At 68.7% G+C, this 114087-nt stretch carries 103 protein-coding genes, 9 pseudogenes and 1 riboswitch (1 of these 113 running past the window's edge); of the genes and pseudogenes, 50 read left to right on the top strand and 62 right to left on the bottom strand.

Annotated features, from left to right (window positions below; all coding sequences use genetic code 11):
* Positions 1 to 209, top strand: partial view of an ABC transporter ATP-binding protein gene (locus tag OG395_RS42820; RefSeq protein ID WP_327247724.1) — the 3' portion only. 1573 nt of this gene lie to the left of the window's left edge; 209 of the gene's 1782 nt are visible here — the last part of the coding sequence; its start codon lies off the left edge, out of view; it ends in the stop codon at positions 207 to 209.
* Between the two features lie 52 nt (positions 210 to 261).
* Here the strand turns inward: OG395_RS42820 and OG395_RS42815 are convergent, their stop codons facing one another.
* The 7 genes and pseudogenes from OG395_RS42815 to OG395_RS42785 all read right to left on the bottom strand — a co-directional run bounded on the left by OG395_RS42815 (position 262) and on the right by OG395_RS42785 (position 5249).
* On the bottom strand, positions 262 to 795 hold the full coding sequence (locus tag OG395_RS42815) for an HAD domain-containing protein (RefSeq protein ID WP_327247723.1): 534 nt from the start codon (positions 793 to 795) through the stop codon (positions 262 to 264).
* Between the two features lie 81 nt (positions 796 to 876).
* On the bottom strand, positions 877 to 1023 hold the full coding sequence (locus OG395_RS42810) for a hypothetical protein (protein ID WP_442818655.1): 147 nt from the start codon (positions 1021 to 1023) through the stop codon (positions 877 to 879).
* Positions 1024 to 1025: 2 nt separating this feature from the next.
* Positions 1026 to 1249: pseudogene (locus OG395_RS42805) on the bottom strand (PfkB family carbohydrate kinase); the annotation flags it as partial.
* Positions 1250 to 1260: 11 nt separating this feature from the next.
* Entirely contained in the window at positions 1261 to 2142 is an 882-nt protein-coding gene (locus tag OG395_RS42800; protein ID WP_327247722.1) for a nucleoside hydrolase, read from the bottom strand.
* Between the two features lie 35 nt (positions 2143 to 2177).
* Positions 2178 to 3044: a carbohydrate ABC transporter permease gene (locus OG395_RS42795; RefSeq protein WP_327247721.1), complete on the bottom strand. Its 867-nt coding sequence runs from the start codon at positions 3042 to 3044 to the stop codon at positions 2178 to 2180.
* Between the two features lie 4 nt (positions 3045 to 3048).
* Complete coding sequence (locus tag OG395_RS42790; RefSeq protein WP_327247720.1) at positions 3049 to 3957, bottom strand: carbohydrate ABC transporter permease; 909 nt, start codon at positions 3955 to 3957, stop codon at positions 3049 to 3051.
* Positions 3954 to 5249, bottom strand: coding sequence for an ABC transporter substrate-binding protein (locus tag OG395_RS42785; protein ID WP_327247719.1), 1296 nt, complete (start codon positions 5247 to 5249; stop codon positions 3954 to 3956). The genes OG395_RS42790 and OG395_RS42785 overlap by 4 nt, the downstream gene beginning before the upstream one ends.
* A 117-nt stretch (positions 5250 to 5366) precedes the next feature.
* Between OG395_RS42785 and OG395_RS42780 the strand changes: the two genes are divergently transcribed.
* Positions 5367 to 6425: a LacI family DNA-binding transcriptional regulator gene (locus OG395_RS42780; RefSeq protein ID WP_327247718.1), complete on the top strand. Its 1059-nt coding sequence runs from the start codon at positions 5367 to 5369 to the stop codon at positions 6423 to 6425.
* Positions 6426 to 6449: 24 nt separating this feature from the next.
* Here the strand turns inward: OG395_RS42780 and OG395_RS42775 are convergent, their stop codons facing one another.
* On the bottom strand, positions 6450 to 7241 hold the full coding sequence (locus OG395_RS42775; RefSeq protein ID WP_327247717.1) for a metal-dependent hydrolase: 792 nt from the start codon (positions 7239 to 7241) through the stop codon (positions 6450 to 6452).
* A gap of 138 nt (positions 7242 to 7379) precedes the next feature.
* On the opposite strand from OG395_RS42775, the gene OG395_RS42770 reads away from it, so the two are divergent.
* Both OG395_RS42770 and OG395_RS42765 read left to right on the top strand, forming a co-directional pair.
* Positions 7380 to 9893 carry a DEAD/DEAH box helicase gene (locus tag OG395_RS42770; RefSeq protein ID WP_327247716.1) on the top strand — a complete coding sequence of 838 codons (2514 nt, stop codon included), beginning with the start codon at positions 7380 to 7382 and terminating at the stop codon, positions 9891 to 9893.
* A gap of 46 nt (positions 9894 to 9939) precedes the next feature.
* Positions 9940 to 10812 (top strand): acyl-CoA thioesterase, encoded by an 873-nt coding sequence (locus OG395_RS42765; RefSeq protein WP_327247715.1) that lies wholly within the window; start codon positions 9940 to 9942, stop codon positions 10810 to 10812.
* A gap of 6 nt (positions 10813 to 10818) precedes the next feature.
* On the opposite strand, the gene OG395_RS42760 is transcribed toward OG395_RS42765, so the two are convergent.
* On the bottom strand, positions 10819 to 11049 hold the full coding sequence (locus tag OG395_RS42760; protein ID WP_376333548.1) for a DUF6011 domain-containing protein: 231 nt from the start codon (positions 11047 to 11049) through the stop codon (positions 10819 to 10821).
* 87 nt (positions 11050 to 11136) lie between these two features.
* On the opposite strand from OG395_RS42760, the gene OG395_RS42755 reads away from it, so the two are divergent.
* The 3 genes from OG395_RS42755 to OG395_RS42745 all read left to right on the top strand — a co-directional run bounded on the left by OG395_RS42755 (position 11137) and on the right by OG395_RS42745 (position 14592).
* Positions 11137 to 11700, top strand: a complete 564-nt coding sequence (locus OG395_RS42755; RefSeq protein ID WP_327247714.1) for a hypothetical protein — start codon at positions 11137 to 11139, stop codon at positions 11698 to 11700.
* A gap of 64 nt (positions 11701 to 11764) precedes the next feature.
* Positions 11765 to 13240 carry a DUF2252 domain-containing protein gene (locus OG395_RS42750; RefSeq protein WP_327247713.1) on the top strand — a complete coding sequence of 492 codons (1476 nt, stop codon included), beginning with the start codon at positions 11765 to 11767 and terminating at the stop codon, positions 13238 to 13240.
* A gap of 2 nt (positions 13241 to 13242) precedes the next feature.
* On the top strand, positions 13243 to 14592 hold the full coding sequence (locus OG395_RS42745; RefSeq protein WP_327247712.1) for a chloride channel protein: 1350 nt from the start codon (positions 13243 to 13245) through the stop codon (positions 14590 to 14592).
* Positions 14593 to 14681: 89 nt separating this feature from the next.
* Here the strand turns inward: OG395_RS42745 and OG395_RS42740 are convergent, their stop codons facing one another.
* The 3 genes from OG395_RS42740 to OG395_RS42730 form a co-directional block, all read right to left on the bottom strand.
* Positions 14682 to 15698, bottom strand: coding sequence for a glutathione S-transferase family protein (locus tag OG395_RS42740; RefSeq protein WP_327247711.1), 1017 nt, complete (start codon positions 15696 to 15698; stop codon positions 14682 to 14684).
* Complete coding sequence (locus tag OG395_RS42735; protein ID WP_327247710.1) at positions 15676 to 17193, bottom strand: MFS transporter; 1518 nt, start codon at positions 17191 to 17193, stop codon at positions 15676 to 15678. Before OG395_RS42735 ends, OG395_RS42740 begins: the two co-directional genes overlap by 23 nt.
* 102 nt (positions 17194 to 17295) lie before the next feature.
* Positions 17296 to 17742: a DUF7144 family membrane protein gene (locus OG395_RS42730; protein WP_442818654.1), complete on the bottom strand. Its 447-nt coding sequence runs from the start codon at positions 17740 to 17742 to the stop codon at positions 17296 to 17298.
* A 148-nt stretch (positions 17743 to 17890) separates the two neighbouring features.
* Between OG395_RS42730 and OG395_RS42725 the strand changes: the two genes are divergently transcribed.
* The 3 genes from OG395_RS42725 to OG395_RS42715 all read left to right on the top strand — a co-directional run bounded on the left by OG395_RS42725 (position 17891) and on the right by OG395_RS42715 (position 19761).
* Positions 17891 to 18472 (top strand): helix-turn-helix domain-containing protein, encoded by a 582-nt coding sequence (locus OG395_RS42725; RefSeq protein ID WP_327247709.1) that lies wholly within the window; start codon positions 17891 to 17893, stop codon positions 18470 to 18472.
* Positions 18473 to 18484: 12 nt separating this feature from the next.
* Entirely contained in the window at positions 18485 to 19054 is a 570-nt protein-coding gene (locus OG395_RS42720; RefSeq protein ID WP_327247708.1) for a GNAT family N-acetyltransferase, read from the top strand.
* A 218-nt stretch (positions 19055 to 19272) separates the two neighbouring features.
* On the top strand, positions 19273 to 19761 hold the full coding sequence (locus OG395_RS42715; protein WP_327247707.1) for a glutathione peroxidase: 489 nt from the start codon (positions 19273 to 19275) through the stop codon (positions 19759 to 19761).
* 162 nt (positions 19762 to 19923) lie between these two features.
* Here the strand turns inward: OG395_RS42715 and OG395_RS42710 are convergent, their stop codons facing one another.
* The gene (locus tag OG395_RS42710; protein WP_327247706.1) at positions 19924 to 21150 is read right to left on the bottom strand and encodes an acyl-CoA dehydrogenase family protein; all 1227 of its coding nucleotides are present in this window, start codon (positions 21148 to 21150) and stop codon (positions 19924 to 19926) included.
* A 183-nt stretch (positions 21151 to 21333) separates the two neighbouring features.
* Between OG395_RS42710 and OG395_RS42705 the strand changes: the two genes are divergently transcribed.
* Positions 21334 to 21984, top strand: a complete 651-nt coding sequence (locus OG395_RS42705) for a TetR family transcriptional regulator (protein ID WP_327247705.1) — start codon at positions 21334 to 21336, stop codon at positions 21982 to 21984.
* 16 nt (positions 21985 to 22000) lie between these two features.
* Here the strand turns inward: OG395_RS42705 and def are convergent, their stop codons facing one another.
* Positions 22001 to 22546: a peptide deformylase gene (def, locus tag OG395_RS42700; RefSeq protein WP_327247704.1), complete on the bottom strand. Its 546-nt coding sequence runs from the start codon at positions 22544 to 22546 to the stop codon at positions 22001 to 22003.
* 114 nt (positions 22547 to 22660) lie between these two features.
* Here def and OG395_RS42695 point away from each other — a divergent pair, with 114 nt between their 5' ends.
* The 5 genes from OG395_RS42695 (at position 22661) to OG395_RS42675 (ending at position 27133) form a co-directional block, all read left to right on the top strand.
* Positions 22661 to 23899, top strand: coding sequence for a Mur ligase family protein (locus OG395_RS42695; RefSeq protein ID WP_093893409.1), 1239 nt, complete (start codon positions 22661 to 22663; stop codon positions 23897 to 23899).
* Positions 23900 to 23933: 34 nt separating this feature from the next.
* Positions 23934 to 24662: a type 1 glutamine amidotransferase gene (locus tag OG395_RS42690; RefSeq protein WP_266988518.1), complete on the top strand. Its 729-nt coding sequence runs from the start codon at positions 23934 to 23936 to the stop codon at positions 24660 to 24662.
* Positions 24663 to 24820: 158 nt separating this feature from the next.
* Positions 24821 to 25846: a 6-phosphofructokinase gene (locus OG395_RS42685; protein WP_327247703.1), complete on the top strand. Its 1026-nt coding sequence runs from the start codon at positions 24821 to 24823 to the stop codon at positions 25844 to 25846.
* A gap of 111 nt (positions 25847 to 25957) precedes the next feature.
* Entirely contained in the window at positions 25958 to 26908 is a 951-nt protein-coding gene (locus OG395_RS42680; protein ID WP_327247702.1) for a cytochrome c oxidase assembly protein, read from the top strand.
* Between the two features lie 66 nt (positions 26909 to 26974).
* Complete coding sequence (locus tag OG395_RS42675; RefSeq protein WP_327247701.1) at positions 26975 to 27133, top strand: hypothetical protein; 159 nt, start codon at positions 26975 to 26977, stop codon at positions 27131 to 27133.
* A 62-nt stretch (positions 27134 to 27195) separates the two neighbouring features.
* Here the strand turns inward: OG395_RS42675 and OG395_RS42670 are convergent, their stop codons facing one another.
* Together OG395_RS42670 and OG395_RS42665 are read right to left on the bottom strand one after the other, a co-directional pair.
* A complete protein-coding gene (locus OG395_RS42670; RefSeq protein ID WP_327247700.1) occupies positions 27196 to 27579 on the bottom strand; it encodes a hypothetical protein in 384 nt (127 codons plus the stop codon).
* Positions 27580 to 27667: 88 nt separating this feature from the next.
* Positions 27668 to 30523: a glycosyl hydrolase family 95 catalytic domain-containing protein gene (locus OG395_RS42665; RefSeq protein WP_327247699.1), complete on the bottom strand. Its 2856-nt coding sequence runs from the start codon at positions 30521 to 30523 to the stop codon at positions 27668 to 27670.
* A gap of 570 nt (positions 30524 to 31093) precedes the next feature.
* Between OG395_RS42665 and OG395_RS42660 the strand changes: the two genes are divergently transcribed.
* Positions 31094 to 31810 carry a GntR family transcriptional regulator gene (locus OG395_RS42660; protein ID WP_327247698.1) on the top strand — a complete coding sequence of 239 codons (717 nt, stop codon included), beginning with the start codon at positions 31094 to 31096 and terminating at the stop codon, positions 31808 to 31810.
* A gap of 66 nt (positions 31811 to 31876) precedes the next feature.
* Here OG395_RS42660 and OG395_RS42655 read toward each other — a convergent pair whose 3' ends face one another.
* The 10 genes from OG395_RS42655 to OG395_RS42610 form a co-directional block, all read right to left on the bottom strand.
* Positions 31877 to 32740: an amidohydrolase family protein gene (locus OG395_RS42655; protein WP_327247697.1), complete on the bottom strand. Its 864-nt coding sequence runs from the start codon at positions 32738 to 32740 to the stop codon at positions 31877 to 31879.
* A 173-nt stretch (positions 32741 to 32913) separates the two neighbouring features.
* The gene (locus OG395_RS42650) at positions 32914 to 33945 is read right to left on the bottom strand and encodes an aldo/keto reductase (protein WP_327247696.1); all 1032 of its coding nucleotides are present in this window, start codon (positions 33943 to 33945) and stop codon (positions 32914 to 32916) included.
* 5 nt (positions 33946 to 33950) lie between these two features.
* Positions 33951 to 34754 (bottom strand): SDR family NAD(P)-dependent oxidoreductase, encoded by an 804-nt coding sequence (locus OG395_RS42645; protein WP_327249634.1) that lies wholly within the window; start codon positions 34752 to 34754, stop codon positions 33951 to 33953.
* Positions 34755 to 34822: 68 nt separating this feature from the next.
* Positions 34823 to 35674, bottom strand: a complete 852-nt coding sequence (locus OG395_RS42640) for a fumarylacetoacetate hydrolase family protein (protein WP_327247695.1) — start codon at positions 35672 to 35674, stop codon at positions 34823 to 34825.
* Positions 35675 to 35785: 111 nt separating this feature from the next.
* The gene (locus tag OG395_RS42635) at positions 35786 to 36109 is read right to left on the bottom strand and encodes an L-rhamnose mutarotase (RefSeq protein WP_327247694.1); all 324 of its coding nucleotides are present in this window, start codon (positions 36107 to 36109) and stop codon (positions 35786 to 35788) included.
* Positions 36106 to 37650: a sugar ABC transporter ATP-binding protein gene (locus tag OG395_RS42630; RefSeq protein WP_327247693.1), complete on the bottom strand. Its 1545-nt coding sequence runs from the start codon at positions 37648 to 37650 to the stop codon at positions 36106 to 36108. Before OG395_RS42630 ends, OG395_RS42635 begins: the two co-directional genes overlap by 4 nt.
* Positions 37647 to 38723, bottom strand: a complete 1077-nt coding sequence (locus OG395_RS42625; RefSeq protein ID WP_327247692.1) for an ABC transporter permease — start codon at positions 38721 to 38723, stop codon at positions 37647 to 37649. The genes OG395_RS42630 and OG395_RS42625 overlap by 4 nt, the downstream gene beginning before the upstream one ends.
* A complete protein-coding gene (locus tag OG395_RS42620; RefSeq protein ID WP_442818653.1) occupies positions 38720 to 39793 on the bottom strand; it encodes an ABC transporter permease in 1074 nt (357 codons plus the stop codon). The genes OG395_RS42625 and OG395_RS42620 overlap by 4 nt, the downstream gene beginning before the upstream one ends.
* Positions 39794 to 39795: 2 nt before the next feature.
* Positions 39796 to 40884, bottom strand: a complete 1089-nt coding sequence (locus tag OG395_RS42615; RefSeq protein ID WP_266988483.1) for a mandelate racemase/muconate lactonizing enzyme family protein — start codon at positions 40882 to 40884, stop codon at positions 39796 to 39798.
* A 40-nt stretch (positions 40885 to 40924) separates the two neighbouring features.
* Positions 40925 to 42019 carry a substrate-binding domain-containing protein gene (locus tag OG395_RS42610; protein ID WP_327247690.1) on the bottom strand — a complete coding sequence of 365 codons (1095 nt, stop codon included), beginning with the start codon at positions 42017 to 42019 and terminating at the stop codon, positions 40925 to 40927.
* A 341-nt stretch (positions 42020 to 42360) separates the two neighbouring features.
* On the opposite strand from OG395_RS42610, the gene OG395_RS42605 reads away from it, so the two are divergent.
* Positions 42361 to 43776: an alpha-L-fucosidase gene (locus OG395_RS42605; RefSeq protein WP_327247689.1), complete on the top strand. Its 1416-nt coding sequence runs from the start codon at positions 42361 to 42363 to the stop codon at positions 43774 to 43776.
* Between the two features lie 295 nt (positions 43777 to 44071).
* On the opposite strand, the gene OG395_RS42600 is transcribed toward OG395_RS42605, so the two are convergent.
* Positions 44072 to 45109 (bottom strand): Lrp/AsnC family transcriptional regulator, encoded by a 1038-nt coding sequence (locus OG395_RS42600; protein ID WP_327247688.1) that lies wholly within the window; start codon positions 45107 to 45109, stop codon positions 44072 to 44074.
* Positions 45110 to 45271: 162 nt separating this feature from the next.
* Here OG395_RS42600 and OG395_RS42595 point away from each other — a divergent pair, with 162 nt between their 5' ends.
* From OG395_RS42595 to OG395_RS42585, 3 genes are all read left to right on the top strand, one after another.
* On the top strand, positions 45272 to 45493 hold the full coding sequence (locus tag OG395_RS42595; protein ID WP_327247687.1) for a hypothetical protein: 222 nt from the start codon (positions 45272 to 45274) through the stop codon (positions 45491 to 45493).
* Positions 45490 to 46953 (top strand): sodium:solute symporter family protein, encoded by a 1464-nt coding sequence (locus OG395_RS42590; RefSeq protein WP_327247686.1) that lies wholly within the window; start codon positions 45490 to 45492, stop codon positions 46951 to 46953. Before OG395_RS42595 ends, OG395_RS42590 begins: the two co-directional genes overlap by 4 nt.
* A gap of 156 nt (positions 46954 to 47109) precedes the next feature.
* A complete protein-coding gene (locus tag OG395_RS42585) occupies positions 47110 to 48753 on the top strand; it encodes an amidohydrolase (protein WP_327247685.1) in 1644 nt (547 codons plus the stop codon).
* Positions 48754 to 49570: 817 nt separating this feature from the next.
* On the opposite strand, the gene OG395_RS42580 is transcribed toward OG395_RS42585, so the two are convergent.
* Complete coding sequence (locus tag OG395_RS42580; RefSeq protein ID WP_327247684.1) at positions 49571 to 49924, bottom strand: hypothetical protein; 354 nt, start codon at positions 49922 to 49924, stop codon at positions 49571 to 49573.
* 483 nt (positions 49925 to 50407) lie between these two features.
* Between OG395_RS42580 and OG395_RS42575 the strand changes: the two genes are divergently transcribed.
* Together OG395_RS42575 and OG395_RS42570 are read left to right on the top strand one after the other, a co-directional pair.
* Positions 50408 to 51118 carry a lysophospholipid acyltransferase family protein gene (locus OG395_RS42575; protein WP_327247683.1) on the top strand — a complete coding sequence of 237 codons (711 nt, stop codon included), beginning with the start codon at positions 50408 to 50410 and terminating at the stop codon, positions 51116 to 51118.
* A 65-nt stretch (positions 51119 to 51183) separates the two neighbouring features.
* Entirely contained in the window at positions 51184 to 52233 is a 1050-nt protein-coding gene (locus OG395_RS42570; RefSeq protein WP_327247682.1) for an NAD-dependent epimerase/dehydratase family protein, read from the top strand.
* Positions 52234 to 52301: 68 nt separating this feature from the next.
* On the opposite strand, the gene OG395_RS42565 is transcribed toward OG395_RS42570, so the two are convergent.
* The 8 genes and pseudogenes from OG395_RS42565 to OG395_RS42530 all read right to left on the bottom strand — a co-directional run.
* Positions 52302 to 53879: an alpha/beta hydrolase gene (locus OG395_RS42565; RefSeq protein WP_327247681.1), complete on the bottom strand. Its 1578-nt coding sequence runs from the start codon at positions 53877 to 53879 to the stop codon at positions 52302 to 52304.
* Positions 53880 to 54047: 168 nt separating this feature from the next.
* Positions 54048 to 54812: an urease accessory protein UreD gene (locus OG395_RS42560; RefSeq protein WP_327247680.1), complete on the bottom strand. Its 765-nt coding sequence runs from the start codon at positions 54810 to 54812 to the stop codon at positions 54048 to 54050.
* Positions 54809 to 55486 carry an urease accessory protein UreG gene (gene ureG / locus OG395_RS42555; protein WP_327247679.1) on the bottom strand — a complete coding sequence of 226 codons (678 nt, stop codon included), beginning with the start codon at positions 55484 to 55486 and terminating at the stop codon, positions 54809 to 54811. Before ureG ends, OG395_RS42560 begins: the two co-directional genes overlap by 4 nt.
* A gap of 37 nt (positions 55487 to 55523) precedes the next feature.
* Positions 55524 to 56186: an urease accessory protein UreF gene (locus tag OG395_RS42550; RefSeq protein WP_327247678.1), complete on the bottom strand. Its 663-nt coding sequence runs from the start codon at positions 56184 to 56186 to the stop codon at positions 55524 to 55526.
* Between the two features lie 13 nt (positions 56187 to 56199).
* Complete coding sequence (locus OG395_RS42545; protein ID WP_327247677.1) at positions 56200 to 57921, bottom strand: urease subunit alpha; 1722 nt, start codon at positions 57919 to 57921, stop codon at positions 56200 to 56202.
* Positions 57914 to 58225, bottom strand: a complete 312-nt coding sequence (locus OG395_RS42540) for an urease subunit beta (protein WP_327247676.1) — start codon at positions 58223 to 58225, stop codon at positions 57914 to 57916. The genes OG395_RS42545 and OG395_RS42540 overlap by 8 nt, the downstream gene beginning before the upstream one ends.
* Positions 58226 to 58237: 12 nt before the next feature.
* A complete protein-coding gene (locus tag OG395_RS42535; RefSeq protein WP_266990894.1) occupies positions 58238 to 58540 on the bottom strand; it encodes an urease subunit gamma in 303 nt (100 codons plus the stop codon).
* Between the two features lie 138 nt (positions 58541 to 58678).
* Positions 58679 to 58879: pseudogene (locus OG395_RS42530) on the bottom strand (TetR/AcrR family transcriptional regulator); the annotation flags it as partial.
* On the opposite strand from OG395_RS42530, the pseudogene OG395_RS42525 reads away from it, so the two are divergent.
* Positions 58878 to 59258, top strand: a pseudogene (locus tag OG395_RS42525) (ABC transporter permease); the annotation flags it as partial. The pseudogenes OG395_RS42530 and OG395_RS42525 sit on opposite strands and share 2 nt — an antisense overlap.
* Positions 59259 to 59331: 73 nt before the next feature.
* On the opposite strand, the gene OG395_RS42520 reads toward OG395_RS42525, so the two are convergent.
* From OG395_RS42520 to OG395_RS42510, 3 genes are all read right to left on the bottom strand, one after another.
* On the bottom strand, positions 59332 to 59616 hold the full coding sequence (locus tag OG395_RS42520) for a type II toxin-antitoxin system Phd/YefM family antitoxin (protein ID WP_327247675.1): 285 nt from the start codon (positions 59614 to 59616) through the stop codon (positions 59332 to 59334).
* Between the two features lie 460 nt (positions 59617 to 60076).
* Complete coding sequence (locus OG395_RS42515) at positions 60077 to 60298, bottom strand: hypothetical protein (protein ID WP_327247674.1); 222 nt, start codon at positions 60296 to 60298, stop codon at positions 60077 to 60079.
* A gap of 271 nt (positions 60299 to 60569) precedes the next feature.
* On the bottom strand, positions 60570 to 60731 hold the full coding sequence (locus tag OG395_RS42510) for a hypothetical protein (RefSeq protein WP_327249775.1): 162 nt from the start codon (positions 60729 to 60731) through the stop codon (positions 60570 to 60572).
* A gap of 381 nt (positions 60732 to 61112) precedes the next feature.
* On the opposite strand from OG395_RS42510, the pseudogene OG395_RS42505 reads away from it, so the two are divergent.
* Positions 61113 to 61442: pseudogene (locus OG395_RS42505) on the top strand (hypothetical protein); the annotation flags it as partial.
* A gap of 104 nt (positions 61443 to 61546) precedes the next feature.
* Here OG395_RS42505 and OG395_RS42500 read toward each other — a convergent pair.
* Both OG395_RS42500 and OG395_RS42495 read right to left on the bottom strand, forming a co-directional pair.
* Positions 61547 to 62143 (bottom strand): hypothetical protein, encoded by a 597-nt coding sequence (locus OG395_RS42500; RefSeq protein ID WP_327247673.1) that lies wholly within the window; start codon positions 62141 to 62143, stop codon positions 61547 to 61549.
* A gap of 13 nt (positions 62144 to 62156) precedes the next feature.
* Complete coding sequence (locus OG395_RS42495) at positions 62157 to 62483, bottom strand: polymorphic toxin type 28 domain-containing protein (protein ID WP_442818791.1); 327 nt, start codon at positions 62481 to 62483, stop codon at positions 62157 to 62159.
* 191 nt (positions 62484 to 62674) lie between these two features.
* Here OG395_RS42495 and OG395_RS42490 point away from each other — a divergent pair, with 191 nt between their 5' ends.
* Entirely contained in the window at positions 62675 to 63064 is a 390-nt protein-coding gene (locus OG395_RS42490) for a hypothetical protein (RefSeq protein ID WP_327247672.1), read from the top strand.
* A 45-nt stretch (positions 63065 to 63109) separates the two neighbouring features.
* Here the strand turns inward: OG395_RS42490 and OG395_RS42485 are convergent.
* The 4 genes and pseudogenes from OG395_RS42485 to OG395_RS42470 all read right to left on the bottom strand — a co-directional run.
* Positions 63110 to 63301, bottom strand: a pseudogene (locus OG395_RS42485) (hypothetical protein); the annotation flags it as partial.
* 108 nt (positions 63302 to 63409) lie between these two features.
* On the bottom strand, positions 63410 to 65191 hold the full coding sequence (locus OG395_RS42480) for a reverse transcriptase/maturase family protein (RefSeq protein WP_327247671.1): 1782 nt from the start codon (positions 65189 to 65191) through the stop codon (positions 63410 to 63412).
* 288 nt (positions 65192 to 65479) lie between these two features.
* On the bottom strand, positions 65480 to 66436 hold the full coding sequence (locus tag OG395_RS42475) for an IS5 family transposase (protein WP_442818652.1): 957 nt from the start codon (positions 66434 to 66436) through the stop codon (positions 65480 to 65482).
* 89 nt (positions 66437 to 66525) lie between these two features.
* Positions 66526 to 66911: pseudogene (locus tag OG395_RS42470) on the bottom strand (transposase); the annotation flags it as partial.
* 1452 nt (positions 66912 to 68363) lie between these two features.
* Between OG395_RS42470 and OG395_RS42465 the strand changes: the two are divergent.
* The 4 genes from OG395_RS42465 (at position 68364) to OG395_RS42450 (ending at position 73635) form a co-directional block, all read left to right on the top strand.
* The gene (locus OG395_RS42465) at positions 68364 to 70190 is read left to right on the top strand and encodes a reverse transcriptase domain-containing protein (protein WP_327247670.1); all 1827 of its coding nucleotides are present in this window, start codon (positions 68364 to 68366) and stop codon (positions 70188 to 70190) included.
* A gap of 123 nt (positions 70191 to 70313) precedes the next feature.
* Positions 70314 to 72140: a reverse transcriptase domain-containing protein gene (locus tag OG395_RS42460; protein ID WP_327247670.1), complete on the top strand. Its 1827-nt coding sequence runs from the start codon at positions 70314 to 70316 to the stop codon at positions 72138 to 72140.
* Between the two features lie 133 nt (positions 72141 to 72273).
* Positions 72274 to 72642: an L-rhamnose mutarotase gene (locus OG395_RS58550; RefSeq protein ID WP_442818651.1), complete on the top strand. Its 369-nt coding sequence runs from the start codon at positions 72274 to 72276 to the stop codon at positions 72640 to 72642.
* A gap of 273 nt (positions 72643 to 72915) precedes the next feature.
* Positions 72916 to 73635, top strand: a complete 720-nt coding sequence (locus tag OG395_RS42450) for a GntR family transcriptional regulator (protein ID WP_327247669.1) — start codon at positions 72916 to 72918, stop codon at positions 73633 to 73635.
* Between the two features lie 70 nt (positions 73636 to 73705).
* Here the strand turns inward: OG395_RS42450 and phnE are convergent, their stop codons facing one another.
* The 5 genes from phnE to OG395_RS42425 form a co-directional block, all read right to left on the bottom strand.
* Positions 73706 to 74524, bottom strand: a complete 819-nt coding sequence (gene phnE, locus OG395_RS42445; RefSeq protein ID WP_327247668.1) for a phosphonate ABC transporter, permease protein PhnE — start codon at positions 74522 to 74524, stop codon at positions 73706 to 73708.
* On the bottom strand, positions 74521 to 75234 hold the full coding sequence (locus OG395_RS42440) for a phosphonate ABC transporter ATP-binding protein (RefSeq protein WP_327247667.1): 714 nt from the start codon (positions 75232 to 75234) through the stop codon (positions 74521 to 74523). Before OG395_RS42440 ends, phnE begins: the two co-directional genes overlap by 4 nt.
* On the bottom strand, positions 75234 to 76169 hold the full coding sequence (locus tag OG395_RS42435; protein WP_327247666.1) for a phosphate/phosphite/phosphonate ABC transporter substrate-binding protein: 936 nt from the start codon (positions 76167 to 76169) through the stop codon (positions 75234 to 75236). The genes OG395_RS42440 and OG395_RS42435 overlap by 1 nt, the downstream gene beginning before the upstream one ends.
* A gap of 199 nt (positions 76170 to 76368) precedes the next feature.
* The gene (locus OG395_RS42430; RefSeq protein WP_327247665.1) at positions 76369 to 78528 is read right to left on the bottom strand and encodes an alkaline phosphatase D family protein; all 2160 of its coding nucleotides are present in this window, start codon (positions 78526 to 78528) and stop codon (positions 76369 to 76371) included.
* 232 nt (positions 78529 to 78760) lie between these two features.
* Complete coding sequence (locus OG395_RS42425; protein ID WP_327247664.1) at positions 78761 to 79840, bottom strand: zinc-binding dehydrogenase; 1080 nt, start codon at positions 79838 to 79840, stop codon at positions 78761 to 78763.
* A gap of 300 nt (positions 79841 to 80140) precedes the next feature.
* On the opposite strand from OG395_RS42425, the gene OG395_RS42420 reads away from it, so the two are divergent.
* On the top strand, positions 80141 to 80869 hold the full coding sequence (locus tag OG395_RS42420; RefSeq protein ID WP_327247663.1) for a GntR family transcriptional regulator: 729 nt from the start codon (positions 80141 to 80143) through the stop codon (positions 80867 to 80869).
* Between the two features lie 37 nt (positions 80870 to 80906).
* Here OG395_RS42420 and OG395_RS42415 read toward each other — a convergent pair whose 3' ends face one another.
* Positions 80907 to 81662 (bottom strand): SDR family NAD(P)-dependent oxidoreductase, encoded by a 756-nt coding sequence (locus OG395_RS42415; RefSeq protein WP_123467828.1) that lies wholly within the window; start codon positions 81660 to 81662, stop codon positions 80907 to 80909.
* Positions 81663 to 81876: 214 nt separating this feature from the next.
* On the opposite strand from OG395_RS42415, the gene OG395_RS42410 reads away from it, so the two are divergent.
* Positions 81877 to 82572 carry a FadR/GntR family transcriptional regulator gene (locus OG395_RS42410; RefSeq protein WP_266751601.1) on the top strand — a complete coding sequence of 232 codons (696 nt, stop codon included), beginning with the start codon at positions 81877 to 81879 and terminating at the stop codon, positions 82570 to 82572.
* A gap of 77 nt (positions 82573 to 82649) precedes the next feature.
* Here OG395_RS42410 and OG395_RS42405 read toward each other — a convergent pair whose 3' ends face one another.
* From OG395_RS42405 to OG395_RS42390, 4 genes are all read right to left on the bottom strand, one after another.
* Positions 82650 to 86375, bottom strand: a complete 3726-nt coding sequence (locus OG395_RS42405) for a glycoside hydrolase family 2 TIM barrel-domain containing protein (protein WP_327247662.1) — start codon at positions 86373 to 86375, stop codon at positions 82650 to 82652.
* Positions 86376 to 86515: 140 nt separating this feature from the next.
* Complete coding sequence (locus OG395_RS42400; protein WP_327247661.1) at positions 86516 to 87550, bottom strand: ABC transporter permease; 1035 nt, start codon at positions 87548 to 87550, stop codon at positions 86516 to 86518.
* Complete coding sequence (locus tag OG395_RS42395) at positions 87547 to 89142, bottom strand: sugar ABC transporter ATP-binding protein (protein WP_327247660.1); 1596 nt, start codon at positions 89140 to 89142, stop codon at positions 87547 to 87549. Before OG395_RS42395 ends, OG395_RS42400 begins: the two co-directional genes overlap by 4 nt.
* A gap of 116 nt (positions 89143 to 89258) precedes the next feature.
* Complete coding sequence (locus tag OG395_RS42390; RefSeq protein ID WP_327247659.1) at positions 89259 to 90299, bottom strand: substrate-binding domain-containing protein; 1041 nt, start codon at positions 90297 to 90299, stop codon at positions 89259 to 89261.
* Positions 90300 to 90625: 326 nt separating this feature from the next.
* Here OG395_RS42390 and OG395_RS42385 point away from each other — a divergent pair, with 326 nt between their 5' ends.
* The 5 genes from OG395_RS42385 (at position 90626) to OG395_RS42365 (ending at position 95776) form a co-directional block, all read left to right on the top strand.
* Complete coding sequence (locus OG395_RS42385; protein ID WP_327247658.1) at positions 90626 to 92386, top strand: IlvD/Edd family dehydratase; 1761 nt, start codon at positions 90626 to 90628, stop codon at positions 92384 to 92386.
* A 9-nt stretch (positions 92387 to 92395) separates the two neighbouring features.
* Positions 92396 to 93340 (top strand): dihydrodipicolinate synthase family protein, encoded by a 945-nt coding sequence (locus OG395_RS42380; protein ID WP_327247657.1) that lies wholly within the window; start codon positions 92396 to 92398, stop codon positions 93338 to 93340.
* Positions 93337 to 94290, top strand: a complete 954-nt coding sequence (locus tag OG395_RS42375) for a sugar kinase (protein WP_327247656.1) — start codon at positions 93337 to 93339, stop codon at positions 94288 to 94290. The genes OG395_RS42380 and OG395_RS42375 overlap by 4 nt, the downstream gene beginning before the upstream one ends.
* Positions 94291 to 94340: 50 nt before the next feature.
* Positions 94341 to 94961, top strand: coding sequence for a bifunctional 4-hydroxy-2-oxoglutarate aldolase/2-dehydro-3-deoxy-phosphogluconate aldolase (locus OG395_RS42370; RefSeq protein ID WP_327247655.1), 621 nt, complete (start codon positions 94341 to 94343; stop codon positions 94959 to 94961).
* Positions 94962 to 95023: 62 nt separating this feature from the next.
* Entirely contained in the window at positions 95024 to 95776 is a 753-nt protein-coding gene (locus tag OG395_RS42365) for a FadR/GntR family transcriptional regulator (RefSeq protein ID WP_327247654.1), read from the top strand.
* Between the two features lie 55 nt (positions 95777 to 95831).
* On the opposite strand, the pseudogene OG395_RS42360 reads toward OG395_RS42365, so the two are convergent.
* Positions 95832 to 96080 (bottom strand): annotated as a pseudogene (locus tag OG395_RS42360) (fumarylacetoacetate hydrolase family protein); the annotation flags it as partial.
* Between the two features lie 172 nt (positions 96081 to 96252).
* Here OG395_RS42360 and OG395_RS42355 point away from each other — a divergent pair.
* The 8 genes from OG395_RS42355 (at position 96253) to OG395_RS42320 (ending at position 104998) form a co-directional block, all read left to right on the top strand.
* Complete coding sequence (locus tag OG395_RS42355; protein WP_327247653.1) at positions 96253 to 96846, top strand: outer membrane protein assembly factor BamB family protein; 594 nt, start codon at positions 96253 to 96255, stop codon at positions 96844 to 96846.
* Between the two features lie 108 nt (positions 96847 to 96954).
* A complete protein-coding gene (locus OG395_RS42350; protein WP_327247652.1) occupies positions 96955 to 98043 on the top strand; it encodes a LacI family DNA-binding transcriptional regulator in 1089 nt (362 codons plus the stop codon).
* A gap of 114 nt (positions 98044 to 98157) precedes the next feature.
* Positions 98158 to 99462, top strand: a complete 1305-nt coding sequence (locus tag OG395_RS42345) for an ABC transporter substrate-binding protein (RefSeq protein ID WP_327247651.1) — start codon at positions 98158 to 98160, stop codon at positions 99460 to 99462.
* Positions 99463 to 99558: 96 nt separating this feature from the next.
* On the top strand, positions 99559 to 100455 hold the full coding sequence (locus OG395_RS42340; protein WP_327247650.1) for a carbohydrate ABC transporter permease: 897 nt from the start codon (positions 99559 to 99561) through the stop codon (positions 100453 to 100455).
* A gap of 8 nt (positions 100456 to 100463) precedes the next feature.
* Positions 100464 to 101396 carry a carbohydrate ABC transporter permease gene (locus OG395_RS42335; RefSeq protein ID WP_442818790.1) on the top strand — a complete coding sequence of 311 codons (933 nt, stop codon included), beginning with the start codon at positions 100464 to 100466 and terminating at the stop codon, positions 101394 to 101396.
* Positions 101397 to 101417: 21 nt separating this feature from the next.
* Positions 101418 to 102428: a hydroxyacid dehydrogenase gene (locus OG395_RS42330; RefSeq protein WP_442818650.1), complete on the top strand. Its 1011-nt coding sequence runs from the start codon at positions 101418 to 101420 to the stop codon at positions 102426 to 102428.
* An 86-nt stretch (positions 102429 to 102514) separates the two neighbouring features.
* The gene (locus OG395_RS42325; RefSeq protein ID WP_327247648.1) at positions 102515 to 103186 is read left to right on the top strand and encodes a ThuA domain-containing protein; all 672 of its coding nucleotides are present in this window, start codon (positions 102515 to 102517) and stop codon (positions 103184 to 103186) included.
* A gap of 72 nt (positions 103187 to 103258) precedes the next feature.
* On the top strand, positions 103259 to 104998 hold the full coding sequence (locus tag OG395_RS42320; RefSeq protein ID WP_327247647.1) for a hypothetical protein: 1740 nt from the start codon (positions 103259 to 103261) through the stop codon (positions 104996 to 104998).
* Between the two features lie 2 nt (positions 104999 to 105000).
* Here OG395_RS42320 and OG395_RS42315 read toward each other — a convergent pair whose 3' ends face one another.
* Positions 105001 to 106275, bottom strand: coding sequence for an ISL3 family transposase (locus OG395_RS42315; RefSeq protein WP_327241761.1), 1275 nt, complete (start codon positions 106273 to 106275; stop codon positions 105001 to 105003).
* A 122-nt stretch (positions 106276 to 106397) separates the two neighbouring features.
* Between OG395_RS42315 and OG395_RS42310 the strand changes: the two genes are divergently transcribed.
* Positions 106398 to 106670 carry a hypothetical protein gene (locus OG395_RS42310; protein ID WP_327247646.1) on the top strand — a complete coding sequence of 91 codons (273 nt, stop codon included), beginning with the start codon at positions 106398 to 106400 and terminating at the stop codon, positions 106668 to 106670.
* 237 nt (positions 106671 to 106907) lie between these two features.
* Here OG395_RS42310 and OG395_RS42305 read toward each other — a convergent pair whose 3' ends face one another.
* From OG395_RS42305 to OG395_RS42290, 4 genes and pseudogenes are all read right to left on the bottom strand, one after another.
* A complete protein-coding gene (locus OG395_RS42305) occupies positions 106908 to 107759 on the bottom strand; it encodes a transposase (protein ID WP_327247645.1) in 852 nt (283 codons plus the stop codon).
* A 123-nt stretch (positions 107760 to 107882) separates the two neighbouring features.
* Positions 107883 to 108224, bottom strand: a pseudogene (locus OG395_RS42300) (VOC family protein); the annotation flags it as partial.
* Positions 108211 to 108474 (bottom strand): annotated as a pseudogene (locus OG395_RS42295) (hypothetical protein); the annotation flags it as partial. The pseudogenes OG395_RS42300 and OG395_RS42295, both read right to left, overlap by 14 nt.
* A gap of 155 nt (positions 108475 to 108629) precedes the next feature.
* The gene (locus tag OG395_RS42290; RefSeq protein ID WP_327247644.1) at positions 108630 to 110135 is read right to left on the bottom strand and encodes an IS4 family transposase; all 1506 of its coding nucleotides are present in this window, start codon (positions 110133 to 110135) and stop codon (positions 108630 to 108632) included.
* 339 nt (positions 110136 to 110474) lie between these two features.
* Here OG395_RS42290 and OG395_RS42285 point away from each other — a divergent pair, with 339 nt between their 5' ends.
* The 3 genes from OG395_RS42285 (at position 110475) to OG395_RS42275 (ending at position 112404) form a co-directional block, all read left to right on the top strand.
* Positions 110475 to 111110: an ATP-dependent Clp protease proteolytic subunit gene (locus OG395_RS42285; protein WP_327247643.1), complete on the top strand. Its 636-nt coding sequence runs from the start codon at positions 110475 to 110477 to the stop codon at positions 111108 to 111110.
* Positions 111111 to 111117: 7 nt separating this feature from the next.
* Complete coding sequence (locus OG395_RS42280; RefSeq protein WP_327247642.1) at positions 111118 to 111426, top strand: hypothetical protein; 309 nt, start codon at positions 111118 to 111120, stop codon at positions 111424 to 111426.
* A 337-nt stretch (positions 111427 to 111763) separates the two neighbouring features.
* Positions 111764 to 111927: riboswitch (cyclic di-AMP (ydaO/yuaA leader) on the top strand.
* 3 nt (positions 111928 to 111930) lie between these two features.
* Complete coding sequence (locus tag OG395_RS42275; RefSeq protein ID WP_327247641.1) at positions 111931 to 112404, top strand: C40 family peptidase; 474 nt, start codon at positions 111931 to 111933, stop codon at positions 112402 to 112404.
* A gap of 41 nt (positions 112405 to 112445) precedes the next feature.
* Here OG395_RS42275 and OG395_RS42270 read toward each other — a convergent pair whose 3' ends face one another.
* Positions 112446 to 113087 (bottom strand): LysE family translocator, encoded by a 642-nt coding sequence (locus tag OG395_RS42270; RefSeq protein ID WP_327247640.1) that lies wholly within the window; start codon positions 113085 to 113087, stop codon positions 112446 to 112448.
* A 72-nt stretch (positions 113088 to 113159) separates the two neighbouring features.
* Here OG395_RS42270 and OG395_RS42265 point away from each other — a divergent pair, with 72 nt between their 5' ends.
* A complete protein-coding gene (locus OG395_RS42265; RefSeq protein WP_327247639.1) occupies positions 113160 to 114077 on the top strand; it encodes a LysR family transcriptional regulator in 918 nt (305 codons plus the stop codon).
* Positions 114078 to 114087 lie beyond the last annotated feature (10 nt).

The following is a 114087-nucleotide window of genomic DNA, read 5'->3' as shown; positions in this document are numbered from 1 at the left end:
CGCGGGCGGCCCGCCATCTGGAGCGCTCGCTGGCGCGGGTGCTCGACGGCCGTACGGTCGTGGCGATCGCGCACCGGCTGCACACCGCGCATGACGCGGATGTGATCGCGGTGGTCGAGAGCGGCAGGATCAGCGAACTGGGCAGCCATGACGAGCTGGTTGCGGCGGACGGCGCGTATGCGGCGCTGTGGCGGTCCTGGCACGGCTGAGAGCCTGTCGGGTGACCTCTGAGCGGAGAAGGCGGAGGTGGTGCGCGGGCCGTCACCGGTTCGCGCGCAGCCACGCGTCGAGAGCGGCGAAGTCCGCGTCGGTGAGCCCCTGGGCGGGATCGACGCGATGGAGGAGGGCCGGCCCCGGGTGATGTGCGGCCACCCAGGCCCGGTCGGTGCCGGTGATCTCGTCGTCGACCCAGACGAAGGGGCGCCCTGCCGCGCGGTCGACGAGGGGGCGCGTCTTCCAGTGCAGCCCGTCCCGCCGGTCGAACTCGTCCTCGTACGCCGGATCCGGCCAGGCCACCACGGGCAGCTCCGGCAGGCCGAGCCACGGTGCGATGCACTCGTTGGCCTCGTCCAACCAGGTCGTGGCCCAGACGAGGTCGCAGCCCAGTGCCGTCAGCCGGGGCCCGAGCGCGGGATCGATCCTGCTCAGAAGGGGATTCGACTCGGCCGGCCCGGGTGCGGCCCCCGTGCGGTACGTCGGATACCCGTGCGGGCGCTGTTGCGGCGTCGCTCCGAACGGAATGAGCGGCCCGTCGACGTCGAGGAAGAGAAGCGGGCGCTGCGCGGAACCGGTCACGGCTGCACGGTACCCGCTCTCCGGGCGGACGCGACGAGGGCGCCCGTGCTGGATCGCCTCCCACCACGGGCACCGTCGTGGTCACAGTCCCGCCAGGTCCCCTTCCGTGGGGTACGCGCTCTGCGCACCTGCGCCCCGCACAGGGGCAGCGCCGACCCTGACCGCGTACCGCACCGCGATGACCAGGTCGTCGCTCCGGGCCGGGCGGTGGGCGAGTGCGCCGGTCATGGCATCGCCCGCCCCCGGTCGTGTCCACCACGTCGACCGAGGGTGACATCGGCGCCGGGCCGGGCGGCGACGACGGCCCGGTTGGCACCCTTGCCGCCCGGATGGACCGTCAGGTCGCCGCCGAGCACGGTCTCCCCGGTGGCGGGGCGGCGTGCGACGCGGCCATGAGGTCCGCGTCGGCCCCGCCGCCCACACCCGCATCGGTGGAGGCCGGTCGGGTGGACATGGCGCCCCCTCTCAGAGCCCCTGGGCCCGTACGATCCGGGCGACGATCTGCTCGGCGATCGCCTGCACATCGGCGTCGACGACGAGGTCCACATTGCCCTCCGGGTCGGACGTGAACACGGTCAGCCCTTCGTCGGTGACCTCGACCGTGCCGCGTTCGGTGGTGTACAGGTCGGGGCGGAGCAGGGACAGCGCCGTGATCGGGTCGTGCGGCACGCTCCACGATTCGCCGGTGAAGCCGGTCCACCCGTCGATCTCGCGGGCGAGCGCCTCCCCGTACGGTCCGGCCGCCCGGATCGTCTCGACGCCGTCCCGCTCGATGCGCAGCCGGGTGGTGATGTCCAGCCCGGTGACGACGATGCGCACGGCCGAGCCGAAGACGATGCGGGCGGCGGTGATGTCGCTGACGATGTTGTGCTCGGCCTTGGCGCGCGGGCCGAAGTCTCCGCCCATCAGGTACAGGGTGCGTACCCCCGGGGCGAAGCGGTCGTCGAGGCGGATCGCGCGGGCGATGTTGGTGAGCGGGGCGATGGCGATGACATCGCTCGCGCCGGGTCCGGCAAGCACGGTGTCGACCAGGAAGCGGTCGGCGGCGATGTCGTCGCGTACCGGTTCGGTCTCCAGGTCGGGGAAGGCCCGGCCTTCGTGTCCGGCCCACCAGACGTCCTTGCCGGAGAGGGTCTCGGTGGCTCCGGGCACGACGGTGAGGTTGCGTCCGGCGAGGGCGCCGAGCCGGTGGGCGAGGCGGGCCCTGAGCAGGGTGTCGCCGTAGACGGTGGTGATGCCGGCGATGTGCGCCTCGGGCGAGCCGAGCAGCACACCGAGGGCGAGGGCGTCGTCGACGTCGCTGCCGATGTCGGTGTCGAGGAGGACGTCTGCCGTGGGCTGGTTCACTTTGCTCCTGGGGTCGTTGGCGGGTGGATGGATGGTCACTTCAGGCCGCTGCCCGCGATGGACTGCGTGAAGTACCGCTGCAGGCGCAGCAGTACGAGGAGCGGGATGACGGTCAGGACGACGGCGGCGGCGAACACCTGGCCGTAGTCGACGACCATCTGTCCCTGCAGGGTGCCGAGGGCGATCGGGCCGAGCTGCTTGTCCGGTTCGGTTCCGACGAGCAGCGGCCACATGTAGGACTGCCACTGGAAGGTGAACAGGGTCAGGCCGGCGCCGATCAGGGCGGGCCGCGACAGGGGTACGTAGATCTTCGTGAAGACGCCCCACCAGCTGAGCCCGTCCATCCGTGCGGCCTCGACGAGTTCGCGCGGGATGGCGAGGAAGAACTGGCGCAGCAGGAAGATCGCCAGGCCGTTGCCTATGCCGGGCAGGATCAGACCGGCGTACGTGTTCTGCAGTCCCCAGTCCCGAAAGATGTCGGACAGCGGGATCGCGATCGCGTCGAACGGGATCATGAAGCTGAGCAGGATCACGGCGAAGACGAGCCCGCGCCCGCGGAACCGGAAGACCGAGAGGGCGAAGGCCGCCATCGCGGAGAGCACCAGGCCGAGCAGGACGGTGGCGACGGCGACGCCGATGGAGTTGAGTACCGCGCGGCCGAAGTCGCCCCGGAACAGGGTCACATAGTTGTGCAGCGTGGCGTCGGTCGGGATCAGGCTGTGCCAGGACACCCGGTCGAGCCCGGCGAGCACCTTGTCACCGGGGCGCAGCGAGCCGGCGAGCACCCACAGCAGGGGCAGCGCGAACAGCACGCCCATGACGACGGCGGTGACGAGCGGCATGTGCCGCAGAGCGGAGAGGCGGCGCGGGGCCGAGGGCACCGGCGCGTTCGTGGTCTTCACTGGGTCACTCCTCGCCCTTGCCCTGCATCATCCGGAACTGGACGACGACGACGGCGAGCGTGATGGCGACGAGCACCACCACTTCGGCCTGGGCGAAGTTGATGTCGCCGACGCTGTAGGCGCGGCGGAACACGTCGTACATCATGAGATTGGTGGAGCCGTCGGGGCCGCCGCGGGTGAGCAGCTGCACGGGCGCGAACACCAGGAAGTTGGCGACGGTGTCGGCGACCAGCACGAAGGCGAGCGGGCGGCGCAGCAGCGGCAGCGTGACATGGAAGAAGCGCTGCCAGGCGGAGGCGCCGTCGACGGCGGCCGCGTCGTAGCACTCCTGCGGAATGTCCTGGAGTCCGGCGATCAGGAACATCATCCAGTAGCCGACGCCGACCCAGGACATCAGCACGATGAGCGCGAAGAGCGCCTGCTCGGAGCTGGTGAGGAAGGGCTGCGGCGGGATCCCCAGGGCGCCGAGGATCGCGTTGAGCGGTCCCTCGGGGCGGTAGAGGATGCCCCAGATGACGGCGGACACGGCTGGCGGCACGGCGATGGGTGCGAAGACCAGCGAGCGCCAGAAGCGGACGCCCGCGAACCTGCGGCCCAGAAGTACGGCGAGGCCGAGCGCGATCAGCACCTGGAGCGGGTTGATGACCAGGCTGAACAGCAGCGTGACCCGGACGCTCTGCCAGAACTGGGAGTCCGAGAAGAGGTCTGTGTAGTTGCCGAGGCCGACGAACGTGGTGGTGCCGTCGACGAGGCTGTGGTGGCGCGCGCTGCTGACCAGGGCCATCGCGGCGGGCAGCAGACGCAGCACCGCAAGCGCGAGCAGCGCGGGTGCCAGGAAATACAGGGCGGTCCGGCCCTGCGATGCGCGGCGGCGTGCGGGCCGCGGCGGGGTGCGGGGTGGTGAGGTGGTCATCGCAGGCGCTCCCAGGTACGCACCAGTTCACCGGAGGCCTTCGCCAGCCGGGGTTCCACGGCGGAACCGTTGCGGATGTCGGAGAAGGCGGAGCCCATGACGGTCTCGAACTGCGTGTAACCGATGCTGCGTGGCCGGCTGACGGCGGTGTGAGCGAGTTCGTACCGCATGATCGTGGCGACCCCGGCGGTGCTCTTCGTCGCCTTGTCCGCCAGGTCCCCCGCGTACCGGTCGAAGGCCTTGCGGTTCGACGGGATGAGCGGGGACGCCTCGACGGTGGAGAGGCTGCCCTCGGTGGTCAGTGCGGCGTACTCCATGAACCGCAGGCCCGCTTCGGGGTGTTCGGCGTACGGGTTGACGCCCCAGGACCAGGAGTCGGTGGGGGTGACGGCACGCCCGTGGGCGAACTTCGGCTGCGGGGCCGTGCCCCAGGTGAAGTCCTTGAGTCCGGCGAAGGCACCGAGGTTCCACGGGCCGCCGACGAAGAACGGCACGCGGCCCGAGGTGAAGAGGGAGGAGAGCTGGTACGACGGGATGCCGCGGGGCGACGAGCCGTCGGCGAAGAGCGTGCGGTACCAGTCCAGCGCGTCGATCCAGCCCTGGGTGGTGACGGCGGGCGTGAGCATGTCCTTTCCGGTGATGCCTGATCCGCCGTGGAGGGACTCGATGAGCGGCTGCAGCCCGTAGTAGAGGTCCGTCTGCTCCAGCAGCAGCGCGTAATCGGCTCCGGCCCGGTCCATCGCCCGGCGTCCCGCGGCCCTGGTCCGCTCCCAGCTCCAGCGGTCGGCCGGTGCCGCGCCGGGGAGTGCCACCCCGGCCTTGGCCAGCAGGTCCGCGTTGTAGAAGAGGTACTGCGTGGACGTCCAGATCGGCAGCGAGCGAAGCGTGCCGTCCCAGGAACTGACGGCGTACTGCTCGGGGGTGACGGCGGCCCTGGTGCGGTCCGCGATCCGGTTCAGGTCGGTGAGGAAGCCGCGGGCCGTCAGCGCCGGGACGCGCGGCTGGTCGACCGCGTACACGTCGATCGCGCTGTCCTTCGCGGAGAGCCGCAGTTGCAGGACGTCGCCGAGCTGGTCGGGCGGGACCGGCGTGTAGTCGATCCGTATACCGGGGTTGGCGCGTTCGAAGCCGCGGATGACCGCCCGGAACGTCTCGGGGGTCTCCGGGCCGAGGAACCGTACCGCTGTTCTGCCGTCCGCCGGCCGGCCGCCCGAGCAGCCGGCCAGGGCCGCCGCCGAGGCCACGCCGAGGGCGGCGCCGAGCACGGTTCTGCGGCTGGGAGAGCTCGTCATGCGGCTCTCCTGCCTGCGATGGACATCGCGTTCTCCAAATCGTTTTGCATAACCTGGCTCGGCCTTCGTGCGGCACGATCGGAAGCACCATACAAAACGTTTTGCACATTGGATAGAGTGACCTCGAACACCAGGACAACAGCCCTGGACAACGACGGGAGGCTGATGGTGCACGGCGCCGGCCGGATCAAGATCGTGGATGTGGCATCCGAAGCGGGCGTCAGCGTCACCACGGTCTCCCATGTGCTGAGCGGCCGCCGCCCGGTCTCCGCCACCACCCGCGCCCGGGTCGAGGACGTCATACAGCGGCTCGGCTACCAGGCCGATCCCTCGGCGCGCGGACTGCGTACGCAACGCACCCGCACCCTGGGCCTGGTCGTCCCGGACATCACCAACCCGTTCAACACCGCCATCGCGGCGGGCATGCAGGAGATCGCACTGGCCCACGAGTACCTCACCGTGGTCTGCGAGGCGCCGATGGACGGCCCGCACCTGCCCGCGGTGATCCGGCAGTTGGTGGCGCGCCGTATCGACGGCATCGTGGTCGGCCGGTACGGCGCCACGCGGCAGGATCTGGACCGGATCACGGCCTCGGGATCCAAGCTCGTACGGCTCGGCGGGCCGCTGGCACCCGGGCTCGGCGATGTGGTGCGGGCCGCCGAGACGGAGGGCATGTACGACCTGGTCAGCCATCTGGTGGGGCGCGGCTACCGGCGGATCGCCTACATCGGGGGCGCGCGGGGGGTGGAGCCGGGCGAGGAGCGGTTCGTCGGCTACCGGAAGGCTCTGGAGGCGGCCGGGCTGCCGGTGCACCGGGAGCTGGTCGCCTGGACCAGCTTCACCCGCGACGGCGGACGGGCCGGGGCGACGACGGTACTGAACGCCACGGAGCCGCCGGACGCCGTGGTGTGCGCCAACGATCTGATCGCGATCGGCGCGCTGGACACCGCACGGGCGGCGGGGCTGCGGGTGCCGGACCGGTTGGCGATCACCGGGTACGACGACATCGAGGCAGCGTCGCTGGTCTCGCCCGCTCTGACCACCGTGCTCAACCCGGCCCGGGAGATCGGCCGTTCGGCGGCGCAGCTGCTGCTGGACCGGCTGGAGGGCGAGGGCTCGGGCCCGGCCCGGGAGATCGTTCTCGCGCACCGTCTGGTACCGCGCGAATCGGCCTGATCCCCCGGCGGCCGGGTGAGGTGCTCAGATGAAGTTGAGGGCGGCCGCACCGCCCACTCCCCCGAGCACCATGAACGCGGGCATCAGCACCTTCAGCTCCACCCAGCTTCCGGCGCGGAATCGCATGCCCTTCGGCGGCCCGATCGGGTACCAGCGCTTGCGGCCCAGCGGGATCGGCCACAGGATCGGGCAGCCGGAGACGGTCAGCGCGTCGCCGATGTCATGGACGAGGGCGCCGAGGACGATCGGCAGCCCGAGCCAGAGGTACTCCTGGCCGGGGGCGCTGAAGAGCCAGTCCGAGCCGTTGCCCGGCTTGTCGAGGATGCCGGCCAGTATCCAGGCGCTGGTCGCGCCGAGCAGCCACACCAGGACGTCGCTGGACATCCGGGCGGCCCGCCACAGCAGTCCTTCGACGGCGAGCACGAGGTGGACGAAGAGAATGGCCAGGACCGCCCACCGGCCGCCGGTGATCGCCGCGGCGGAGGCCCCGGCGCCTATCAGCACCGCCCAGAGCCAGGTGTGCGTCAGAGTCCGGTGACCGCCGTTGCGGCGCGGGTCGCCGGAGCCCCGGGTCGCCTTGTAGACGGCGTGCGAGAGCTTGTCGACGATCTCACAGAGTCCGCGGGAGACCGGTCCGAAGGCGCGCGAGATGGTCGCGGACTTGTGGTCGAGGTCCGGGGCGAGCGCGGCGCCCGCGGTGATCAGTGCACCGACGACCAGGACGGGCCACGGCATCGTATGACCCGCGGCTGCCGCCGCCGCGCCCACCCCCAGCCAGGCCGCTGCCCCGGACAGCGAGTGTGCCGGTCCCATCATGGTTCTTCCGCCCCCAAAGTTTGTCCGGCCGCCATCGCCGTTGCGATGCGGCCGAGTTGAGTGGGCAGCGTACCGTCCGTGATCTTCGTAAGGTCGTCCGGTTCCCGCATCCGGGCGGAAGGCAGGCAAGATGGGGGCGTGACCCTTATCGATCAGCTGCCCCCGACCGACGACCCGGACGCCCTCTTCGAGGCCTTCTCGTCATGGACCGAGACCCAGGGCATCACCCTCTACCCTGCTCAGGAGGAGGCGCTGATCGAGGTGGTCTCCGGGGCGAACGTGATCCTTTCCACGCCCACGGGCTCCGGAAAGAGCCTGGTCGCGGCGGGTGCACACTTCACGGCTCTGGCCCAGGACAAGGTCACCTTCTACACCGCCCCGATCAAGGCACTGGTCTCGGAGAAGTTCTTCGATCTGTGCAAGCTGTTCGGTACGGAGAATGTCGGCATGCTCACGGGCGACGCCTCCGTCAACGCGGACGCCCCGGTGATCTGCTGCACCGCGGAGGTGCTCGCGTCCATCGCACTGCGCGACGGGAAGTACGCCGACATCGGCCAGGTCGTGATGGACGAGTTCCACTTCTATGCGGAAGCGGACCGCGGCTGGGCCTGGCAGATCCCGCTGCTGGAGCTGCCGCAGGCCCAGTTCATCCTGATGTCGGCCACGCTCGGTGACGTCAAGATGTTCGAGCAGGACCTGACCCGGCGCACCGGCCGCCCCACCTCCGTGATCCGCTCGGCGACCCGGCCGGTCCCGCTCAGTTACGAGTACCGGCTGACCCCGATCACCGAGACGCTCACCGAACTCCTGGACACCCGGCAGTCGCCGGTCTACATCGTGCACTTCACGCAGGCCGCGGCCGTCGAGCGGGCGCAGTCGCTGATGAGCATCAACATGTGCACCAAGGAGGAGAAGGAGAAGATCGCCGATCTGATCGGCAACTTCCGCTTCACCACGAAGTTCGGCCAGAACCTCTCCCGCTATGTGCGGCACGGCATCGGGGTGCATCACGCGGGCATGCTCCCGAAGTACCGCCGCCTGGTGGAGAAGCTCGCCCAGGCGGGTCTGCTGAAGGTGATCTGCGGTACGGACACACTCGGCGTCGGCGTCAACGTCCCGATCCGCACAGTGCTGTTCACGGCGCTCACCAAGTACGACGGCACCCGGGTCCGTACGCTGCGCGCCCGTGAGTTCCACCAGATCGCCGGCCGCGCGGGCCGGGCCGGCTTCGACACGGCGGGCTTCGTCGTCGCGCAGGCGCCCGAGCATGTCATCGAGAACGAGAAGGCCGTCAAGAAGGCGGGCGACGACCCGAAGAAGAAGCGCAAGGTGGTCCGCAAGAAGGCCCCCGAGGGCTTTGTCGCCTGGTCGGAGACCACGTTCGACAAGCTGATCCAGTCCGACCCGGAGCCGCTGACCTCCCGCTTCCGGGTCACGCACACGATGCTGCTGTCCGTGATCGCCCGCCCCGGCAACGCGTTCGAGGCGATGCGGCGGCTGCTGGAGGACAACCACGAGCCGCGCCGCGCTCAGCTGCGCCACATCCGCCGGGCCATCGCGATCTATCGCTCCCTGCTGGACGGCGGCGTCGTGGAGCAGCTCGCGACGCCGGACGCGGAGGGGCGCATCGTGCGGCTCACCGTCGATCTCCAGCAGGACTTCGCGCTCAGCCAGCCGCTGTCCACGTTCGCGCTGGCCGCTTTCGACCTGCTCGACACCGAATCGCCGTCGTACGCCCTGGACATGGTCTCCGTCGTCGAGTCGACGCTCGACGACCCGCGGCAGATCCTCGCCGCCCAGCAGAACAAGGCGCGCGGCGAAGCGGTCGGCCAGATGAAGGCGGACGGTGTCGAGTACGAGGAGCGGATGGAGCGGCTCCAGGACGTCACGTACCCGAAGCCGCTGAGCGAGCTGCTGTGGCATGCGTACGACGTGTACCGCAAGAGCCACCCGTGGGTGGGCGACCACCCGGTCTCGCCGAAGTCCGTGATCCGCGACATGTACGAACGCGCCATGACGTTCACGGAGTTCACCTCGAACTACGAGCTGGCCCGCACCGAGGGCATCGTGCTGCGGTATCTGGCGAGCGCGTACAAGGCGCTCGAGCACACCATCCCGGACGACCTGAAGTCCGAGGACCTGGAGGACCTGATCGCCTGGCTCGGCGAGATGGTCCGTCAGGTGGACTCCAGTCTCCTCGACGAGTGGGAGCAGCTCGCCAACCCGGAGGTGGAGACTGCCGAGCAGGCGCAGGAGCGGGCCGACGAGGTCAAGCCGGTCACTGCCAACGCCCGCGCCTTCCGGGTGCTGGTCCGCAACGCGATGTTCCGCCGGGTGGAGCTGGCCGCACTGGACAAGGTCGCCGAGCTCGGCGAGCTGGACGGCGAGGCGGGCTGGGACGAGGACGCGTGGGGCGAGGCCATGGACGCGTACTGGGACGAGTACGAGGATCTGGGCACCGGCCCGGACGCCCGCGGTCCGAAGCTGCTGAAGATCGACGAGGACGCCGCGCACGGCCTGTGGCGGGTGCGGCAGACGTTCGCCGACCCGAACGGCGACCACGACTGGGGCATCAGCGCGGAGGTCGATCTGGCGGCCTCCGACGAAGAGGGCCGGGCGGTCGTCCGGGTCACCTCGGTCGGCCAGCTGTGAGCGTGACCGCCGCGACGGCACCTTTGCGAGAGTGGAGACGAACGGCATGACGAACCCCGCCGAGCGCCTGGTCGACCTGCTCGACCTGGAGCGGATCGAGGTCAACATCTTCCGGGGGCGCAGCCCCGAGGAGTCGCTGCAGCGGGTCTTCGGCGGCCAGGTCGCCGGGCAGGCGCTGGTGGCGGCCGGCCGGACCACCGACGGGGACCGGCCGGTCCATTCGCTGCACGCCTACTTCCTGCGGCCGGGGCGCCCCGGCGTGCCGATCGTCTACGACGTAGAGCGGGTCCGGGACGGGCGGTCGTTCACCACGCGCCGGGTCACCGCCGTGCAGGAGGGCCGGACGATCTTCAATCTGACGGCTTCCTTCCACCGGCCGGAGGGGGCGGGCTTCGAGCACCAGTTGCCGCCCGCCCGGACCGTTCCGGACCCCGAGCAGCTGCCCACCGTCGCCGAAGAGGTGCGCGAGCATCTCGGGGCGCTGCCGGACGCACTGGAGCGGATGGCCAGACGCCAGCCGTTCGACATCCGGTATGTGGACCGGCTGCGCTGGACGCAGGAGGAGATCAAGGACGCGGACCCGCGCAGCGCGGTCTGGATGCGTGCGGTCGGCCCGCTGGGCGACGATCCGCTCGTGCACACCTGCGCGCTGACGTACGCCAGCGACATGACGCTCCTCGACGCGGTCCGTATCCCGGTGGAACCCCTGTGGGGGCCGCGCGGTTTCGACATGGCGTCGCTGGACCACGCGATGTGGTTCCACCGTCCGTTCCGGGCCGACGAATGGTTCCTGTACGACCAGGAGTCACCCATCGCGACGGGCGGGCGGGGACTGGCGCGCGGCCGGATCTACGACCGGGGCGGCAATCTGCTGGTGTCCGTGGTGCAGGAGGGGTTGTTCCGCCGGCTGGGCACATAGCCCGGCTCACGTGCCGGGCAGCGGGTCCTGTTCGACCTCGTGGCGGCGGGTGCGGATGTCCGGCGCGGCAGGGTGCAGTTTGGCGTCGCAGGCGGGGCCGAGCCCGGTGCGGCGTGATTCCCTGCCGGTGAGCGGGCGACCGCACAGGCGGCAGCGGACCGGACGGCGGCCGGTCGCCCGGTCGGGCTCGGCCGGGGCCTCGATGTCGGCCCCGGGGAACGGCTCAGGATTCTCCACGAATCCATCTTCTCAAGTGCGCGGTCCACTCTGCGACTTCCGAACGAAGCGCAACGGAGGAGTTCGCGGACGAGCAGCGTGCTGACCATGGAACCGGTCTCCTGGGACAAGAAGAGCGCGGCACCGGGCGGCGTCGATCCTGTCGGGCATGTCATCACGTGCGCGGACACGCTCGGCGACCCGGCCCGGAACGTCGCCTACGTGGAGCGCGACCTGCCCCCGGGCGGCATACCGGCGTACCTGGCGGCCCGTAAGGACGGGACGCGTTCCTTCGTCCTGTGGGCCGATCCGCAGCGCCGGACGCGGCTGGCCACGGTGATCACCACGTCCGCCGGCGACGGCGTGGCGACGTATCACCGGGCCGCGCCGGCGGTCGCGGGCGTCGCGTGGCTGGTCGAGGGTCCGCACGGATGGCACGGCCATGGTCGAACCCGGGCCGGCGTACCGGGGCGAACCGTACGGTCCCGCGCTCGGCGCGGGAGGCCCCTGCCCGGATGCGCCGGTCGGTCGCGGTTTCCGGAGCCATCGCGCGCCGCCCCGGGACGGGTCCGTACCCCCGCTGTTCGGCACACGCGGTCCTCCAACCGCGGTGGCACCGTCCCCCAGCCCGTTGGCCCACCAGATGATGCCGGAGGACGGGGCTACCCGTGATAATCGGAGAGGGACAGCACACGTCCGGGCGGTGGGGCGCCTGCGGCAGTCAGGAGAGTCTTCGATGCCCCAGGAGGCCACGTGGATCCACCGCGCCGCGCCGCACCTGACACCCGAGGAGCGGGCGGCCGCCGGAAAGGCCGCCCGCCGACGCACCCCCCGTTCGAGCCACGCCTCGTTCGCACCGCCGGTCGACCGGCCCGACCCGATGGGCATCCTCGAGGCCCAGTCCGCGACCAGGGTTCCGGAGCTCGTCCCGATCCGCCACAGCCGGATGGCCGAGTCGCCGTTCCACTTCTACCGGGGCGCCGCCGCGATCATGGCAGCCGATCTCGCCGCCACCCCCGATTCCGGGATCAGGGCCCAACTGTGCGGAGACGCACACCTGTTGAACTTCGGGCTGCTCGCCTCCCCGGAACGGCACCTGCTGTTCGACATCAACGACTTCGACGAGACGCTGCCGGGCCCCTGGGAGTGGGACGTCAAACGGCTGGCGGTCAGCCTTGTCGTCGCGGGGCGGGCGAACGGCTTCACGGAGCGGGAGAGCGCCGACATCGTGCCGGCAGCGGTGCGGTCGTACCGCGAGTCGATGATCCGGTTCGCGGGCATGCGCAACCTCGATGTGTGGTACACGAAGACCGATGTGGAACGCCTCCGGACCGTGGCGTCGCAGCAGTTGGCGAAACGTGGCCGCGAGAGCCTGAACCGTGCCATGGCCAAGGCCCGTACCCGGGACAGTCTGCAGGCCTTCGGCAAGCTGACCGAGGTGGTCGACGGCCGGCTCCGGATCGCCGCGGATCCGCCCCTGCTCGTACCGCTCGCCGATCTGCTGCCCGGTGAGGAGCGCGATGCGACGATGGACTGGTTCCGCGAGCTGATCGAGAGCTACGCGCTGAGTCTCCCGTCGGACCGGCGGTTTCTGCTCCAGGACTTCCGGCTCGTGGACGTGGCCCGCAAGGTGGTCGGGGTCGGTAGCGTCGGCACGCGGTGCTGGATCATCCTGCTGCTCGGCAGGGACGATCGCGATCCGCTCTTCCTTCAGGCCAAGGAGGCGGGGGCCTCGGTGCTCGCCCCGTACGTCGGCCCCAGCACGTACCGGAACCAGGGCGAGCGGGTGGTCGCCGGGCAGCGATTGATGCAGGCGACGAGCGACATCTTCCTCGGCTGGCAACGCACGGAAGGGATCGACGGGCGGCGCCGCGACTTCTATGTGCGGCAGCTGCGCGACTGGAAGGGCGCCATCGAGCCTGAGTCGATGGTGCCGGTCGGGATGCGGGCGTTCGGTGAGGTCTGCGGCAGCACCTTGGCCCGCGCCCACGCGAGGTCCGGCGACCGGATCGCCATCGCCGCGTATCTGGGACTCGGCGACTCCTTCGACCGTGCGATCGCACGGTTCGCGGAGACGTACGCCGACCTGAACGAGCGGGACCACCAGGTTCTGGTCGACGCGGTCCGCACGGGGCGCCTTCCCGCGTCCGAGCCGAACGGCCCGGTCGCAGCCCCGCACGCACCGGACGCTCCGACGGCGAGGAAACCATGACCATGTCGGCCGAGCCCGCCGGAGCATCCGCCACGGCGCCACCCGATCCCCTCGCTCTCATCCGTTCCCGTCGATACGTGGGACTGCTGCTGATGGCGGCTCTGCTCGGAGTCCCGATCTCGGGCGTGGCCTTCGGTTTCCTGGCGCTCACGCACGAACTCCAGGCGCTGACCTACTCCGATCTGCCGAAGGCTCTGGGCTTCCACGCCACGCCGTCGTGGTGGCCGGTGCCGCTGCTGGTCGTCGCCGGCCTGCTGGTCGGTCTGACGATCCGCTTCCTTCCGGGCGCGGGCGGTCACAGACCGGCGGAGGGCCTGGCGCTCGCCGGGCCCCCACCGGCGGTGGAGCTGCCCGGCATCGCGATCGCGGCCCTGGCCTCCCTCGGTGCCGGTGCCGTCCTCGGGCCCGAGGCGCCACTCATCGCCCTCGGCGGCGGGCTGGCCGTGTGGACCATGCGGCTGCTGAAGCGGGACATCACTCCGAGCGCACGTGCCCTCGTGGGGGCTGCCGGCAGTTTCGCCGCTGTCAGCGCGCTGCTGGGGTCGCCGCTTCTGGGTGCGTTTCTCCTGATGGAGGCGTCGGGCCTGGCCGGGGCGATGCTCGGGATGGTGCTCGTGCCGGGACTGCTCGCCGCCGGTATCGGTTCGCTCATCTTCATCGGTCTCGGCTCGTGGACCGGTCTGGGGACGTACTCCCTGGCACTGCACCATGTGCCGCAGGCCGAACAGCCCGACATCGCACAGTTCGGCTGGGCCCTTGTCATCGGGCCGGCGGCGGCCGTCGTCGGCGAAGGGATCCGGCGGCTCGCCCTCCACCTGCAGGGGCGGGTCGAGCGAAGGACGGTGGTGGGCACCGTGCTGATGGGCCTGGCGGTCGGTGTCCTGGCCCTGGTTTATGCGGAAGGTTCGGGAAAGGACGCGTCCGAGGTGCTGTACTCGGGGCAGAACGCACTGGACCCCCTTCTTGCCGCCGGCACCGGGTACTCGGTGGGCGCGCTGCTCCTGCTCATCGTCTGCAAGGCGCTGGCGTACTGCGCGTCGCTGAGCAGTTTCCGGGGTGGTCCCGTCTTTCCCGCGATGTTCGTGGGAGCGGCGGGCGGAATCGCGCTCTCCCATCTCCCGGGGCTGAATCCGACGGCCGGGTTCGCCATGGGCATCGGGGCGATGTGCGTGGCGATCCTGAAGCTCCCGATGACCTCGGTGCTGCTGGCCACCCTGCTGCTGGGGTCGCCGGGGCTCACCGTCATGCCGCTGGTGATCCTCTCGGTGGTGGTCGCGTACGTCGTCTCGCTCCGGCTCGCCGCGCAGCCGGCCACCGTCCCGCACGGGCCGCCCGCCGGTCCACTGCCGTGAACGTGTGCTTCAGAGTCTCCCGGCAGTAGGCTTCGCGGCGTCGCGGGGCTGCCTACTGTCGGCCACTCTCGGGGACCGCGACGCTTCCTTCACAGCCGGGTGCGGCCGGAGGGAATCGGCTCCGGCGGGGTGCCGTCTCCGAACGGGCGGCCCCCGAGCTGCTCGCGACGGTGCGGTGTCCCCCAACCGGAGAGATCGGGTCCCAGGGGCACGATGCCGGTGGGGTTGATCCCCGTGTGGACCCGGTAGTAGTGCTGCTTGATGTGGTCGAAGTCGACCGTGTCGCCGAATCCGGGGGTCTGGAACAGGTCCCTGGCGTAGGCCCACAGCACCGGGTCCTCGGTCAGTTTCGAGCGGTTGCACTTGAAGTGCCCGTGGTAGACGGCGTCGAAGCGGACGAGCGTGGTGAACAGCCGGATGTCCGCCTCCGTGAGAGTGTCCCCGACCAGATAGCGCCGGTCCGCGAGGCGTTCGGAGACCAGGTCGAGCCGGCGGAACACCGCGCGGCACGCGGCCTCGTACTCGTCCTGTTCAGTGGCGAATCCGGCCCGGTAGACACCGTTGTTCACATCGCGGTAGATACCGTCCATGACCTCGTCGATCTCGTCCCGCAGCCGTTCGGGGTAGAGATCGGGGGCCCCGGACCGGTGCAGCGCGGTCCACTCGGTCGCGAAGTCCAGGGTGATCTGCCGGAAGTCGTTGGTGACGAGCTTCCCGCTGGGTACGTCCACGATCGCGGGCACGCTGACGCCACTGGGGTAGCCGCGTTCGCGTGCGTCGTACGCCTCGCTCAGGTAGGCGATGCCGAGCACCGGGTCCCGTCCGCCCTCGTCCAGAGTGAAGCGCCAGCTGCGGTCGTCCTGGATCGGGTCGGCGACAGCGAGCGACAGGGCGTCTTCCAGGCCCAGGAGCCGCCGGGAGACGAGTGCCCGGCTCGCCCAGGGGCAGGCGCGGCTGACGACCAGCCGGTAGCGGCCCGCCTCGACCGGCCAGCCGTCCCTCCCGTCGGCCGTGATCCGGTCGGCGAAATGGCTCCTCGACCGTTTGAAGGTCGTGCGTCCGTACGCTGCGTTGCCGTCCGGCTCACTGCCGGTCGGGTTGCTCATCGCGGTCTCGCTCTCGGTCGGACGGGTCGGGCGTATGTCTCCTGGCCCGCCGGGATGCCGCCACATCGGCCAGAGCCACGACGAGTGCCCCCATGACGAAGGCGACGGAGACGACGAGCCCGAGGTCGAACGCGGTGGTCCAGCCCTCGGAGGCCAGCTGGGCGAAGAAGACCGAGCCGACCGCGGCGATCCCGATCGCGGAGCCGACGCGCTGCCCGGTCTGGAGCGTGCCCCCGGCGCTCCCGCCGCCGACCACCGGCACCTGGGACAGAGTCAGGGTCAGGTTCGGGGCGATGACAAGGCCGCTGCCCACGCCCGCCAGGAGCAATGGGGCCGCCATCGCCCAGGCGACGCCACGACCCGGGACGACGTGCACGGCGAACGCGGTGGCCCCGAGTCCGACGACCACCATGGACAGCCCCACAACGACCAGCGGTCGGCCGTAACGGCCGACCATCCGGCCGCCTGGTCCCGCGGCCGCCGCCGCCCCCAGAGCGAACGGTGTGATGGCCAGTCCGGCCTCGAGGGCGGTGCAGTGCAGGCCGGCCTGCAGATAGAGCGTGCTGATGAAGAAGATCGAGGTGAATCCGGCGAAGTACAGCAGGCTCAACAGGCAGCCCAGCCAGTAGGAGTGCAGCCGGAACAGCGACATGTCGAGGACCGGCGCGGTGCCGCGTCTGCCGCACCGGGACTCCCAGCCGACGAAGGCGGCGAGCAGAACCGCGGCCACGGCCAGCAGCAGCCACTTCTCGTTTCCGGGCCACTGCTGTTCCTGGACGAAGGGCAGCAGCAGGGCCAGCAGACCCGCGCCGAGAAGGAGGACGCCGACGGGGTCCAGGTCGCGCGGCCGCACGCGGCCGGCCGACGGGGTGTCCGGCAGGAGGCGCCGGGCGAGCAGGAAGCAGACGACGCCGAGCGGCAGGTTGACGTAGAACACCCAGCGCCAACCGTCGACCGGTCCGGCAGCCTGGATCAACAGCCCGCCCAGCAGGGGGCCGACGGCGGTCGAGATACCGACCACCGTGCTGAACATGCCGAAGGCGCGGCCCCGCTCCTGGCCTGAGAACATCTGCTGGATCAACGCGGAGATCTGCGGCGAGATCAAGGCTCCACCGATGCCCTGAATCACTCGGGCGACCACCAGCCAGAAACTGGTCGGGGCGGCTCCACAGGCCGCCGACGCCAGCGTGAACACCGCCAGTCCCGCCAGGAACACCACCCGGCGCCCCCGGGCGTCGCCGAGCCGTCCGGCGGGGATGAGAAGGAGTCCGAAGACGAGTGAGTAGCCGGAGAGAACCCATTGCAGATCGGATTCCGGGCTATGCAGACCGTTGCGGATGGACGGCAGGGCGACGTTGACGATGGAAATGTCCAACAGCGTCATGAAGCCCGCCACCAGGCACACACCAAGTGCCTGCCAGCGGCGGGGGTCGGGCGCCGCCGGGGCCGCCCCGCTCCCCGCCGCACCTCCGATGGACGTTGCGCTCTCCGGCATGATTCGCACCTTAGGCGGCGCGTCCGGGTTCCTCATGTCCGACAGGGCCGACTGCCGTAATCGTCGCCGTCCCGGAGAAGGTGCCGGCCGGGCACTCCCGGGTCAGGCCGTCAGACCCTCGTCCGCCTCTCGGTGCATGCCCGTGCACAGCGCCCAGACGATGAAGATGTTGACGGCGACCAGGACCAGGGCCCACAGAGGGTAGTAGGGCACCCACAGGAAGTTGGCGATCGCGCCGAGGCCGGCGACGAAGACACCGAAGTAGCGCGCCCAGAGGGCTCCGCTCAGCACGGCGCAGCCGGCGAGGACGATGACGATGCCGAGAATGAGATGGACCCAGCCCCAGCCCGACAGGCTGAACTCGAACACGTAGTGGCGTGTCGCGAGGAACAGGTCGTCCTTGGCGATGGCCGCGATCCCCTCGAGGAGCGCCATCGCTCCGCCGAAGATCATCAGGGCTGCTGCCAGGACGGTGGTGCCGGATGTCGGCGCGTGCGTGGGGCTCGGCTTGGCACGGCTCGCTTTGGGTCCGGTGGTGTCACTGGCCATTTCGGCCTCCTCGGGTGGCGGTGCCGTCGGGCCGGCCGAGCAGGCCGGACCGGGCGTGATTCCCTGTCCCAGCGTGACACGGCGGCTCTCCGTCGGCACTCCGGCCGACGACACCCAGCCCTCTCACATCAGGGATATCATCTCTGATGTGAGAGAGTCTGAAGAGGTGGGGCCGACGTCCGTCGATGCCCGGCTCGCCGCCCGGCTGGGTGAGCTCCGCACCGAGCGCGACTGGTCGCTGGACGAACTTTCCCGGCGCAGCGGCGTCAGCCGCTCGACACTGTCGCGCCTGGAGCGCGGCGAGCTGAGCCCGACCGCTGCCCAGCTGGGACGGCTGTGCACGGTGTACGGGCGGACGATGTCGAGGCTGCTGTCGGAGGTGGAGGCGGAACCGCCGCAGCTGGTGCCGACCGAGCGCCAGCCGGTGTGGCGGGACGAGGCGTCCGGATTCCTCCGCCGCTCGGTCTCACCGCCGCACGCCGGACTGCGCGCAGAGATCATCGAGGGAACGCTCGACGCGGGCGCCGCCATCGCCTACGACGACGCCCCCGTGCCCGGTCTGGAGCAGCACATCTGGGTGCTCCACGGGACGGTCGAGATCACCGTCGAGAACACCGTGCACACCCTGCGCCAGGGCGACTGTCTGCGGTTCCGGCTGCGCGGACCCTCACATTTCCACTGCCCGGGCCCGAACCCGGTCCGCTACGCCCTGATGATCGTTCTGCCGTGAGAGGACCCCGTCATGACCGAGATCGTCCCCGTGTCCGGCCCCGAGCTGGTCACATACGCCGATGAGCTCGCCGCCCTCCTGGTGGAGACGGTGGAGGGCGGGGCGTCGGTGGGGTTCCTTGCGCCCCTGGACCGCGATGCGGCCGCCGCCTGGTGGCGGGGGCGTGCCGCGGCCGTCGATGCCGGACATCAGCGCGTCTGGCTTGCCCGCGACGGCGAGCGGGTGGCCGGGACCATCGGCCTGAACCTGGCTCCGCTGCCGAACGCCCGGCATCGCGCCGAGGTGACGAAGGTGATGGTGCGCCCCTCGGTGCGCGGCCGGGGGCTGGGCCGGGCGCTGCTGGGCATTGCCGAGCGGGCGGCGGCCGAGGCCGGTCTGACGCTGCTCGTCCTGGACACCGAGACCGGCAGCCCCGCCGAGCGGCTCTACCGCTCGGCGGGCTGGATGGAGTGCGGGTCCATTCCGGACTACGCCGGGGACCCGGCCGGGGTCCTGAAGCCGACCACCTTCTACTACAAGGCGATCGGCGCGGCGGACACCGGTACGGACGGTCGGGCGACGAGTCCGTCGAGGTCCTTGTAGGCGACGCCGTCCGTCATGACGAGCAGGATGTTCGCCGGGTCGCCGAGTGCGTGGATGTCGGTGAGCGGGTTGCCGCGGCGATGACGACATCGGGGCGGCCGAGCATGCCGATCTCGATCGGCGAGAACGGCCGGATGTCGGGGCCGGGCCGTCGGCTTCGTGCCGACGAACCTGTGGGCGTAAGAATGGCGTCGGAAGCGACTTACAAGGAGACCCTCATGACGCTGTACGACATTCCGCTCCACACGCTCACCGGCGAGCCGACCACCCTCGGCGCCTACCGCGGCCAGGCGGTCCTGCTGGTGAACGTCGCCTCCAAGTGCGGGCTCACGCCGCAGTACGCGGGCCTGGAGCGGCTGCAGAAGGAGTACGGGGACCGGGGCTTCACCGTGCTCGGTGTTCCGTGCAACCAGTTCGCGGGCCAGGAGCCGGGCAGCGCGGAGGAGATCCAGACGTTCTGCTCGACGACGTACGGAGTGAGCTTCCCCCTCCTGGAGAAGGTCGACGTCAACGGTGACGGACGGCACCCGCTGTATGCGGAGCTGACGCAGCTCGCGGACGCGGACGGCGAGGCGGGTGACGTGCAGTGGAACTTCGAGAAGTTCCTGATCTCCCCGTCCGGCGAGCCGGTGGCCCGCATCCGCCCCCGCACGGAACCGGAGGCGCCGGAGCTCGTGGCGGCACTCGAGGCCCTGCTGCCCGCCTGACGGGCGGCGTTGTGCCGGGCGGCCTGATGGCCGGCCCGCCCGGCACGACCTCACCCCCGCCGGGCACACGATCAAGCCCGTCCGGCGATTGAGGACAAAGCGGCGCCGGAGGCACCGCAACCGCTCCGGCGCCCCCGCACACCCAACCCATGCGGCACAGCACTAGCGAATCGGCATGCCCGACAGCGTGCGCGCAATCACCAGCCGCTGGATCTCGCTCGTACCCTCGAAGATCGTGTAGATGGCCGCGTCCCGGTGCATCCGCTCCACCGGGTATTCACGGGTGAAGCCGTTGCCGCCGAGAATCTGGATCGCCTGCGCGGTGACCTTCTTCGCTGTTTCGCTCGCGTACAGCTTGGACATGGAGCCCTCGGCCGACTCGAACGGCTTCCCTGTGGTCGCCATCCAGGACGCCCGCCAGACGAGCAGCCTGGCCGCGTCGATCTGCGTCCGCATGTCCGCGAGCTGGAATGCGACGCCCTGGTTGTCGATGATCGGACGGCCGAACTGGGTCCGGGTCATCGCGTAGTCCAGCGCGACCTCGTACGCGGCGCGCGCGGTGCCGACAGCCATCGCGCCGACCGCCGGGCGGGACGCCTCGAACGTGGCCATCGCCGCGTTCTTCACGCGCTCGCCACCGGACTGGGCGCGCTCGCGGGCCCGCGCCAGACGCTGGTCCAGCTTCTCCTTGCCGCCGAGCAGGCAGTGGCCCGGGACACGGACGTCCTCCAGAACGACCTCCGCCGTGTGAGAGGCCCGGATGCCGTGCTTCTTGAACTTCTGGCCCTGCGAGAGCCCCGGGGTGCCCGGCGGCACGATGAAGGAGGCGTGCCCCTTGGAGCCGAGCTCCGAGTCGACCACGGCGACGACGACGTGGACATTGGCGATGCCGCCGTTGGTCGCCCAGGTCTTGGTGCCGTTCAGCACCCACTCGTCCTTGGCCTGGTCGTACACCGCACGGGTCCGCATCGAGGCGACGTCGGAGCCGGCGTCCGGCTCCGAGGAGCAGAAGGCGGCGACCTTCACATCGTTCGCATCGCCGTACATCTGCGGGATCCAGGTGCCGATCTGCTCCTCGGTGCCGTTGGCGAGGACGCCGACGGCCGCCAGGCCCGTACCCACGATCGACAGGGCGATGCCCGCGTCGCCCCAGAACAGTTCCTCCATCGCCATCGGGATGCCGAGCCCCGTCGGGTCGAAGAACTGCTGGGCGTAGAAGTCGAGGGAGTAGATGCCGACCTTGGCCGCCTCCTGAATGACGGGCCAGGGCGTTTCCTCACGCTCGTCCCACTCCGAAGCGGCCGGACGGATCACATCCGCGGCGAAGCCGTGAAGCCAGTCACGGACCTGCTTCTGGTCGTCGTTGAGATCGAGCGTGAACTCGGCCATGTTCCCCTCCATGCATTACCGTAAAAATCACCGTTACTTGCGGTAACCGCAGTCTGTTACCGACAAGTAGCCTCTGTCAACCGGTCAGACTCCGATCGGCACCACCGATGGTCAGGGTGTTACGTTGCGCAGGCGTAACGGACTTGCATGGCCAATTGCACGGCCAGGGTGGGGAGAGGCGACATGGAGACCACACGACAGGCCGACAGACAGCGGACCGCGGCCGAGCAGCGCCGCCGGGAGCTGCTGGAGGCCGCCGACCGCGTGGTGCTCAGGGACGGGCCCAAGGCCTCGATGAACGCCATCGCGGCGGAGGCCGGGATCACCAAGCCCATCCTGTACCGGCACTTCGGCGACAAGGGCGGCCTCTACCGCGCGCTCGCCAAGCGTCACACCGATGCGCTGCTGAGCGCGCTGCGGGCCGCACTCGACGCCCCCGCCGAGCGCCGCGAGAGGGTGGAGGCGACGCTCGACACCTATCTCGCGGCAATCGAGGCCCGCCCGCAGGTCTACCGCTTCCTGATGCACCCGTCCGACGACGCCGCCCCCTCCCCCGAGCAGGGCTTCGACGTCGGGCGCCACTCCGCCCCGCTGTTGCGCCGGCTCGGTGAAGAGCTCGCCCTGGTCATCGCCGAGCGGGTGGACCTGGGCCCGGACAGCGAGGAGATGGCCCGCATCTGGGGCCATGGCATCGTCGGCATGATGCATGCGGCGGGCGACTGGTGGCTGGGCGAACGCCCCTGCTCACGCGCCCAGTTGGTGCGCAGCCTGGCTGATCTGTTGTGGGGCAGGCTGGCCGCCGCGGGCGACCTGCCGGGCGGGCCCGGCTTCTGACGGCAAAAGAGCGTGGTCAGTCGGTACGTCCCCAGGGCGCCCGGCGGGCCGCGCGCAGTGCCCTCGCCCGGCGCAGCCCGGTCAGCCGATCCGTGTAGACGGTGCCTTCGAGGTGGTCGCACTCGTGCTGGAGACAGCGCGCGAACCAGCCCGTGCCGTCGACCCGCACCGGCTCCCCGTCGACGGTCACGCCCTCCACCACCGCATGATCGAAGCGTGGGGTACCGGCTTCCAGGCCGGGAAGCGAGAGGCAGCCCTCCGGTCCGCGTATCGTGATGCCGTCCGCCTCGACCAGCTTCGGATTGACGAGATGGCCGAGGTGACGGACGTCGTCGTCGTCGGGACAGTCGTAGACGAACACCCGCAGCGGTATGCCGATCTGATTGGCCGCGAGACCGACCCCCTGCGCCGCGTACATCGTGGCGAACATGTCCTCGACGAGCCGGGCGAGCGACGGACCGAAGTCGGTGACTTCCTCGCAGGCGCCGTGGAGCACCGGGTCACCGAGCAGAGTCATGGCGCGGACGAGTCCGGAACTGCCGGGGATCGGGCGGTTTCGCATGGCCGCCATCGTACGTTCCACGCGACGTCCACCTTCCTGGTGGTGCCGTGGTGCGGTCGCCGCGCCGGACATCGATAGGCTGGGCGCGGACCGATGCAAGGAGGATCTAGGACGATGGCAGGCAACACGGAGCCGTTGTCGCCGCGGGCCAAGCTGGCGGTGACGGCGGGCAAGGCCGCAGCGGCGGTGTCGCGCGCTGCGGGGCGCGGCAGCGGATCGGTGATCGGCGGCCGGGTGGCGCTCAAGCTCGACCCCGACCTGCTGGGGCGGCTGGCGCAGCACCTGGACGTGATCCTCGTGTCGGCGACGAACGGCAAGACCACGACGACCCGGCTGATCGCCGAGGCACTGCGGGCCGCCGGCCCGGTCGTGTCGAACGCGCTCGGCGCCAACATGCCCGCGGGTATCACCTCGGCCCTGGCCGGTGGCTCGGACGCGAAGTACGGCGTGATCGAGGTCGACGAGAAGTACCTCGCCGGCGTCGCGCGGGACACCACACCCAAGGTGATCGCGCTGCTCAACCTCTCGCGCGACCAGCTGGACCGCGCCGCGGAAACCCGGATGCTGGCCGAGAAGTGGCGTGAGGGGCTGTCCGGCTCGAAGGCCGTGATCGTCGCCAACGCCGACGACCCGCTGATTGTCTGGGCGGCGTCCTCCTCCCCCAACGTGGTGTGGGTCGCGGCCGGGCAGGCGTGGAAGGACGACGCCTGGTCCTGCCCGTCCTGCGGCGGTGTGATGCAGCGCCCCGGCGACGACTGGTTCTGCGGCGAGTGCGGTTTCCGCCGTCCCGCCCCGAGCTGGGTCCTGCACGGCGACTACGTCCTGGACCCGCACGGCTCGGCGTGGCCGATCCACCTGCAGCTCCCCGGCCGCGCGAACAAGGCGAACGCCACCAGCTCGGCCGCCGTCGCGGCCGTCTTCGGTGTGCCGCCGCAGGTCGCCCTGGAGCGCATGTATCAGGTGCAGGCCGTCGCCGGCCGCTACGACGTGGTCTCCTTCCTCGGCCGTGAGCTGCGGCTCCTGCTGGCGAAGAACCCGGCGGGCTGGCTCGAAACGTTTTCCCTGATCGACCCGCCGCCCACGCCGGTGATCCTCTCCGTCAACGCCCGGGGCGCGGACGGCACGGACACCTCCTGGCTGTGGGACGTCGACTACACCCAGCTCGCGGGCCACCCGATCTTCGTGCTCGGCGACCGCAAGCTGGACCTCGCGGTCCGCCTCGAAGTGGCCGGTCTCGACTTCCGGGTCTGCGAGAACCTCGACGAGGCCGTGCAGCAGGCCCCGCCCGGCCGTATCGAGGTCATCGCCAACTACACCGCCTTCCAGGATCTGCGCCGTCGTGTCGGCAACTGACCCCGGCCCCGGCCACCTCCGGAGAGGACGAAGCATGAGCAACAACGGTCTGCGTCTGGTCTGGGTCTACCCCGACCTGCTGAGCACCTACGGCGACCAGGGCAACGCCCTGGTGGTGGAGCGCCGGGCCCGGCAGCGCGGTCTCGACGTGCAGCGCGTCGACGTCCGCAGCGACCAGCCGATCCCGACGTCCGGCGACATCTATCTGATCGGCGGCGGTGAGGACCGGCCGCAGCGCCTCGCCGCGGAGCGGCTGCGCCGTGACGGCGGCCTCAGCCGGGCCGCGTCCAACGGCGCGATCATCTTCTCGGTCTGCGCCGGATACCAGATCCTCGGCCACGAGTTCATCAACGACCTCGGTGAGCGCGAGCCCGGTCTCGGTCTGCTCGACGTGGTCTCCACGCGTGGCGAGGGCGCCCGGTGCGTCGGTGACGTACTGGCCGACATCGATCCGCAGCTGGGCCTGCCGCCGCTGACCGGTTTCGAGAACCACCAGGGCGTCACTCATCTCGGCCCGACGGCGCGGCCGTTCGCCCGGGTGAAGCTCGGCCGGGGCAACGGCACGGGTGACGGCACCGAGGGTGCGTACAACGACACGGTCTTCGGTACGTACATGCACGGGCCCGTGATGGCCCGTAACCCAATGATCGCGGACCTGCTCCTGAAACTGGCCCTCGACGTCAACGCACTGCCGCCGACGGACGACCGCTGGTACGAGGCGCTGCGCGCCGAGCGCATCGCGTCGGCCACCCAGCCCGCGTGACCCGCATGGCCCGCATGACGCATATTTCGCTCAACTGAGCGGAGTCCAGCAGGCGGACGCCTGGTTCGGTCCCGCCACCCTGCGCCGGTAGGGTGGCAGGGATCCAACCGGACGACGTGGTCCGGTCGTCGGCCCACGTTGCAAAGGTTTCCCGGGCAATGCGTATTGGTGTGCTCACCTCCGGCGGCGACTGCCCCGGCCTCAATGCCGTCATCCGTTCCGTCGTGCACCGCGCGGTGGTCGACCACGGCGACGAGGTCATCGGCTTCCACGACGGGTGGAAGGGCCTCCTTGAGTGCGACTACCGGAAGCTCGACCTCGACGCGGTCGGCGGCATTCTCGCCCGCGGCGGTACGATCCTCGGCTCGTCCCGGGTCCAGCCCGCACATCTGCGGGGCGGCGTCGAGCAGGCCAAGGGCCATGTCGCCGATCTCGGTCTCGACGCGATCATCCCGATCGGCGGCGAGGGCACGCTGAAGGCGGCTCATCTGCTCTCCGAGGCGGGGCTGCCGATCGTCGGCGTGCCGAAGACCATCGACAACGACATCGCGTCGACCGATGTGACCTTCGGCTTCGACACCGCGGTCGGCGTGGCGACCGAGGCCCTCGACCGGCTGAAGACCACCGCCGAGTCGCACCAGCGGGTCCTGATCGTCGAGGTCATGGGCCGCCACACCGGCTGGATCGCACTCCACTCGGGCATGGCGGCCGGTGCGCACGCCATCGTCGTGCCGGAGCGCCCCTTCGACATGGACGAGCTGACCGAGCTGGTCGGCAAGCGCTTCTCGGCGGGCAAGAAGTTCGCGATCGTCGTCGTCGCCGAGGGCGCCAAGCCGCGCGCGGGCTCCATGGAGTTCGAGCAGGGCACCAAGGACATCTACGGCCACGAGCGGTTCACCGGGATCGCCACGCAGCTCTCCATCGAGCTGGAGCAGCGCCTGGGCAAGGAGGCCCGCCCGGTGATACTCGGCCATGTCCAGCGCGGCGGCACCCCGACCGCGTACGACCGGGTCCTGGCGACCCGCTTCGGCTGGCACGCGGTCGAGGCGGCGCACCGTAGCGAGTTCGGCATGATGACGGCGCTGCGCGGCACGGAGATCACCATGGTGCCGCTGGCCCAGGCCGTGGAGACCCTGAAGACGGTCCCGGCCGAGCGGTACGCCGAGGCCGAGTGCGTGCTCTGAGCAACACCAGCACCTGAGAACTGCCCCCGGCCGCAGCCGCGGACGGGGGCAGTTCTACTCTGGTCGGGACAACCGGCGCGAAACGGGGACGTCCCCATCGGGAGTGAACAGATGGATCACAGCGGACACGGCATGAACATGGATCTGCCGCCGTTCACGCTGGGACGTGGGCTCCAGTTCTCCGCGGACCCCGTATTCCTGATCGGCTGCGTCCTCGCGCTCGGCCTGTACGGCTACGCGGTGCTGCGCCTGCGCAGCCGCGGGGACGGCTGGCCGGTCAACCGGGTCGTCTTCTTCACGGTCGGCGTGCTGAGCATCGCGCTGGTGATGTGTACGAAGCTCAACGACTACGGCATGGTCATGTTCAGCGTGCACATGGTGCAGCACATGGTGATCAGCATGCTGTCGCCGATCCTGCTGCTGCTGGGTGCCCCCGTGACCCTGGCGCTGCGCGCACTGCCGGTCGCGGGCCGTGACCGCACAGGGCCGCGCGAGCTGCTGCTCCTGCTGCTGCACAGCCGGTACATGAAGATCATCACGCATCCGGTCTTCACCATCCCGCTCTTCATCGCCAGCCTCTACGCGCTGTACTTCACCCCACTCTTCGACTTCCTCATGGGCTCGAGGACCGGTCACCTCGCGATGATGGTGCACTTCCTCGCCGTCGGACTGGTCTTCTTCTGGCCGATCATGGGCGTCGACCCGGGACCGCACCGGCCCGGCTATGTGATGCGGATGCTGGAGCTGTTCGCGGGGATGCCGTTCCACGCGTTCTTCGGTATCGCGCTGATGATGGCGACCTCTCCGATGGTGGAGACGTACAAGCATCCGCCGGCCTCGCTGGGCATCGACGCGCTGAGCGACCAGAACTGGGCGGGCGGCATCGCCTGGGCGTTCAGCGAGATCCCGTCGGTGCTGGTGCTGATCGCGCTGGTCTTCCAGTGGTACCGCTCCGAGCAGCGGACCGCGAAGCGTGCGGACCGCGCCGCCGACCGCGACGGGGACCAGGAGCTGAAGGCGTACAACGCCTATCTCGCCTCGTTGCAGGCGCGCGGACAGTAGCGGTGGAGACACCTTCCGGGTGACGATGGGGTCCACGGCCGCGCGGCCGACGAGGAGGGTGCGCGCATGTCCGGATCGACGAAGACGATGGGGGTGCTCACCGTCGGGGCTCTGGTGGCGGTCACCGCCTACACGGTGGCGCTGGGGAGCAACGGCTGGCTCTGGTTCGGCTGGGTGGTGCTCGGACTGATCACTCTGGGAATGGTCGCCACGCGCGACACCTGAGCGGGGCCCTTTGTCCGGTACGACGGCGGCCCCGGGCCCGGGGCCGCCGTCGGCCGAGGAGTTCAGCGACCGATCGGGACTTCGGCCGGCACGTTCACCCCGTTCACCCAGCGCGTCGTGGCGTTCGCGCAGCGCACCGCGCAGGCCGCCCCCTCGAAGCGGGGGTCGGGCAGGGCGAGTCCGATCCGGTATGTGCCCCGGGCGCCGCGAGGCAGTTCCAGCGTGGCGCGCACGGTCGACGGCACCGGTTCCGCATGGTCGTCGGTGGGCTCGGCCCGCCCCTCGGGCGGCCAGGTGCGCCAGTCCGCGCCGGTCTCGGCGGAGGCGACGGTCCGTCCGTCGGCGCCCAGCGCCACGATCCGTGCCGGGCGCCGAAGGCGTCCTCCGGAATGCGGGCGGATGGTTTCACGTCGCTCCTCCGTGGTGGGACGGGGACGCGTGGTCACCCGCTGGAGTCGGCTCTCCCGTCAGGATGCTCCGTTCTCCCCGCCCGAGCACGTCCGAACGGTGGTGACCAGCCCCGTTCCCTGCGGGTCACCTGCCGATACGGCGCCACTGCTGGCCCTTTCCCCCGTTGGCCGCCTGCTGCTCGACCGTCGCGCCGTCGGCGGTGGAATCCCCGGTGACGCCGAGAACCAGGCCGCTGCGGGAACAGGTGACGGTGACGTAGTCGTCGCCGGCTTCGGTGACCTTCCACTGCTGACTGGTGCTGTGTTCGGGCGTCCATTGGACGATCTTTGCGCCGGCGGCCGTGGTGTCGCCCCGGACGGACCAGGCCAGGGGTGTGCTGCCGTGGGTAGTGTAGATCTCGTACAGTCCCCCGCCGACGGGGATGAACCGGAACTGCTGGTTCACGGCCGAGTTCCGGGTGTACTGGATCAGGCCGGTGCCGTTGGCCGTGGAGGCATCCGGGACGTCGACTGCCTTGCCCGTCTTGCGGTTGATCAGCTGGAAGACGGAGTGTTGGGCAGGCGGCGCGACCGCCACGGATCCAGCGGAGGGGATCGTGACCTGGCTGCTCCAGTCGCCGAAGACGACCGCGGTGGACCTGCCCCCGGCCCCCCGCAGCGTGGCGCGGGTGACCTGGCCGTTCTTCCACTCCATGTCGAGCGTGAAGCCGCCGCGCACCCCGATTCCTGTGACGGACCCGGCGGCGGCCCAGGCCCGCGGCAGGGCCGGCAGCAGCTCCACCCGTCCGGGACGGGACTGCACCAGCATCTGGATCATCGCCACTGGTGTGCCGTAGTTGCCATCGATCTGGAAGACCGAACTGCTGCCGAAGCTGTACATGTTGAACATGTTGATCGCGCTGCCGTGGCTGAAGTTCACCGACGGTTTCAGCACGTCGAGGACGAGCTGGTATGCCTTGTCCGGATGCTTCAGCTTCGCCCAGCACATGGCTCGCCAGGCACTGCCCCAGCCGAAGCTGGCCATGCCGCGTGCCTCGAGCAGCTTGGTGGCGCCCGAGACGAGGGCCGTCGGTGAGTGCTCGACGGCGATGCGGTCACCGGGGAAGAGACCGATGAGCGGTGACAGGTGGCGATGGGTGGTCTCGCCGAGGTTGTCGTCGCTCATCCACTCCTCGAGCCAGCCGCTGGTGGCGCTGACCTCGGGCATGTACAGCCGGTCCTGAAGCGCGGAGACGGTGGAGGCATAGGCGGAGTCCTTGCCCAGCGCAGCCGCGGTGGACCGGTAGTTCTGGAACAGCTGCCAGACCAGTTCCTGGGCGTAGGTGATGCCCCGGGCATTCTGGGGTCCGTGCTCGGGAGACCAATCGCGGTCGTCGACGAGGACCTGTCGCGTGCCGCCGGTCGCGAGGTCGGGCACGGTCATCGTGATCAATCGCGACTCCCAGAACTCACAGGCGCCCTTGAGCAGGGGGTAGATCTTGGCCAGGTGGGCCATGTCCTGGGTGTACTCGTAGTGCTCGTAGAGGGAGTTGCACATCCACGCGTTGCCGGCCGGGTGCCACCACCAGCCGTTGCCGCCCCAGATGTTCGTGGAAATCGCCAGGGTCCAGCCGGCCACCTTGCCGGAGGTATTGCGGAACCGGTTGCGGGAGTCCTGGAAGAGGTTCCTGGTAGTGGCCTGCCAGCCGGGCAGCTGAGCAACGCAGTAGTCGGTGAACGCGTCGAAGCACTCGGGCAGGCCCGCCCGGTCCGGCAGCCAGTAGTTCATCTGGACGTTGATGTCGCTGTGGTAGTCGCTCATCCAGGACGGAGTGTTCCTGTCGATCCACAAGCCCTGGAGGTTGGTGGGGAGACTGCTGCGGGAGCCGCAGATCGTCAAATAGCGGTTGAACTGCAGGTAGGTCGCCTCCAGCTCCGGGTCCGGTGCGGAACCGGCCGCCGCACGGGCGGCAAGCCGAGCGGGCGTGTCCATCGCTCGCTGCGCTGCGGACGACGTGCCCAGGTTTACCGTCATGCGCTGTTGGAGGCGCTGAAAATCGGATACATGAGTGGCCAGCAACGACGTACCGGCGACCGCCGCCGCCCCCGAGGCCTTGGCCCCTGCCGTGTCCAGGGGTACGAGCGAGGTGTCCTTGTACGACTGGGACGCGTCGGCCTTGTAGTTGGTGCCACCCGAGATGATCAGCAGCACCTCGGTGCAGTTGCTGAACGTTACGTCCGTACCGGTCGCCGAGACGGTGCCATCCTGGCCGGCAGCCTTCACGACCGTCGCGTACTTCAGGTCGTTCGGCAGCGCCGCCGCGAACGACGCCTCCGCGGCACCCGCATTCACCGTCACGGTCTCGCCGCGGGTCCCCGACAGCGTCATGGACCCGGTGTAGGAGCCGCCGCCGCTCTGCGACAGCCGCACGACGATCACGTCGTCCGGATGGCTGGAGAACACCTCACGCCGGTACGTCACATCACCGAGCCGGTAGGACGCGGTCACCAGGCCGTTGCTCATGTCCAGCGTGCGGCGGTAGCCGCTGACGGCGCCGATCGTGTGTGCCGGAATCTCGAGGAAGGCCTTGGCCAGCATCCCGAACGTACCGAAGTCCCCAGTGCCGTACGGGAACTGCCCGTCCGACTGGAGCGCTGCGTTGGCATGGCCGGTCCACAGCGTCGCATCCGCCAGGACCATCACATCACGGGACGGGTCGCCGGTGACGAGAGCACCCAGGCGACCGTTCCCGATCGGCAGACCCTCCTCGATGATCCGGTTCTCCGCGCCCGGCTTGGTGTACCAGAGCATCGCTGCGTCACTCTTCGGCACCAGCGACAGCGTTGCCGGCCGCGTCACCGCGGCAGCATTCGTGGTGAACTCCGGCAGTGAGGACAGCACGAAAAGCGCACCCAACGATGCCGCCGTGCGCAGTACCCCGCGACGCGACATACCGCCCTCGTTCTCGGCGGGGGGCTGGGAAGGTGTATGACGGGACATGGACGTGCGGCTCCTTCTGGGCAGGCTGTACCGGGTACTGGGGCGTCCGACGACCGGGGGCGGCGTCTGGACAGAAGTGCAGTGGCATTGGCACGTCCTGTCAATGACTTCGACGGATTTTCCTATATGATTTACCCTCCGCTCGATGTGCCTGACTTCCAAGCCCCCACAGGCGGCACCGAGCCGCGGCCGCACGTCGCAACCACTACGGAAATCAGCTTCCAACCTGGAGATTTCCCGCTTGAAGCAGGGCCCTTGCCTCAACCTCCCACCACCGACGTCAAGGCTGATGCGGGAGATGAATCGCGCCACGGGTCTTGACTGGACGCCGTCACTGGTCAACCATCACCCTGTCAAATTCCTATTTGATTCTCAAGGGAGTGGTGGAGATACCTCTCCGGACATCCAACGGGCCTCCGCCTGACCGAAGCAATGCGGCGGACATACACGGCTCCCGTGGTGGGCCGGAGCCTTCCGGTGGGACAGACTCGGCTCGGCCCCTGAACCGCGTCCCTCACCTGGGTAAACTGTTGCTGCCCCGACAAGCCCCGAACAGCAGCAGGAGGCCGGATGCCGCCGCACGACACGTCCGCGGCCGGGGCGTCGCGGGAAGGGAACGGACGGGACCTGCCTCCCGCACGTCAGGCTCTCTCCGACAGCGTCTACGAGAACATCAAGGCCATGGTCATGGACCATGAGATCGCTCCTGGCGCGCGCGTCGGGATCGAGGCCCTGTCCCGCGCCCTCAGCGTCTCACCGACCCCCATCAGGGAGGCGCTGGCCAGACTGGAGTCCGACGGCCTGGTGGTGAAGAGGGCGCTCTCCGGGTACCGCGCCACCGAGCTGCTGACCCGCCAGGGACTCGAGGAACTCTTCGAGATGCGGCTGCTGCTGGAACCGAGGGCAGCCGCTCTGGCCGCGGTCAACGCCAGCGAGGCCCAGCTCGACGGCATCGAGCGCATCATGGAGGAGATCCAGTCCCATCCGGGGCCGGCCGGGCGCTATGCGGCCTACCGCGACTTCGCCTCCCTCGACCAGCGCTTCCACGACGCGATCGCGCAGGCCTCCCATCGGCCACTGCTCGCGGACGCGGTGGAGCGCCTCCACTCCCATCTGCACATCTTCAGGCTCAGCAGCGTCCTCGGCGCCGACGACCCGACCCTCGCGGAGCACGAACGCGTTGTCCGCGCGGTACTGCGCCGGAATCCCGAGCGCGCGGCCGCAGCAATGGCGGAGCACCTCACCCGCAGCCTCCAGCGCCAGCTCAGCCAGGATGAGGAACCCTGACCGCGCGCGACTTCCGACGTCGGCTCGGTCAAGGCGAGACAGCCCTGGCCGGTGGGCAACCAGGCGTCACGGTCCCGGCTCGTCGACCGCCACTCGGTAGACCCGGGCCGCGGTGCCGGACCACAGGGCCGACTGCTCGGTTTCGCCGAGTGCGGTGGTGAGAGCCCGCGTGCACGCGACGACGTCGGTGCAGCTCGCGGCCAGGGTGCACACCGGCCAGTCGGACCCGAACATCAGCCGGTGCGGGCCGAAGGCCTCCAGCGCCGAGTCCGCGTAAGGGCGCAGGTCGTCGACGGTCCACGATGCCCAGTCGGCCTCGGTGACCATTCCGGAGAGTTTGCACACGGTGTTCGGCAGGGCGGCGAGGCGCCGCAGTCCGGTGAACCAGGGCTCGACCGCTTTCGACGAGATGGGCGGCTTACCCAAGTGGTCCAGGACGAAGGTCAGTTCCGGCACGGCGGCGGCTGCCTGGATCGCGGCGGGCAGCTGGTGGGGGAGCACCACCACGTCGTAGACGAGACCTGCGGCTGCCACCGCGCGCAGCCCACGCAGCACATCCGGCCGGGTGAGCCATCGCGGGTCGGGCTCGCCCTGTACCTGGTGGCGGATGCCTCGCAAGAACTCTCCTCCGGGAAGGCCCCGCAGGCGGGCGAGTTCGTCGCTGACGCCGGGTGACGTGAGGTCCGTCCATCCGACGACCGCACCAATGAGATCGCTCCCGGCAGCGAGGGACAAGAACTCCGGGGCTTCCTCGGTCACGGCCACCGTCTGCACCAGGACACCTGCGGCGATCCCGGCCGACCGGGCCTCGGCCTCGAAGTCCTCCAGGGTGAACGAACGTCGCAGCGGGGCGAGTTCGGGTCCGTTGATCCACTCCTGGTCGCGTACGTCCAGGTCCCAGAGGTGGTGGTGTGCATCGATGATGTGCATGTTTGGCCTCACTGAGGACGGGGCCGCGGTCACCGCGTCGTGGGTCCGGATCACCGTGGCGCGGTTCCGTGGCGCGTTCCACGAAGAGCCCGATCACGTCGGCGCCACGCCCTTGCTGGTCTGCGGGCACAGCGTGTCGTTGAAGCAGGTGATGAACAGCGCGATGCGCATGACTACGTCCCCTCCGGTACCGGCACGTGCGGCGGCAGCAGGCCCTCGCTCCGCAGCGCCTCCCACATCCCGTCGGGGATCGCGCGGTCCACCTGTGCGGCAGCGTCGTGGACCTGAGCCGCCGAGCGCGCGCCGACGAGGAGGGAGGCGACGGCCGGATGCCCGAAGGGGAAGCGCAGTGCGGCGGCCCGCAGTGGCACCCCGTGCTCCTCGGCGACGGCCTGCATGTGCAGCGCACGGCTCACCAGGGATTTCGGAGCGGCGGTGTAGTCGTACGTGGCGCCGGGCTTCGGGTCGGCCAGCAGGCCGGAGTTGAACACGCCTCCGACGATCACACTCTTGCCGCGCGCCGCGGCGGCGGGCAGCAGTTCTTCCAGGGCTGTCTGCTCCAGCAGGGTGTAGCGACCGGCGCACAGCACGGCGTCGACATCTGTGTCCTCGAGGAAGCGGGTCAGCATGCGGCTCTGGTTCATGCCCGCGCCGATCGCGCCGACCACGCCCTGGGACCGCAGTTCCTCCAGCGCGGGATACGCTTCCCGGAACGCCTGCTCCTCGTGGTCGTCGGGGTCGTGCAGCAGCACGAGGTCGACGCGGTCGAGGCCGAGCCGGGTCAGGCTCTCCTCCAGCGAACGGCGGACGCCGTCGGCGCTGAAGTCCCACCGCCTGCGGTGGGTCGCGGGTACGGCGAAACCGTGGGCGAGATCGTCCCCGAAGTCCCCCTCGCGCCCGCCGTCCTCACAGGGTACGAGCAACCGCCCGGCCTTGGTCGAGACCGTGTACGTGTCCCGGGGCTTGGTGCGCAGTACGGCGCCCAGTCTGTGCTCCGACAGACCCAGACCGTAGTGCGGGGCGGTGTCGAAGTACCGGATGCCCGCGCCCCAGGCCGCTTCGACAGCGGCGGCGGCCTCGTCCTCGCCAACGTGGGAGAAGAGGCCGGCAATGGCGGCGGCGCCGAACCCCAGGGCGGTGACGGCGACTTCACTGCGCCCCAGGGTGCGGCGCGGCAGTACCGATTCGTGAACGGTGCGGTGCATGCCCATCACTGTCCCGCCGGCCGCAGGCGCAGCCCCTGCATCCCGCCGTCCACCGCGAGGGCGGCGCCGGTCACCGAGGCGGCGGCCGGGGAGGCCAAGTAGACGATGGCGGCGGCCACTTCGTCGGCCGAAATGAGGCGGCCCAAGGGCTGGCGGGCGTTGAGCGCGGAGCGTTCCGCGGCGGGATCCGCGGCCTGGTCCAGGAGGCGGCCCACCCACGGCGTGTCCGCCGTGCCGGGGTTCACGCAGTTGACCCGGATGCCCTCCCGTACGTGGTCCGCGGCCATGGCCAGCGTCAGCGACTGGACCGCGCCCTTGCTCGCGCTGTACAGCGTCCGCTGGGGCAGGCCCGCCGTGGCGGCGATCGAGCAGACGTTGACGAGGGCGGCGTGGGAGGAGGCTCTGAGGTGGGGCAGTGCCGCCCGGGTCGTGCGCACCACGCCCATGACGTTCACGTCGAAGACACGGTGCCACTGGCCGTCGTCGCCGTCCTCGACGGTGCCGACGGCCCCGATGCCCGCGTTGTTGACCACAATGTCGATGCCCGCGAGGTCCGAGGCTGCCGCATCCACCGCGGTCCTCACCATGTCGTCGTCTGTTACGTCCGCGCGGTAGCCGCGCAGTGGCTCCGGCACCGCCGACGGGTCGAGGTCGAGGACGGCGACGTCCGCGCCGCGGGCCGCGAGCAACCGTGCCGTGGCCAGTCCTATACCGGAAGCCCCGCCGGTGACCAGGGCTTTGAGTCCGGACAGTTCCCTCGTCGGTGCGCATTCACCGATCCAGGCGGCGCGGTCGTCGTACCTGTTCATGTCTGCCTCTTCATTCATGCCTGTTCATCCCCGTCGCCTCTTCGGGCCTGTTCATGTCCGCCGCCCCTTCATGCCTGTTCGAAGGTCTGCCGCTGGCTGCCGAGACCGTCGATGGCGAGTTCGGTGGTGTCACCGGCCCGGAGGTAGGGCGTGCCCGGCAGGCCGAGAGCGACTCCGGCGGGGGTGCCGGTGTTGATGACGTCGCCGGGCTCCAGCACCATGTACTGGCTGAGGTACCAGACGAGGTACGCGACGTCGAAGATCATGTCCCTGGCCGTGCCGTCCTGCCGCCGCACGCCGTTGACGGACAGCCGCAGACCGAGCGCCTGCGGATCGGCCACCTCGTCCGCGGTGACGAGCCAGGGCCCGAGCGGGTTGAACGTCTCGCAGGACTTGCCGAGGTCCCACTGCGGCGAGAGTTCGAGCTGGAAGGCGCGCTCCGACACGTCGTTGCTGATCGCGTATCCGCCGATCACCGCTGCCGCGTCCGAGGGGTCGGCGAGATAGCGTGCGTGTCGGCCGATCACCACCGCGAGTTCCACCTCCCAGTCGGTCTTGGCCGAGCCGCGCGGAATGAGGACGGTGTCGTGAGGGCCGACCACGGTGGACGGGGCCTTCATGAACACCACCGGCCGCTGCGGCACGTCGGCCCCGGTTTCCGCCGCATGGTCCCGGTAGTTGAGGCCGATGCACACCACCTTGCCGGGACGCGCCACCGGCGCGCCGGTGCGCAGCCCTTCCGGGTCCAGGAGCGGCAGCTCACCGGAGCCGAGGGCGGCTCGTACCCGCTCCACACCGCCGCCCGCCAGGAAGGGGCCGTCGATGTCGCGGGTCAGCCCGGAGATGTCGTAGGTGCGTCCGTCACTGTCGAGGACTGCGGGGCGTTCCTCGCCTGGGGCGCCAAGGCGCAGCAGTTTCACGTGGTTCTCCTTACGGTCGCGATTCGGGGGGCGAATCGCGAGGGTGGTCGTACGGAGCCCGGGGCGCCGGACGGTCGTCCGAGCACAGCCGAACCGGGGTGCTGGGGCGGCCTATTCCATGAGGAAGACCTGCTCCGTGGAGGCCCACCACTCGCCCGGCGCCGCCTCCTCCACGGGCTGCTGGCAGGGGTCGGTGAGTTTCCACCACGCTTGCGTCGCCTTGTCCGCAGCCACCAGGGCGATGTCCGCGGCCAGGTCGTCACCGTGGTACTCGAAGTAACTGAAAAGCCGGTCGCCGAGCAGGTGGATCGAGTAGTTGGCGATGTGGCAGCGCCGTAGCTGGTCCAGCACCGGCTGGGGAACGTCACGGTGCAGTTGACGGTACTCGTCGAGCTTTTCCGGGCGAACCCGGATGACCTGCGCCACGCGCTTCATGCCCGTACCGCCTTCGGGCCCACGGCCGAGAGCGCGCGATCGTGGATGATACGGATGATCCTGCCGCTCATCCGCTCGTAGTCGCGGTCGTTGTCGACCTCACCGCGGATCCGGTGGTCGGCCATGACAACCACCCGGTCCGCAAGCGTGATCATCTCCGCGAGGTCGCTGCTGATCAGCAGAATGGGCAGACCGTCGCGGGCCAGCTCCCAGATCAGTTCGTGGAAGGCGTGTTTGGTGCGCACATCGACACCGACCGTCGGCTCATCGACGATGAGCAGCCGCGTGTCGGCCGCCAGCCACTTCGCCAGGCTCACCTTCTGCTGGTTGCCACCGGACAGCTCACCGGCGTTCTGCCCGAGCCCGGAGATGCGGATGCCGAGACGTTCGACGAGGTCGTGCGACAACTCCTGTTCCTCGCGTGAGGAGACGAACCCGAACGCCTTCGCCAGCCTCTTCCACACCGTCACCGTGATGTTCCGGACGATGGGCTGCTCCAGGAAGACCCCTTCCTCCTTGCGGTTCTCGGTCAGATAGCCGATGCCGAAGCCGTGCAAGGCCTGCCGGGGAGAAGCGATACGCGCCGGTTTGCCGTGCAGCCGGATCTCGCCGCCGGTGACGCGGTCGAGGCCGAGCACGGCCTTGACCAGTTCGCTGCGCCCGGCTCCGACCAGTCCGTACAGACCGACGATCTCGCCGGGCCGTACGTCCAGGCTGATGTCCCGGTGCCCGGCGGCGGTGGAGACCCCGTCGAGCGAGAGAACCGGTGCCGCGGACGTGTCCACCTCACGCGGACGCATCTCGGTCGCCGAGTGGGCGCGGCCCACCATGAGGCTGACCACGTCGTCCTGGGTGTGGTCGGCGAGCGGCGAGGACTCGAGCACGGACCTGCCGTCACGCAGCACGGTGACGGTGTCGCAGATGGCGAACACCTCCTCCAGTTTGTGACTGACGAAGACGACGCACGTCCCTCGGGCCTTCAGCCGCCGGACGACCTCGAACAGGCGCTCCGCCTCCTGTGGGGAGAGGGAAGCGGTCGGCTCGTCGAGGAGCAGCACCCGGCTCTCGGTGTACAGAGCCTTCGCGATCTCCACCAACTGCTGTTGTGCCACGGACAGTTCACGGACCGGCTGGCCCGGGTTGATGTCCAGGCCCAGCTCACCGAGACACTTCAGAGCGGGGGCGGTCATGGCCGCGCGGTCGATGAGACCGCGGTGCGAGGGAGGGCTCTGCAACGTGATGTTCTCGGCCACCGAGAAGCCGGGAATCAGATTGCGCTCCTGGTGCACGACGCCGATGCCGGTGCGGGTTGCCTCCAGCGGCGAGCGCAGGTGGACCTCGTCGCCGCACCAGGTGAGACGGCCGCTGTTGGGGGTGTGCACCCCGGTCAGGACCTTGATGAGGGTGGACTTTCCCGCGCCGTTCTCGCCGAGCAGCGCATGGACGGACCCCGCGGTGAGGCGCAGCCCGACGCCGTCCAGGGCCCGTACTCCGGGAAAGACCTTGACGATGGCCTGGCATTCGAGAAGGACGTTGCTCATCGGGCACCTCCCATGTGCGGCAGGACGGCAGTCGGCTGCGCGTCACTCTCCGGTGGCGCGGGCGGTGTGCGGCCGCGCGAACTGCCCTTCTTCTCCAGGTGGGTCTGGTGGATACGGCCGCCGACCACCGTGCCGAGCACGACCAGGCCGATGAGGAAGTTCACCCAGCTCGGGTCGAGGGAGAACTGTGCCCGTGCGGCGTCGATGAGCCGCATCACGAAGGCTGCCAGCACCGTGCCGAGCACAGCGACCGAGCCTCCGGTGAGCGCGACGCCGCCGATGATGGGAGCCGCGAAGCTGGGCAGCAGCCAGTCGCCGCCGACACTGCGGTTGACTCCGGGCAGCGACGCCGTTGCGGTCAGGGCGGCCACGCCGATCAAGAGCCCCGACAGGGTGTGGGCAAGCACGATCTGCCGATCGGTGGAGATGCCCGACAGCCTGGCCGCCAGCGGGTTGCCGCCTGCCGCCAGGAGCCGCCGGCCGGCGCTGCTGCGGTACAGGAAGGCGGCGAGCAGGGCCGCAGCGGCCAGAGCCGTGACGAACACCAGCGGGACGTTCAGCGGGGCCGCCCTGCCGAGGTCCCTCAGGCCGGCGGAGTAGCCGTCGACGGTGCGCGTACCGGCCAGCCGGTACTGCGCTCCCAGGAGGATCGTCATCGTCCCGAGTGTGACGATGAAGCCGTTGATATTCGTCGCCACGATGAACAGGCCCGTCACCAGGCCGACAGCTGTCGCCGTCAGCACACCGGCTGCCACCGCGACCCCGGCGGGCACACCCTGGTCTGCCATGAGGACGCCCATGAGGCAGGCGGTGAAGCCGCCGAGCGCCCCGACCGCGAGGTTGAGCTGTCCGACGCACAGCGCGATCATCTGGGCCAGCCCGATGAGGACAGGGGTGGCCAGGTATTGCAGGAAGGTGCGCACCGACGGGCCCTCGAAGAACGAGCCGGAGGAGGCCATGCCCAGGGCGACGTAACCAGCGAGCACCACGCACAGCAGGGTCATCGTCGTGGAGCGGGAGAAGCGGCGCAGGACCGCGACGCCCCGGGCTCCCCGATCGCGGATTGTGATCATGTGGAGCGCACCACCTTGCGATAGGACAGGACGGTGCGCACGCGGTCGGCCGAGAGGGCCAGCAGGAGTACGCATCCGAGGTAAATGTTCAGGCTTTCGAGACCGACACCGAGCAGGTCGAGCCCCTTGCGGATGACGCCGACCAGGGATGTGCCCAGCAGAGCTCCCAGCACCGAGACGACGCCGCCGGTGAGCAGGGTGCCGCCGAGCACCGCGCCGAGGAACGAGGGCAGCATGAAGTCGTCCCCGATGGAGGCGCGGAACGTTCCGGTGCTGACGGCGGCCATGAATCCGGCGAGCGCGGCGAGCAGCCCCGAGAGCATGTGCGCCAGGATGACGCGGCGGCCGGTGGGAATGCCGGACAGCTCCGCCGCCGCGGGGTTCGCCCCGGTGAGCAGCAGTTCCCGGCCGATGCGGGTGCAGGCGTACAGGAAACCGAGGCCGAGCAGCGCCAGGACGGTGAACTGCGCCAGCTGCGGTACGGCCGGGGATCCGCACACGGGCCCGACGCAGATGTCGGCCAGCGAGTACGAGCGCAGTTCCGCGAGCCCTGACGGCCTGGTGGTGAAGGCGGCGTTCTCGGTCAGGGCCGAGTAGAGCAGGGAGACGAGTCCCAGCAGCGCGAAGTCCATCGCCAGGGTCACGACGAAGGAACTCACCCCTGTGCGGGTGATGATCCAGCCGGTCAGCGCGCCGATGGCGGCTCCGGCGAACAGGCACAGCAGCAGGCCCAGCGGCAGTGGCAGGCCCAACCGGTCGTATCCGAATCCCGCGAACAGGGCCCCGAAAGCGGCCATCCGTCCGACGGCCAGGTTCATGTGCCCCACTGAGAGGACGACCATCTGGGCGAGCGCCACCACAGTCAGCGTCGAGATGTCCCGCAGCAGCGGGAACAGCACGAGCCGCTCGTCGAGGAACGCCGGCCGCAGCACGCCGAACAGGGCACTGAGGGAGACGATGAGCACGAGCAGGCCAAGCCGCTGGTTGACCCAGAACGGCAGCCGGTGCACGGGACGCGGCGCAGTGGCCTCGGCGGTGTTGGTGTCACCGTCCGGTGGGGCAACGGGCATTGTCACGACACCCTCCGGTTGTCGATGGCGTCCACGTCCCAGTCGATGCCGATCCCCGGAACGTCGGGCGCCACGGCCAGCCCGTCGCGGACCGTCAATTCACTGCGGGTGACGGCCCGCAGCTGCGGGATGTACTCGACGTACATGCCGTTGGGCACCGCGGCGGCGAGGCTGACATGCAGTTCCATCAGGAAGTGCGGACACACCATGACGTTGTGGCTCTCCGCCGTGTGCGCGACCTTGAGCCAGGGCGTGATCCCGCCGACGCGGGCGACGTCGACCTGCACGATGGAAGCGGCGCCCGCCTCGAGGTAGTTGCGGAATTGCATGGGCGAGTACATGGACTCGCCGACAGCGACGGGAATCCGCGTCGCACTCGCCAACCGGGCATGGCCACTGATGTCGTCCGCCGGCAGGGGCTCCTCGAGCCAGTAAGGGTCGTAGGGCTCCAGCGCGGCTGCCAACTGGAGGGCCGAGGACATCGTCTGCGACTGGTTGGCGTCCGTCATGATGTGCAGCGAGGAGCCGACAGCCTCCCGTACGGCGCGCAGGCGCTCCGCGTCCTCGGCGGCATGCGGCTTGCCCACCTTGATCTTGACACCGGCCCACCCGGCCTCCTGGGCCTGGAGCGCTCCCTTCACGAGTTCCTCGGTGTTCAGGTGGAGCCAGCCGCCCTCGGTGTCGTAGACCGGAACTTCCTGGCGGTGGCCGCCTGCCAGCCGCCACAGCGGCTCGCCCGCGCGCTTGCAGCGCACGTCCCACACCGCGGTGTCGACGGCGGCGAGCGCGAGCGAGGTGATGGCTCCAGTGGTGGTCGCACGGGTCAGGGCGAACAGCCGCTGCCACAGCGCCTCGACGTTGCGCGCGTCCTGCCCGATGAGGACGGGCAGGAGGTGGTCCCGCAGCAGGGCCAGTACGGAGGTTCCGCCGGTGCCGATGGTGTAGGCGTAGCCTGTCCCCGCGCTGCCGTCCGCCGTGGTGATGTCGACGAGTACCGTCTCCTGCTTGACGAAGGACTGCACCGCGTCGGTGCGGTCCGTCTCCACGGCGATGTCGGCCAGCTTGGCCGTGGCGGTTGTGATGATGCTCATCTGGTGATGTCCGTTTTCTGTAGTGCGGGGACGGCAGGGGTCAGCTGCACGCAAGGACTTCGTCAGCGAACTGCTTCTTCAGCTGATCGGTCTTCGTCTGCCTCGCACTGTCGTAGGCCGTGATGTTCTCCTTGGTGACAACGAAGGAGCCGGAGTCGACGGACTGCCCTGGCGTCCGCATGGTGCACTGCTTTGTCTGCAGCAGCGCGAGTGCCCATGCGCCGACGTCGGCCTGTCCCACCGGGTTCTGCACGACGGTGGCGGTGACCGTGCCCTGCTTGATCGAGCTGAGGATCTTGGCGTCGTCGTCGATGGCGACGACCTTCGCCTGCGAACCGGAGCTCCTGACCGTGTCGGCGGCGGCGACGGCCGGGTTGTAGGCGGTGGAGACAATGCCCTGGATCTGCTTGCCCTTGGCTGCCAGCAGGTCGGACACCGCCTTCTGCGCGGTCTGCAGGTCCTTGTCGATGTCGGTGACGGTCTGCAGCAGCTGCACCTTGCCGCCCGACTCCTTCACGGCCCTGGCGACGCCCTTGATCCGCAGCTGGGTGTTGGCGTCCACGTTGTTGCCCGTCAGGTGGACGATCTTGCCCTTGCCGCCCATCGCCTCGATGGCGGCCTTGGCCGCCTTGTACGCGGCGAGTTCGACGTCCGTGGAGAGGCAGAAGTCGGCTTCGTTCGTCGTGCCCGCCGGGCAGGAGCCGAGTGAGGCCACGGCGAAGCCCTGGGACTTCAGGTCCGCGAACGTGGTGTTGATGTCCGTCGGCGAGACACCGAAGACGCCGAACGCGTTGTAGCCGCGCGCGGCCAGGGTGGACAGCAGGTTGTTCTGCTTCTGCTGGTCCCACTCCGCCGTCTCGTCGAACGTCACGTCCCCGAGCTGGTAGGTCTTCCGAGCGTCGGCGCCGGCGGTCTTCCAGGGCTGGAAGTAGGGGTGAGCGCCACCGGGCACGAGCGCAACTTTGGTGGCTGATCCGTCCGCGAGCTCCGCCGTGCCGCTGCCCGCCCGCGCGGTCGTGGGAACCTGCCCGCCCGCCGGTTCATCCGAGTTCTTGATCGTGCAAGCTGTCGAGCCCACGGCCAGCACCGCGACGGCGACAACTCCCGGCAGGAGAGATCTCGTTCGGAGACTCATCTCCCTCACCTCCAAAATCAAATAGGAAATCGATGCGGCGATGATGCGCCAATCGAGTCACCTCGTCAAGACCCGCGAGCGGTGCGGAGACCTCGCTGGCATGCGCTGCAACCATGGACCCGGCCGCACGTTCAGAGCCGTTCGCCAGGAAGAGTTGCCAGCTGGACCCCAGCCCACTACCGCCTTCCGGTAGCCCCGCAGGCCAGGCGCCCGAACTCGCCCCACAACGCCACGGCTCCGGAGGGCGACGGCCTGAAAAGTCGGGACGCACCCCTTGACTGACCACCGTCGACCCAAAATCATATAGGAAATTCACTACAGCCCTAGGGGAAGTAGGAGCGATGCGTTCTTTGAGAACACGCCTGGCCGGCGCCGTCGCGGTGCTCGGCCTGCTGGCCACAGGCGTCTCCCAAACTGCCACGGCAGCGGAAGGTGCCACGGCAGCCGACAGCGCACCACCCGGCAGCGAACCGCGGAACCTGGTCTTCGGCACGGCGGCGACCCAGAGCAGCACCTATGAGGGCGGTGCCGCGAACCGCGCCGCCGACGGCAGCACGAACGGAAGCTGGGGCCGCGGTTCCGTCAGCCACACCGGCCTGGAGTCCCAGCCGTACTGGCAGACCGACCTGGGGGCCGCCAAGAAGGTCGACAAGGTGGTCGTCTGGAACCGCACCGATTGCTGCACCGAGCGGCTGTCGAACTTCTGGGTCCTCGCGTCCGACACCCCCATCACGGCCCGGAGCCTGACCGACGCCCGCAACCAGGCCGGCGTCACCGCCACCAAGGTCAGCTCGCTCTCCGGCCCTTCGGCGCAGGTGGCGATGACCCGCTCTGCCCGCTACCTCCGTATCCAGCTCGAAGGCACCGACTACCTCTCGCTCGCCGAGGTCCAGGCCTTCGGTGACGAGGTTGTCTCGCCGTCCGCGGACGCGCAGAAGTGGGTGAAACACAGCCCGTTCGGCATGTTCCTGCACTTCAACATGTCGACGTACCAGAACACCCAGTGGGCCGACCCCAACGGCAACCCGGCCGACTTCAACCCAACCGCTCTGGACCCGGAGCAGTGGGCGCAGAGCATGAAGGACGCCGGGATGAAGTTCGGCGTGCTCACCGCCAAGCACCACGACGGCTTCTCCCTGTGGGACACCGCCCAGTCCGACTACGACGTCGCCAGGAGCCCGTACAAGGGCGGCAAGGGCGACATCGTCCGCGAGTACGTCGACGCCATGCACGCCAAGGGCCTCAAGGTCGGGATCTACTTCTCCATCTGGGACAGGCACAACGGCGACTCGACCGAACTCATCCAGAACCAGCTGCGCGAACTGCTCACCAAGTACGGGCAGATCGACTACCTCTGGTTCGACGGCTGGGGCTGGCACGTCCCGTACTCCAAGATCCCCTACCAGCCCGTGCGCGACATGATCCGGGAGGTCTCACCGCACACCGTGGTCGCCAACAACGACCACTTCGGAACGCTCCAGACCTCGGACGTCATCGTCTACGAGGTCCCGGTCCAGGGCATGCCCCCCGCCACCAACGCCCGCCCCGTCGACGCCAGCGACACACTGGACACCAACAGTACGTGGTTCCACACCACGTCCACCGGTGAACCGCGACCCGCGAGCGACATCGTCGACAACCTCCACAAGGCCAACGCCGGCAACGCCCTCTTCCTGCTCAACGTGGGCCCCGACCGCACCGGCCGCCTGCCACAGAACTACGTCGACCGGTTGAAGGAGATCGGCTCCACGTCCTGATGCGAGTCCACCGCCGCGTCCCGTCGGCCCTTGAACGAGGCTGAAGAACACCGCGTGGTGTACGTCTGCCCGCACCCCCGGTCGGGGTTGCGGGCAGACGTACACCACGACCGGCACCACGGAGGAGTTCCGCCGCCCCGTCGGCTACACCCCGGGGTCTCGTAGGCGCCACGGACCCCTGTGACCGGGAAAACGGCGCCGCACCCCGCGCCTGTGCGACGTGGCACTTCGGATCTCCACCGGCTGATGCCGGGAGCGCCCGTCTGGTTCGCAGGCGTGCGACTCCCCCGGCGGCTCAGCCGCCCCCCGGCCGCCGCCACAGGTCGATGGGTACGTGGCGCACCGCCCGCCCCGCCTCGTCGAGGATCCAGCCCATGCGCTTGGGATTGCCGAGCGTGAGGGAGCGGTCGGCCATAGCGACTTCCGGAAAGCGCTCGGCGATGTACGACTCCAGGCGCAGCACGTCGGAGGTGGAGCGCACCCAGCTGTTGACCACCAGGTTGTGGTTCGAGGTGGTCGCCGCGCACATCCGCACCTCCGGCAGCGCGGCCAGTGCGGGGCCGACCCGGGCCAGCGCGTCGGAGGGCACGTTCGCGTGGAAGGTGGCGAACACCGGATACGGCGAGTAGGTGTGCGCCACCTCGCAGCGCGGCAGCGCGGCCCCCGTGCGCACCATCCACGCCACCCGGCGCCGCACCGTCGACTCACTCATTCCCGTACGTCGGGCCAATTCGCCGTATCCGGCGCGCCCGTCGGCGCCGAGTGCGAGCAGCAGCTCCCGGTCGGCCTCGGCCGGTGCGGGATCGACGTCACCCACCGCGGGGGGCGCCCCGGAGCGGACCGCCTCGCGCTGGTCGCGGCTGATGGCGCGAATGTCCCAGCGGGAGCCTTCGGTGAAGAACCGGGTGACGATCCGGCTGTGTGTGGCACGCACCCCGGGCAGTCTCCCGAGGACCTCGGTGTGCAGCCGGGAGAGGTCGGCCAGGGAGTCCACCATGACGTTGAGGGACAGGTCGTGGTGGCCCGCTGTGTGCTCGATGCTGGCTATCTGCGGTTGCTCGCCAAGCGCGGCCGAGATCGCCGGGATGCGGCCGGGTTCGCAGTCCACGCCGACGATGGCGACACAGTGGTGGTGGTTGACGAAGGCTCCGCCGTACGCGGTCACCCAGACCAGGCCCTGGGCGCGCAGCCGCTCCCAGCGCCGCGCCGCCGTCACCGGGCTGACCTCGATGGCCCTTCCTACCCGCGCCCAGGACGCGCGGGGCGCGGTCTGGAGCGCATTGACCAGGGACAGATCCAGCTCGTCCAGCAAGCCGGTGGCGGAATCGGTCACTGTGGCATCTCTCCTGAATGAATTATGCAGAAATCCATGGGGTGCACTCCAGGAGTTTCAAGCTACTTGCGTGATTTGGCAACGGCCGCCGGCCGTCCGCCGCGGTGGCTGTCGGTCTCTCGGCAGCCGACCACCGACTCGCGACATGTCTCGGAGTTCGCCATGCGCCTTCCGTGGTTGCTGACCGCCGTGCCTGTAGTGGCCCTGCTGTCAGCTGTCTGGCTGCCTTTCGTCAACGGACCGCACTTGTGGTTCGGCATGCCGTCCCTGCTGGTCTGGTCCGTCGTCTGGGTCCTCGCCCTGACCCCTGCCCTCGCCTTCGTCGAGCGGCGCCACACTGCGCTCGCTGCCGGCCCCCAAAACCTCCAGGAGGAGCGCCGATGAGCACCGTCCTCGTCGTCTGCGTCGTCGGCATAGTCGTCATCGGCCTACTCGGCATGATGGGCCGTCGCAAACCCGCCGCCAGTATTGAGGAGTGGAGCGTCGGAGGCCGTAACTTCGGCGCCCTGACCACCTGGTTCCTGCAGGCTGGGGAGATCTACACGACCTTCACGTTCCTTGGCCTCGCGGGCCTCGCCTTCAGTTCCGGTGTCGCGGTCGTCTACGCCCTGCCGTACCTGCCCATCGCCTACGTCGGCCTCTACGTCATCAGTCCGATCGTGTGGCGCATCGGGCGCGAACGCGGCCATGTCACGCAAGGCGACTTCTTCGCCGACCGCTACCGCAGCCCCCTGCTCGGCACCGTTACCGCTGTCTTCGGCGTGCTCTTCCTGCTGCCCTATCTGCAACTGCAGATCACGGGACTCGGCCTGGTCGTCGAACTCGCCACCGGCAAGGACAACGTCGGAACCCCCGCGATGATCCTCGCCTCCGTGCTCATCGTTGCCTTCGTGTTGTGGTCCGGCATCCACGGTGTCGCCAGGACCGCGTACTTCAAGGACGCCCTGATGTTGGTCGTCCTGATCGTCCTGCTCGTCGCTGTCCCCGCCCACTTTCATGGCGGGCTCGGCAGCCTCGGCGGTGAACTGCGCTCCCACCACAGTGAGCTGCTCAGCGTCCCGCACAGTGGCCCGCACGGCACCATCTGGTTCTTCACCGCGATGCTGACCAGTCTGTTCAGCGTGCTGTTCATGACAATGCCTCACGGCTGGCCCGCGGTCATGGCTGCCGACTCCGAGCGCGCCCTGCGTAAGAACAGCATCTGGATGCCCGTCTACGGAGCTACCCAGGCCATCCCGATCATCGTCGGCTTTGTCGCGATCACCGCGCTCTCGGCTCCCGTGAACGGGAACAACGGAGTCCTGCTCACCCTGGTCTCCCAGACACTGCCCGCTTGGCTCGTGGGCGTCGTGGCCGTCGCAGCGGCCGCCACTGCCATGGTCCCGGCCGCCGCCATCGTGCTCGGCATGTCGACCATGGTCGCCCGCAATGTGCTGCGCGTACAGGACCGCCGTCGCGCGCTCATCGTCAACCACGCCACCGTGGTGGCCGGTGTCGGGGTCGCCCTCGTACTGGCTATCGCCCGGCCTGATGCTCTCGCCAACCTGCTCCTGCTCACCTACAGCGGCCTCGCGCAGATGGCCCCGGCGACGGCCGCCGCCCTGACCAGGCGCCCGTTGCTACGCGCACCGTCGGCGGGGGTGGGCATTGTCGCCGGCGAGGCCGTCCTCATCTGGCTGACCTTCGGCGGCATCTACGACGGTCCGGTCAGCCACGGTCTCATCTCCCTGGCGGTCAACGTACTGGTGGCAGTCGTGACCGAGGCGGTCTCGCGCCTGCGGAGCAACCGTGCCGCCGAGGAGGAGCGGGAGGCCACGGCGCCGGCCCCGACACCCGTGCGCTGACGTTGCAGTCCCTTCCCTAAGAGGAACCGTCATCACGAGCGACCGTCCGCCGGACGTCGCCACACCACCGCACCGCCCCCTCGTTCCCGTTCGGCCGCCGTCCTCGTAGACATGTCCAGCCGCACGGGAACGAGGAACAAGAAGGAGACCGAACGTATGACCGCCGCGACCAACAGGCAGCACAGCCCCGTCGCCCCTCCCACGCCTGTTCGCATCATCCGGGCCCACCGCATCACCACCCTGGACGGCGAGGCCGACACTCGGGTCCTCGCCACCGTCGGCGAGCGGATCGCCGCAGTCGGCGAGGCAGCCGAGGCGTACACGGCACTGCCCGGCGCCGAGACCGTCGATCTGGGCGACGTCCACCTGGTGCCCGGCTTCCACGACGCGCACTGCCACCCCATGGAGGTGGCCAACGCCGCTCTCCGCGTCGACCTGGGCGCGGGCGCCGGAACCCCCCGGGAGCGGCTCGCGGCGCGAGTGGCCGCCACCGAGCCGGGCCGATGGATCGTCGCCCAGGGCTACAACCCCGCCACAGACCCCGACGGCCGCCTCGACCGCACCGCGCTCGACGCGATCACCACCCGACACCCGGTCCTGGTGATTCACTTCTCGTTTCACATGGCGGTCGCCGGTTCCGCGGCCCTGATGCTGACTGGTCTGCACGACGGCAGCGGCCCCCAGACCGGCGGCGACCTGGGCCGCGACACGACGGGCCGACTGGACGGCTGGCTCTACGAGCGGACCTGGTTCGACCAGCTCTACCGTGCCTCCGGCGAACCCGCCCTGCTACCGCAGGAAGCGCCCGAGGCCCTGCTCGAACCGCTGGCCGACGTCTTCACCGCCTACCACGCGGCCGGCGTCACCTCCGTCTGCGACGCCGTGACCACCCCGGCCGCACTGCGCACCTATCAGCGCATGCGCGAGCGCGGCCGCCTGACGATGCGGGTGGGCGCCCTCCTGTGGCATCGCTACGTGGACCCCCTGCGCCACGCGGGCCTGCACGCCGGATTCGGCGACGAGTGGCTGCGCATCGTCGGCGCCAAGATCATCATGGATGGCGCGCTGGCCGGGGGCACCTGCCTGTGCCGCGACCCCTACCCGGCCGAGACCGGGTCCGACAACGGAATCCAGCTCCTGGACGAGACCGAGCTCGCCGACGCAGTTCTCGCCCTGCACGCGGCGGGCCTGCGCGTTGGCGTGCACGCCAACGGCGACCTGGCCATTTCCCAGGTCCTCGACGCCATTGAGGCGGCCCGCGCCGCCCACCCCGAGCAGCGGATCAACCACCGCATCGAGCACTGCTCCCTCGTCGACGAGAAGCTGGTCCACCGGATCCGCGCCGCAGAGGTCACCCCGGTGCCGTTCGGCGCATTCGTCCACGGGCACGGCTCCAAGCTGCGCCGCTACTACGGTGACGCGCGCGCCGCACGGGTCAGTGACCACCGCTCCTTTCTGGACGCCGGCGTCGTCGTCGCGGGCTCGTCCGACCACCCGGCGGGTCCCCTTGAGCCGCTGCTCGCCCTCCAGACGATGGTGACCCGGCGCACCAGCGAGGGCGATGTCCTCGGCGCCGACCGGGCCCTGACGGTCCGTGAGGCTCTGGGCGTCTACACCGCCGGCTCCGCGCGCGCCACAGGCGAGTCCCACCTCAAGGGCCGCATCGCTCCCGGATACCTGGCCGACTTCACCGTGCTCGGCCAGGACCTGTTCGCCACCGCCCCCGACGCCCTCGCGGCCGTTCCGGTGCGCGCCACGTGGGTGGGCGCCCGTCAGGTCTGGTCGAACGGCGACGGGTGAGCGCCACGGTGGCGCGCAGGACGGGGCGGGCAACGTGTTTCACAGCCACTTCTGGGCGGCGGCGCGCTTGTTCTTGACGGAGAAGATCCCTGCCGACCGGAGGGCGCTGGCCATGAGGGGATCGGCGACGGCGACCCCGTGCACGAGCTCTGGTGTCCGGCGGAAGGCTACGTCCTCAACCGCTCGCCTGGGGGCGGTCCAGGCACCGGCTGTCGGTTCCACGCCATGCCGGGCGCAGACCGCCTCGGCCAGCGAGCGCGGGCATTCCTTCTGACCTCGGACAACTTCCCAGGCCAGGGGTAGCTCCGCCTATCGCCCGTAACGTCCACGGTGCACATCACGCACGCAGCACGAACCTGCAGGTCAGGACCGCTTTTCGGCGGACTCAAGAATCGCCACGCACTCCACGTGATGGGTCATCGGGAAGACGTCACGAGAAGCAAGAGGCGACAACATGCAGGCCAGATGGGGATACACCGCTATGCAGGCAGGTCGTCGGCCGTCAGGAGCGTGAAACGAGCGTCGCGACCCAGCAGGCTCCTGCGCTCCCCCGTCTCCGGAGCACCCGCTCAACGCCACGACAACAGACACCACGGCGGCCTGCGCCTCCGTCGCCCGCGATGGGCTGCCATGTTCCGCTCCCGAATCCCCGTACGTACAAAGGGAGCTGGGTGTACAGGAGCGCGAGTCCGGGAGATGAGCGGATGAACATTAGACACATTTGGCTAGATTCAGACCAAGACGCACATGACGGCCCCCATAGGGGCCCGGGGGCCCTCACTGAAAACTCACGTCGGGCGCAAGAGTGCTGCGCGACTCAATCCATCGGGTAGAAATCAGGCTCCGGAAACGGCCTCGCGATCGAGAACGGCTCGAACTCCGGATCCGTCAATACTCGGTAGACGAACTCGGAGGTGCACATGCTCACTTGTTGCCAGGGGTACGGATCACCTTGCGTGACGATGGGCCAGCTCGCCGGATCTTCCTCCGCGGACGCCAGCCAGAAGTAGTTGCACTCCATCTCACCGAACGCCCAAGGAATGAGCCCCCGCCGACCGGGCCGGTACATCTGGTACGGCTTGAAGACAGGGTCGGGCCCGTCTTCCGGGCTGAGGTCGAGGTGCCCCAGAACCCCCGTTCCCACCCCCGCGAATGCACCACCAAAACTCACTCCCGCACGCCACCACTCACTTCGGCTCAGCAAACCGACAGCAGCTCACAACCCCATGGACCGCAAGGATCAAGGGCCGTGAGCGCCCGCGACACCCCGAGTTCAAACTCGGTGGCTGGACATACACCTATCGTGCCAAGGACGCCGCGCCTTGGTACGCCAATCCGGCCTCCCTCTTCGAGCCCATCGTGGCAACTGCCACTGACAGCGAAAGGCGCTGCGCCTGGTCTGCCAATGCGCCGAACTCTCCGGACGTTGTCAGCACATCTAGACGTCGACGGACCGCCCCCGGCCCGCACCGACTCCGACGCAGAGAACTCGACCTGACGCCTTGCCAGTGACGTCAGCACAGGGTCAGCATTGACCCGCCCGAAGACGGTTACGCAGGACGACAGCTGCACATAGGCTGTCCTCCCCTGAGATGTCCGCTGACCTGGCAGAATGTAGCCCTGGAGCCGATCCGGCAGCGCTAGGAGCCGCCCCGTGTTCTATTACGTGCTCAAGTACGTCATTCTGGGGCCGCTGCTGCGCTTGCTGTTCCGGCCCAGGATCGAAGGACTGGAGCACATCCCGGAGGACGGTGCGGCCATCGTCGCCGGCAACCATCTGTCGTTCTCCGACCATTTCCTGATGCCCGCGATCATCAAGCGGCGCATCACCTTCCTCGCCAAGGCGGAGTACTTCACCGGCCCGGGTCTCAAGGGAAGGCTGACTGCCGCGTTCTTCCGCAGCGCCGGGCAGATTCCGGTGGACCGGTCCGGGAAGGACGCGGGGCAGGCCGCGATCCGTGAAGGGCTCGGGGTCCTGAGCAAGGGCGAGCTGCTCGGGATCTACCCGGAGGGCACCCGTTCGCACGACGGCCGGCTCTACAAGGGCAAGGTCGGTGTCGCGGTGATGGCGCTCAAGGCGCGGGTGCCCGTCGTGCCGTGCGCGATGGTCGGTACGTTCGAGATCCAGCCTCCCGGCAGGGTCGTGCCGCGCATCAAACAGGTCACCATCCGCTTCGGTGAGCCGCTGGACTTCTCCCGCTACGCCGGCATGGAGGACCAGAAGGCGGCGATCAGGGCGGTCACCGACGAGATCATGTACGCGATCCTCGGGCTCTCCGGTCAGGAGTACGTCGACGAGTACGCGGCCAAGGTGAAAGCCGAACAGGCCGAGCAGGCGAAGAAGTTCCCGAAACGGCGACGCTGACGGCGAATCCGCGAGGGGCGAACTCCCATGGCCCGACGAGCCGGCCGCCGCCTAGCGTGCACCTCATGGGCAAGGGACACGCATGGGTTCTCGGAGCAACGGGACAGATCGGGCGGGTGGCCGTGCGGGCACTCGCCGAGGACGGCTGGAAGGTGACGGCGGCCTCGCGCGCGGGCGGCCGGGACGAGCGATGGGCCGATGAGGTACGGGCAGTCGCCCTCGACCGCGACGAGGAGGGGGCACTCGCCGCGGCGCTGGGCGACGGGTGCGACGTGCTGGTCGACATGGTGGCGTACGGCGAGCAGCACGCCCGGCAGCTGACCGGGCTCGCCGACCGGATCGGTTCGGCCGTCGTCATCTCCAGCGGCGCGGTGTACGAGGACGACCGCGGCCGCAGTTTCGACACGCAGGGCGAGCCCGACGGCGCGCCGCAGTACCCGCTGCCGATCCCGGAGACGCAGGCCACGGTGGCACCGGGCGCTGCCACGTACGGGACCCGGAAGATCCGGCTGGAGCGGGATCTGCTGGCGGCGGGTGACGCCCTGCCGGTGACGCTGTTGCGTGCCGGTGCGATCCATGGCCCGTACTGCCGCTCCCCGCGCGAACTGTACTTCGTGAAACGGCTCCTGGACGGCCGCAGGCGCCGGGTGCTCGCGCACAACGGTGCGAGCCGGTTCCATCCGGTCCATGTGTCCAACATCGCCGAGCTGATCAGGCTCGCCGCCCTGCGGCCCGGATCGCGGGTGCTCAACGCGGGCGATCCGACGGCGCCCACGGTCGCGGAGATCGCGTCGGCGATCGACGGGGTGCTGGGTCTGGAGGCGGAGACGGTGCTGGTGGACGGACCGCCTCCCGCGGGGCACGTGGGCGAGACGCCGTGGAGCAGTGCCCATCCCATCGTGTACGACATGACGGCCGCCGAGAAGGAGCTCGGCTACCGGCCGGTCACCGGCTATGCGGAGTCGCTGCCGGAGACCGTCGAGTGGCTCGCCGCGCGGCTGGACGGACGGGACTGGCGGGACGCCTTCCCGGCGATGCTGCGGGCGTACGGCGAGGTCCTCTTCGACTACTCGGCGGAGGACGCCTGGCTGGAGCGGTACGACCAGGAGGCGTGAACGGTCCTCGTACGGCAGGACGGGCGGCCGGTGCTTCCTCCGGCCGCCCGTCCCCGTCACTCAGTCGCCTACGGCTTCGGCGTGGCGTGCGGGGTGCACGTCACGTCCTGCCCGTCGGTCTGCCCGGTGAGCAGGTAGGTGTCCACCCGCTCGTTGATGCAGGGGTTGACCAGGCCCGTGACGCCGTGCGAACCGGCGTCCTTCTCGGTGATCAGACGCGAACCCTTGAACCGCTTGTGCAGCTCGACGGCGCCCTCGTACGGAGTGGCGGCGTCACGCGTGGACTGCACGATCAGCACCGGCGGCAGACCCTTGCCGGTCTTGACCTCCAGCGGGGTCTGCTGCTTGGCCGACCAGGTCGCACAGGGAAGGTTCATCCAGGCGTTCGCCCAGGTCATGAACGGGTAGTCCTTGTGCAGCCGGGTGTTGTCGCGGTCCCACTTCTGCCAGTTGGTGGGCCACTTGGCGTCCGCACACTCGACGGCCGTGTACACGGCGTTGCCGTTCTCGGAGGAGGCGTTCCCCGCGAGGTCCGACATGTCGGGGCCCGCGGCGTCGACCAGCGCCTGGGTGTCGCCGGCCCGGTAGTTGCTCCAGGTCCGGGCGACGAGCGCCCAGGTGGAGTCGTAGTACGGCGCGTTCTGGAAGAATCCGATGAGCTCGGCGGGTCCGACGACCCCACCGATCGGGTTCTTCTTGGCCGAGGCACGCAGCTTCAGCCACTCCTGCTCCACCTGCGCAGGGGTGGTGCCGATGTGGAAGACCGCGTCGTTCTGGGCGACCCATGCCTTCCAGTCGTCCCAGCGCTTCTGGAAGGCGATGTCCTGGTTGAGGTTGGCCTCGTACCAGATGTTGTCCTTCGCCGGGTTGACCACGCTGTCGACGATCATGCGCCGGACATGGTCCGGGAACAGCGTGCCGTAGACCGCCCCGAGGTAGGTGCCGTAGGAGACGCCCAGGAAGTTGAGCTTCTCCTCACCGAGCGCGGCGCGGATGACATCCAGGTCGCGTGCGGTGTTCGGCGTGGTCATGTGCGGCAGCATGTCGCCGCTGCGCTCGGCGCAGCCGTCCGCGTACTCGGCGGCGAGCTTGCGCTGGGCGCGCGTGTCAGCCTCGCTGTCGGGTACCGGGTCGGCCTTCGGGGCCTTCACGAACTCCTGCGGGTCGACGCAGGAGATCGGCGCCGAGTGGCCGACACCGCGGGGGTCGAAGCCGACGAAGTCGTACGCCTTCGCTGTCTTCGTCCACAGCGGGTTCTTGTTGGTGATCCGGGTGGGGAAACGCAGCCCGGAACCACCGGGGCCGCCCGGGTTGTAGAGCAGCGCGCCCTGTCGCTCCTCCTTCGTACCGGTGCTGACGTGCCGGTCGACCGCGAGCTTGATCTGCTTGCCGTCGGGCTTGGCGTAGTCGAGCGGTACGGTCACCCAGCCGCACTGGATAGGTGTGGCCAGGGCCCAGTCGGCCGGGCAGTCCTTCCAGTCGATGCCGGCGTGGGCCGCCCGTGCGGCGGCGATCTGGACGCCGCGCGCCTCCGAACCGCTGTGGTGGCGGCCGTCGGCTGTGGCCGTCGGTGCGGTTATCGCGCCGACTATGAGCGTGCCCGCGATCAGAGTGCCGGCCGAGCCGAGCACTGCTGTGCGTCTCAAGTGGAACCTCCCCCATTGTTTGAAGCGCCGCAGAAAGCGACGCAGTTCACATCGGGTCCTCCCGCGGATCCTGTCGCCTGTGGGGTTCCTGGGAACAGGCTGTACACGCACTTCTTTACCGAATCGATAACCGGAGACCCGTGTCCCGCTGAGCGGTGCTCACCCGCGTCAGGCGTCCAGCAGCTCACCCAGGGCGTCGTCCAGGACGGTACGCAGCAGTCGAGCATCGGGGGCCACCGCGGTCACCAGCACCCCGGGGCCCGCGAGGCGGGCGAGTACGGCGGTCGGCCCCAGCAGTCGGGTTTCGGGGCATTTGCCCTCGAACCCCGGGTCCACGACCAGGAGTTGACCGACCGCTCGATGGCCGCCGAGTACGGCCCCGCCGTCCCAGCCGCCGGGCGCCCCTGGACCGTACGCCACCTCCTGGTCGAGCAGCGGACGACCGGCGCGGTGGACGGTGAGGCGGGCACCGAGGGTGCCGGTGGACTCGCCGTGCCGACCGAGGACCTGCTCCTCACGCAGCACCAGCCGTGCCGTGGGGGCGAGTTCGACCCGGGTGGTCATGTGCAGCTCGCTGCCGAACGCGGAAATGAGCTGCTCCGGAAGCCAGTTGAGCACTCCCCGCTCTCCCACGGTCAACGCCACGTCGTACGAGGCGGGTTGGGGTATCCGACCGGGTCCTGGCAGCGCGACAGTGGCCGCGGCGGAGTCCACCGTGAGCCGGGCGCCCTCCTCGACGCGCGCAGCGATGGAGAGCCGGTCGCCGCCCAGCGGTGCGCTCATCGCGCCGACGACGGTGACGCGGGCGTACGGGGTGGTGGTGGCCCTGGTCCGGCGCAGGGCGAGCGGCCCGTCGCTCTCCAGCACGGGAAGGGCCGTGGCGCCGCGGCCGTCGAGGACGGCGGTGATCCGGGCGGCCGCCTGGACGCTCATGCGGTCCAGGCGGCGAGCTGTGCGCGCACCCAGGCCGTCACGGGTTCGACCCCTTCGCCGGAGGTGAGAGAGGTGAAGGCTACGGGCAGTGCGCCGCGCTGCTGTGCGGCATCGTGGGCCATCCGGTCCAGATCGGAGCCGACGTACGGAGCGAGGTCGGTCTTGTTGATCACGAGGAGGTCGGAGGTGGTGACGCCGGGGCCGCCCTTGCGCGGGATGTCGTCGCCGCCCGCCACGTCGATGACGAAGATCTGGGCGTCGACGAGGCCCTTGGAGAAGGTGGCGGTGAGATTGTCGCCGCCCGACTCGATGAGGATCAGATCGAGAGGTCCGACGTGGTCCTCCAGGTCCTCGACGGCTTCGAGGTTGGCGGAGATGTCGTCACGGATGGCGGTGTGCGGGCAGGCGCCGGTCTCGACGGCCTGGATGCGCTCGGGCGGGAGTACTGCGTTGCGAAGCAGGAACTCGGCGTCCTCGCGGGTGTAGATGTCGTTGGTGACGACGGCGATGGACAGCTGGTCACGCAGCGCGCGGCAGAGCGCGGCGACCGTCGCCGTCTTGCCGGAGCCGACCGGCCCGCCGAGCCCGATGCGCAGGGCGCGGCGGGTGCCGTCCGGGCGTGCGGCATCGGCGCTCACCGCGGCCGGGCCGTCGTGGGAGTGGTCGAGATGCATGGGGTGCGGCTCCTGGTGGGATGTGGTGCGTGTGGTTCTACGAGGCGAACAGGCGGACCGGCCACGCGGCGTGGGCCTCCGCGGTGATGTCGAGCAGCGGCGCCGATGCGGCGGGCAGCGTGTCGATGCCGCTCCGCGCGGCGGCGGCGGCCTGTTCGGCGACCCGGTCGAGTTCGGGCGCCAGGCGGGCGAGGACAGCGGTGGCCTCGAAGGGGTTCAGCGAGAGCAACCGGACCACCGCGGTGGCCGGTCCGCTGACCGTCTCGTACGCCACGCAGTGCGCCGCGTCCTCGGGCCCGAGCCCTGCCGCACGTGCGGTGAGGCCGAGCACGACGGGCTGATGGGCGCCGCGGGGGCGGGCCCGGGCGAGCGCGGCGAGTTCGGGGCTGGGCCAGGTGGCGCGGGCGGCCCGCATCAGCTGACGGCCGAGCTTGCGCGCGACCGCCCGCAGGGCGGGCGACGGGGTGCGCGCGTCGGCGGCCTCGTCGAGGGCGAGCGGGTCGAGGCCGTGGGCGGCCGCCGCGGCGAGTGCCGCGGTGGTGAGTCCGGTGGTGTGCAGGCGGCCCCGGCAGAAGGCGGCCAGGTCCTCGGCGTTACGGATGCGTCCTGCCTCGACGGCCGATTCGGCGCCGCCCGAGTGGGCGTGGCCACCGGCGGGGAACCGGCCGTCGGCGAGGACGAGCAGAGCTGCGCGACTCATCACATGCCCTGTCTCAGAAGAGGAAATAGCGTTGGGCCATGGGGAGTTCGGCGGCGGGCGCGGGTTCGACCGGCTCGCCGTCGATGGTGACGGCGAAGCTGTCCGGGTCGACGTGGACGCGGGGCAGGGCATCGTTCTCCCGCATATCCGCCTTGGTCACGCCACGGGTACTGGTGATCGGTACGAACCTCTTGCCGAGTCCGAGGCGTTCGGGCAGCCCGTCCTCGATGGCCGCGCTCGCGACGAAGTTGAACGAGTTCGCGGCGGGCGCCCGGCCGAGTGCGCCGAACATGGGCCTGGGCATGACCGGCTGCGGGGTGGGGATGGATGCGTTGGCGTCGCCCATCTGCGCGTACGCGATCTGTCCGCCCTTGATGACGGTCTGCGGTTTGACGCCGAAGAACGCCGGCTCCCAGAGCACCAGGTCGGCGAGCTTGCCGGTCTCGACGGAGCCGATCTCCTGGTCGAGGCCCTGGGCGACAGCCGGATTGATGGTGTATTTGGCGACATAGCGACGAACCCGATGGTTGTCGGCCCGACCGTCGCCGGGCAGCGGGCCACGGCGCTTCTTCATCACATGGGCGGTCTGCCAGGTGCGCAGGACGACCTCGCCCACGCGGCCCATCGCCTGGGCGTCGGAGGAAATGATCGAGATCGCCCCGAGGTCGTGGAGGATGTCCTCGGCCGCGATGGTGGACGGCCTGATCCGCGATTCGGCGAACGCCAGGTCCTCCGGCACGGCGGGGTTGAGATGGTGGCAGACCATCAGCATGTCGAGGTGTTCCTCGATGGTGTTGACGGTGTGCGGCCGGGTCGGATTGGTGGAGCTCGGCAGGACGTACGGCTCGGAGACCACGGTGATGATGTCCGGGGCATGCCCGCCGCCGGCGCCTTCGGTGTGGTACGCGTGGATGGAGCGCCCGGCGATCGCGGCGAGGGTGTCGGCGACGAATCCGGCCTCATTGAGGGTGTCCGTGTGGATGGCGAGCTGCGCGCCGCTCTCCTCGCACACCTTCAGGCAGGCGTCGATGACGGCCGGGGTGGCCCCCCAGTCCTCATGAATCTTGAATCCGAGTGCGCCGCCGCGCAGTTGAGCCCGCATGGCGTCGCCGGACATTGTGTTGCCCTTGCCGAGCAGCCCGATGTTGACGGGGTAGGTCTCCAGCGACTCGAACATCCGGGCCAGGTGCCAGGCGCCCGGAGTGACCGTGGTTGCCTTCGTGCCCTCGGCCGGTCCGGTGCCGCCGCCGACGAGCGTGGTGACACCGGCGGAGAGCGCCTGGTCGACGATGGTCGGCGAGATGAAGTGGACATGGGCGTCAATGGCGCCGGCCGTCACGAACTTGCCGTTGCCGGCGATGATTTCGGTTTCGGGGCCGATGACGAGGTCGGGGTGGACGCCGTCCATCGTGTCCGGGTTTCCGGCCTTGCCGATCCCGGTGATCCGGCCGTCGCGGATACCGATGTCCGCCTTGACGATGCCCCAGTGGTCGATGATGACGGCGCCGGTGATGACGGTGTCGGGGGCTCCTTCGGCGCGGGTGGTGCGCGCCTGGCCCATCGACTCGCGGATCACCTTGCCGCCGCCGAACACCGCCTCGTCGCCCGCGAGTCCGGGACCGCCGGAGCGATCCTCCTCGACCTCGACGAGCAGATCGGTGTCGGCGAGCCGGATGCGGTCGCCGGTGGTGGGCCCGAACAGATCGGCGTACACGGCGCGGTTGAGCTCAGCCATCGAGGGCACCTCCGGTTTCGCCGCGCAGGCCCGGGACGATGCGTCGTCCGGCGAGGGGCACGAGTTCGATGTCGACGGGGATGCCGGGCTCGAAGCGGACGGCGGTTCCGGCGGCGATGTTCAGGCGCAGGCCGTGCGCGGCCGAACGGTCGAAGTCCAGACCCGGGTTGGCCTCGGCGAAGTGGTAGTGCGAGCCGACCTGGACGGGCCGGTCGGCGGCGTTGAGGACGGTGAGGCGGGTGACGACTCGACCCGCGTTGAGCGGCACCGGCCCGTCCGCGTACAGGATCTCTCCGGGGATCACGGCGGCGCCCCGTCAGACGATCGGGTCATGGACGGTGACGAGCTTGGTGCCGTCCGGGAAGGTGGCCTCGACCTGGACGTCGTGGACCATCTCGGGGATCCCGTCCATGACGTCGTCGCGGGTGAGGACCTTCCGCCCGGACGCCATCAGCTCCGCGACCGTACGGCCGTCGCGGGCACCCTCCAGCAGATGCGCAGTGATCAGCGCGACCGCCTCGGGGTGGTTGAGCCTCAGTCCACGTGCCCGGCGCTTCTCCGCCACATCGGCAGCCACATGAATGAGCAGGCGTTCCTGCTCATGCGGGGTCAGTTGCAACGCGTCCACCTCACAGTCCTTCGCCCAGTCCGGTTCTGGGCACAGCGAGACATTAACCGCGCTCAACAGACTGTTGAAGGCAGAACCGCTGTCTCACGGCGAGGTGTTGCAGGTTAGTGCGCAAGTTTTTCCGGCGCGTTAACTGATCTTTTGCAGATCCATGGGCATCAGCCCGCGCAGGCCGTCCTCCAGCACCTCGGGCGCGGCGTCCCCGAACATTGCCAGCTGCGCAATGAACCCCTGGGCGGTGGCGATCAGCGTGCGGGCCACATGGTCGGACGGCACATCGGCGGCGGGCATGCCGGTGTCGCGGTACACCTCGACCAGCTCCGCCCAGGCCGAGGCCGGGGCGTTCGGGCTCACGGTGCCGGCCATCGGCGCGACCGTGGCCGGGTTCGCGGCACTGATCGGCCCGCCCGGGGGCGGGCTCGGCGCCCTGGTCATGGTGCTGCTGGGCAACCCGTTCTCCGGCATCACCAGCGCGCCCGAGTTGCTGCCCCGGCCGGTCGGCACGATCGGACAGCTGCCGCCGCCCGGCGCAGGCGGATCACTGCTGCGGTCGGTCGCCTTCTTCGACGGCAGCGCCGCGGGCGGCGCCGCACTGACCCTCACCGTCTGGGTGGCCCCGGGGCTGGCCGCCGTTCTCTCCCGAGGCCGACGCCGGGCACCGGCGGCGTTCCCGGCACCCGGCACGCCGGAGCCGGCCCTGGTGGGCTGAATCCCACCGTCACGGCCACCGTGCGCCCCTGCCGTAGCGGACGGGGGTGCACGGCTTTCCCGTGCAGAGGCGGTCAGTTGCCCCCGTCGCGCTGTCCCCGGTGTTCCGCCGCGATGCCGAAGCGCCGCCGTTCGCCCGGAGCGGACACCGCGGGGCCGATCGAGGAGACCGAGCTGATCACCTGCTCCTCCGCGACGGCCGCGTCGTTCTCCAGTCGCTCCAGGTCAGCGGCCGAGACGAGCGCCACGAGCGGCTTTCCGTGCCGCGTCACCACGACCCGCTCGCCGCCGTACACGACGCGGTTGATCAGTTCGGCGAGTTCAGCTCGCGCTTGCGTCACCGGAATCTCGTAGGCCATAGTCCCTAGCTTATGCAATGTCCACCTGGTCCGCCGTGGTCCATGGCGACAGCGATTGTCCAGGTCAGAGGCTCTCGTGTGCTCCCGTGCGCTCTCGTCTGTGAGAGATGTGTGAGACGAGGTGAGACGAAGAGTTTTCTGGTCGCCCTGAATCCTGGCGGGTCTCAGCGGGGATCGACGCCTCACATGACGCGATCGGGCCGAGACGGCACGGGCTCGGAAGGACTTCGAACCGGTCCTCGGAAAGCACGCGGGGTTGAGCGGCGACCGCAAGGAGTTCCTGCTGGTGCCGTACGGGGCCCCGCAGCGACCGCGCAGGACCCCGGTGGCCGCCGGTTACCGGCCACCGGGGTCCTGCGGACACAGGCAGCCGCGCGGGGTAGGGCACGGTCATGGTAAGGCCCGGCCGTCGAGGACGACATCGCCGCCGCCTGCGCGCATCCGAAGGCTGTCGCGCGCCTCAGAACCCCGGGGCCGGGAGGAAGCCCGGCCACCACGGGGGTACACCGCTGGGGCAGTTGTAGGTGGTGCCGCTCCAGAAGAGCGAGAGGGCGCACCAGGAAACGGCGAGGAGCGTCACCGCGAGGGCGTGGGCGTGGAGAAGGGGACGGTTACCAAGGAGGGCGCCCACCGCCACCCAGCCCAGCAGCAGGACCGCCCAAAGGCCCGGGATGAAGAGCAAGAGTAGGAAGCTGCTGGCATGGCCGCGAGCACCGCGAGAGCCAGCCCCACCACCGTGCCGAGACATCCATGCAGCCGTCGGTTCCCCATACGCCCCTCCGTTTGGCGACCGCTCCGGAAAGCACCGGAACCGCACCGCTCGTCACTGTATCCACCCGCTCCGCAAGCCCTGACCAGCGGAGACCGGCCCACCCCTTGACGGACGGGCCGGTCCCCGGCTGGGAGGATCCGGGCTATTTCTTCTTCACCTGGTCCACTCCCTTCGCGTACATCTACCCGATCGTGTCGATCACCGCGTCGTGGAACTGTTCCCTGGTCAGGTTGAGACCGTGCTTGTCGAAGTGGTCGATCCCGGCCTGCATCGTCATGTGGTCGCCCGGGTCGTCCTGTCCGACGAGGGCCCTGCGCCCGATTCCGGAAGCTGTGAGCGACACCGACGCCCGCCTCGCCTACGTCGCTGTCACCCGTGCCCGCAGCCGACTCGACCTCGGTGGCTTGTCATGGATCGACAACTACCCCCGACCTGGCCAGTGAATAGGCGGTCATGTGCGAAATCGATCTGCCAGGGCACCAACAAGCCGTCGTAGGAGTGAATAGGGGGCAAGACCACGCTCGAAGCCCGCAAAAGGGTGCTGCCGATGCAGCCCGCCATGTTCCCCCGGTCTCGACTGAGCTGGAAGCACCTGCAGCCGTCGTGCCGTAAGTAGCTGTTGGCGTGTCGAACCTGGGGACGGTACTTCCACTGGTCAGGCGTAAGGGCGGTGACTCCGTGGGAGTGGTGGGCTGTCGTGTCGTCGCTCCCTGGGAGGTCGCGGATGCCGTCGGTCGTCGGACTGCTGGAACAGCACGAGCTGGCCGCTCGCCGTCGAGTCGACGAGTTGTGGGAAGAGGCCGAGCTGGCCGCGGCCGAGCAGGAATGGCAGGAGCGGGCGATCGCCCGCAGGCGGGTCGATGTCGTGCTGGCTCCGGACGGCAGCAGTAGCGCGGACATGGAGACGACCCCGGATCCGCGGGAGGCGGACGCGCAGCAGCCGCTCCGGGATGCGGTGGAGCCCAAGTCGCAGGTGCCCATGTGGCGTGAGGGGCTGGCTTGGTCGGTGCTGTCGGTGGACTACCAGCGCATCCTCACGGTGTTCGTAGCTCGTCGGACAGATCATGTATGCGCGTAGCCTGCTGCTGCAGGTCTTCGAGGCCAAGCAGGCCCCGGCAGGACGTCGTCCTGCCGGGGCCTGCTTGGGTGTCAGCGGATTCAGGGCTGACGCGCCGCCTCGTGCAGTCGGTCACGCGCGGCCCTCAGCACGCCCTGCGACCACTCCCCACGGGTGACTCCCCCGGGCAGTCTGCTCAAATCGGCGTGACTGGCGCCCAATGCGCGGGCGATCGCCTCCACCGCGAAACCCTGCATAATATCGTCGTTGTACTCACCGCGGCCTTCCTCGGCGAGCTTCAGCAGGACGCGGAGGAGTTCGGCGTCGAACCCGTCGTGCAGGATCCACCCAGCCCCCGAGACCGCGGCCATGAACGCATCATCGCTTGTATCCCACTCGGGGGAGCCCAGCAACTCGAGGATCTGCTCCCGGTACTTCATCCCCACTCTCCAGTGCGCCGTGAGCACCTGCACGGCGAGCGCCGAGACCTCGGGATCCTCGGGGTAGATCAGATACGTGGCGATCAGCGGCTCGTATGCCGGGCCGCCCGCACGGGCCACCCCGTACAGCCGCTGGTAGAGCTCCCGGCCGGCCCGGCACTCGCTGACTGCTTGGGCGATCTGCTTCACCTCCTGCGGCGGGATGGTGCCGTCCTTCGCCCGTGCGATCAGCTGCCGCACATATGCATCATGCGCCACTGTCATGCTCCACTCACTTGATTCTGGGGACGAACTGCTCGGAGAAGTCCAGCATTCTGCTGGCCCGCCCCAGGTCGGCGACAAGAAGGTCTCGCATGGCGCCACTCGTCCCAGGATGGGCCAGCTTCCTGTTGATGGCTGCGATTTGATTGAGTAGGCCACCCTGGGCGTTGCGAACCTCGTCGACAGGACCCCAGGGGACACCGCTCACCTTCCGCTTAACCACCTCTCCTTTCAGTTCCCGTGCCGCCCCAGTGAGGTCCTTCATCGTCAAGTGCTCGGCAAGATTGTCGATCTTGGCGGAGAACGGCGAGGTGGGGATCTTGTTCGCGAGCTTGATCGCGTCGGCTATGTTGTCGAGTTGCTTGGGCAGCTTGGCCGCGTCGCCCGCGAGCGGAAGGAAGCCGGCCGCTCCGAGGGTGACCGCGAAGGTTCACCGGGTCCGGGCGGTCAGGGTGAGCTCCGAGTTGGGATGGTCTGGTCAACGATGTGGGGAGCCTGTCGTGCCCCCGGCTCTGCGACGATTGCTGAGTGAGCAAGCAAGAGTGGGACACATTGACCAAGTCTGAAGAAGCCTTCATGGTCAATTCCTATGAGATTGACATCCTGGCTGGTGTCTGGGGCGATCTCGACGAAGCCGACCAGTCTCGACCGGTCAACGAGCTGGCGGGAATCTTGCTCGCTCTCATCGATCGTGGGTGGCTCGAGGTCCGCCGACTCGCGCCGTGGACCTCCCCCGCCGGGGAGAGCGGGTTCCAGCCCGGCGAGCTGGTGCCTCGTGACCAGCTTCCGGCGATTCTCGAAGACGCGGCCAACTGGGAGTATCCCGAAGACGGGAACTGGATTGGCGCGTTGACCCTGGTCGAGACCGAGGCGGGAAAGAAGATCACTCGTCTTTCTCCCGAGGAGATGGCCGAGTAGGCCGTCGTGGCGGGAAGCCTCAGAGCCTGTCGGGTGGCCGGTTGATTACGCTGCGATGAGGTCCTCGATGGTCTTGGTTCGGGCGGTCTTGCGGTGGGATTCATGGCTCCACCGTGATGGCTGCCCGGCGAGCCGGACGAGCATCAGGCGGATCATCGCCACCTTGATCATGGCCTCGGAGGTCGCGGTCAGCCGTTCGTAGTCGCGGGCCAGCCGACGGTTTCGGACCAGCCAGCCGGATGGGTGGGCCGTGCGGCGAGGTGCTCGCCCGGGGCAAGTCCTTTTCCGCACGGCCTCCCGCCGAACCGGACATGACGGTTTCCCTGTCATCCGGCTCTCCAGTGACTACTGCGTGAGTGATTTGGCAGGACGTTCTGAATGGATTCGGTCATGGCAAGCGTCGCAAGCCACAACCGTTTTGCGACGCCGATGAAGCATGACGCGCGCCCAGTCAGAGGGCTGCCATCCGGCATGTGCCAGGTCGGCGAGCGCACGGACATGGTGCACTTGCACGTTGCCCTTGCTTCCGCAGATCTCGCACGTATCCGCCAAGAGCCTCGCGATGAGCTCCTTCTGCGGATAGTCCACTCGGACCGGCGCACGGTCGGCTAATTCTGCCGTCCGCTGCCGTTGGAGTGGAATTCCACCGAACCGCGCTACCAGTGGTTTCCTGTTCTTCCGTTCGATACGGGCCTCAAAAGCGATACGTGGCCCGTTGGGTGTTTCGAAGGTGGTCTTGTATTTCGCTGCCATCTTCGACACCGTAGAACGGTGCTTGCCAGCAAGAGTCTTGAGCATTGATGTCTCCATGACCCATTGCAGGCGGTGCAACCGGTAGACGTCACCGGCAAGCAGGTAGTACTGGACGATTCCCCGATAGACGGTCCCGAAGGTGGCGACGATCGCGTGGTCGTCGCTATTCATCAGGGCCGGTTGCTTCGCAGGTTTTCCGCGAGCAAGGTAGGGGGAACATTTGGCCTTGATCACATCCAGTGGGACACGCAGCGCGATCTGCCCGTTGACCACGCGACGGCCGCGGGTGATTTTGCTGCTGTTCTGCTGAGTTGTGATCTCGTAGCCGAGGAACCGTGCCGCCTGGGTTCGGGCATGGGTGATCAGCGTCTTTTCCTCCGAGAGTTCCAGCTTGAGTTCGTCACGCAGGAATTCCGCCATACGCTGTTTAATTTCCTCGGCTTCTGCCTTCGGTCCGGTGAACCCGAGTAGGTGGTCATCTGCATAGCGGACGTAGCGCAGCCGCCTGAACCCCGGATCATCAGGATCGGCGCTTGGCAGGCTGTGCATCTGCTGGCGCAGTCTGCGAGCTTCAGCCCGATCACCGCGCCGGCGTGCCCTTGCCAGCGCATTGGCCACCGCAAGGTATTCCGGGTTACGAGCCCGGCGTTCCCCTCGGGTGTATTCCGGAATCAGAACCTTCTCGACGAACTCATCCAACTTGTGCAGGTAGATGTTGGACAGGACAGGGGAAGCAACTCCGCCTTGCGGTGCTCCGGAGAGCGTGGCTCCCCACCTCCAGTCCTCCACGTATCCGGCCGTCAGCATGTTGCGCACCAACCTGAGGAACCGGTTGTCGCGGATCTTCTCGCCAAGAATCGAGAGCAGGATCTGGTGATCCAGGCTCCCGAAACAGTCGGCGATATCCCCCTCAACAAACCAAGAGGTTCCGGTCCAAGTGTGAGCCACCTCGCGCAGAGCGGTGTGGCAGCCCTTCCGGGGCCGGAAGCCGTGGGAATGGTCGGAGAATGACGGCTCGTAATATGCTTCCAGTAGAAGGCGTACGACTTCACCGACAAGCTTGTCCGACCATGTTGGCAATCCCAATGGCCGCGTTGTCCCGTTCTTCTTGGGAATATTCACGCGTCGCACTGGACGGAATCGGTAACGCTCGTGGCGCATCGCATCAGTGATGCGTCCGATCTTCCGCTGGGACATGCCGTCCACTGTTTCCCTCGTGACTCCGGGTGTTATCGCGCCATGGTTGGCATAGATGCGCCCGTAAGCCAGCAGATACAACTGCGGGTTGAACATTTGTCGATACAGTTCATCACACAGCAGACCACGCCTGCCGCGCTCACGCAGGACACCCAGCACCGTTTCGGCGCTCTGCATTTCGCATACCTCCCGAGTCTCGGTGTCCGAATCACCTGGCCCCCTTCGCCCGATTGTGTACGGCTTTCCCGTCCTCCTTGGCCGGTCGTTACTCCGGCGACTACTACGGGGCCTCCGTCGCCATAGGACTCGCGTCCCGTAGGCGATCCCACGTTCATCTCTGTTTGTACGTACTAGCGCGACTTAGGCGTCCCACTCATCTCCTTGAATGCCCTCGTTGGGCATCGCTCCGCGTTCCGGAGGTGCACCGGACAAGTCTCGAATCCAGTGCAGAACGTGGCGCCGGTTTCAGTAGTCTTTCCGGCGGATGGGAACTTGCATCTTCTGGAGATTGGGCTTCAAACAATCCAGTCTTCGCCATATCGCGCGGGCCACCCAGCACACCGTCTCTGACAACTGAGCCCGGTCGCTGGTTTTCTGGCATGCTGTTGTCCCCTTCACCTTTCGGATCCAGGTAAGCCATCTGGCCCAGGAACCTCCTTCCAAGTTCCTCCCGGCTGAACCGGGGATACAAACAGAGCGCCTCGTGGCGCACAAACTTCGCTCCACCACCCAGCGGCGGGGCAGGACCTTGAAGCCCTTGACGTCGTCGGTCCGCTTCACGATCTCCACAACGATGTTCAACGCGTCGCGGGCCCATGAAAGCAGCGTGGAATCAACGGAGTTGGCGTATCCGTCGTCGGCCCACACCAGACTGACCGTGCGGAATCCCTTCGCGAGACGGGCCAGGACGGTGCGGCCTCCGGCCCGGTCCTGCACGGACGCGGAGGTGACGGCAACGACCAGCAGCAGGCCCATCGTGTCCACGATCACGTGTCTCTTCCGCCCTGTCGTTCGCTTGCCCGCATCGAACCCACGCGCCTCGCCGCCCTCGCTGGTCTTGATCGACTGGGCGTCGATCACGGCGGCCGACGGCTCGGGATCGCGTCCGGCCCCGATCCGGACCTGGCGGCGGAGCTCGTCGTGGACGCGGTCCCAGGTGCCGTCCCGCCGCCACTTGGTGAACCAGCGGTGGGCCGCGTCCCAGGGCATCAGATCGCGTGGAAGCATCCGCCACTGGCAGCCCGACCGCAGCACGTAGAAGAGCGAGTCGAGCACCAACCGGTCCCCGTATTTGCGCACGCCGCCGCCTCTTCGCAGGTCACGCACGGGAAGAAGCAGCTGGATGATCTCCCACATCTCATCGGTCAGGCTGGACGGATAGCATGGGCCGCTGACGGCCTCGGAGTTTTCGCACTGGCACACACCACGTGATCATTCCGGGGCCGTCGCCATGCCCGGAGGGCAGATCGCGACCGTCACGCTTCACGCATGATCGGCCACCCGACAGGCTCTCAGGCCGCGGCCAACGGTCGGCCGCCCCAGCGGAGGCCCTTCTCGCTGCGGATGCGGGCTCGTTCGCGGCGTTGGGCGGCCAGGAGGTCGGGGTGGCGGGCGATGGCATTGCGCCAGCGCAGATGGCGGTGCAGCTCGCGGGTCTGAACGGTGTGGTTGGGTGGTTCGAGTTGGCCAGGGTGAACTGCCGCACCGGCCCGAAGTGTGCCTCGATCGGATTGGCCCAGGAGGCGTTCGTCGGGGTGAAGCACAGCTCGACTTTGTTCTTCCATGCCCACCGGCGGATCTTGGCGCCCTTGTGGGCGGAGAGGTTGTCCATGATCACGTAGATCGGGGCGCCGTCGGGGCGAGCGGCGCGGATGGACCTGAGCGCGGCCAGGCTGTTGGCCCGGGTCCGGCTAGCAGCGAGGAGAAGGTGTACGCGAGGAACCACTGTCCGAAGCCCTGTAACTGTCGCACTCGACTCAAACCTGACGGATACGGGTCGAGATGCAGCGCGTGGCCGTCCCGGGATGCCGGGTTGGTCAACTCCGAAGCCGGATCGGGGGTCCGGTGGGGAGGCCATGTTGAAAGCCTGCAGCGTAGGCATGGCGAGGCTGCCGGGGTATAGGTGGGCACCTCCCTCCTTGATCGATTTCGTGGTGAACGTGGGAACCATCCGCAGTCGCCCTCTCCACCGGACAACCAGTCCGGTGGCGGGCAGGTCCGTTGTCGACTGAGGGCTGTCGGATGGGGCGGAGGCCCCGTAGTAGTCGTGGGAGTAACGACCCATCAAGGAGACCGGGAAAGCCGGTCGCAGGGCCAAGTTGCGCCGTCTAACTCGGCGTTGGATCACTCTCGCAGAGAGTAGAGGTTCGGAAGGAGAAGCCTCTGGACTACCCGCCTTACCTGGACGCGAAAGCGCGAGGGGACAACAGCATGGCGGGAAAGCGCGGAGCGTTGTGAAGGCGTTTATGGCGCTGCCGCGCAAAGTCCGTGTGATATGGCGAAGACCAGACTGTTTGAAGCCTAGTTCCCAGGGATGGAAATGTGCATCCTCCGACATACAACGCCCGGAGCGGAGCCATCAGCATCAGGCGAATCCCCTTTGCTTCGCCCCAACCCTTCCGGCTGGTGGACGGTGGGCAACGAGCCCACTCAAGGGAACGGACAGGCCGCCTACGTCACGCTCGATACGTCCAATGCAAGAGGAATTCGGGATCACCTAAGGGGCGCGAGCCCTATGGTGACGGAGTGCCAGTAGTAGTCGTGGGAGTAACGCCCCACCAGGGAGAGCGGGAGAGCCGCTTACAGGGCCAAGTTGCGCCGTCTAACTCGGCGTTGGATCACTCTCGCAGAGAGTAGAGGTTCGGAAGGAGAAGCCTCTGGACTACCCGCCTTACCTGGACGCGAAAGCGCGAGGGGACAACAGCATGGCGGGAAAGCGCGGAGCGTTGTGAAGGCGTTTATGGCGCTGCCGCGCAAAGTCCGTGTGATATGGCGAAGACCAGACTGTTTGAAGCCTAGTTCCCAGGGATGGAAATGTGCATCCTCCGACATACAACGCCCGGAGCGGAGCCATCAGCATCAGGCGAATCCCCTTTGCTTCGCCCCAACCCTTCCGGCTGGTGGACGGTGGGCAACGAGCCCACTCAAGGGAACGGACAGGCCGCCTACGTCACGCTCGATACGTCCAATGCAAGAGGAATTCGGGATCACCTAAGGGGCGCGAGCCCTATGGTGACGGAGTGCCAGTAGTAGTCGTGGGAGTAACGCCCCACCAGGGAGAGCGGGAGAGCCGCTTACAGGGCCAAGTGGCACAGGTGTCCACGATATCCGGAGAGGCAAGGTACGCGTAATGCAGAGAGCCGAAGCCCTGATGGAGATCATCCATGAACGCGGCAAGAGAGGATTGCCACTGGAGAGGCTGTACCGGCACTTGTTCAACCCGGAGCTGTACTTGCGGGCCTACGGGAAGATCTACCGCAATGACGGCTCCATGACACCCGGCTCCACTCAGGAGACTGTGGATGGCATGAGTCTGAAGAAGATTCAGACAATCATCGATGCGCTGAGGTTTGAGCGCTATCGGTGGACCCCGGCGCGACGCGTATACATCGACAAGAAGGGATCGCCCGCGAAACGTCGGCCTCTAGGTCTGCCTTCGTGGTCGGACAAGCTGCTGCAAGAAGTTATCCGCTCCCTGCTGGAAGCGTATTACGAGCCGCAGTTCTCCGACCGCTCCCACGGCTTCAGGCCGGGAAAAGGGTGCCACACCGCGCTCACGGAAATTTCCGAGACGTGGCGCAGTGTCACCTGGTTCGTCGAGGGAGACATCTCCCAGTGTTTCGATCGGCTAGACCACGGAGTCTTGCACTCCATCCTGGCTGAGGACATTCACGACAGTCGCTTCCTACGGCTGATCGACGGGCTTCTTCAGGCTGGATACCTGGAGGAATGGCGCTATCACGAAACACTGAGTGGTGCGCCACAAGGGGGCGTTCTGAGCCCCTTGCTCTCCAATATCTACCTGAACCGGTTGGACAAGTACGTCGAGACAACACTCTTACCCCTCTTCAACCAGGGAACCCGCCGCAAGCCGTATCTGCCGTACATGCGGATACACAAGGCGGCTTGGAAACTGGAAAAGCGCGGACAGCGCGAGGAAACACGACAGTTGCGCCGTCAACTGCAACAGCTCCCCTCGCACGATCCAAACGATCCGGGCTTCCGACGGCTGCACTACGTCCGCTACGCGGACGATTGGCTACTGGGGTTCTCCGGGACACGACGGGAAGCCGAGTACATCAAGGAAATGATCGGGAAGTTCCTGCGGCATCGTTTGAAGCTGGAACTCTCCGAGCCGAAGACCTTGATCACCCACGGGCGGACACAGGCCGCTCGCTTCCTCGGCTACGAAATCGTGGTCCTGCACGACGATGCCAAGCGCGACCGGAACGGTCATCGCTCTATCAACGGGCAGATCGGTCTGAAAGTGCCAATGGACGTCGTGCGCGGTAAATGCAGGCCCTATATGCGCCGCGGCAAACCGGCTGCCCTGCTGGAACGCGTGCACGACTCGGATTTCCGGATCGTCACACGGTTTCAGTCAGAGTTCCGGGGCATCGCGGAGTATTACCAGTTGGCCTACAACCGGCACCGCCTCGGCCTGCTGAGGTGGGTCACGGAACGGTCCCTGACCAAGACGCTGGGGCATAAGAACAAAATCAGCGTCAACAAGGTCTGGAACCGCTACCGATCCACCTGGCAGACACCTGCTGGGCCCCGAAAGGGGCTTCAAATCAGGATCGAGCGCGGTCAAGGAAAGAAGCCTCTGGTTGCCCGCTGGGGCGGGGTCTCGTTGGCCCGAAGGACCACGAGGGTAACCCTCAAGGACGAGCTTCCAACGGTATGGAGGAAGCGTCCCGCAGAACTCATCGACCGGCTCATGTCCGGCCGTTGCGAACTCTGCAAGACGCAGACAGAAGTCGAAGTACACCATATTCGGCGTCTGAGTGACCTCCGCCCGCGAAGCACGGCTGAACAGCCTGACTGGGCAAAGCAGATGGCGTCACGTCGTCGCAAAACCCTGATCGTCTGCCGTGACTGTCACAACGGAATCCACAGCGGACTCTCCGTTCGGCAGAAATCAATGGAAGCGACACTGGAGAGCCGGGTGCGGTGATAAGTCGCATGCCCGGTTCGGTGGGGGGCCGTCGGAAAAGGGTCCGCATCTGCGGACACCTCGCCGGCGGCCTACCCTGCTGGCACAGGTGTCCACGATATCCGGAGAGGCAAGGTACGCGTAATGCAGAGAGCCGAAGCCCTGATGGAGATCATCCATGAACGCGGCAAGAGAGGATTGCCACTGGAGAGGCTGTACCGGCACTTGTTCAACCCGGAGCTGTACTTGCGGGCCTACGGGAAGATCTACCGCAATGACGGCTCCATGACACCCGGCTCCACTCAGGAGACTGTGGATGGCATGAGTCTGAAGAAGATTCAGACAATCATCGATGCGCTGAGGTTTGAGCGCTATCGGTGGACCCCGGCGCGACGCGTATACATCGACAAGAAGGGATCGCCCGCGAAACGTCGGCCTCTAGGTCTGCCTTCGTGGTCGGACAAGCTGCTGCAAGAAGTTATCCGCTCCCTGCTGGAAGCGTATTACGAGCCGCAGTTCTCCGACCGCTCCCACGGCTTCAGGCCGGGAAAAGGGTGCCACACCGCGCTCACGGAAATTTCCGAGACGTGGCGCAGTGTCACCTGGTTCGTCGAGGGAGACATCTCCCAGTGTTTCGATCGGCTAGACCACGGAGTCTTGCACTCCATCCTGGCTGAGGACATTCACGACAGTCGCTTCCTACGGCTGATCGACGGGCTTCTTCAGGCTGGATACCTGGAGGAATGGCGCTATCACGAAACACTGAGTGGTGCGCCACAAGGGGGCGTTCTGAGCCCCTTGCTCTCCAATATCTACCTGAACCGGTTGGACAAGTACGTCGAGACAACACTCTTACCCCTCTTCAACCAGGGAACCCGCCGCAAGCCGTATCTGCCGTACATGCGGATACACAAGGCGGCTTGGAAACTGGAAAAGCGCGGACAGCGCGAGGAAACACGACAGTTGCGCCGTCAACTGCAACAGCTCCCCTCGCACGATCCAAACGATCCGGGCTTCCGACGGCTGCACTACGTCCGCTACGCGGACGATTGGCTACTGGGGTTCTCCGGGACACGACGGGAAGCCGAGTACATCAAGGAAATGATCGGGAAGTTCCTGCGGCATCGTTTGAAGCTGGAACTCTCCGAGCCGAAGACCTTGATCACCCACGGGCGGACACAGGCCGCTCGCTTCCTCGGCTACGAAATCGTGGTCCTGCACGACGATGCCAAGCGCGACCGGAACGGTCATCGCTCTATCAACGGGCAGATCGGTCTGAAAGTGCCAATGGACGTCGTGCGCGGTAAATGCAGGCCCTATATGCGCCGCGGCAAACCGGCTGCCCTGCTGGAACGCGTGCACGACTCGGATTTCCGGATCGTCACACGGTTTCAGTCAGAGTTCCGGGGCATCGCGGAGTATTACCAGTTGGCCTACAACCGGCACCGCCTCGGCCTGCTGAGGTGGGTCACGGAACGGTCCCTGACCAAGACGCTGGGGCATAAGAACAAAATCAGCGTCAACAAGGTCTGGAACCGCTACCGATCCACCTGGCAGACACCTGCTGGGCCCCGAAAGGGGCTTCAAATCAGGATCGAGCGCGGTCAAGGAAAGAAGCCTCTGGTTGCCCGCTGGGGCGGGGTCTCGTTGGCCCGAAGGACCACGAGGGTAACCCTCAAGGACGAGCTTCCAACGGTATGGAGGAAGCGTCCCGCAGAACTCATCGACCGGCTCATGTCCGGCCGTTGCGAACTCTGCAAGACGCAGACAGAAGTCGAAGTACACCATATTCGGCGTCTGAGTGACCTCCGCCCGCGAAGCACGGCTGAACAGCCTGACTGGGCAAAGCAGATGGCGTCACGTCGTCGCAAAACCCTGATCGTCTGCCGTGACTGTCACAACGGAATCCACAGCGGACTCTCCGTTCGGCAGAAATCAATGGAAGCGACACTGGAGAGCCGGGTGCGGTGATAAGTCGCATGCCCGGTTCGGTGGGGGGCCGTCGGAAAAGGGTCCGCATCTGCGGACACCTCGCCGGCGGCCTACCCTGCGGGGCCAGCAAGCCAGCAGACGAAGTTACTGGAAGGTCAGGAGGTTGTCGCCGGTGAACACCGACGAACTTGAGCACGCCGTGTATCAGGCGGAGCGCAAGGTACTGAAGATCCAGACCAAGCTGCACTGTTGGGCCCGTGGTGATCCTCATCGCAGGTTCGGTGATCTATTCAATCTCGTCGCGGATCCCGCCTTCCTTCTGGTGGCGTGGGATCGGGTCCTCCCGGAGAAGCTCGACGAGTACCGCGAACTCCACCGCCGCGTGCCGGCACCGGTGCTGGACCGTCTGCGGGCCTGCCACGTCGCGAACTACTCGATCCATGAACTCGGCGACCGGCTCTTCGCCTATTTCGAGTACCACGGCGACGATCTGGCCGCCGATCTCGCGCTCATGGCCGCGGACGAGTCCACGCAGGCGTAGTGGCGGCTCACCGATCCGTGCCAGGAGCCGGTGGCGAAGCGGCGGCCGGGGAGCGATGGGCGTCTATGGAGCAGGTGTTCCTCATGGAGTGACCGGCCGGGCCCGCGCGCCGTCCCGGAATCGGGTGGCGGCCGGGGTACCCCGATCGGTCACCTCGGTCGGCCCCAGCCCAGGCGTGCTCGCGAGCGCCCCACCTCGGAGTTCACCACGGCGCCCGCTCCCGGCTGGCTAAACTACGACTGTCCCCAGAGGTCCCGAGCAACAGGAGAACGGATGCTCTGGCAGGACCGTTCTGCCGACGGGCTCAGGGAACCGGCCGGAAAGTCACCGGCTGCGCTGCCTGCCAGGCAGGTGCTCTCGGACAGCGTCTACGAGAGCATCAAGGCCACGGTCATGGACCACGAGATCGCGCCGGGTGCCCGCGTCGGCATCGATGCCCTCTCGCGGACCCTGGGGGTGTCGCCGACACCTGTGCGTGAGGCTGTGGCCCGCCTCGAGGCGGACGGACTGGTGGTGAAGCGGTCCCTGTCGAGCTACCACGCGACCGAGTTGCTGACGCGGCACGGGCTCGAGGAGCTCTTCGAGATGCGTCTGCTGCTGGAGCCCCGGGCCGCGGCCCTGGCCGCGACGCATGCCACCGAGGAGCAACTGGACGCGATCGAGCGGATCGTGGAGGAGATGCGGACGCTGCCTGGGCCGACGGGCCACTACGCGGACTACCGCGACTTCGCCGCCCTGGACCAGCGCTTCCACGACGCGATCGCGTCCGCGTCGCATCGGCCCCTGCTCGCCGATGCGGTCGAACGGCTCCACTCACACCTGCATGTCTTCCGGCTCAGCAACATGAAGGTCGCCGAGGACCCGACGCTGGCCGAGCACGAGCGGGTCGTACGGGCCGTGCTCCGCAGGAAGGCCGACCGCGCGGCCGAGGCCATGACGGAGCATCTGGCCCTCAGCCTCCGGCGCCAGCTCGCCCGTGAGACCGAAGGCTGAGCCACGTACCGAAACTCGACGACCGTGCCCGGACCGCGGGCCCGGGCGCCGCGGCTGCGGTGGCCGGCGGTCAGGCCAGGCGCAGCCGCACCCATGCCGACAGCCGGTCGACAGCGACGATCAGGACCAGCACCACCATGATGTGGGTCAGCATCTCGTCGAACTGGAACAGTTTGATCGACTGGTTGATCAAGAAGCCGATCCCACCCGCGCCGACGAGGCCGAGTACCAGGGACGCGCGCACATTGACGTCGAGCCGGTACAGCAGCAGTCCGATCAGCTGGGGTGTCACGGTCGGCAGCAGGGCGTGCGCCGCTACCTGGATGCGGCCCGCGCCCGCCGATTGCAGGGCCTGCACCGGACCGGGGTCGGCGTCCTCCAGCGCCTCCGCCCACAGCTTGCCCATCACACCGACGTTGTGGAGAAGCAACGCCAGTACGCCGGGGAAGGGCCCGAGTCCGACAGCGGTGACGAAGATCAGGGCGAAGACCACGTCGGGTACGGCACGCAGGAACGACAGCAGGGAGCGCGCCGCCTGGTAGACCGCCGTCGAGGGGGCGGTCCCGCGTGCCGCGAGCAGAGCCAGGAGAAGCGAGAACGGCATGGACAGGGTCGTGCCGAGGAGCCCGATCCACAGCGTGACCAAGGCGCCGTTCAGGCTGGGTTCCAGGACCTCCCAGCTCAGATCGGGCGGGATCGCGTCGCCCAGGAAGTCGACGATGCCGCCCCAGCCCTCGGCCAGTGCGCCGAAGGACATGTCGGTGGTGTTCCACGCGACGACATGAGCGGTGACCACCGCGGCGGTGATCACGGCTCCCACCGCTGTGGCCCGTGGCCGGGCGGGCTTCGCCGGGACGGGAAGCCTCCGTACCTCGTCGAGATCGATCATGACACGGCCTCCACGACCACGGTCTGGTACAGGGCGTCGACGTTCTGGCCGGGTGGCCCGTTCAGGATCACCCGGCCGTTTCGCAGGCCGACCACGCGGTCGGCGTGGCGGGCGGCGAGCGAGGGCTGGTGCAGGACGGCGAGGACGGCCAGGCCCTCGTCGTGGGCGAGCTCGGCCAGTAGCGCGAGCACCTGCTCGGACGCGGCCGGGTCCAGTGCGGACACCGGTTCGTCGGCCAGCAGGACGCGGGGGCGCTGGCACAGGGCACGGGCCACGGCGACGCGCTGCTGCTGGCCGCCGGAGAGGCTTCCCGCGCGGTCGTGCGCGCGGTCGGCGAGACCCACCCGGTCCAGGCAGGCCATCGCCTCCTCCCGCAGTGCGCGCGGGAACAGAGCGGGAACCAGCGAGTGCCGCAGCCGCAGCCGGCCGAGGGCGCCGGCGCACACGTTGTCCAGGACGCTGCGCCGGCGCACGAGGTGGATGTGCTGGAAGACCACGGCGATGTCCAGCGGTCCGCAGGCCTTGCCGTCGATGTGCACGCTGCCCGCCGCCATCGGCTCCAGCCCGGCGGCGGCCCGGAGCAGGGTCGACTTGCCGGAGCCGTTGGCCCCGAGCACGGCGAGCAGTTCTCCGCGGGCAACGTCCACGTCCACCCCGTGCAGCACCTGCCGGTCTCCGTACCGCACGGTGACCCCGGACAGTGCGAGCATCAGACGTCCTTCTCGGTCAGGTGCAGCGTCGCGGCCAGGTCGAACAGCGGCTGGTACGTGGACTTGTCCACGGCGACCAGGGGCGCCGGCGGGTCGACGTCGAGGAGGGCGCCGATCTTGCCGACCTTGTCCGGCGGCAGCTTCAGCAGAGCGTCGGTGACGGCCTTCTTGAACTCTGCGTCGAGGCCGCCACGGACGGTGATCGGGTCGTTCGGGATCGCTTCGGAGCCCCAGACCTTGCGGAACTCGGACGGGTCGAAGGTGCCGGAGGCGGTGGCGCTCGCCAGCTGCTGGGAGTTGATCTCGGCGGCGTCGACCGTGCCCTTGGCAAGGGCCAGCAGAGCCTCCGGGTGACCGCCCGCGTAATTGACCTTGACGTCGTCCTTCTTCAGGCCGGCGTCGAGCATCGCCTTGCGCGGAAGGGCGTCGCCGGACGTCGATCCGACGGACGCCAGCGCGAGGGAGTGCCCCTTGAGGTCCCCGACCGACGTGATGCCGGAGTCCTTCGGCACCCAGATGCCGGCGGTGTAGCTGGACACCTGGCCCTTGCCGTCACCGAACGAGGCGATGGCCTCGGCCTTGGCCCGCCCGCTGGCGAAGACGTAGCCGAGGGGGCCGAACATGGCGATGTCGAGCTTGCCGTTCTCCATGGCGAGGACCTCGGCGGAGTAGTCCTCGGTGACGGTCAGCTCTACCTCGCAGTCCAGGCTTTCACCGAGGGCGTCGGCGAGGACCTTGGCGGCCGGGGTGAGCTTGGCGGGGTCCTCGAAGGGCTCCACACCGAAGCGGATCTTGCCGCCGGGGCAGGTGGCGGACTCGGCCGCGTCCGAACTGCCGCCGCAGGCGGTCAGGGTCAGCGCGGCGACGACAGCGAGCGAGGTGGCAAGGGTGAAAGGGCGGACGGGCACGGTGAACTCCGGGTTCGAGGGCAGCACGGGGGAATGACGCGGTGTGTGTACGGGGTGGGGGGAGTCGCTCGCCGGGGCGGCTGTGGCCAACGTGTCAGGCACAGCCACCCCGGTCAACACTTGTATCGACAGGTTGCCAACTGTTCATCTGTGAGTCGGCAGGGGGTTGTCCGGCCTCCCGGCGGAGGGCCGGGAGGGACGGGGACGGGGGTCAGTGGTGACTGTGTCAGCGACCGTCGCCGGGGTGCTTCTCGTCCCGGCTGTGGTGGGTGTGCGCGGGACGCCTCGGGTAGGAGGTGTGACCGAGTTCGGCCGCGGTGCGGGTGACCTCGAAGAGCCGCTCGGCGTCGCGGTTGATCCAGGTCGCCGTGAGGGTCGGCATGTCGAGCGTCGTGTCGGCGACCAGCTTGAGGAAGACATGCGGTTCGACGGCACTGTGCACCAGGTAGGGGCTGGGCACGTTGAGGCTCGGGATGGTGCTGTCGTGCATGGGGCTGACGATGAACTGCCACAGGTCGTAGCCGACACGGGGGCCGTAGCTCAGGGCACGGGAGACGTGGATGTCCCCGCCGATCAGGAAGCAGCCGGGGATCTTCTCCGCGGCGATGAAGTCGTAGATGGCGTCCCGCTCGTAGGAGTAGGTGGCCCAGTCGTCCTTCTCGGCGTTCTGCTTGTCGTCCCAGATCATGCCGGTGGCGATGGCCTTGAACGGGGCCGTGCTCCGGCGCAGCTGCTTGCGGAGCCAGTCCCACTGCACCGTGCCCAGGCAGGTCACCTGGGTGCTGTCGGCCCAGCTCGGTGCCGTGCGGCTGAACCAGCGCGGGTCCAGCAGGAAGACCTCGATCGGGCCCCGGCGGAAGGATGTATAGACACCCTCTCCGTCCGTCCGCTGCCGCAGGATCTTCCCGTCCGCGGTCTGCCCGAAGGTGGGGTTGGCGCGGTAGTTGACGAAGGCGGTGCGATTCTGGCGTTTGCTCTTGTAGTCGCCGTGGAAGTCGTTGCCGCCGAAGTCGTGGTCGTCCCAGGTGGCCCAGACCGGCATGGAGGAGACCAGCCGGGAGATCTCCGGCTGCACCAGGAACGTACGGTGCTTCCGGCGGGCAACCTCGAGGTCGGAGCTGTCGACGTACGGGGTGTCGCCGAGCATCACGAAGCTGTCGCAGCCCTCGTCCATGATCGCCGTCCATACGTGGTCGGGGACCGACGGGCCGCACGAGCCCATCCCCATGGTGACCACGGACGGCTTGTCGGGGTCGGGCGAGGTGGTGAAGGATCCGGTCATCGGCGTGAAGCCGGCCGCTTCCTTCACGGGGGTGAGAGTGAACTCGTAGGCCGTGCCGGGAGCCAGGCCCCGCAGCTGGGCGATCAGCGTGTTGTCGTTGTCGGGTTCGACGGCGGTGGTGACGGTGCGCCAGGTCCTGTTCCCCTTCCCGCCCAGCTCCCGGTAGGCGCAGTTCCAGCGGGAGTAGAGCGAGGGGTCGAGGCCGGGGCGGGCCCAGATCCGGGCGTTGCCGGGATTGGTGTGGCCGACCATCGGCCCGACCGGCTGCTCGGGCGGCATCGGCGTCGGCACCACGGCGGGCGCGGTACCGGTGCGCACCGACGCGACGTAGCCGGCCAGCGCGGTGAAGAACGCCTCGCTGTCCGCCACCGCCTCGGCCGGCTGCACCACCGCGCCCGCACTGTTGCGGATCTTGTCCACGGTCAGGCTGGTGACGAGGAACCGGCCGGCGCCGAACTGGCCCTCCAGAAGCGCGGGCGGGAACCCGGAGGCGGAGCAGGCCATCAGCACCCGCATCGAACTCCACCGCTGAACCGTCTCGTAGCTCACCCGCGGACTGGCGTTCCGGCCGGTGAACAGCCGGCCGTTGCTGACGCGCAGCCCCTTGACGAGCGGGTGGCCGGCGTCGACCGGGTGGATCGTGTCGTAGTCGGCGTCGGTGCGCACGGCGGACACACCACTGGGCAGGTAGGCGACTGCGGCGCCGTACTGGTCGGACTGCGCCAGATCCAGCACGACCCGGCGGTCGGCGACGAACCGGCGCAGGGAGTCGGCCTGGTCGGCGACGTAGTCGAGGTAGTCATCGCTGTTGTTCGTGAAGGTGCCGAACGCGATCAGGTCGACCTGCTGCGGCTGCTCGTCGGCCGGCAGCGTCAGGTCGAGCGGCACGACCTCGAAGCCCGCGGTCCGCAGCAGTTCGGCCAGCCCCAGGGCCTTGGTCCAGGGGTCTTCGTACTCCAGGACGGCGGCGCGCAGCGGGGCGGTTTCGTCCGCGGCGCGCGGCGCGCCGCCCGCGGCGAACGCCGGTGCGGCGGCACCGACCGTGAGAGCGGCGGCGACACCGCCCGTCAGTATCTTCCGTCTGTCCAGGCCGTTGTCCGGCATCTGTTCTCCTTCGGAACGCGGCCTGCGGTCCGCCTTGTGCGGATACGGAGACCGAGCGGTGGGTGCCCGTCTCGGGGCCTGTGCCGCAAACGCTGGCAGAGCGAGCGGCGGGCGGCAATAGCTTGTATCGACAAGTCATTCGGAGTTCACGCAGACCTTCGACGCGCTGCGCGATGTTCACCCGCGCCGGGATGACGCGTTCCGTGCCCGGCGGTCGCGGGTGAGGGCTGGTTCAGCCCAGGCCCGGCAGAACGGCCTGGCGTGGGGCATCCGCTCCCTGCGCAGCGCGCACGGCCGTGCCGAGATCCCCCAGGGAATGAGCCCCTTCCACCAGGTCGGCGAAGGGGTGGGCGGCGTGGCGGGCGGCGAGGAACGCGACGGCCGCATGGAGGTCGGCGGGCCGGTAGTTGTGCACACCGGTGACCGTGCGCAGGCCCCGCACCAGCCACTCGGGGTCGACGGGGACGGCGTCCGCCGGGGAGACCGAGCCGGCCAGCACGACGGTCCCGCCGATGTCGAGGGCGGACAGACACGCCCGGACCGCGTCCGTGCGGCCCGACAGTTCCAGGGCGATGTCGGCCGGGCCCGTCGGTTCGTTCACGTCCAGCACCCGGGCGGCCCCGAACTGTCCGGCGCGCGCCCGCCGGGCCGGGGACGGATCGACGGCGGTCACGCGGGCGCCCCCGAGGGCTGCCATCGCCACCGCCGTCAGGCCGAGCATGCCCGCGCCGGTGACCAGCACCTCGCGCCCCTCCAGGGGGCCGGCGGCGGCGATGACCGCGGCCACGGTGGCGGTCGCGCAGGACGCCGGGGCGGCGACCGCGTCCGGCAGTCCCTCGGGTACCGCAACGATGGCGGTACCCGGCAGCAGTACGCAGTGAGTGGCGAACCCGCCCGTCAGGGGGGCCTGTTCGTCCAGCGGTTCGTGCCCGTACTTGCGCAGCTCCCGGCACTTCTGCGGGTGGCCGCGCAGGCAGCGCGGGCAGGCCCCGCAGGAGGCGGTGACCGACCACACCACCCGCAGCCCCGGCACCACTGGAGTGCCGTCCACACACGACGGCGCCCCCGGACCCACCGCCAGCACGGTGCCCACCTGTTCGTGCCCCAGCAGCGCCGGAACCGGAGACGGCCGCTTGCCGTTCACGGTGTGCAGGTCGCTGCCGCACACCGTGGCCAGGTCGATGCGCACCAGCACCTCGCCTTCGCCCGGCGACCTGGGGGTGGTGGTGGTCACCAGCGTGAACGGCCGGTCGACCCCGTCCCAGCGGGCGTAGCGGACGTCGAGAAGTTCGTCGGAGATGGTCCCAGGCATCGCGTCAACCCAATCCGTCACGATTACTTGTAAGCGAGTAAGCAACCTATATAGACATCTTTTCGAGGCTGGAGCGAAACTCTGAGTGAACAGAGGATGCAGAGGCTGTTCACCGACGACGCCCAGGTGGTCGTAACCGAGGTCCGCGGTCGGCCGTACGACCGGTCGAACCATGCGTGGCTGGCGGGCAGTCCGGTCCAAATCACCTGGAAGCGCCCGAGGTGGCAGCGCCGGGAGGGCCCGCACGGCCGGCTGACCGAGGACCGGAGGAAGGTGAGCGAGACCTGTAAGGTCAAGTCTATGGCCACCCCTTTGCACCGGACCATCGCAGCCGAACTCCGTCATCGGATTCGTTCCGGGAACCTCGCGGTCGGTGGGTCGTTGCCGTCCGAGTCCCAGCTCTGCGAGGAGTTCTCGGCGTCGCGAGGACCGGTCCGGCAGGCCCTCGCCACCTTGCGTGACGAGGGGGTCATCGGTGGCGGGCAGGGCAAGCGGGCGGTGGTGCTGGACACTGTTCCCACCCAGCCGTTCGAGTCGTTCCTGTCCTTCACCCGCCGTGCGGAACTGACCGGCTACTCCCCCGGTCAGAAGCTGCAGGAGATCGCGCTGCGCCGCCCCGAACCGGAGATCGCCGCGGCCCTGCAGATCAACCCGGACGACCTCGCGGTCCAGCTCGTCAGGCTGCGCCTGCTCGATGGACGCCCCGCGATGCTGGAACGCATGACGTATGTCGAGTCGGTGGGCCGCCCGTTGATCTCCGCAGATCTGGACGCCGGTTCCGTCTACGCCCTGCTCACCGAGCAGGGAGTGGATCTGCACTCGGCGCGGCACACGTTCGACGCCGTACCCGCCAACGCCCTGGACGCGAAGCTGCTGGACGTCCCCGAGGGCTTCCCGCTGCTCAGGGAGCGGCGCCTGACGACGGACTCCCAAGGCACCCCTGTCGAATGGTCCGAGGATCGCTACCGCTCGGACACCGCGACCGTGACGGTCACCAACACCCGCAGCTCCCGCACCGCCATGCTCTGAGCGCCGCCGCACCGCGGCGGGATCCGGCTTCCGCTTCTCAGGCGAACCGGGCGGACACGCCTCCGTCGACGGCCCAGTCGGCACCGGTGACGAAGCCCGCGGCGTCGGACAGGAGGAAGGCGACCACGGAGGCGACCTGGTCGGGGGTGCCGAGCCGGCCGAGGATATGTTTGGCCACCGCCTCCCGGCGCACCTCGGGCTTCTCCTGGTCGAAGTACTCGGCCAGCAGATCGGTCTCGATGTAGCCGGGGCTGACCGCGTTGACCCGGACTCCCTTCGGTCCCACCTCGAGGGCCATGCTGCGGGTCAGGCCGACCAGGCCCGCCTTGGCCGAGGCGTAGGGGAACATGCCGGGACAGGTCATCGTGGCGTGCATCGAGGCGATGTTCACGATCGCGCCCCGCCCCTGGGCCGTCATGGCCGGCAGGACGGCCCTGGCCATGAGCCACGCCCCTTTGAGGTCGACCCCGAACACCTCGTCCCACTGCTGGGTGGTCATGGTGACCACGTCGGCGTAGGAGTTCCGCCCCGCGTTGTTGACCAGTCCGGTGGCCGGGCCGAGTTCCTCACGCAGGGCGGTCACCGCGTCATGGACCTGGTCCTCGCAGGTGATGTCGCATGCCGCCCAGGCCGCTGCCGGACCGATGAGGGCCGCGGTCTCCCGCGCGCCCCCGCCGTCGATGTCCAGCACTCCCACCCGTGCGCCGGCCGCCGCCGCCATGGTGGCGACGGCCGCACCGATGCCTCGGGCAGCACCGGTCACCAGTACTACTTCGCCGGTCAGATCAGTCATGTCGGTCCTCCGTTCCGCGCGTGGCGCGGGGTGCCGTCGAGGTGGGTCACGAAGCCCGCAGGGCGGCCGGGCGATTCCCCGCCGCGGGGCCTCGTTCGGCGTGTCGCTCGGATGCGGGCACGACCGAACTTAGCAGCTAAGCTGCCAAGAGATCAGGGGTTCGGAATCGGAAGACGGCCCGGACCGTGTTTCCGGAAGGTGAGAGAGTGAGCGCATGACGATCGGGCGGACGACACTGAGCCACCACGTGGCGCAGGAGATCATCGGCGAGATCACGCTGCGCGGTCTGCGCGCGGGTGACGAGATCCCGGCCGAGGGTGAACTCGCCGAGCGGCACGGCGTCAACCGTCTTGCCGTGCGTGAGGCGATCCGCACCCTGGTCGCCCGCGGTGTCCTCGTCTCCAGCCAGGGCAGGCGTGCACGTGTGGCGGTCCCCGCTCCCGCTGTCCTGGAGCAGATCATCGACTTCCGCCTCAGCCAGAACTCGATGGACATGGTGGACCTGCTCGACACCCGGCGCGTGATCGAGGCGGAGCTCGCACGGCGCGCCGCGGTGCGGGTCGCCACGGGTGAGGGCTCCATGACGGACGTAGTTCGCGCACTGGACGCGATGGGTGGCGCGGCCGGTGACCGGGAGGCGTTCATCGCCGCGGACCTCGCCTTCCATCAGGCCGTGGCGGAACTGGCGGCATCCGGCCTCTTCTCCTTCGTCCTCACGGCGATGAACGGGATCCTGCTCGACTCCCGCAGGGCGAGCTACCACGGCCGGGAGCGCCGGGGCGCGGGGCAGGAGGCCACGGTCGAGGCGCACCGGCGCATCGCCGACGCGATCGCCGCCGGCGAGGGGGACCGTGCGGCCGAGGCCATGACCGCCCACCTCGCGGAGACCGGTCACGACCTCGGACTGTGAGGCGTCCCGGACCGCTCACCCGGGTCGGTTGCGACCCGGGCGGCGGTCCGGGACGGTTGGCGCCGCCCGGACAGCTGTCAGGGCAGCAGTCGCACCCGTGCCGTGCCGCTCCAGCCGGCCGGCAGCGTGATCGCGGGATCGATGTAGTTGCCCCAGGCCAGGTCCGGGTAGTTGATGCGGGCGCTGACGATCAGGGCGACTCCGGGAGCCCGGTGCGGGAACAGGTCGCTCGTCAGCGTCTCGAACGCGTCGAGGACCACATGGGCATCCGTGGCAGCGGCGTTCCTGCGGCCGGTCACCCGCACGCGGACGATGTGCTCGCCCTCGGTCAGACCGGTTCGCTCGAACGCCCGTTGCTGGAACCGCTTGCCCGGTGCGTAGAGGTCCACCTCTGTGGCGGGACCGCCGTCGACGGAGATCTCCGCGATGCCCTGGTTCGGTCCCTTGGGACAGACGACGCGGACGCCCGTGCCCCAGAACCTGACGGTCGCCGTGTCACCCGCGCTTCTGCTGAAGGATTCGGTGCTGCCGAGGTCGCCGTCCGACCCTGTCCCGGTCGAGTCCGCATGGGTCCATGACCCCTTGTAGACGACCTTCTCCGAAGCGTTGTCGATGACCGGGTCCACCACCTGGAACGCGTCAATGAGCGCGAACGCACCCTTGGACGCGGCGTTCCTGGTGCCGGTGCACTCCACCCTGACGGTGTGCCGGCCGTACGCCAATGATGCGCTCCGGAAGACGAGCTGGGCCGGAACCTTGCCCGGTCCGTAGAGGTCGACGGTCTCCGCGGGCCCACCGTCCACCGAGATCTTCACGATGCCGAGGTTGTCGGCCCTGGCGGAGTAGAGGCCGACCGCGGTACCCGTGAACGTCAGTTCCGCCGTCGCTCCCGCCGCGTCGGTGAAGGACTCCGTGCCGAACAGGTCTCCGGCGGTGTAGCCCGCGCTCGCGTCCGCGTGGGTCCAGGCGCCGGTGTAGACGATGTCCGTGGAGGCGTCGTCGATCAGGGCCGGCTCCATCGGTGCGAGCCGGACCGAGTCGTCGCCGTCCGACTCGACCTGCACTCCCGGGCCTGCCTTCCCCGTGGTGGCCCTGGCTACCCTGACCTGCGCCTTGGTGCTGCGGAAGTCATTGGTCCAGTGTGCGGCGCCGTCCTTGCCGAACAGGAAGTAGCTGTGGGTGTCCTGGGACCACGACCAGTCCGGCTTCGTGCGGTATCCGTCGGCACCGGCGGACCGGCCGCGGGTCGCGGTGCCGGAGGCCCGGCCGATGTGGTCATCGGGGTACACCGTCCACTGGGCGTCCCGCTGCCAGCTGAGGGTGTCCGTGCCGTCGGCGAGGACGTACCGTACCCCGACGTCGCTGACCTGGCCGGAGGGCGGGTTGGCGATCGTGTAGGTCGTGGTCAGCAGGCCACGGGGGCTCACGGCCATCCTGATCGTGGTGCCGATGGTGCCGAACCTCCCCGTCAGGGTGACGGTCACCTGACCGTCGGCGGTGGCCACGCTCGCCGACTCCCCCACCCACTGACCGGGTACCGTACGGGAGATCACCAGCTCCGGCCCCCCGGTGAGGACCACGGTTCCGTCAGCGGTCGCTTCGGTGAGCCGTGCGGTGTGCTTGTCGAACACCACCGTGAACGGAGCGTCGACACCCGTGACCGTGATCGTGTCCGCGCTCTCGCCGACCGTGGGCACTGTGCCGTGGTCGGACGGGAACGACGGCTTCGCCCGGGCGTTGAGCGAGAAGCGGTAGTCGTCCACGAGCGCCGTGCCGCGCCGGAAGGTGAGCCGCAGGGTGTCGCCCGGGGACCAGGCACCGGCCGGAACGGTCAGCGTGCCGCTCTTCCGGGGCGCGATGTCGACCCCGCGGAGGGTGCCCGACCGGTTGCCGACCCGCCAGCTCACCGTCAGTTCGCCGAGGTTGCTGTGGTCGTGCCAGTTCATGACGGGGACCCGTATCGGCCTTCCGCGGGTCAGACCGGTGAGTACCCCGTCCGCGATCTGGACCGGAGAGTAGGCCTTCTTGGTGAGCCAGAACTCGGGCTTGCGGCGCCGCCAGAGGTCGATGATGCCCCATTCGCCATATCCCACCGGCCCGTCCGGCAGATGGAACACCTCGTCGATGGCAGCCCAGATGGCGCCGCCCACGACCCCGTCCGTGGCACGGAACTTGGCGGCCAGCTTCGCGATGCTGTGGCCCCAGTAGTCACGCACCCCGGGGTCTTCCTTCAGGGTCCCCACGTTGTAGCACGGCACATGGGCGAACTCGCCGTACTGGATGGGCTGGCCCGCGTTGCCGTTGGCGTTCTGGAGGCTGGGGTAGTGACCGCTGTAGATGTCGGTCTGGTCACCCCCGTTGTGCTGCTGCATGTCCTCGAAGAGCGTCGGGCGTGAGGGGTCCGTCTCGTGGGCGTAGGTGTTCTCCGAGGCGAAGTTGCGCCCCATGCCGCTCTCGTTGCCGACGGACCACTCGATCACGCTGGCGTGGCTGCGGTCACGTTCGATCATCTCGGCGAACTGCGTCATGTACTGCTCGGTGTAGGCGGGGTCGTCGACCGTGCTCTGCTGGAAGCAGACGGGCGCCTCGACCTCGACGTAGAGCCCGAGGCGGTCGGCCCAGTCGAGCAGGGCCGGCGTCGGCGGGTAGTGCGAGGTCCGGATGAAGTTGCAGTTCGCCTCCTTGTAGAGCCGGGCGGCCCGCTCCTCCATGTCCGGGGTGGTCGAACGGCCCTGCTTCTCTGTGATGCTGTGATGGCAGACGCCCAGCAGGTGCACGGGCCTGCCGTTGACGATCAGTTGGTTGCCCTCGACCTTGACCTGGCGGAATCCGACCGCCCGGGTCACCGTCTGTGAGACGCCTCCAGCGGTGAACGTCGCCTTCAAGGTGTACAGGTGGGGGTGTTCCGCGTCCCATTTGAGCGGGGACCTGACCGGAATCACCGCCTGCCGCTGGGTATCCGTGGCGGTCAGAGTGATCTTCGAGGGTGCGATCGCCACCGACCGCCCCGCCGGGTCGGTGAGGGTGACTTTCACCGTTCCGCTCTGCCCGGGCTGGATGGCGGCGGCCGCGGTCACCGTGAGCGTCGCGTCCTTGTACGCGCTGTCGAAGGTCGTGTCCGCGTGCAGCCTGGTGAGATGCGAGGCGGGGAGGGCCACCAGGGTGACCTCGCGCAGGATGCCGCCGATGTTGTGGTGGGCGTAGTCGGACTGGCCGGCGATGCTGGTCGGCCGGTCGGTGACGCCGAGCGTGACCACGGCCTTGCGGCCCGGTGTCACCAGGGAGGTGATGTCGGCGTACCACGTGGTGAAGCCGCCGTCGTGGGTGCGTACGGCCGTCCCGTTGACCCACAGCCGGGCATAGCTGTAGACGCCGTCGAAACGGAGCATGACGCGCTTGCCCGCGAAGTCCGCCGGGACGGCGACCTCGACCGTGTACGCGCATTCGGTGTCCGAGGGTACGGGTTCGATCTGGAGCGCGGGCTCCCCCGGTACGTCGAGCGGGTGCCACGAGGAGGTGTCGGTCCCGGACGTCCAGAACGATGCCGGAGGACTGGACGTCCAGCGCCATCCGGAGGTGACGGGAACGCGCGGAGTGCGTACTCCGGAGACCGTCTCGGGCAGGGGCGGGATCACGGGCGGCGCCGTGGCGGCATGGGCGGGCGCGGCAAGGAAGACGTCACCTGCGACGGCGAGGAATCCCGCTGCCGCCAGGCCCTTCAGCGCATTGCGACGGGTGAGGGCACCGGTCTGCGCTGCGGTGTCCGTGCGGTCCGAAGGTGTGCGGCGGTGAGAGAACGTCACGTCAAACCCTTCTTGGCAACTAGGCTGCTAAGTAACTGGACGAGTGTGGGGCGTGGAATCTCCGGGGCTTCCTCCTCCCTTCGCGAGGACCGAGGGGAATCCTGGGGGGGCGGGCGGCCGGCGCGGCTTCGCCGGGTTGGTCAGCCGGGAAGTCCCACCGCGCGTTCGCCGCTGCGGCGTTGCTGGATGACGACGGCGATGACCAGGAGGGCTCCCTGGGCGACGTTCTGCCAGAAGGAGTTGATGCCCTGGACGGTGAGTCCGTTCTCCAGGGCCCCGAGGAGGGCGACGGCCAGGAGGGTGCCGCCGATGCCTCCCTTGCCGCCCTTGAGTGCCGCGCCGCCGAGTGCCGCGGCGGTGATCGCCTTGAGTTCGAGGCCCTCGCTGCCGGACGTGGGCTGGCCGGACCCGGTGCGGGCGGTGAGAAGGATGCCGGCGATGGCGGCGACGACGCCGATCAGCGCGTAGACGAAGATCAGGTACTTGTTGATGTTGATGCCGGCGAGGCGGGCGGCGGTGTCGTTGCCGCCGATGGCGTAGATGTTGCGGCCGATGTCGGTGTAGCGGAGCAGGAGATGAACGGCCAGGGCGACGACGACGAGGATCCAGACCATGACGGGCAGACCGGCGATCTTCCCGCGGCCGAGGAAGATGAAGATGTCGTCGTTGAGGACGTACCCCTGGGCCCGTCCGTCGGACAGGAGTTGGGCGAGGCCCTTGTAGGCGGCGAGACCGGCCAGGGTGGCGATGGTGGGATTGACCCGGCCGTACACGATGACCAGACCGTTCAGGGCGCCGATGAGCAGGCCGACCGCGACGGCGGCCGCCATGCCGAGAAAGGCGTTGGTTCCGGTACTGGTGAAGACCATCGCGCTGACCACGGAGGCCACACCGGCCTGCGAGCCGACGGAGATGTCGAGCCCTCCGCAGATGATCACGACGGTCTGCACGATGGCGAGCAGGCCCGTGATGGTGGCCGCCTCGGCGATCACCTGCATGTTCGACAGGCTGAGGTAGTTGTCGTTGAGCGCCCCGAACAGCACGAGGACAACGACGAGCGCACCGACGAGGCTGATGTTTTGTCCGCTGATACGGGCGAGCAGCTTCGGCCGGAAGGCGGCAGGAACCTCCGACGGCCCTTTGACGGCCGGGGAGGGAGGGCTGGTGAGGGTCATGAGGTGGCTCCGGGGGTGCTGACGCCGATGATGTCGTGGGCCATCGCGAGGGCGAGGATGGATTCTTCGGTGGCTTCGTCGTGGCTGAGCTCGCCGGTGATGCGTCCTTCCTGCATGACGACCACACGGTCGGCGAGACCGAGGAGCTCGGGCAGCTCCGAGGAGATGACGAGGACGGCGACGCCCTCGGCGGCGAGGTCGGCGATGATCTGGTAGATCTCGGCCTTGGCACCGACGTCGATGCCGCGGGTCGGCTCGTCGAGGATCAGCACCTTGGGTTTGCGCGCCAGCCACCGGGCGAGGACGACCTTCTGCTGGTTGCCGCCGGACAGCTTGCGTACTTCGTGATCGGCCGAGGGTGTACGCACTCTGAGCCGGTCGGTGTAGTGCTGGGCGAGCTCCCGCTCGGCGGTGCGGCGTACGAAGCGGAAGCGTCGCAGCCGGTCGAGGACCACCAGCGAGATGTTGGCCCGGACGGACTGCTGCAGGAACAGCGCCTGTGCCTTGCGTTCCTCCGGCGCGAGCCCCAGGCCGGCCCGGATCACCGCGCCGGGCCGGCCACTCGGCAGCGGAACACCGTCCAGGGTGGCGCTGCCGCTGTGGACGGGCTGATCACCGGCCAGGGCCAGGGCCAGTTCGGAACGGCCTGCTCCGATCAGGCCGGCGAGGCCGACGACCTCGCCGGCATGGACCTGGAGCGAGATGTCGTGCACGTCGTCGGTGGTGAGGTTCTGGACGTCGAGAACAAGACGGTCGGTCGCCACGCGCTGTCGTACGAACATGGCGGACAGGTCGCGCCCCACCATCAGGCGTACGAGGGCCGCTTCGTTCGTCGTGCTCGCCTCCTGCACGCCGACCAAGGTGCCGTCGCGCAGCACGGCGATACGGTCGGCGAGCTGGAAGATCTCCTGCATGCGGTGCGAGACGTAGACGATCGCGATGCCCTCGTCGCGCAGCCTCCGGATCAGGGCGAACAGAGCCTCCACCTCGTGCTCGGCCAGGGAGGAGGTGGGTTCGTCGAAGGCGATCAGCTTCGCGGTCGTGCTGCCGGTGAGGGCGCGCATGATCTCGACCAGTTGGCGTTGGGCCGGGGTCAGCTGTGAGCCGAGGAGGTCCGGGTCCAGCACGTCGGCGAAGCCGAGCCGGGCCAGGTCCGCATCGATCCGGCGGCGCAGTTCGGCTCGGTCGAATCGTCTGCCGGCCTTGCGCGGCAGCGCGCCGGCGTAGACGTTCTCCGCGACCGAGATGTGCGGGATGATCTCGGGTTCCTGCGGAATGATCCGGATGCCCGCCGCCCGCGCCCTGGCCGGGGAGTCGAGCACCACCGCTTCGTCGCCGAGGACGACGTTTCCCTCGGTCGGCTGGTGGTCCCCGGTGAGGATCTTAAGCAGGGTCGACTTGCCCGCTCCGTTCTCGCCCATGAGCGCGGTGACCTGCCCGCGCGGGAAGTCGAGCGTGACGCCGCCGAGCGCCCGCACCGCTCCGAACCGTTTGGTGACGTCCGCGATGCCGAGGGACGGGGACGCCGGTGATGTGGTGGGCTGTGTCGTGGAAGGGCCCCGGCCGGGGGGCGGTTGGGAGGCTCTGGTCATGTTTCGGTTCACCTCGAAGGCATGGCGCGCGGTGTGGTCATGGGTGTGGGGCCGGTCTGCGGGACTGCCGTCGGCCCGCGGCGTCAGCGGCGGGGGCAGCCGCGGGCCGGAACGGTTCAGCTGCAGGTGAGGCCGGAGTCCTTCCAGGAGGAGGCGTCGACCATCGTGGTGGGGGCGAAGGCCTCCTGCGGGAAGGGCTTGCCGTTCTTGAGCTTGTCGTACATGGTCTGGACGGCCAGGGCGCCGACATCCTTGCCGTTGATGAAGAGGGCCGCCTTCATGCCGCTCTTCTTGTCGGACTGCCACTCCTTGCAGGCGAGGTAGGCGCCGAGGCCGACGCCGATGACGTGGTCGGGGCCGATGCCAGCGTTCTGCAGGGCGGTCACACCGCCCATGGCGTTCTCGTCGTTGCAGCCCCAGACGACCCAGTTCTTCACCTTGGAGTTCGCGGTGATCGTCGCGGCGATCTTGTCCTGGGCACCGGTGGGGGTGTTGTCGGTGGCCACGTTGATGGTCTTCACGCCGGGCACCGCGGCGTCGAAGGCCTTCCTGGCGGCGTTGACCCGGTCGCCGCAGACGGTGACGTCCTGCTTCCAGGCCGAGATGACCCGTGTGTCGGCGGCCTTCCAGCCGGCCTTCTCGTACTCGGCGGCGGCACGCTTTCCGACCTCGCCGCCCATCTGCGCGCCGCTGAACCCGATCCGGGGAACCAGGCCGTCCTTGCCGCAGGAGGCCGGGGCAGGGCCGGTGGTGCAGATCTGGTCGTCCGAGGTGAGCAGGGCGACGTTGCCGTCCTTCGCCGTCTGGACAACCTGCGGCCCCACGGCCGGGTCGGGGACGACGATGATGATGCCCTTGGTCTTCTGCGCGACGGCGGACTGCACCTCACTGACCGTCTTGTTGGCGTCATTGCCCAGATTGACCACCTTGAGATCGATGCCGAGTTCCTCGGCCTTCGCCTTGGCACCGGCGGCCTCGCCCACGAAGTACTCCTGATCGCCCTGCTTCTGCAGATAGGTGAGGGAGATCTTGTCATCGACCTTCCCGACCGCGTCGCCGCCCGAGGACTCCTTGCCCGAGGAGCATGCCGTGGTGAGAGCCAGGGTGAGCAGCAGTCCGGTGGCGACGGCGATGCGCCGACGGGACGAAGCATTCATGGGGAACTCCTTCTGAGCCGGCCGCGACCGTCGCGTATCGCGCTGCCGGGGTCGAGTGGTGAGAACGGGTGGGGTGGTGACGGGTCGCGTCGGCACGTTCCGTCGGCTGAGCGGCCGGCCGCACGCGGAAGGGCTTGCTCCGCCCATCGACCTGCGTCCACGAACTGCCCCTCCGGCGCCGGGGACCGACCTCTTCCGGCCCATCCACACGCTATCGTCATTTGATAGCATCATTAAAATCCGTCGGCAGGGCAAGCCCCTGCACGGTCACAGCGCGGTCTCGGGCGTCAGCCCCTCGTCGCCGCACCCCCATCGGAGGGCCACCCATGGCAGAGCCAGAGACACCGTCAGCCGCAGCTCCCGACACGGGTGGAGAGGGGCTCAGGAGCCGGGCCTGGTTCGGCGACGGCGGCAAGAACGGCTTCATCGCCCGTCACCACCTGCGGGCCATGGGGCGCGGCGGTCACAACTTCGACGGCCGCCCGGTCATCGGCATCTGCAACACGTTCTCCGAACTGACCCCGTGCAACGGCCACTTGCAGATCCTCGCGGACGCCGTGAAACGCGGTGTACTGCAGGCAGGCGGCTTCCCCCTGGAATTTCCCGCCATGTCTCTCGGCGAACCGTTCCTGCGGCCGACGTCGATGCTCTACCGCAACCTGGCCGCCATGGAGATCGAGGAGCAGATCCGGGCCAATCCGATCGACGCCGTCGTGCTGCTCACTGGGTGCGACAAGACGACGCCGGCGGCTCTGATGGGCGCGGCCAGCGCGGGCGTACCCGCCATCGTCCTCACAGGCGGCCCCATGCTCAACGGCCGGTTCAAGGGCCGGAACGTGGGATCCGGCACCGACATCTGGCGGATGACGGAGGAGTTGCGCGCCGGGACGATCTCACAGGAGGAGTTCACCGAGTTCGAGTCGTCCCTGAACCGTTCCGCGGGTCACTGCATGACCATGGGCACGGCCTCCACCATGGCCTGCCTGACGGAGGCCCTGGGCATGATGCTGCCCGGTGGCTCCGGGCTGCCGGCCGTGGACGCCCGGCGTGGCACGCTGGCAGAAGAAACCGGCGCACGGGCCGTGGCGCTCGCGGGGAGCGATCTCACCCCGCGGCGCATCATGACGCGGGCGGCCTTCGAGAACGCGGTCCGGATCAACGCGGCGATCGGCGGGTCCACGAACGCGGTGGTGCACCTGCTCGCCCTGGCCGGACGGCTGGGGGTGCCCCTGGAACTCGACGACTTCGACCGCCTGGGCGCCGAACTTCCCCTGCTCATCGACCTGATGCCCTCCGGGCGGTTCCTGATGGAGGAGTTCGCCTACGCCGGAGGGCTGCCGGCGCTCGTCAACGACCTGCGGGACGCCCTGCACCCGGACACGGTGACGGTCACCGGCCTTTCCCTGACGGCCAATTGCGTGGATGCCCAGGTGTACGACCGCGAGGTCATCCGGGCCTTCGACAACCCGGTGCTGCCCGCGGGACGGGGGACGGCCGTGGTCCGCGGCAGCCTCGCCCCGGACGGTGCCGTCATCAAGCTGTCGGCCGCCGCGCCGCGCCTGCTGGACCACACCGGCCCCGCTCTCGTCTTCGACTCCATCGAGGACTACCTCGCCGTTGCCGAGGACCCCTCACTCGATGTCCGCGCCGAGACGGTGCTCATCGTGCGCAACACCGGCCCGCGCGGTTACCCGGGCATGCCCGAGGTGGGCAACCTGCCGCTGCCGAAGAGGCTGCTGGACGCCGGGATCAGGGACATGGTGCGGGTATCCGATGCCCGCATGTCCGGAACGGCCTTCGGAACGTGCGTTCTGCACGTGGCGCCGGAGGCGGCGGTCGGCGGTCCGCTGGCGTTCGTCCGCACCGGCGACCAAGTCAGGCTCGACGTCCCCGGCCGACGGCTCGACGTGCTGATCGACGAGACCGAGATGGACCGGCGGCGCTCCGCGTGGCAGCGGCCGAAACCGCCCGTCACCCGTGGCTGGACCTACCTCTACACCGAACACGTCACCCAGGCCGACACCGGCGCCGACCTCGACTTCCTCGTCGGCTCGACCGGCTCGCCCCCGCCCCGACAAGCCTTCTGAGGAACCGACATGTCCGCACCCGTACACAAGGATCTCGACACGCTGGTCCGCGGCGCCTCGCCCGTCCTGGAAGTCCCGTTCCACGGTGACGGCGAGCTCGACCCCGACGGGTTCACCACGGTGGTGGACCGGGTACTCGCGGCTGGGGTCGGTTCGCTGATGTTCCCGGGCTTCGCGAGCGAGTTCCACAAACTCGACCCAGAGGAGAGGGCACTGCTCACCGGGCTTCTCCTGCGGCGGACCCGGCAGCGCCACGATGTCGCCGCCATCGTCTCCGTGCCGGACCACGCCACCCGGTCCGCGGTCCGCCAGGCGCTCCGGGCCGCCGAACTCGGGGCCGACGCCGTCAACCTGCTCCCGCCGCACTTCCTCGCACCCTCCAAGGATGCCGTCACGGCCCATCTGCGCGAGGTACTCACCGCCGTCGATCCACTGCCCGTTGTGGTGCAGTACGCCCCGGCGCAGACCGGAACGGCGCTGGACGCACCCACCCTGCACCGGCTGGCCGCCGAGCACCCCAATCTGCGCTGGGTCAAGGTCGAGTCCGCCCCGCCGGGCCGGCTGATCGCGGCTCTGGCCGCCGGGCCACGTCCGCTGCCCTCGCTGGTCGGCTACGCCGGTCTGCAACTGCCGGACGCCCTGCGGCGCGGGGCGGTCGGCGTGCAGCCGGGCTGCTCCTTCACCGAGCTGTACGTCGAACTCTGGGAGCGCTGGGAGCGCGGCGACGAGGCCGAGGCCGTCGCCCTGCACACCCGGATGCTGCCCTACCTCTCGTACTGGATGCAGAACGTGGAGCTGATCATCGCCGTGGAGAAGGAGATCTCCGTGCGCCGTGGCTGGTTCGCGTCCGCGCACTGCCGGGCGCCGGGATACCTGCTGGACGAGGAGGAGCTGAGAATGATCGACCGCTTCTGTGCGGAGTTCGCCACCCTGGTACCGGAGCTGGCTCAATGAGCGCCGAAGTCGTCGTGTGCGGCGAGACCATGCTCCTCATACTGGCCGAACCCGGGGTGCCGCTGGAACACGCGCTCTCGTTCCGCCGCTCCATCGCGGGCGCCGAGAGCAATGTGGCGGCGGGCCTGGCCCGGCTCGGACATGGCGTCCGCTGGCTCGGCCGCGTCGGTGACGATCCGGCGGGGCGGGCCGTGCTGGCCCAGCTGCGCGCGCAGGGCGTAGACAGCTCGTGCGCGGTGACGGACCCCGAGGCTCCGACCGGGGTCCTCATACGTGACAGTCACCCTGCGCGCGCGATCGACGTGCAGTACCTGCGTGCGGGTTCGGCCGCGTCCCGGCTGTCGCCACACGAACTGGAGCCCCACATGTTCGAGGGGGCACGACTGGTACACATCACCGGGATCACCCCGATGCTGTCGGCCTCGGCGAACCGGGCGACATGGCGTCTGGTCGAACTGGCCCGAGCCGCCGGAGCGGTCCTCTCGTTCGATCCGAACATCCGCCACAAGCTCGGTTCACCGGACCGCTGGCGCGAGGTCATCAGTCCGCTGCTGGCCCACGCGGACGTGGTGCTGGCAGGCGAGGACGAACTGGAGCTACTGGGCGTTCCAGACCCGGCCTCCCTTCTGGGGATGGGCCCTGGAACGATCGTCGTCAAACACCGCGACAAATCAGCGACCTGTCTCACGCGCGAAGCAAAAGCGTGCCGCCAGCCCGCCTTCCAAGTCCCGGTCGCCGACCCCGTGGGAGCGGGAGACGCCTTTGCCGCAGGCTTCCTCTTCGGCCTGCTGCACGGTCACGGCCCGGATCAGTGCCTGCGCCAAGCCGCCGCTGTCGCGGCACTGGTAGTCCAATGCCCAACCGACACGGACGGCCTGCCCGACCGCGTCGGCCTCGACCGCGCCCTGGCTGCCCTCACCAGCACCAGCGGCGAAACCGTCATCCGCTGACGCCACCCACCGGCGGCGCACCACTTCAGGAGCAGGAGAGTACGAACATCATGTACCAATGGGAGACCACCCAGGCCGTCACCGCACAGCGCGTGTTCGGCATCATCCGCACCGCAGGACCGAAGGAAGCCGTCGCCGCAGCGGAAGCTGTGCTGAACGCCGGACTGCACGCCGTAGAGATCGCCCTCACCACCCCACGTGCCCTCACCGCCCTGGCCCGCCTCGCCGAGACCCACCCCGATGCGCTGGTCGGCGCGGGCACCGTAATCGACGCGGCCGCCGCACGCGCCGCCGTCGAAGCGGGCGCCCGCTTCCTCGTGTCACCGAGCCTCCACCCTGAGGTCATCCGCACCGGCCACCGCTACGGAGTCCCGGTCTTCCCCGGCGTCGCGACACCCACCGAGATGGTGCGCGCCCTGGAAGAAGGTGCTGACGCGCTCAAGCTCTTCCCGGCCTCGGCCGTCTCACCCTCCTGGCTGCGCGATGTGCGTGCCGCGCTCCCCCAGGCGCCGGTGCTACCCACGGGAGGTGTGACAATCGACAACGCGCCGGAATGGATAGCCGCAGGTGCAGTGGCCTGCGGCATGGGCTCGGCCCTGACATCGGGGGGTGCCCGCAGCGCCGGTGAACGGGTGAGCACACTCCTGCGCACACTCGCCGAGGCTCGTTGACGTACACCGGACGACAGAATCGGCAAGTGTCGGCGTTTCTGGAACAAGCCACAAGGAGTAGCGTGGAACTGCACGGGCTGCACGGTCAGGTGGTCAAGCGGATCGGGGAATCCCTCGCCGCGCAGGAGATCCGTGCGGGCCAGGTTCTCCGTCTCGAAGACGTACAGGACCGGTACGGAGTCTCCCGAACCGTGGCACGCGAGGCCGTCCGGGTCCTGGAGTCGAAGCGGATCGTCACCAGCCGTCCCCGTGTGGGCATCACCGTGCGGCCGATGGCCGAATGGAACCTCTACGACCCCCAGGTCATCCGATGGCGGTTGGCCTCCCCCTTCCGCAGCGCGCAGCTGCGCGAACTCACCGAACTGCGGGCCGCCGTGGAACCGTCTGCCGCGGCCCTCGCGGCAGTGGGCGCTTCGCCTGACACCCGCAATACGCTCGTCGAACTCGCCCGGGCGATGGAGAGCATCGCCCATACCGATGACACCCAGGGCTTCATAGCGGCAGACCTGGCCTTTCACCGAGCTCTGCTCAACGCGTCGGGAAACGGCATGTTCGCCCAGCTCTCCGAGGTCACCGAGGAACTGCTTGTTGCCCGCCGTGACCTTCCTCTGATGCCGGACCACGTGGACACGGACGCAGTACGCCGCCATACAGAGGTGGCCGAGGCCATCGCCGAGGGACGCCCGGACGACGCTGCGCAGTGCGTCCGCGCGATCGTCGACTCCGCCCACCGCGAGGTAGAACAACTACTGGAAGGGGGCGCACACTGCGCGCTCAGCAGTCGCCCCATGCCCGAACGTGGTGACGCCACTTAACTGATCGTGGCCCCACCGGTCACCAGTTATGTGTTCGCTTACCGTCACAGCTCGTCACGGGACGCTCCGGTACGGCGGCGCCGGTCTCCTCGGCGTGGTCGCGGTGGTTGAGGCCGATGCACACCACCTTGCCAGGACGGGCGAGCGGCGGGCCGATGCGCAGCCCTGTGGCGTCCAGGACGGGCAGCGTGCCGGCCCGCAGGGCCGCTGCGACCCGCTCGATGCCGCCGACGGCAAGGAACGCCCCGTCGATGTCGCCGGTCAGGCCGGTGAGGTCGTGGGTGGTTCCGTCGTCGCTGAGGACGGGATCGCCGCCGACCTCGGCGGCAACGGCGCCATCTCACGGCGCAACCTGAAGACCGGCGAGGTCGTCAACCTGCAGGCACCGGGTGAGGCCAAGGACGCTGAAGTGATCGAAGGCGTCCTGTACACCGGCCAGGACAACGCGCAGGGCATCTGGCGGTACGACTCTTCCCGTGCTCCTCGTCGGTGTGCAGTCCGACACCGAGGGCGGCGGCGCCCTGTGGACGTACTCTCCCAGAACCGGGAGGTCGGCGTCCTACGTCAATCCGATCGACGACGTCCAGCTCGTGCGGGCGGTGGCCAACCGGGACGGCGTCGCTTACCTGGGCGGCGATAACGCCGCCAAGGAGGGACCGCGCGCCACCGTCGTCGCCGTCGATCCGGCCACCGGCAAGGAGCGGTGGAGCGTCGACACGAAGCAGTCGGCGGGAGTGGCGGCTCTGGCGGTGCAGGGCCGGAACCTCTACGGCCTCACCACCAAGGGAGGGCTTTTCGTCATCGACGTGCCGGCCAGGAAGGTGGTGCACACCGCGGACGTCAGCAGTGTCAGCAAGGGCTTCGCCGCCATGGTCACCAACCGAGGCGCGGTCTACGGCGTCTCGGACACCACGCTCTTCCGCTTCCATCCGAAGACGTTCGCCGTCACCACGGTCGTCGCCGACGTCAACGGGGCCTGGTGCGGCCCGCATGTCAACGTCCACGAGGGGCTGCTCTACACGCTCCGCGGTGGCAGCCTCGTCGCCGTCGACGACAGGCCGACGCACTGACCCCGCCACGAGATCCTCTGCTCCAGGCCATCGTTTACCTTTGATTGATATCTTTTCGGTTGTCGAGTGAAGAATGATGACTCACTCGTTACCGAGAGGGGACTGAAGGTGTTGGCTAACGAGCGGCGGGAAGCGATCCTGCGCACTGTGGAGCGCCAGGGTTCGATCACCGTGAAGGCGCTGGCGGAGGAGATGGGAGTCTCCGCGGTGACCTTGCGCCAGGACGTGCGGGAGCTGGCCGGCCAGGGACTGCTGAACCGTGTGCACGGCGGTGCCAGGGCCCTGGCCTCGGACGCTCCCGCTCCCGTCGAGGCCTCGGCCCCCGCCCCGGCCCTCGCCGGGGAGAAGTACGCCGTCGGGCTGGTGGTGCCGCCAGGCGGCTACTACTACGCGGAGGTGATCCGGGGCGTCCAGAACGCGGCCCGCGCGCGTGGCGTCCGCGTCGTACTGACCGTCTCCGGGGAGTCGCTGTCGGAGAACCAGGAGCAGGTCCGCCAACTCGTGGCCGGCGGGATCAACAGCCTGCTGCTGATGCTGCACCCGGGCCTGCGCCCTCTGGACAAGGCCGAGCAGTGGCTGAGTACCCTCGATGTGCCGGCCGTGCTGGTGGAGCGCCGGGCCGGGATACGGGCCGGCCGGCTGGAGCAGGTAGCCTCCGACCACGCCTACGGCGCGGCCCTCGCGGTGCGCCATCTCGCCGGGCTCGGACACGACAAGGTGGCCCTCGTCGCCAGGATCGAGAGCCCCAACACGGCTCTTCTCAGCGCCGGTCATGCCGACGCCGTGAAGGCCATGGGGCTGACGCCGGGGCCGGAGTTCCTCATCAGCACCACCGGTGATGCGGCTCCGGCCGACGCGCGCTTCGAAGAAGTGGTCCGGGCCGTGGAATCCGGCGAGGTCCGGGCCGCACTGGTGCACAACGACATCGACGCCATCGCCCTCGTCGGCATCCTGCGCACACGCGGTATGCGCGTGCCGGAAGATCTGGCACTGGTCACCTACGACGACGAGGTCGCCGAGCTGAGCGACGTCCCCCTCACCGCCGTGGCACCCCCCAAACAGGCGGTGGGGTCATGGGCGCTCGACCTGGCGGTACGCCGACTGTCCGACCCGGCCGCCCCCCTGGCCGAGATCCTGCTCCGCCCGGAACTGCGAGTCCGCGCATCCTGTGGCGCCAACCGCCGGGCCAACGCGTAACCATGTGATGGCAGATGGTTTCGTTGCCAAAAAACGAAATCAGATGCATTGACTCACTGTCGTATGTAACGAATGATTGCGGTGACACCCAAGCGAACGATCGGTGACACACTCATGTTTCGTAGACGACTGACAGCGCTGGTCTGCTCCGTCGCAGCAATCGGCCTTCTCGCCACGGGATGTGGAGACTCGGACAGCGGGACTTCCACGGCGGAGAAGGGCACCGGAAAGGTCACCTTCTGGTCCTTTGTCAAGGGCTCCGACGAAGTGGCGAAGGCCTTCAACCGGACCCACCCGGACATCAAGGTGACCTTCGAGGCGGTGCCCTCGGGCCAGGAGTACTACTCCAAACTCACGAACGCCGTGAAGGCCGGCACCGCCCCGGATGCCGCGGTCGTCGAGTACCCGCAGCTGCCGGAGTTCGCCACTCAGGGCAAGCTGGAGACGCTGAGCGATTCGCTCGCGCCCCTGGTCAAGGAACATTTCCCGAAGTCCGTAAGGCAGTTGGTCGAGCTGGGGGGCCAGACGTGGGGTGTTCCCCGCGACGCGGCTCCGCTGATGCTGTACTACCGCAACGACTTCTTCAAGAGCCACAAGATCAGTGTCCCCAAGACGTGGGACGCGTATCGGAACATGACCGCTCAGGTGAAGAAGGCGGACCCGAAGGCCCGCGGCGGGGTTCTCTACACCGACAACCCGGGACTGCTGACCGCCCTCGCCTGGCAGGCCGGTTCGCAGTGGTTCGGCACGGAGAAGGATTCCTGGACGGTGTCGCTGGACGACGCTCCTTCCCGGAAGGTCGCCGACTACTGGGGTGACCTCGCCCGGAAGGACCTCGTCACCTCGGTGAGCTCGCTCGACCCGTTCTGGACAAGCGTCCAGCAGAACCGGACCGTCGCCTACGTCTGCGCGAGCTGGTGCGCGGGGGCCCAGCAGGCGACCGTCGCCGACCAGAAGGGCAAGTGGTCGGTGGCCCCGGTGCCTACCTGGGACGGCAAGCCGGCCTCGGCCATGTACGGCGGCTCCTCGTTCGTCATACCGAAGGGCGCCAAGAACAGCGGTGCCGCCGAGGAGTTCATCAAGTGGATCACCACCGACCCCGCGGGCATGAAGGCGTGGGTCTCCTCCGGGACCAGCAGCATGTTCCCCGCCGACCCCAAGCTCGTGCCGGTCACCAAGGCCGCCTTCCCCACCGACTACTTCGGCGGCCAGGACGTGTACGCCGTGGGCAGCAAGTCCTACGCAGCGGTCCGGCCCGGCTGGACGTGGGGCCCCGTCATGGGGACCACGAACACGGCCATCGTCGATCAGCTTCCGAACGTTGCCCAGGGCAAAGTGAAGCTCCTCGACATCCTCACCGGCTCCCAGCAGGCGACCGTGAAGGACATGGAGCGGCGCGGGATGAAGGTCGCCCCGTAGTACGCGAACCCCGGTGAGCCGATGCCCGCCCCGCAGGCCGAGGCCGGCATCGGCTCCCGCCCCGACGCTTCCCGCTCCCATCGAGAAAGGCCCGGTATGACAACTTCGTCAGCCCGCGCCCAGCGCCGCACCGCCACGCTGCTCCTGGCCCCCTTCTTCATCCTTTTCGCCGCCGTTACCCTCGCCCCACTGGTCTACGCGGGCTGGATGAGCCTGTTCACCACCCACACCTCCGGCCTCGGCTTCGGTGGCACAGAAGAGGTCTTCGCCGGACTGGACAACTACGTACACGCGTTGTCGGACCCGGCGTTCCGCGGCGGATTCCTCACCATTGCCGCGTACGTCGCGATCTACATTCCGGTGATGATCGGCGGCGCGCTCGTCCTCGCCCTGCTGCTGGACTCGGCACTGACCAAGGCGCGGACCTTCTTCCAGCTGGCCCTGTTCCTCCCGCACGCGGTGCCCGGTCTGATCGCGGCACTCATCTGGGTCTACCTGTACACGCCCGGACTGAGCCCGGTGATCGACTTCCTCAGCGCCGGCGGCCTCGACATCGATTTCCTGTCAGCGGACAACGCTGTCTTCTCCGCGGCGAACATCGCCGTCTGGGAGTGGATCGGGTACAACATGGTCATCTTCTACGCCGCCCTCCAGGCGGTGCCGACCGAGGCCCTGGACGCGGCGAAGATCGACGGTGCCGGCCAGATCCGTACCGCCCTGTCGATCAAGGTGCCGATGATCCGCCCGGCCATCGCCCTGGCCGTGCTGTTCACCGTGATCGGATCGGTCCAGCTCTTCACTGAGCCGAAGGTCATCTACAGCGCCTCCAGCTCGATCGGCAGCAGCTGGACGCCCAACATGTTCGTCCAGACCGCCGCCTTCACCCACAACGACTTCGGTCTGGCAGCAGCGGCCTCGCTGCTCATCGCGCTGTTCGCCGCGCTGCTGTCCTTCCTCGTCACCCGCTTTTCGCGCAGCAGGAGCAAGCCGTGACCAAGACCATGACACGCGTTGCCCCCGCCGGCTCCTGTCCAGCTCCGGAGCGGACGGACAGGAGCCGGCCGGGCCGGCGCGGCCCCGGGAACCGTCCATCGGTCCTGCTGTCCAAGGCCGGTGTGACCGCGATGCTGGGTCTCGCCGCCCTCTACACACTTCTGCCGATGCTCTGGCTGGTCCTCTCGTCCACCAAGAGCCGCCAGGACCTCTTCGCCACCAACGGCTTCGCCCCGGGCAAGGACTTCGCGCTCGTCGACAACCTCACGTACCTGTTCGAGGTCGACAACGGGATCTTCCTGCGCTGGCTGCTCAACACCATCCTGTATGCCGGTGTCGGCTCGCTGCTGGCGACACTGTTCAGCGTGGCCGCGGGGTACACGTTCGACAAACTGAACTTCCCCGGCAAGGAGAAGCTCTTCTCCTTCGTCCTGCTGGGCGTGATGGTGCCCGGAACGGCGATGGCGATCCCGCTCTACCTGATCGCTGCCAAAGCCGGTCTGGTGAACAACTTCTGGGGCGTGTTCATCCCCGGCCTCGTGTTCCCGTTCGGGGTGTATCTGGCCCGCGTCTTCAGCGCCTCGTACATCCCCAACGAGGTCCTCGAGGCCGCCCGTGTGGACGGGGCAGGCGAGTTCAGAACCTTCTGCAGGATCGCCCTGCCCATGATCGCGCCGGGCTTCGTGACCATCTTCCTCTTCCAGTTCACCCAGATCTGGAACAGCTTCTTCCTTCCCTTGGTGATGCTGTCCGACAAGGACCTCTTCCCGGTCAATCTCGGGTTGTACGTCTGGTACTCCTCCGCGCTCTCCCAGGGGCACCCGCAGGACTACCTCCTGGCCATCGTCGGATCGCTGGTGTCCGTGGTCCCGCTGGTCGTCCTCTTCCTGATGCTCCAGCGGTTCTGGAAGTCCGGCATGACAGCCGGCGCCGTCAAGTAGGCCATCGTCCTGAGGATCCCCATGTCATCCACTCCGCCCCGCCCGCGTGCCCTTTTCGCGATGGGCCGCCCGCACCGAGATGCCCTCTTCCCTCGTGCCGCGATCGACCGCCTGACCCGTCTCGTCGATATCGAACCGCATTTCGTCGCCGAGGACTTCGACCGCGTGCCCCGCCTGGCAGCTGTCGAAATCCTGATCACATCCTGGGGATGCCACCCGCTCGACGACGCCGTGCTGGCCCGCATGCCTGCGCTGAAGGCAGTCGTGCACGCAGCGGGAAGCGTCAAACACCATGTGACGGACGCCTGCTGGGACCGGGGGCTCCTCGTCTCCACTGCGGCCGCCGCCAACGCCGTACCCGTCGCCGAATACACGCTCGCCGCCATCCTCTTCGCCAACAAGCGCGTCTTGGAGATCGGCGGGCTCTACCGCGAGCACCGAAACGCCCTGGACTGGGCGGCTCACTTCCCCGGCTTCGGCAACTACCGCAGGACGATCGGCCTGGTGGGCGCGTCCCTCGTGGGACGCAGGGTGCTGGAGCTGCTCCGGCCCCACGACTTCGACATCCTGCTGGCCGATCCGCACCTCGATCCCGAGGCGGCCCGGTCGATGGGCGCCCGGCTCGTCGAGCTCGACGAGCTGCTGGCCGTCTCCGACATCGTCTCGCTGCACGCCCCCGCGCTGCCCGAGACGTACCACCTGCTGGATGCCCGCAGACTGTCGCTCCTGCGGGACGGCGCCACCCTCGTCAACACGGGGCGCGGCTCCCTCATCGACACCGAGGCCCTCACCGCCGAGGCGTTGTCGGGACGCATCCACGCCGTCCTCGACGTCACCGAGCCCGAGGTGCTGCCGGTGTCCTCACCGCTGTACTCACTGCCGAATGTGCTGCTGACCCCGCACATCGCCGGCTCACTCGGCGGTGAGCTCCTGCGCATCACCCGCAGTGCGCTGGATGAGGTCGAACGCTACTGCGCCGGGCGGGAGTTCGCTTATCCCGTGACCCGAGCGGCCCTTTCCACCTCGGCCTGAGCACCCGGGCGGCTGCCGTGCCGTCCCCGCCACACGAGAGTGCCGATCACCGCGACCACCCTGCGCGTCAGAACCCGGAGTGCCAGATGTCCCAGACCGACCGCCTGTCGGACGTTCTCGTCTTCACCCGCACCACGGCCTACCGCCACGACTCGATCCCCGCCGGGCAGGCGGCTCTGCGTGAGCTGGGCGAGGAGCACGGCTTCACCGTGGAGACCTCCGAGGACCCCTCGGTCTTCACCGACGCTTCCCTGGCGGGGCGCAGTGCGGTGGTATTCCTGTCCACCAGCGGCGAGGTGCTCACCCCGGACGGGCAGCTGGCGCTGCGTCGCTGGACCTCGGACGGCGGCGGCTTCATGGGCATCCATTCCGCCGCGTGCACCGAGTACGACTGGCCGTACTACGGGGAGTTGCTCGGCGCACGCTTCGCCGGCCACCCGGACTTCCAGTCCGGCACCGTGCTGGTCGAGGACCGGAGCCATCCATCGATGCGCCATCTGCCGCCGCGGTGGGGCTGGAACGACGAGTGGTACGACTTCCGGAGCAATCCGCGGCGCCCCGGCGTACAGGTCCTCGCCACCATCGACGAAGCCGGCTACGAGGGAGGCGGCATGGGCGCCGATCACCCCCTGGTGTGGTGCAAGGAGTCCGGCGCCGGCCGCTCGTTCTACACGTCGCTGGGCCACGCGGATGATGCCTACACCGACCCGGCCTTCCGCGGCCACCTTCTGGGCGGCCTGCGCTGGACTGCGGGCTGATCCCTCCGGCCACGGGGAAGGCCATGAATTCCCCGTGCGCATCCTCAGAACCCGACGAAGGAGCACAGAACCATGCAGGACGTACCGATCACACGACGCCAGATGATGCAGTGGGGGGCCGTCGGTGCGGGTGCACTGGCCGTCGCCGGCCTGCCCGCGACCGACGCCAGGGCGACGCCGAGGTCAGGGGTGCGGGTCACGGACCTCGGTCCGGGGGTGAACAACTTCTCTCTCGCTGCTGCCATTCCGGTGGGAAACAAGGCGTACATCGCCTCGCGCAACATCGATCCGATGCGGATCATCGGCTTCGACTTCGACACCGAGAAGGTCACCAGTGTCACCGAGGGGCCCGGGATCAGCACGCAGTTGCTCGCCGTCGACCCGGACGGGCGGTATCTGTACTCAGCGATCCGGGAGTACGACTCCGCCCCGGGCCCGGGCTTCATCCGGCTCGATCTCTCCGCTGCCGGCGCACCCAAGGAGGATCTCCACTCGATCCCCGGCCTCGATCCGTACGCGATCAGTGCGTCGCCGGACAACAAGATCTTCTTCGGCGGCCGAGAGCCCCAGCCCAAGCTGCGCCAGTACGACCCGGCTACCGGTGAGCTCACCGAGATCGCAATCCCCGATCCGAACGTACCGATGATCCGCTGCCTGCTGGCCACGCAGGACAAGATCTACATCGGCACCGGCGCGTCGCTCGGCGCCACTCCGACCAGCACCAAGGCCGGACTCTTTGTCATGGACCGCGCCACGAAGAAGATCATATCGATCCTGCCGAAGGAGTTCACGGGGCAAGTAGAGGTTCGTGACGTCGGTCTCTACGACGGCACGCTGTACGTGTGCTCGACCACCGACGACGGCGCAGCGGTCGCGATCATGGACGCCGACGACCCAACCCAGTACACACTCGTGCAGAGTGAGCAGCACTTCCTTCGGTTGCCGCGCAAGCTCGGCGACACGATGTACTTCAATGGTGCCGCGCTGATCGAGTTGACGTTGAGCACCCGTACGTTCCGCGAGATCAAGCCCAAGGACGGGGAATTCGGCGAGATCTGGGGCCTGTGGATCCGCGACGACAAGGTAATCGTCGTCTCGGCCTTCGGCCTGATCTTCGAGGTCGATCCGAGCACGGGTTCGGACACCTCATGGGACCTGATCGAGGCAGGCGCCCCGATCGGGCCCCAGCTGGCGATGTCGATAGCCGCCGACACGCAGGACGTGTACGTCGGCGGGACGAACTCGGTGGCACGACATGATCTGCGCACCGGGAAACAGAGCAGGGTGCTGGCGACGAGCGAAGCCAAGGACATTCTGCTGCACCGGGGCACTGCCTACCTCGCCCAGTACAACGCGGTCGGCCTCCTGGCGTACAACCCGCACATCGACGACGAATGGACCCGCAAGTTGGCCGATCTGCCGGCGGAGCAGAACCGCCCGCACCAGATCGTCTGGGACGATCGTCACCGACTGATGATGATCGGGCTGCAGTCTGACTACGAGTTGGGCGGATCGCTGATGACGTTCGACCCGAAAAACGGCGCCACCACGGTTGCCGTCAACCCGATCGATGACGACCAGATGATCCGTGCGGTCGTGGCGCACGACGGCGTGGCCTATCTCGGCGGCCAGAATGTCGCCGCCACCGCCGGCACCTTGGTCGCGTGGGATCCGATCCGGAGGCGCGAGCTGTGGCGGATGACGCCGCAGTCCAAGCCCACCGGGATCACTGGCCTCACCGTGCTCGGCCAGAACCTGTACGTCATGTGCTTCAGGGGTGATTTCTGGCTCTCCTGTCGCTTCCGTGGGTAGGTTCATGCAGCTTGACGCCCTGGTAGGTGGGGTCGGTGGCCGCCGAGGCTGAGCATGGCCAGTGCGATGAGCGCTGCGGGGTCCTTGAAGCCGAAGGCCATGCGGGTGATCAGGCGGATCTTGGTGTTGATGCTCTCCACGATCCCGTTGCTCATGGAGTGCTCGGCTGCCGCCGTGATGGCGTCCCAGTGCTTGACGATGGCCCGTTGCAGCTTGACGAAGGGCTCCAGTCGGGAGCGGCGGGCCCAAGACACCCAGTCGAGGAGGGCCTCGGGGGTGTCGGGGCCGGACTTCAACGCCAGGCGAAGGGCCTCCTTGAGCAGGTATGCGCGGTGCAGGACGGGGTGGGCTTTCGCGATGAACTCCAGTTGCGCGCGCTGGTGTTCGGTGAGGTCCTCAGGGCGTTTCCACAGGGCCCAGCGGGCCTTCTTCAGTGACTTCGAGCCCGGGGTGGCGCGGCCCTTGCCGCCGCGCTCGGCGTTCCAGACCTCGCGGCGCACGGTGTCCAGGGCGTCGGTGGCCCACTGCACGACGTGGAACGGGTCCATCACCCGCACCGCCTGCGGGCAGCGCTCGGCGACTACCTTCGCTATCCAGTCGGCGGCATCCGCGGACACGTGGGTGATCTTCGCGGAGCGTTCAGGTCCGAGCAGGTCGAAGAAGGACCGCAGTGTCTCCTTGTCCCGGCCGGCCGCCGCCCACACGAGCCGGCCGCTGTCGTGGTCGACCACCACGGTCAGGTACTTGTGGTGCCGCTTGTAGGAGATCTCGTCGATGCCGACCCGGGTAAGGCCCGCGAGCAGGTCCACGCGCTGTTCGACGTCCGACCACACGCGGGCGCAGATGCCGCCGACCGTGCGCCAGCCGATCCTCAGCAGTTGGACCACCGTGGTCTTCGAGCAGTGCGTGGCCAGCCAGGCCACCGTGTCGTCGAAGGCCAGGGTGTGCCCGGCACCGTGGCGGGCCCAGGGCACGTGGGCGACGACCACACCGTGCTGGGGACAGGATACCCGCGGCGCGTCGGCCTCGATGAACGCCCGGACCACCCCCAGGTCCAGGGCACGCCAGCGCCGGCGGCCCTCGCCGTTGTCGAACCGGGCGCACCGGCGACCGCAGACCCCGCACCGCTGCCGCCGCCTCTTCGCCGGGCGGGCATGGGCCACGATCACCACATCCCAGGGGCCCGCCTCCGCGCCGTTGCCCTCCTCGGCCTCGACCGACGCGACCACCGTGTGTTCGACTCCGAGCAGCCGAGTCCATATGCTTGCAGATCGCACGCCGTATCCAGGTTCTTCCGTTTCGTACTGTCGCAAGTCGAAACGTAGCCGGGCTACGGCGTGTTCTGCGTATCAGCCCTGGTCAGCGACCCACGGAAGCGACAGGAGAGCCTGATTTCTTCGTGATCGACCTGCACACCCGAAAGGTGATCCACTCCGCCAATCACGGCCCGGTGGTGCCGAACTACGGGACGCTGCTCGCCGACCGGGGGTATGTATACGGGGCGTCCAGCTCAGATTTCGTCCGCTATGACCGGAAGACATTCGCGCGTACCGACCTGGTCGCGCTCGACGCGGACTGGTACGGCATCCCGCGAGCCGCGGTGGACGAGCGTGGCAGGTTCTACGCCATCCGCGATCGCAATCTGATCCGGATCGACGTCAGCCGCTGCTGAGCGACTCGTGACGACGTACAGGAGGCGCACGGGAATCCGCCAGGACGCCGAGGAGGTCGTCACCGCGGCGGCCGCCGGCGACCCCATCGCCTATGCCGAGTCCGACCGCCGCTTCGACTGGACCGGTAGACGGGGGCGCGGACCATGCGGTCCGGTTCGGCGGCGCGTGCGTAGCGTTTGACGGTGTTCAGCGAGACGTCCAGGCGTCGGGCGCAGGCGAGCAGACCGATGCCCTGATCAAGGAGGTCGTGGATCTGCCGCCAGCGCTCCCGTGTGGTAGCCGCGCGCTTGCCCTGCGGCAGTGGTGGGCCGAACTTGCTCCAGCATGAGGCGTGCCCGCCAACCTCCTTCAGTGCTGTCTCGTGCCAGGCCGTGCCAGAGATGCCACCGGTCGCTGACCTGGACGATTCCCGGGTTGGCGTCGGTGGTGGCCTGGGCGAAACCGCCGGAACCGTCCCGGCACATGAGGCGAATGCCGGGGTGTTCACGCAGCCAGGTGGTGACCGTGGCCCTCTTGTGGTCGGGCAGGACCTCAACGCTCTGTCCGGTATCGGTATCGATGATGATCGTCGCGTAGCGCTGGCCTCTGAGCAGGGCGAACTCGTCAATTCCGGCCACCGTGGGGGTCGGACGCCGTGGCAGCGGGGTCCGCATCAGACAGTTCACCGTCACCAAGGACAGGACCTGGTGCAATACAGTCAGCAGCTGGGCGGCGGCCGAGCCAGCCAGGACCACCGTGAGGGCCTCGACCAGCCGCCGCAGCGCAGGAGTCCTGCGCTGGTAGCGCTCGGTCAGCCCGTCGACCTGCTCGACGAACGTGGCCTTCGCGCAGCCGGAGTTCTCGCAGTACAGGCACCGCACCGAGACATCGATCACCACGGGTCTGCCGCCGATCGCCTCGTCGGCGACCCGCCGCACATAGCAGCTGTGGTCCCAGCCCGAGGGCTGCCCGCAAGCGGAACAGTCCACCGGCACCGCGTCCAGGGTCCGCACCGCGACCCTGACCAGGCTCTCGCTCGTATCTACCGTCTCGACCAGCACCGATGCCAGATGCGGCAGCAGGTCCGTCAGCTCGACATCACACGTCACCAGCCTGCCGCACCAGAGCACCCGACCGGACCGAAACCAAGCAACCGATCAACGCCTACGAAAATCTTGGAAGACCCAAAAACAAGACACTCCCGGTCCGCGAGGTGAAGGTGATGAGCGTGCACGGTCTGCTATTCCCCCGGCACGGCCCTCACCCAGGACCAGAGGGCCGACGGCGAGCGTGGCGCCGCGCTCACTGATCCGGGCCGCCGTCTCGTCCGCGTCCCTGACGGCGAAGTACGGCGTCCAGACGGCCGGATGGCCACCGCCTTGGCAGCATCCGATCCCGGCGACCGGTTCACCATGTGCCAGAGCCACCGAGAAGCCGCTGCCGAGCGTGCTGGGCCTGAACGTCCAACCCATGACACCGGCGTAGAAGGACTCTGCCGCGCGCAGGTCCCGTGCCATCAGGCTCACCCAGCAGGGCGCACCGGCCACCGGCACGGTTCCTTCAAGGGCTGGCATTCGGTGCTCCTGCGGGTGCCTGATGGACGTCAGGCCATGCCCGAGTTCGACGGGTGGGGGTGCGGAACAGGTCGCGCACCCGGTCCACCAGCCCGGCGCCCGGAACGAGCAGTCTGCTGGCGGGCGGGGTGTTCGGGAGCGAGGGATGGGGGCGGGTGGGCGCCGTTTCCCTGGCCCGGCGCACCAGCCGGCCGAGTTCGTCCAGCTTCTCGGGCGGGAGGGTGGCTGCGAGTTTCGGGAACAGTTCGCCCCGAGGACCTCCGCGTCGCCTCGGACCACCTCACTTCTGCACTCGGTTTCACTGAGGGCGAAGCAGCCTGACGATCAGGACGTCGTGACAGATTTGTGAGATATCTACGCTCGGCGAACAGCAAAAACAGCCTCTGACCTCGCAATGCCGGTGAGTTAGGACGTTTCTGCAGGTAGCGGCCGGTGTCTGGTGACTTTCAGCGAGTAGCGGACGTTACTGGGAGTGCGTGGCTGGTCTCGTCGCTTGATGGCGAACTTGTTCTTGGGTGGCTTCTTGACGCGCTCGCAGTGCCGGTCCCGACGGGCGGGGAGAAGGTCATCGAGGAGTTCGGCCGCGACAGCTTCCAGTGTCCAGCGGAGCCGGTTGGCGGTGGCGGCGACCTGGTTGGGGACGCCGAGGCGGACGAGTTGGACGGTGACGGCGAAGGAGATCCGGTCGGGGTCGATCCCGGCCTGCTGAGCGGCCTGGTGCTCGAGCGCGCATAGCGCGTGGTAGACGGTCAGGAGCGCGTAGACCTCCTGGGTGATGAGTTCGGGGGACTTGGAGCGCAGGGTGAAGCCGGCGCCGCGGAGGCGGTTCTTGATCTCTGCGAAGCTGTTTTCGATCTCCCACCTCTGGTGGTAGATCATGGCGATCCGCCTGGCCGGGGCCTGTCGGGGATCCAGCAGACTGGTCACAAGTCTGAAGGAATCCAAGCGAGTTGACCCGTCTTCGGCTCGGGTGAGTACGGTGTACTCGACGATCCGGACCAGGTGGCCCTGGGGTGTTTCGGAGATCGCGCGTCCCGCGGCGCGGGCCTGGCCCAGGCGGCGGGTCTCCGCCGGGGTGGGCATGATCGACAGATAGGAGCCGTCCGGCAGGACGCGCAGTGGCGTGAAGATCTGTCCCTTCTTGACCCGCCAGATCAGGTGGGCGCCGGTGGCCCGGGCGTCCGCCCACAGCTCGTAGCCGACGAAGTACCGGTCAGCCAGCAGCAGCATGCCCGGCGTCAGGCCGGCCAGCAGAGCGCGGCCGAGGGTGTACTCACTGGAGTGCTCGACGCCGTCGAAGGCCGCATCGACCAGGCCGTGGGTGCCGCATTCAACCAGTGCCATCAGCCTGACCTGCGGGTTCCCGCAGGTGTTGCTGGCCGGGCTGGAGTATCCGAAGGCCGTGGCGTTCTCCGCGGAGTCCGGCACATCCAGCGTGGTGCCATCCCAGGCGACCAGCCGCAGCCCGAAGGCGTACGCCTCGGCGGTGGCGGGCGTCGCCAGCGGGCCACAGGTCTGTTCGAACAACACGCGCAGTGGTTTCTCGCCCAGTCGCTGGCGGGCCTTGGTCAGGGCCGGGCTCGTCGGCAGCCGCTGAAGTCCGAGCCCCGGCAGGTTCCGCAGCTTCTCGGTGAGCGTGCGCAAGACCGCCCGGTATCCCGGCTGACCTGCACTTTCGGCACTGCTGAACAGGCAGAGCGCCAAGACGAAGTACATCACCGCCCGAGCCGGCAGGAGTCGTCGGCGAAGTTCGACGCGACCAGTGCGGTCCAACACCTCGTCGACGATCTCTGGTGTGATCCAGCGAGTCAGCACCCCAAGGCGGACCCGGTCCCCGAACCGCTCGCCGACCGGAACCCTCGGTGAGAGCTGCGAGTTGTGCGCGTCTACCCTGGCGGGCAGGACGGGCATGGTGGCAGACTGAGCGCCCAACGGAGCCCCGGTCAGACAGTCGGATCTTGGTCGATCTTCTGTCTTACCGGGGGCTCCGTTGCTGTGTCCGGCTCTCAGCTGAGTCCTCATCAGAACGTGACGAACTACCCAGCGTCACCAAGGGTGAAATCCACCCAAACCAACCATCGGTGAGCTCCTGACCAGCAGGGTTCCGCTAATTCACCGGCATTGCTCTGACCTCGGCCTTTTAGTGGATCACTAGGATGCGTGCTCCCCATCATAACCTTCTGTACGTCCTGTACATTTTTTTACGGATGCCCCCGCAGGCGCGTACAGACACCGGAGGAGAGGCCAGCCATGTTCCGCCCTGCCGCCCGTTACGTCCTGCCCGAGTTCACCGAGCGCACGACCGAAGGGACCCGCACCCTCGACCCGTACTCCAAGCTGCTCGCCGAGCGCATCGTCTTCCTCGGCACCCCGGTCAACGACACCGCCGCCAACGACCTGATCGCGCAGTTCATGTATCTGGAGCACGCCGCGCCCGAGCGGCCGATCTCCCTCTACATCAACTCCCCCGGCGGCTCGTTCGGCGCCATGTCCGCCATCTACGACACGATGGACTACCTCACCTGCGAGGTGGAGACGTTCTGCCTCGGCCAGGCCGGTTCCAGCGCGGCGGTCCTGCTCGCCGCGGGCGCTCCCGGCCGACGGCACGCCCTGCCCGGGGCCAGGGTCGTCGTCCAGCAGCCCGAGCTCCCGGAGCCGGTTCAGGGCCAACCGTCCGATCTGGAGATCGAGGCGCGGGAACTGGTCCGCGTCCGTGAGCTGCTCACCCGCATGCTGGCCCGCCACACCGGCCGCAGCGCCGAGCGGATCGCCGCCGACTTCGAGCGCGACCTCATCCTCGACGCCGCCGGAGCCAAGGCGTACGGGCTGGTGGACCACGTCCTGGAGAACCGCAGGACGTCGCTCCCGCCGAACAGCGCGAGGTGAACCGCCGATGCAGCCACCCCACCTCCCACCGCTGCCCGCACTGACGCGCGCCGAGGCCGAGTTCATCGACTGCTACCTGGAAGTGCTCGACCAGCTGGGCCGGATCAACCCCGCCCGCGGCAGCGACACCTACGGCGCGCTGCGCGCGGCCCAGGCACTCGCCTCGCGGTCGGGCGCCCTGCGGGACGCGCTCACCATGATGCACGAGCGGGGTGAAGCACAGATCCACGCCGCGACGTTGGCACGGGCCCTACGCGTGTTGGACGGGGAGCGGCGGGCCGGACGGGTCACCGTGCCCCCGGCCCCGATGAGTTGATCATCTCTCCGTAGGCGACACGCCCGGCACGCTGATCGAATTTTCTCGCTCGTCCGGCGCAAGGAATCCCCCGCGAGAGGGACAACTCGACTTGCGCCGCCGACGTGGACGGTGAGCGAAATATGCCGTTCCGTCGCTGGTACGGGACCGGTCGAGACGGTCTGACGAGTACCCAAATCACCCCTCGCTCAACCAAACAGACCATTAGTGGCGAACTTCGCATATCGCTGTTTTGCTTCGGAAATCCGGCAGCCGGTGAGTCAAGATCCGTGGGACGACAAGCCCCCGCCACCACGGCGAGGCGGTCCGGGCGGACGCCGAGTCCTGCCGCCGCCCGGATGACTGGTCGACAGAAGTGGATCGGCAGGAGTGGAGGACCCGAGCACAACGGGTCGACCGGCATCCGGTCGACCCTCGGGGTGAAGCCGCACCGCGCGGCCGGGCAACTTCGCCAGCCCGAACCCGACAGGTCATCCTTCACAGGCGGCTGACGAAGGGTTGCGCATGACTGCGCAGGTTCATGTCCCGTTTCTGATCGCCCGGGCCGGTACGGCCACGGTTCTGACCCTCGCCGCCGTCGGCGGCTCCATGATCGTCCCCGGCGTCGTGACCGACGCCCAGGCCGCGACGCGTGCGACCAAGGCGCTCAAGATCGCCGCGTCGAAGAAGGGATCGCCGTACCGGTACGGGGGCACCGGCCCCCACCGTTTCGACTGTTCCGGGCTGACGCTGTATGCGTTCAAGAAGGTGGGCAAGAGGCTCCCACGCACGGCCCAGCAGCAGTACAACAAGACCCGTCACGTCTCGGCGTCGAAGCGGAAACGTGGCGATCTGGTCTTCTTCCACTGGGGACGCAGCGTCTACCACGTCGGCATCTACGCCGGCAGGGGGAAGATCTGGCACTCCCCGAAGACCGGTTCCGTCGTGCGGCTGGAGAAGATCTGGACGAGAAGCGTCTGGTACGGACGAGTTCGCTGATCCCTCCGATTCTCCTCCGGCTCCCCCATTCACCACGTGCTTCAGTACACCAGGGGTCCGGTCACCAGGACCAGCCCCAGCGCGGTGAGCGCCGCGCCGCTGCCGCCCTCGATGGCGCGGGCGGTACGCGGCCGGCGCAGCCACCGGCCCAGGCGGTCCACCAGGAGCGCCACGGACGGGAACCAGATCAGCGCGAGCAGCACGACGACGGTGGCCAGCAGCAGGGTCCTGGGGAGGGGCGGCTGTCCGTCAGGGACGAATTGCGGCAGCAGGCTCAGGAAGAGCACGGGCGCCTTGGGGTTCAGAGCGTTGGTCAGAAAGCCCTGGCGCAGGGCGCGCCGCGCGCTGGTCGCCGTCGGCCCTCCGTCCACCCTCGTGCCCACGCCAGCATCCCTGGTGCGGCGCCATGCCGCGTGCACGCCACTGATTCCCAGATAGAGGACGTACGCCCCGCCGAGCAGCTGGACCGTGCTGAACAGGACGGGCACCGTGACCAGGACCGCCGCGAGCCCGGCGACGGCGAGCGCCGTGTGGATGAGCAGTCCCCCGGCGACCCCCAGCGCCGTGGCCACCCCGGCCGCACGCGAGGCGAGTGCGTTCCGTACGACCACCGTGAAGTCCGCGCCCGGCAGCGCCACCATCCCTGCGGCGACCCCGATGAAGGCGATCAGTTGTCCGTCCATGGGTCCACCATGGACCGACGTAGCCTTCAGCATGTACTTGCAATCTTCTGGGTCTGCCAAAAGGAACGCTTAATGTTCGACCCGACACGGCTCGCGGCGCTGGTGGCGGTCGCCGAGGCCGGTTCGATCACGCGCGCCGCTGCCCGCCTCGGCTACACCGCGCCCGCACTCTCCCAGCAGCTGGCCAAGCTGGAGCGGGAGGCGGGCGCCGCGCTGCTGGTGCGCCACCACCGTGGCGCCCGGCTGACGGCCGCGGGCGAGCTGCTGGTCGTACGCGCCCGGCGGGTCCTCGACGAGATGGACCGTGCGCGCCACGAACTGAGCCGACTGGCCGGGCTCTCCGGCGGACGCCTCCGGGTCGGCACGTTCACCACGGCGGGTATCCATCTGCTGCCGCCGGTACTGAGCGCGTTCCGGCGCGCCCACCCGGATGTGGAGCTGTCCGTCACGGACTACGAACCGCCCGGGGGGATCGCCGCCGTCGCCTCGGGTAAGGTCGATCTGGCGCTGACCCATGCGTACGAGCCGGGGCCCGCGGCGCCGGTGCCGTCCGGGGTCTGCGTGGAGCCGCTGCTGGTCGAGGAGCTGGTGCTGATCACTGCGGTCGGCCAGGTGCTGTCTGAGGGCACGGGACGGCTGCCGGTTACGGAGCTGGCAGACCGGCCGCTGATCAGCAGCGCACCGGCCCATCCGCCCCGCCGCGGGGTGGAGAACGCCCTGGCCGAGGTGGGGGCGACGCCCGCGGTGGTCTGCGAGTCGCCCGGCTACGCCCTGGTGTGCGCCCTGGTCAGCGCGGGGATCGGGATGGCGGTGGTACCGGAGATGGTCGCCGCGATGTCGCCGACTCCGCTGTCCGTGCGGCGGCTGGAACCCGCGGCGTTCCGGCGGACGATCTCGGTGGTGCACCACGGCGAGCGCGCGAGCGGAGCGGCGGCGACGCTGTGCGCGCTGCTGCGCGGCGGCTTCGGGCGGGCGACGTCGGCCCAGTGACGTGCGCCGC

The sequence above is a fragment of the Streptomyces sp. NBC_01320 genome (assembly GCF_035974375.1).
Taxonomy (GTDB): domain Bacteria; phylum Actinomycetota; class Actinomycetes; order Streptomycetales; family Streptomycetaceae; genus Streptomyces; species Streptomyces yanii.
This window is presented reverse-complemented; position numbering and strand designations above follow the sequence as displayed.

Bases quoted from the DNA above. Each gene is read 5' to 3' on its own strand.
- OG395_RS42810 (WP_442818655.1), bottom strand. From the start codon at position 1,023: ATGACCGGCGCACTCGCCCACCGCCCGGCCCGGAGCGACGACCTGGTC.
- OG395_RS42790 (WP_327247720.1), bottom strand. From the start codon at position 3,957: ATGACCACCTCACCACCCCGCACCCCGCCGCGGCCCGCACGCCGCCGC.
- OG395_RS42785 (WP_327247719.1), bottom strand. From the start codon at position 5,249: ATGACGAGCTCTCCCAGCCGCAGAACCGTGCTCGGCGCCGCCCTCGGC.
- OG395_RS42775 (WP_327247717.1), bottom strand. From the start codon at position 7,241: ATGATGGGACCGGCACACTCGCTGTCCGGGGCAGCGGCCTGGCTGGGG.
- OG395_RS42765 (WP_327247715.1), top strand. From the start codon at position 9,940: ATGACGAACCCCGCCGAGCGCCTGGTCGACCTGCTCGACCTGGAGCGG.
- OG395_RS42755 (WP_327247714.1), top strand. From the start codon at position 11,137: ATGGAACCGGTCTCCTGGGACAAGAAGAGCGCGGCACCGGGCGGCGTC.
- OG395_RS42750 (WP_327247713.1), top strand. From the start codon at position 11,765: ATGCCCCAGGAGGCCACGTGGATCCACCGCGCCGCGCCGCACCTGACA.
- OG395_RS42745 (WP_327247712.1), top strand. From the start codon at position 13,243: ATGTCGGCCGAGCCCGCCGGAGCATCCGCCACGGCGCCACCCGATCCC.
- OG395_RS42740 (WP_327247711.1), bottom strand. From the start codon at position 15,698: ATGAGCAACCCGACCGGCAGTGAGCCGGACGGCAACGCAGCGTACGGA.
- OG395_RS42735 (WP_327247710.1), bottom strand. From the start codon at position 17,193: ATGCCGGAGAGCGCAACGTCCATCGGAGGTGCGGCGGGGAGCGGGGCG.
- OG395_RS42730 (WP_442818654.1), bottom strand. From the start codon at position 17,742: ATGGCCAGTGACACCACCGGACCCAAAGCGAGCCGTGCCAAGCCGAGC.
- OG395_RS42720 (WP_327247708.1), top strand. From the start codon at position 18,485: ATGACCGAGATCGTCCCCGTGTCCGGCCCCGAGCTGGTCACATACGCC.
- OG395_RS42715 (WP_327247707.1), top strand. From the start codon at position 19,273: ATGACGCTGTACGACATTCCGCTCCACACGCTCACCGGCGAGCCGACC.
- OG395_RS42710 (WP_327247706.1), bottom strand. From the start codon at position 21,150: ATGGCCGAGTTCACGCTCGATCTCAACGACGACCAGAAGCAGGTCCGT.
- OG395_RS42705 (WP_327247705.1), top strand. From the start codon at position 21,334: ATGGAGACCACACGACAGGCCGACAGACAGCGGACCGCGGCCGAGCAG.
- def (WP_327247704.1), bottom strand. From the start codon at position 22,546: ATGCGAAACCGCCCGATCCCCGGCAGTTCCGGACTCGTCCGCGCCATG.
- OG395_RS42695 (WP_093893409.1), top strand. From the start codon at position 22,661: ATGGCAGGCAACACGGAGCCGTTGTCGCCGCGGGCCAAGCTGGCGGTG.
- OG395_RS42690 (WP_266988518.1), top strand. From the start codon at position 23,934: ATGAGCAACAACGGTCTGCGTCTGGTCTGGGTCTACCCCGACCTGCTG.
- OG395_RS42685 (WP_327247703.1), top strand. From the start codon at position 24,821: ATGCGTATTGGTGTGCTCACCTCCGGCGGCGACTGCCCCGGCCTCAAT.
- OG395_RS42680 (WP_327247702.1), top strand. From the start codon at position 25,958: ATGGATCACAGCGGACACGGCATGAACATGGATCTGCCGCCGTTCACG.
- OG395_RS42675 (WP_327247701.1), top strand. From the start codon at position 26,975: ATGTCCGGATCGACGAAGACGATGGGGGTGCTCACCGTCGGGGCTCTG.
- OG395_RS42665 (WP_327247699.1), bottom strand. From the start codon at position 30,523: ATGTCCCGTCATACACCTTCCCAGCCCCCCGCCGAGAACGAGGGCGGT.
- OG395_RS42660 (WP_327247698.1), top strand. From the start codon at position 31,094: ATGCCGCCGCACGACACGTCCGCGGCCGGGGCGTCGCGGGAAGGGAAC.
- OG395_RS42655 (WP_327247697.1), bottom strand. From the start codon at position 32,740: ATGCACATCATCGATGCACACCACCACCTCTGGGACCTGGACGTACGC.
- OG395_RS42650 (WP_327247696.1), bottom strand. From the start codon at position 33,945: ATGCACCGCACCGTTCACGAATCGGTACTGCCGCGCCGCACCCTGGGG.
- OG395_RS42645 (WP_327249634.1), bottom strand. From the start codon at position 34,754: ATGAACAGGTACGACGACCGCGCCGCCTGGATCGGTGAATGCGCACCG.
- OG395_RS42635 (WP_327247694.1), bottom strand. From the start codon at position 36,109: ATGAAGCGCGTGGCGCAGGTCATCCGGGTTCGCCCGGAAAAGCTCGAC.
- OG395_RS42630 (WP_327247693.1), bottom strand. From the start codon at position 37,650: ATGAGCAACGTCCTTCTCGAATGCCAGGCCATCGTCAAGGTCTTTCCC.
- OG395_RS42625 (WP_327247692.1), bottom strand. From the start codon at position 38,723: ATGATCACAATCCGCGATCGGGGAGCCCGGGGCGTCGCGGTCCTGCGC.
- OG395_RS42620 (WP_442818653.1), bottom strand. From the start codon at position 39,793: ATGCCCGTTGCCCCACCGGACGGTGACACCAACACCGCCGAGGCCACT.
- OG395_RS42615 (WP_266988483.1), bottom strand. From the start codon at position 40,884: ATGAGCATCATCACAACCGCCACGGCCAAGCTGGCCGACATCGCCGTG.
- OG395_RS42610 (WP_327247690.1), bottom strand. From the start codon at position 42,019: ATGAGTCTCCGAACGAGATCTCTCCTGCCGGGAGTTGTCGCCGTCGCG.
- OG395_RS42605 (WP_327247689.1), top strand. From the start codon at position 42,361: ATGCGTTCTTTGAGAACACGCCTGGCCGGCGCCGTCGCGGTGCTCGGC.
- OG395_RS42595 (WP_327247687.1), top strand. From the start codon at position 45,272: ATGCGCCTTCCGTGGTTGCTGACCGCCGTGCCTGTAGTGGCCCTGCTG.
- OG395_RS42590 (WP_327247686.1), top strand. From the start codon at position 45,490: ATGAGCACCGTCCTCGTCGTCTGCGTCGTCGGCATAGTCGTCATCGGC.
- OG395_RS42585 (WP_327247685.1), top strand. From the start codon at position 47,110: ATGACCGCCGCGACCAACAGGCAGCACAGCCCCGTCGCCCCTCCCACG.
- OG395_RS42570 (WP_327247682.1), top strand. From the start codon at position 51,184: ATGGGCAAGGGACACGCATGGGTTCTCGGAGCAACGGGACAGATCGGG.
- OG395_RS42560 (WP_327247680.1), bottom strand. From the start codon at position 54,812: ATGAGCGTCCAGGCGGCCGCCCGGATCACCGCCGTCCTCGACGGCCGC.
- ureG (WP_327247679.1), bottom strand. From the start codon at position 55,486: ATGCATCTCGACCACTCCCACGACGGCCCGGCCGCGGTGAGCGCCGAT.
- OG395_RS42550 (WP_327247678.1), bottom strand. From the start codon at position 56,186: ATGAGTCGCGCAGCTCTGCTCGTCCTCGCCGACGGCCGGTTCCCCGCC.
- OG395_RS42545 (WP_327247677.1), bottom strand. From the start codon at position 57,921: ATGGCTGAGCTCAACCGCGCCGTGTACGCCGATCTGTTCGGGCCCACC.
- OG395_RS42520 (WP_327247675.1), bottom strand. From the start codon at position 59,616: ATGGCCTACGAGATTCCGGTGACGCAAGCGCGAGCTGAACTCGCCGAA.
- OG395_RS42480 (WP_327247671.1), bottom strand. From the start codon at position 65,191: ATGCAGAGCGCCGAAACGGTGCTGGGTGTCCTGCGTGAGCGCGGCAGG.
- OG395_RS42465 (WP_327247670.1), top strand. From the start codon at position 68,364: ATGCAGAGAGCCGAAGCCCTGATGGAGATCATCCATGAACGCGGCAAG.
- OG395_RS42460 (WP_327247670.1), top strand. From the start codon at position 70,314: ATGCAGAGAGCCGAAGCCCTGATGGAGATCATCCATGAACGCGGCAAG.
- OG395_RS42450 (WP_327247669.1), top strand. From the start codon at position 72,916: ATGCTCTGGCAGGACCGTTCTGCCGACGGGCTCAGGGAACCGGCCGGA.
- phnE (WP_327247668.1), bottom strand. From the start codon at position 74,524: ATGATCGATCTCGACGAGGTACGGAGGCTTCCCGTCCCGGCGAAGCCC.
- OG395_RS42440 (WP_327247667.1), bottom strand. From the start codon at position 75,234: ATGCTCGCACTGTCCGGGGTCACCGTGCGGTACGGAGACCGGCAGGTG.
- OG395_RS42430 (WP_327247665.1), bottom strand. From the start codon at position 78,528: ATGCCGGACAACGGCCTGGACAGACGGAAGATACTGACGGGCGGTGTC.
- OG395_RS42425 (WP_327247664.1), bottom strand. From the start codon at position 79,840: ATGCCTGGGACCATCTCCGACGAACTTCTCGACGTCCGCTACGCCCGC.
- OG395_RS42420 (WP_327247663.1), top strand. From the start codon at position 80,141: ATGGCCACCCCTTTGCACCGGACCATCGCAGCCGAACTCCGTCATCGG.
- OG395_RS42415 (WP_123467828.1), bottom strand. From the start codon at position 81,662: ATGACTGATCTGACCGGCGAAGTAGTACTGGTGACCGGTGCTGCCCGA.
- OG395_RS42410 (WP_266751601.1), top strand. From the start codon at position 81,877: ATGACGATCGGGCGGACGACACTGAGCCACCACGTGGCGCAGGAGATC.
- OG395_RS42400 (WP_327247661.1), bottom strand. From the start codon at position 87,550: ATGACCCTCACCAGCCCTCCCTCCCCGGCCGTCAAAGGGCCGTCGGAG.
- OG395_RS42395 (WP_327247660.1), bottom strand. From the start codon at position 89,142: ATGACCAGAGCCTCCCAACCGCCCCCCGGCCGGGGCCCTTCCACGACA.
- OG395_RS42390 (WP_327247659.1), bottom strand. From the start codon at position 90,299: ATGAATGCTTCGTCCCGTCGGCGCATCGCCGTCGCCACCGGACTGCTG.
- OG395_RS42385 (WP_327247658.1), top strand. From the start codon at position 90,626: ATGGCAGAGCCAGAGACACCGTCAGCCGCAGCTCCCGACACGGGTGGA.
- OG395_RS42380 (WP_327247657.1), top strand. From the start codon at position 92,396: ATGTCCGCACCCGTACACAAGGATCTCGACACGCTGGTCCGCGGCGCC.
- OG395_RS42375 (WP_327247656.1), top strand. From the start codon at position 93,337: ATGAGCGCCGAAGTCGTCGTGTGCGGCGAGACCATGCTCCTCATACTG.
- OG395_RS42370 (WP_327247655.1), top strand. From the start codon at position 94,341: ATGTACCAATGGGAGACCACCCAGGCCGTCACCGCACAGCGCGTGTTC.
- OG395_RS42345 (WP_327247651.1), top strand. From the start codon at position 98,158: ATGTTTCGTAGACGACTGACAGCGCTGGTCTGCTCCGTCGCAGCAATC.
- OG395_RS42340 (WP_327247650.1), top strand. From the start codon at position 99,559: ATGACAACTTCGTCAGCCCGCGCCCAGCGCCGCACCGCCACGCTGCTC.
- OG395_RS42335 (WP_442818790.1), top strand. From the start codon at position 100,464: ATGACACGCGTTGCCCCCGCCGGCTCCTGTCCAGCTCCGGAGCGGACG.
- OG395_RS42330 (WP_442818650.1), top strand. From the start codon at position 101,418: ATGTCATCCACTCCGCCCCGCCCGCGTGCCCTTTTCGCGATGGGCCGC.
- OG395_RS42325 (WP_327247648.1), top strand. From the start codon at position 102,515: ATGTCCCAGACCGACCGCCTGTCGGACGTTCTCGTCTTCACCCGCACC.
- OG395_RS42320 (WP_327247647.1), top strand. From the start codon at position 103,259: ATGCAGGACGTACCGATCACACGACGCCAGATGATGCAGTGGGGGGCC.
- OG395_RS42290 (WP_327247644.1), bottom strand. From the start codon at position 110,135: ATGCCCGTCCTGCCCGCCAGGGTAGACGCGCACAACTCGCAGCTCTCA.
- OG395_RS42285 (WP_327247643.1), top strand. From the start codon at position 110,475: ATGTTCCGCCCTGCCGCCCGTTACGTCCTGCCCGAGTTCACCGAGCGC.
- OG395_RS42280 (WP_327247642.1), top strand. From the start codon at position 111,118: ATGCAGCCACCCCACCTCCCACCGCTGCCCGCACTGACGCGCGCCGAG.
- OG395_RS42275 (WP_327247641.1), top strand. From the start codon at position 111,931: ATGACTGCGCAGGTTCATGTCCCGTTTCTGATCGCCCGGGCCGGTACG.
- OG395_RS42270 (WP_327247640.1), bottom strand. From the start codon at position 113,087: ATGGACGGACAACTGATCGCCTTCATCGGGGTCGCCGCAGGGATGGTG.
- OG395_RS42265 (WP_327247639.1), top strand. From the start codon at position 113,160: ATGTTCGACCCGACACGGCTCGCGGCGCTGGTGGCGGTCGCCGAGGCC.